General features: G+C 54.3%; 103 protein-coding genes, 2 tRNA genes and 1 pseudogene (1 of these 106 running past the window's edge). 74 read left to right on the forward strand and 32 right to left on the reverse strand.

The window, feature by feature from the left end; genetic code table 11:
* Positions 1-171 precede the first annotated feature (171 nt).
* The 5 genes from SFC07_RS07820 (at position 172) to SFC07_RS07840 (ending at position 7293) form a co-directional block, all read left to right on the forward strand.
* The gene (locus SFC07_RS07820; protein WP_411207681.1) at positions 172-1563 is read left to right on the forward strand and encodes a replication-associated recombination protein A; all 1392 of its coding nucleotides are present in this window, start codon (positions 172-174) and stop codon (positions 1561-1563) included.
* Positions 1564-1677: 114 nt separating this feature from the next.
* Positions 1678-4344: an alanine--tRNA ligase gene (gene alaS / locus SFC07_RS07825; RefSeq protein ID WP_411207682.1), complete on the forward strand. Its 2667-nt coding sequence runs from the start codon at positions 1678-1680 to the stop codon at positions 4342-4344.
* Positions 4345-4601: 257 nt separating this feature from the next.
* On the forward strand, positions 4602-5273 hold the full coding sequence (ruvX, locus tag SFC07_RS07830) for a Holliday junction resolvase RuvX (RefSeq protein WP_411207683.1): 672 nt from the start codon (positions 4602-4604) through the stop codon (positions 5271-5273).
* The gene (gene mltG / locus SFC07_RS07835; RefSeq protein WP_411207684.1) at positions 5270-6439 is read left to right on the forward strand and encodes an endolytic transglycosylase MltG; all 1170 of its coding nucleotides are present in this window, start codon (positions 5270-5272) and stop codon (positions 6437-6439) included. Before ruvX ends, mltG begins: the two co-directional genes overlap by 4 nt.
* A gap of 14 nt (positions 6440-6453) precedes the next feature.
* Complete coding sequence (locus SFC07_RS07840) at positions 6454-7293, forward strand: shikimate dehydrogenase (protein ID WP_411207685.1); 840 nt, start codon at positions 6454-6456, stop codon at positions 7291-7293.
* On the opposite strand, the gene SFC07_RS07845 is transcribed toward SFC07_RS07840, so the two are convergent.
* From SFC07_RS07845 to SFC07_RS07855, 3 genes are read right to left on the reverse strand one after another with little or no spacing between them, the layout of a single operon-like run.
* On the reverse strand, positions 7270-8028 hold the full coding sequence (locus SFC07_RS07845; RefSeq protein ID WP_411207686.1) for an ABC transporter ATP-binding protein: 759 nt from the start codon (positions 8026-8028) through the stop codon (positions 7270-7272). The two genes, SFC07_RS07840 and SFC07_RS07845, sit on opposite strands and share 24 nt — an antisense overlap.
* On the reverse strand, positions 8025-9071 hold the full coding sequence (locus SFC07_RS07850; RefSeq protein ID WP_411207687.1) for an ABC transporter substrate-binding protein: 1047 nt from the start codon (positions 9069-9071) through the stop codon (positions 8025-8027). The genes SFC07_RS07845 and SFC07_RS07850 overlap by 4 nt, the downstream gene beginning before the upstream one ends.
* 33 nt (positions 9072-9104) lie before the next feature.
* On the reverse strand, positions 9105-10175 hold the full coding sequence (locus SFC07_RS07855) for a FecCD family ABC transporter permease (protein ID WP_411207688.1): 1071 nt from the start codon (positions 10173-10175) through the stop codon (positions 9105-9107).
* A gap of 55 nt (positions 10176-10230) precedes the next feature.
* Between SFC07_RS07855 and SFC07_RS07860 the strand changes: the two genes are divergently transcribed.
* The 8 genes from SFC07_RS07860 (at position 10231) to nusB (ending at position 16595) form a co-directional block, all read left to right on the forward strand.
* A complete protein-coding gene (locus tag SFC07_RS07860) occupies positions 10231-10539 on the forward strand; it encodes an ArsR/SmtB family transcription factor (protein WP_411207689.1) in 309 nt (102 codons plus the stop codon).
* A 59-nt stretch (positions 10540-10598) separates the two neighbouring features.
* Entirely contained in the window at positions 10599-11024 is a 426-nt protein-coding gene (locus tag SFC07_RS07865) for a prepilin peptidase (protein ID WP_411207690.1), read from the forward strand.
* A gap of 67 nt (positions 11025-11091) precedes the next feature.
* Positions 11092-12306: a chorismate synthase gene (gene aroC / locus SFC07_RS07870; RefSeq protein WP_411207691.1), complete on the forward strand. Its 1215-nt coding sequence runs from the start codon at positions 11092-11094 to the stop codon at positions 12304-12306.
* The gene (locus SFC07_RS07875; RefSeq protein WP_411207692.1) at positions 12296-12907 is read left to right on the forward strand and encodes a shikimate kinase; all 612 of its coding nucleotides are present in this window, start codon (positions 12296-12298) and stop codon (positions 12905-12907) included. Before aroC ends, SFC07_RS07875 begins: the two co-directional genes overlap by 11 nt.
* Positions 12908-12997: 90 nt before the next feature.
* A complete protein-coding gene (aroB, locus tag SFC07_RS07880; protein ID WP_411207693.1) occupies positions 12998-14098 on the forward strand; it encodes a 3-dehydroquinate synthase in 1101 nt (366 codons plus the stop codon).
* 30 nt (positions 14099-14128) lie between these two features.
* Positions 14129-15220 (forward strand): aminopeptidase P family protein, encoded by a 1092-nt coding sequence (locus SFC07_RS07885; protein WP_411207694.1) that lies wholly within the window; start codon positions 14129-14131, stop codon positions 15218-15220.
* A gap of 99 nt (positions 15221-15319) precedes the next feature.
* Complete coding sequence (efp, locus tag SFC07_RS07890; RefSeq protein WP_411207859.1) at positions 15320-15883, forward strand: elongation factor P; 564 nt, start codon at positions 15320-15322, stop codon at positions 15881-15883.
* 88 nt (positions 15884-15971) lie between these two features.
* Complete coding sequence (gene nusB / locus SFC07_RS07895) at positions 15972-16595, forward strand: transcription antitermination factor NusB (RefSeq protein ID WP_411207695.1); 624 nt, start codon at positions 15972-15974, stop codon at positions 16593-16595.
* A gap of 73 nt (positions 16596-16668) precedes the next feature.
* On the opposite strand, the gene SFC07_RS07900 is transcribed toward nusB, so the two are convergent.
* From SFC07_RS07900 to SFC07_RS07910, 3 genes are all read right to left on the reverse strand, one after another.
* Complete coding sequence (locus tag SFC07_RS07900; protein ID WP_411207696.1) at positions 16669-17130, reverse strand: hypothetical protein; 462 nt, start codon at positions 17128-17130, stop codon at positions 16669-16671.
* Complete coding sequence (locus SFC07_RS07905) at positions 17120-17542, reverse strand: YbjN domain-containing protein (RefSeq protein ID WP_411207860.1); 423 nt, start codon at positions 17540-17542, stop codon at positions 17120-17122. The genes SFC07_RS07900 and SFC07_RS07905 overlap by 11 nt, the downstream gene beginning before the upstream one ends.
* 98 nt (positions 17543-17640) lie before the next feature.
* Complete coding sequence (locus SFC07_RS07910) at positions 17641-19173, reverse strand: TIGR01777 family oxidoreductase (RefSeq protein WP_411207697.1); 1533 nt, start codon at positions 19171-19173, stop codon at positions 17641-17643.
* 348 nt (positions 19174-19521) lie between these two features.
* Here SFC07_RS07910 and pyrR point away from each other — a divergent pair, with 348 nt between their 5' ends.
* The 33 genes from pyrR (at position 19522) to solA (ending at position 59059) form a co-directional block, all read left to right on the forward strand.
* Positions 19522-20097, forward strand: coding sequence for a bifunctional pyr operon transcriptional regulator/uracil phosphoribosyltransferase PyrR (pyrR, locus tag SFC07_RS07915; protein WP_411207698.1), 576 nt, complete (start codon positions 19522-19524; stop codon positions 20095-20097).
* Positions 20098-21036, forward strand: a complete 939-nt coding sequence (locus SFC07_RS07920) for an aspartate carbamoyltransferase catalytic subunit (RefSeq protein ID WP_411207699.1) — start codon at positions 20098-20100, stop codon at positions 21034-21036.
* Positions 21037-21111: 75 nt separating this feature from the next.
* Positions 21112-22467, forward strand: a complete 1356-nt coding sequence (locus SFC07_RS07925) for a dihydroorotase (RefSeq protein ID WP_411207700.1) — start codon at positions 21112-21114, stop codon at positions 22465-22467.
* 190 nt (positions 22468-22657) lie between these two features.
* Positions 22658-23845, forward strand: coding sequence for a glutamine-hydrolyzing carbamoyl-phosphate synthase small subunit (gene carA / locus SFC07_RS07930; RefSeq protein WP_411207701.1), 1188 nt, complete (start codon positions 22658-22660; stop codon positions 23843-23845).
* Between the two features lie 5 nt (positions 23846-23850).
* Positions 23851-27192: a carbamoyl-phosphate synthase large subunit gene (carB, locus tag SFC07_RS07935; RefSeq protein WP_411207702.1), complete on the forward strand. Its 3342-nt coding sequence runs from the start codon at positions 23851-23853 to the stop codon at positions 27190-27192.
* 4 nt (positions 27193-27196) lie between these two features.
* Complete coding sequence (gene pyrF, locus SFC07_RS07940) at positions 27197-28033, forward strand: orotidine-5'-phosphate decarboxylase (protein WP_411207703.1); 837 nt, start codon at positions 27197-27199, stop codon at positions 28031-28033.
* Between the two features lie 203 nt (positions 28034-28236).
* Complete coding sequence (mihF, locus tag SFC07_RS07945) at positions 28237-28557, forward strand: integration host factor, actinobacterial type (RefSeq protein ID WP_015651394.1); 321 nt, start codon at positions 28237-28239, stop codon at positions 28555-28557.
* A 6-nt stretch (positions 28558-28563) separates the two neighbouring features.
* On the forward strand, positions 28564-29136 hold the full coding sequence (gene gmk / locus SFC07_RS07950) for a guanylate kinase (protein WP_411207704.1): 573 nt from the start codon (positions 28564-28566) through the stop codon (positions 29134-29136).
* An 89-nt stretch (positions 29137-29225) separates the two neighbouring features.
* Positions 29226-29513, forward strand: a complete 288-nt coding sequence (gene rpoZ, locus SFC07_RS07955) for a DNA-directed RNA polymerase subunit omega (RefSeq protein WP_029703399.1) — start codon at positions 29226-29228, stop codon at positions 29511-29513.
* A gap of 205 nt (positions 29514-29718) precedes the next feature.
* The gene (coaBC, locus tag SFC07_RS07960; protein WP_411207705.1) at positions 29719-30966 is read left to right on the forward strand and encodes a bifunctional phosphopantothenoylcysteine decarboxylase/phosphopantothenate--cysteine ligase CoaBC; all 1248 of its coding nucleotides are present in this window, start codon (positions 29719-29721) and stop codon (positions 30964-30966) included.
* Positions 30967-31068: 102 nt separating this feature from the next.
* Positions 31069-32292, forward strand: a complete 1224-nt coding sequence (gene metK / locus SFC07_RS07965; protein ID WP_411207707.1) for a methionine adenosyltransferase — start codon at positions 31069-31071, stop codon at positions 32290-32292.
* A 26-nt stretch (positions 32293-32318) separates the two neighbouring features.
* The gene (locus tag SFC07_RS07970) at positions 32319-34376 is read left to right on the forward strand and encodes a primosomal protein N' (protein WP_411207708.1); all 2058 of its coding nucleotides are present in this window, start codon (positions 32319-32321) and stop codon (positions 34374-34376) included.
* 202 nt (positions 34377-34578) lie between these two features.
* The gene (gene def / locus SFC07_RS07975; protein ID WP_411207709.1) at positions 34579-35088 is read left to right on the forward strand and encodes a peptide deformylase; all 510 of its coding nucleotides are present in this window, start codon (positions 34579-34581) and stop codon (positions 35086-35088) included.
* 91 nt (positions 35089-35179) lie between these two features.
* A complete protein-coding gene (fmt, locus tag SFC07_RS07980; RefSeq protein WP_411207710.1) occupies positions 35180-36118 on the forward strand; it encodes a methionyl-tRNA formyltransferase in 939 nt (312 codons plus the stop codon).
* Positions 36115-37662: an RsmB/NOP family class I SAM-dependent RNA methyltransferase gene (locus SFC07_RS07985; RefSeq protein ID WP_411207711.1), complete on the forward strand. Its 1548-nt coding sequence runs from the start codon at positions 36115-36117 to the stop codon at positions 37660-37662. Before fmt ends, SFC07_RS07985 begins: the two co-directional genes overlap by 4 nt.
* Before the next feature lie 44 nt (positions 37663-37706).
* A complete protein-coding gene (gene rpe / locus SFC07_RS07990) occupies positions 37707-38369 on the forward strand; it encodes a ribulose-phosphate 3-epimerase (RefSeq protein WP_411207712.1) in 663 nt (220 codons plus the stop codon).
* Positions 38370-39365, forward strand: coding sequence for a bifunctional diaminohydroxyphosphoribosylaminopyrimidine deaminase/5-amino-6-(5-phosphoribosylamino)uracil reductase RibD (ribD, locus tag SFC07_RS07995; RefSeq protein WP_411207713.1), 996 nt, complete (start codon positions 38370-38372; stop codon positions 39363-39365).
* Positions 39366-39367: 2 nt separating this feature from the next.
* A complete protein-coding gene (locus SFC07_RS08000) occupies positions 39368-39982 on the forward strand; it encodes a riboflavin synthase (protein ID WP_411207714.1) in 615 nt (204 codons plus the stop codon).
* Between the two features lie 11 nt (positions 39983-39993).
* Positions 39994-41265 carry a bifunctional 3,4-dihydroxy-2-butanone-4-phosphate synthase/GTP cyclohydrolase II gene (locus SFC07_RS08005; RefSeq protein WP_411207715.1) on the forward strand — a complete coding sequence of 424 codons (1272 nt, stop codon included), beginning with the start codon at positions 39994-39996 and terminating at the stop codon, positions 41263-41265.
* A gap of 2 nt (positions 41266-41267) precedes the next feature.
* Positions 41268-41747: a 6,7-dimethyl-8-ribityllumazine synthase gene (ribH, locus tag SFC07_RS08010; protein WP_411207716.1), complete on the forward strand. Its 480-nt coding sequence runs from the start codon at positions 41268-41270 to the stop codon at positions 41745-41747.
* Between the two features lie 53 nt (positions 41748-41800).
* Positions 41801-42364 (forward strand): PH domain-containing protein, encoded by a 564-nt coding sequence (locus SFC07_RS08015; RefSeq protein WP_411207717.1) that lies wholly within the window; start codon positions 41801-41803, stop codon positions 42362-42364.
* 7 nt (positions 42365-42371) lie between these two features.
* Positions 42372-44444 (forward strand): excinuclease ABC subunit UvrC, encoded by a 2073-nt coding sequence (uvrC, locus tag SFC07_RS08020; RefSeq protein WP_411207718.1) that lies wholly within the window; start codon positions 42372-42374, stop codon positions 44442-44444.
* 58 nt (positions 44445-44502) lie between these two features.
* Positions 44503-45432: an RNase adapter RapZ gene (gene rapZ, locus SFC07_RS08025; protein WP_411207719.1), complete on the forward strand. Its 930-nt coding sequence runs from the start codon at positions 44503-44505 to the stop codon at positions 45430-45432.
* Between the two features lie 14 nt (positions 45433-45446).
* Entirely contained in the window at positions 45447-46514 is a 1068-nt protein-coding gene (locus tag SFC07_RS08030) for a gluconeogenesis factor YvcK family protein (protein WP_411207720.1), read from the forward strand.
* A gap of 273 nt (positions 46515-46787) precedes the next feature.
* Positions 46788-47771, forward strand: a complete 984-nt coding sequence (gene whiA / locus SFC07_RS08035) for a DNA-binding protein WhiA (protein ID WP_411207721.1) — start codon at positions 46788-46790, stop codon at positions 47769-47771.
* 497 nt (positions 47772-48268) lie between these two features.
* Positions 48269-49273 carry a type I glyceraldehyde-3-phosphate dehydrogenase gene (gene gap / locus SFC07_RS08040; RefSeq protein WP_411207722.1) on the forward strand — a complete coding sequence of 335 codons (1005 nt, stop codon included), beginning with the start codon at positions 48269-48271 and terminating at the stop codon, positions 49271-49273.
* A gap of 239 nt (positions 49274-49512) precedes the next feature.
* Positions 49513-50730, forward strand: coding sequence for a phosphoglycerate kinase (gene pgk, locus SFC07_RS08045; protein ID WP_411207723.1), 1218 nt, complete (start codon positions 49513-49515; stop codon positions 50728-50730).
* A gap of 172 nt (positions 50731-50902) precedes the next feature.
* The gene (tpiA, locus tag SFC07_RS08050; protein WP_411207724.1) at positions 50903-51682 is read left to right on the forward strand and encodes a triose-phosphate isomerase; all 780 of its coding nucleotides are present in this window, start codon (positions 50903-50905) and stop codon (positions 51680-51682) included.
* A gap of 229 nt (positions 51683-51911) precedes the next feature.
* Positions 51912-54671: a phosphoenolpyruvate carboxylase gene (ppc, locus tag SFC07_RS08055; protein ID WP_411207725.1), complete on the forward strand. Its 2760-nt coding sequence runs from the start codon at positions 51912-51914 to the stop codon at positions 54669-54671.
* Between the two features lie 97 nt (positions 54672-54768).
* A complete protein-coding gene (gene secG / locus SFC07_RS08060; RefSeq protein ID WP_411207726.1) occupies positions 54769-55002 on the forward strand; it encodes a preprotein translocase subunit SecG in 234 nt (77 codons plus the stop codon).
* A 354-nt stretch (positions 55003-55356) separates the two neighbouring features.
* The gene (locus tag SFC07_RS08065; RefSeq protein ID WP_411207727.1) at positions 55357-56706 is read left to right on the forward strand and encodes an ammonium transporter; all 1350 of its coding nucleotides are present in this window, start codon (positions 55357-55359) and stop codon (positions 56704-56706) included.
* A 3-nt stretch (positions 56707-56709) separates the two neighbouring features.
* Positions 56710-57858 (forward strand): tyramine oxidase subunit B, encoded by a 1149-nt coding sequence (locus SFC07_RS08070; RefSeq protein ID WP_411207728.1) that lies wholly within the window; start codon positions 56710-56712, stop codon positions 57856-57858.
* A gap of 58 nt (positions 57859-57916) precedes the next feature.
* Positions 57917-59059: an N-methyl-L-tryptophan oxidase gene (gene solA, locus SFC07_RS08075; RefSeq protein ID WP_411207729.1), complete on the forward strand. Its 1143-nt coding sequence runs from the start codon at positions 57917-57919 to the stop codon at positions 59057-59059.
* 198 nt (positions 59060-59257) lie between these two features.
* On the opposite strand, the gene pgl is transcribed toward solA, so the two are convergent.
* From pgl to tkt, 5 genes are all read right to left on the reverse strand, one after another.
* Complete coding sequence (gene pgl / locus SFC07_RS08080; protein WP_411207730.1) at positions 59258-59968, reverse strand: 6-phosphogluconolactonase; 711 nt, start codon at positions 59966-59968, stop codon at positions 59258-59260.
* Positions 59969-59978: 10 nt separating this feature from the next.
* Positions 59979-60938 (reverse strand): glucose-6-phosphate dehydrogenase assembly protein OpcA, encoded by a 960-nt coding sequence (locus SFC07_RS08085; protein ID WP_411207731.1) that lies wholly within the window; start codon positions 60936-60938, stop codon positions 59979-59981.
* 23 nt (positions 60939-60961) lie between these two features.
* Complete coding sequence (gene zwf / locus SFC07_RS08090) at positions 60962-62497, reverse strand: glucose-6-phosphate dehydrogenase (RefSeq protein ID WP_411207732.1); 1536 nt, start codon at positions 62495-62497, stop codon at positions 60962-60964.
* Between the two features lie 110 nt (positions 62498-62607).
* Positions 62608-63690: a transaldolase gene (gene tal, locus SFC07_RS08095; RefSeq protein ID WP_411207733.1), complete on the reverse strand. Its 1083-nt coding sequence runs from the start codon at positions 63688-63690 to the stop codon at positions 62608-62610.
* A gap of 191 nt (positions 63691-63881) precedes the next feature.
* Positions 63882-65975, reverse strand: a complete 2094-nt coding sequence (gene tkt / locus SFC07_RS08100) for a transketolase (protein ID WP_411207734.1) — start codon at positions 65973-65975, stop codon at positions 63882-63884.
* Between the two features lie 695 nt (positions 65976-66670).
* On the opposite strand from tkt, the gene SFC07_RS08105 reads away from it, so the two are divergent.
* Positions 66671-67627 (forward strand): heme o synthase, encoded by a 957-nt coding sequence (locus tag SFC07_RS08105; RefSeq protein WP_411207861.1) that lies wholly within the window; start codon positions 66671-66673, stop codon positions 67625-67627.
* Between the two features lie 60 nt (positions 67628-67687).
* Here SFC07_RS08105 and SFC07_RS08110 read toward each other — a convergent pair whose 3' ends face one another.
* From SFC07_RS08110 to mptB, 5 genes are all read right to left on the reverse strand, one after another.
* Positions 67688-68656: a quinone oxidoreductase family protein gene (locus tag SFC07_RS08110; protein WP_411207735.1), complete on the reverse strand. Its 969-nt coding sequence runs from the start codon at positions 68654-68656 to the stop codon at positions 67688-67690.
* A gap of 94 nt (positions 68657-68750) precedes the next feature.
* Positions 68751-69719 (reverse strand): COX15/CtaA family protein, encoded by a 969-nt coding sequence (locus tag SFC07_RS08115; protein ID WP_411207862.1) that lies wholly within the window; start codon positions 69717-69719, stop codon positions 68751-68753.
* Between the two features lie 189 nt (positions 69720-69908).
* A complete protein-coding gene (locus SFC07_RS08120; protein ID WP_411207863.1) occupies positions 69909-70616 on the reverse strand; it encodes an ABC transporter permease in 708 nt (235 codons plus the stop codon).
* Between the two features lie 123 nt (positions 70617-70739).
* Positions 70740-71759 carry an ABC transporter ATP-binding protein gene (locus tag SFC07_RS08125; RefSeq protein ID WP_411207736.1) on the reverse strand — a complete coding sequence of 340 codons (1020 nt, stop codon included), beginning with the start codon at positions 71757-71759 and terminating at the stop codon, positions 70740-70742.
* A gap of 6 nt (positions 71760-71765) precedes the next feature.
* Positions 71766-73526, reverse strand: coding sequence for a polyprenol phosphomannose-dependent alpha 1,6 mannosyltransferase MptB (mptB, locus tag SFC07_RS08130; RefSeq protein ID WP_411207737.1), 1761 nt, complete (start codon positions 73524-73526; stop codon positions 71766-71768).
* Between the two features lie 319 nt (positions 73527-73845).
* Here mptB and SFC07_RS08135 point away from each other — a divergent pair.
* From SFC07_RS08135 to SFC07_RS08165, 7 genes and pseudogenes are all read left to right on the forward strand, one after another.
* A pseudogene (locus SFC07_RS08135) lies at positions 73846-74551 on the forward strand (helix-turn-helix transcriptional regulator).
* Positions 74548-75993 carry a Fe-S cluster assembly protein SufB gene (gene sufB / locus SFC07_RS08140; protein WP_411207738.1) on the forward strand — a complete coding sequence of 482 codons (1446 nt, stop codon included), beginning with the start codon at positions 74548-74550 and terminating at the stop codon, positions 75991-75993. Before SFC07_RS08135 ends, sufB begins: the two are co-directional and overlap by 4 nt.
* A gap of 5 nt (positions 75994-75998) precedes the next feature.
* The gene (sufD, locus tag SFC07_RS08145; protein ID WP_411207739.1) at positions 75999-77177 is read left to right on the forward strand and encodes a Fe-S cluster assembly protein SufD; all 1179 of its coding nucleotides are present in this window, start codon (positions 75999-76001) and stop codon (positions 77175-77177) included.
* Between the two features lie 97 nt (positions 77178-77274).
* Entirely contained in the window at positions 77275-78033 is a 759-nt protein-coding gene (gene sufC / locus SFC07_RS08150) for a Fe-S cluster assembly ATPase SufC (protein ID WP_411207740.1), read from the forward strand.
* 1 nt (position 78034) lies between these two features.
* Positions 78035-79303, forward strand: coding sequence for a cysteine desulfurase (locus tag SFC07_RS08155; protein WP_411207741.1), 1269 nt, complete (start codon positions 78035-78037; stop codon positions 79301-79303).
* Complete coding sequence (sufU, locus tag SFC07_RS08160; RefSeq protein WP_411207742.1) at positions 79300-79746, forward strand: Fe-S cluster assembly sulfur transfer protein SufU; 447 nt, start codon at positions 79300-79302, stop codon at positions 79744-79746. The genes SFC07_RS08155 and sufU overlap by 4 nt, the downstream gene beginning before the upstream one ends.
* The gene (locus SFC07_RS08165) at positions 79743-80165 is read left to right on the forward strand and encodes a metal-sulfur cluster assembly factor (protein WP_411207743.1); all 423 of its coding nucleotides are present in this window, start codon (positions 79743-79745) and stop codon (positions 80163-80165) included. Before sufU ends, SFC07_RS08165 begins: the two co-directional genes overlap by 4 nt.
* Positions 80166-80249: 84 nt before the next feature.
* Here SFC07_RS08165 and SFC07_RS08170 read toward each other — a convergent pair whose 3' ends face one another.
* Positions 80250-80969 carry a hypothetical protein gene (locus SFC07_RS08170; protein WP_411207745.1) on the reverse strand — a complete coding sequence of 240 codons (720 nt, stop codon included), beginning with the start codon at positions 80967-80969 and terminating at the stop codon, positions 80250-80252.
* A gap of 246 nt (positions 80970-81215) precedes the next feature.
* Here SFC07_RS08170 and SFC07_RS08175 point away from each other — a divergent pair, with 246 nt between their 5' ends.
* The 4 genes from SFC07_RS08175 (at position 81216) to SFC07_RS08190 (ending at position 85298) form a co-directional block, all read left to right on the forward strand.
* Complete coding sequence (locus tag SFC07_RS08175) at positions 81216-82847, forward strand: ABC-F family ATP-binding cassette domain-containing protein (RefSeq protein ID WP_411207746.1); 1632 nt, start codon at positions 81216-81218, stop codon at positions 82845-82847.
* Positions 82848-83253: 406 nt separating this feature from the next.
* A complete protein-coding gene (locus SFC07_RS08180; protein WP_411207747.1) occupies positions 83254-83952 on the forward strand; it encodes a DUF3800 domain-containing protein in 699 nt (232 codons plus the stop codon).
* 256 nt (positions 83953-84208) lie between these two features.
* Positions 84209-84628: an ImmA/IrrE family metallo-endopeptidase gene (locus SFC07_RS08185; RefSeq protein WP_411207748.1), complete on the forward strand. Its 420-nt coding sequence runs from the start codon at positions 84209-84211 to the stop codon at positions 84626-84628.
* Between the two features lie 130 nt (positions 84629-84758).
* Positions 84759-85298: a DUF1990 domain-containing protein gene (locus SFC07_RS08190; RefSeq protein ID WP_411207749.1), complete on the forward strand. Its 540-nt coding sequence runs from the start codon at positions 84759-84761 to the stop codon at positions 85296-85298.
* Here the strand turns inward: SFC07_RS08190 and SFC07_RS08195 are convergent.
* Together SFC07_RS08195 and SFC07_RS08200 are read right to left on the reverse strand one after the other, a co-directional pair.
* Entirely contained in the window at positions 85288-86676 is a 1389-nt protein-coding gene (locus SFC07_RS08195) for a PFL family protein (protein ID WP_411207750.1), read from the reverse strand. The genes SFC07_RS08190 and SFC07_RS08195 overlap by 11 nt on opposite strands.
* A 17-nt stretch (positions 86677-86693) precedes the next feature.
* Positions 86694-86963, reverse strand: coding sequence for an ACT domain-containing protein (locus SFC07_RS08200; RefSeq protein WP_411207751.1), 270 nt, complete (start codon positions 86961-86963; stop codon positions 86694-86696).
* Between the two features lie 55 nt (positions 86964-87018).
* Here SFC07_RS08200 and SFC07_RS08205 point away from each other — a divergent pair, with 55 nt between their 5' ends.
* Positions 87019-87273: a PLDc N-terminal domain-containing protein gene (locus SFC07_RS08205; RefSeq protein WP_411207753.1), complete on the forward strand. Its 255-nt coding sequence runs from the start codon at positions 87019-87021 to the stop codon at positions 87271-87273.
* A gap of 21 nt (positions 87274-87294) precedes the next feature.
* Positions 87295-87960, forward strand: a complete 666-nt coding sequence (locus SFC07_RS08210; RefSeq protein WP_411207754.1) for an NAD(P)H-binding protein — start codon at positions 87295-87297, stop codon at positions 87958-87960.
* On the opposite strand, the gene SFC07_RS08215 is transcribed toward SFC07_RS08210, so the two are convergent.
* From SFC07_RS08215 to can, 3 genes are all read right to left on the reverse strand, one after another.
* The gene (locus SFC07_RS08215) at positions 87957-88703 is read right to left on the reverse strand and encodes a glutamine amidotransferase (protein WP_411207755.1); all 747 of its coding nucleotides are present in this window, start codon (positions 88701-88703) and stop codon (positions 87957-87959) included. The two genes, SFC07_RS08210 and SFC07_RS08215, sit on opposite strands and share 4 nt — an antisense overlap.
* A gap of 48 nt (positions 88704-88751) precedes the next feature.
* Positions 88752-89318 carry a TetR/AcrR family transcriptional regulator gene (locus SFC07_RS08220; RefSeq protein WP_411207756.1) on the reverse strand — a complete coding sequence of 189 codons (567 nt, stop codon included), beginning with the start codon at positions 89316-89318 and terminating at the stop codon, positions 88752-88754.
* 169 nt (positions 89319-89487) lie between these two features.
* A complete protein-coding gene (gene can / locus SFC07_RS08225; RefSeq protein WP_411207757.1) occupies positions 89488-92304 on the reverse strand; it encodes an aconitate hydratase in 2817 nt (938 codons plus the stop codon).
* Positions 92305-92656: 352 nt separating this feature from the next.
* Here can and SFC07_RS08230 point away from each other — a divergent pair, with 352 nt between their 5' ends.
* The 3 genes from SFC07_RS08230 (at position 92657) to SFC07_RS08240 (ending at position 96744) form a co-directional block, all read left to right on the forward strand.
* On the forward strand, positions 92657-93187 hold the full coding sequence (locus tag SFC07_RS08230; RefSeq protein WP_411207758.1) for a DUF6676 family protein: 531 nt from the start codon (positions 92657-92659) through the stop codon (positions 93185-93187).
* A gap of 488 nt (positions 93188-93675) precedes the next feature.
* On the forward strand, positions 93676-95604 hold the full coding sequence (locus SFC07_RS08235) for a DIP1281 family NlpC/P60 protein (protein ID WP_411207759.1): 1929 nt from the start codon (positions 93676-93678) through the stop codon (positions 95602-95604).
* A 69-nt stretch (positions 95605-95673) separates the two neighbouring features.
* Complete coding sequence (locus SFC07_RS08240; protein WP_411207760.1) at positions 95674-96744, forward strand: ferrochelatase; 1071 nt, start codon at positions 95674-95676, stop codon at positions 96742-96744.
* Here SFC07_RS08240 and SFC07_RS08245 read toward each other — a convergent pair.
* Entirely contained in the window at positions 96741-97523 is a 783-nt protein-coding gene (locus SFC07_RS08245) for a hypothetical protein (protein ID WP_411207761.1), read from the reverse strand. The two genes, SFC07_RS08240 and SFC07_RS08245, sit on opposite strands and share 4 nt — an antisense overlap.
* Positions 97524-97568: 45 nt before the next feature.
* On the opposite strand from SFC07_RS08245, the gene SFC07_RS08250 reads away from it, so the two are divergent.
* The 3 genes from SFC07_RS08250 to SFC07_RS08260 are packed head-to-tail and all read left to right on the forward strand — an operon-like array spanning position 97569 to position 100134.
* Positions 97569-98414: a DUF3097 domain-containing protein gene (locus SFC07_RS08250; protein ID WP_411207762.1), complete on the forward strand. Its 846-nt coding sequence runs from the start codon at positions 97569-97571 to the stop codon at positions 98412-98414.
* A gap of 44 nt (positions 98415-98458) precedes the next feature.
* Complete coding sequence (locus SFC07_RS08255; protein ID WP_411207763.1) at positions 98459-98887, forward strand: NfeD family protein; 429 nt, start codon at positions 98459-98461, stop codon at positions 98885-98887.
* Positions 98888-98922: 35 nt separating this feature from the next.
* Positions 98923-100134: an SPFH domain-containing protein gene (locus SFC07_RS08260; RefSeq protein ID WP_411207764.1), complete on the forward strand. Its 1212-nt coding sequence runs from the start codon at positions 98923-98925 to the stop codon at positions 100132-100134.
* Between the two features lie 67 nt (positions 100135-100201).
* Here the strand turns inward: SFC07_RS08260 and SFC07_RS08265 are convergent, their stop codons facing one another.
* The 3 genes from SFC07_RS08265 to SFC07_RS08275 all read right to left on the reverse strand — a co-directional run bounded on the left by SFC07_RS08265 (position 100202) and on the right by SFC07_RS08275 (position 102330).
* Entirely contained in the window at positions 100202-100828 is a 627-nt protein-coding gene (locus SFC07_RS08265) for a MarR family transcriptional regulator (RefSeq protein ID WP_411207765.1), read from the reverse strand.
* 79 nt (positions 100829-100907) lie between these two features.
* A complete protein-coding gene (locus tag SFC07_RS08270; protein ID WP_411207766.1) occupies positions 100908-101672 on the reverse strand; it encodes a TVP38/TMEM64 family protein in 765 nt (254 codons plus the stop codon).
* A 43-nt stretch (positions 101673-101715) separates the two neighbouring features.
* On the reverse strand, positions 101716-102330 hold the full coding sequence (locus tag SFC07_RS08275; RefSeq protein WP_411207767.1) for a GNAT family N-acetyltransferase: 615 nt from the start codon (positions 102328-102330) through the stop codon (positions 101716-101718).
* A gap of 27 nt (positions 102331-102357) precedes the next feature.
* On the opposite strand from SFC07_RS08275, the gene SFC07_RS08280 reads away from it, so the two are divergent.
* A complete protein-coding gene (locus tag SFC07_RS08280) occupies positions 102358-102918 on the forward strand; it encodes a phosphoesterase (protein ID WP_411207768.1) in 561 nt (186 codons plus the stop codon).
* 67 nt (positions 102919-102985) lie between these two features.
* Here the strand turns inward: SFC07_RS08280 and SFC07_RS08285 are convergent.
* Positions 102986-103071: transfer RNA gene (locus SFC07_RS08285), tRNA-Leu, on the reverse strand.
* Between the two features lie 98 nt (positions 103072-103169).
* Positions 103170-103255 (reverse strand) — tRNA-Leu (locus tag SFC07_RS08290).
* A gap of 263 nt (positions 103256-103518) precedes the next feature.
* Here SFC07_RS08290 and SFC07_RS08295 point away from each other — a divergent pair.
* Together SFC07_RS08295 and SFC07_RS08300 are read left to right on the forward strand one after the other, a co-directional pair.
* Entirely contained in the window at positions 103519-104052 is a 534-nt protein-coding gene (locus tag SFC07_RS08295; protein WP_411207769.1) for a YbhB/YbcL family Raf kinase inhibitor-like protein, read from the forward strand.
* 16 nt (positions 104053-104068) lie between these two features.
* Positions 104069-104500 carry a hypothetical protein gene (locus tag SFC07_RS08300; RefSeq protein ID WP_411207770.1) on the forward strand — a complete coding sequence of 144 codons (432 nt, stop codon included), beginning with the start codon at positions 104069-104071 and terminating at the stop codon, positions 104498-104500.
* A gap of 240 nt (positions 104501-104740) precedes the next feature.
* Here SFC07_RS08300 and SFC07_RS08305 read toward each other — a convergent pair whose 3' ends face one another.
* Genes SFC07_RS08305 through SFC07_RS08315 form a run of 3 tightly spaced genes read right to left on the reverse strand, consistent with a single transcriptional unit; the run spans position 104741 to position 107885 of the window.
* Positions 104741-105856: a quinone-dependent dihydroorotate dehydrogenase gene (locus SFC07_RS08305; protein ID WP_411207771.1), complete on the reverse strand. Its 1116-nt coding sequence runs from the start codon at positions 105854-105856 to the stop codon at positions 104741-104743.
* Positions 105857-105871: 15 nt separating this feature from the next.
* The gene (locus SFC07_RS08310; protein WP_411207772.1) at positions 105872-106903 is read right to left on the reverse strand and encodes a hypothetical protein; all 1032 of its coding nucleotides are present in this window, start codon (positions 106901-106903) and stop codon (positions 105872-105874) included.
* Positions 106904-106946: 43 nt separating this feature from the next.
* Positions 106947-107885, reverse strand: a complete 939-nt coding sequence (locus SFC07_RS08315; protein ID WP_411207864.1) for an aldo/keto reductase — start codon at positions 107883-107885, stop codon at positions 106947-106949.
* Between the two features lie 112 nt (positions 107886-107997).
* On the opposite strand from SFC07_RS08315, the gene SFC07_RS08320 reads away from it, so the two are divergent.
* The 3 genes from SFC07_RS08320 to SFC07_RS08330 all read left to right on the forward strand — a co-directional run bounded on the left by SFC07_RS08320 (position 107998) and on the right by SFC07_RS08330 (position 110645).
* On the forward strand, positions 107998-108822 hold the full coding sequence (locus tag SFC07_RS08320) for an undecaprenyl-diphosphate phosphatase (RefSeq protein WP_411207865.1): 825 nt from the start codon (positions 107998-108000) through the stop codon (positions 108820-108822).
* 140 nt (positions 108823-108962) lie between these two features.
* The gene (mshC, locus tag SFC07_RS08325; protein ID WP_411207773.1) at positions 108963-110240 is read left to right on the forward strand and encodes a cysteine--1-D-myo-inosityl 2-amino-2-deoxy-alpha-D-glucopyranoside ligase; all 1278 of its coding nucleotides are present in this window, start codon (positions 108963-108965) and stop codon (positions 110238-110240) included.
* 24 nt (positions 110241-110264) lie between these two features.
* On the forward strand, positions 110265-110645 hold the full coding sequence (locus tag SFC07_RS08330; RefSeq protein ID WP_411207774.1) for a hypothetical protein: 381 nt from the start codon (positions 110265-110267) through the stop codon (positions 110643-110645).
* An 85-nt stretch (positions 110646-110730) separates the two neighbouring features.
* On the opposite strand, the gene SFC07_RS08335 is transcribed toward SFC07_RS08330, so the two are convergent.
* Positions 110731-111294, reverse strand: coding sequence for a hypothetical protein (locus SFC07_RS08335; protein ID WP_411207775.1), 564 nt, complete (start codon positions 111292-111294; stop codon positions 110731-110733).
* Between the two features lie 318 nt (positions 111295-111612).
* On the opposite strand from SFC07_RS08335, the gene metH reads away from it, so the two are divergent.
* Complete coding sequence (gene metH, locus SFC07_RS08340; protein WP_411207866.1) at positions 111613-115182, forward strand: methionine synthase; 3570 nt, start codon at positions 111613-111615, stop codon at positions 115180-115182.
* A 55-nt stretch (positions 115183-115237) separates the two neighbouring features.
* A protein-coding gene (locus SFC07_RS08345) for an HAD family hydrolase (RefSeq protein ID WP_411207776.1) crosses the window boundary here: on the forward strand, positions 115238-115343 show its 5' end (the start). It continues 590 nt past the right edge of the window; only the first 106 of its 696 coding nucleotides appear in the window; its start codon is at positions 115238-115240; the stop codon falls past the right edge of the window.

A 115343-nucleotide genomic window follows, 5' to 3' on the forward strand; every position in this document is an offset into this window, starting at 1 on the left:
GTGCACCCTTTTTTGGTGTTTGTGGGGTGGTGGTGGTGGGTGGGTGTGCCCTCTTACTCAGGGGTGGGCGGCGGGGAGAGGCGTCGAAAAGCAGCTTGGGTGGCGTGAATTAAAGCCAGTTCACGGGAGCGGGTTCAAAATTGCAAATAGGAAAGGACTAACCTGACCACTATGGCCCAGGATTCTCTTTTTGAAACGCCCGGGGCTTCAGAGGCCCCAGGACAGTCTTCAGGCAACCCGGTGGGGTGGCGAAGCTCAAAGGCGGCAGATCAGTATTTTCACCCCGGTGGCCATGCGCCGTTAGCTGCGCGGATGCGGCCCCGCACGCTTGATGAAGTCGTCGGTCAGCAGCACTTGCTTGGGCCAGGTAGACCATTGCGGCGGCTGATTGAAGGTAGTGGTGAAGCTTCGGTGATCCTTTATGGTCCGCCAGGGACAGGCAAGACCACGATTGCCTCGCTGATTTCTGCGGCGGCTGGGGATCGTTTCGTTGCTATGTCGGCGCTGTCGTCTGGTGTGAAGGAAGTCCGTTCTGTTATCGAACGTGCACGTATGGATCTGCAGCTGGGGCAGAAGACGGTGCTATTTATTGACGAGGTCCACCGCTTTTCAAAAACCCAGCAGGATGCGCTGCTCTCAGCCGTGGAAAATCGCACGGTCTTGCTGTTGGCTGCTACCACTGAAAATCCTTCCTTTTCGGTGGTCGCACCGCTGCTGTCTCGTTCCCTGATTCTGCAGTTGGAACCCCTAACCGAAGGTGATATTAAAACATTGCTGCAAAGAGCGCTTATCGACGAGCGCGGGCTCGGCGGGCGTATCACGGCCAGCGCGGAGGCAATCGATCAGCTGGTGCTGCTCGCTGGAGGAGATGCGCGACGTGGGCTTACTTATATTGAGGCGGCTGCGGAGGCGGTTGCCGATGGGGAAGAACTTGATCTCACCACAGTTAAAGAAAACGTCAATCGGGCAGTTGTGCGTTATGACCGCGATGGTGACCAGCATTATGACGTGGTGAGTGCGTGGATTAAGTCGATTAGAGGTTCAGATGTTGACGCCGCGCTGCACTATTTGTCGCGCATGATTGATGCGGGTGAAGATCCGCGCTTTATTGCGCGTAGGTTGGTGATTCACTCTAGCGAAGATATCGGCATGGCTGATCCAACTGCTATTCAGGTGGCCGTGGCCGCTGCGCAAGCAGTACAACTCATCGGTATGCCGGAGGCGCGGATCAATCTGGCACAAGCAACAATCCACCTGGCGCTCGCCCCCAAATCCAATGCCGTAATAGTGGCGATGGATAGCGCTTTAGCTGATATCAAACAAGGAAATATTGGTACCGTGCCGGCGCACCTTCGTGATGGCCATTATGAGGGTGCCAAGAAGCTTGGAAATGCTGTGGGATATGTCTATCCGCATGACGACCCGCGGGGAGTGGTGCGCCAAGACTATTTGCCGGAAAACCTTCGCGATCGGGTCTACTACCAGCCCAGTGAACATGGTGGTGAGAAGCGAATTAGTGAGTTTATTGGCCGGCTGCGCAGGATCATTCGGGGCGGCAAATAGCCCGGGTTGCTCATGAAGTAGACAGGGCAGGTAAACTTAGCTCTTGTCCAAATAACGGCGTGCGATTTTGCGTGCGCTGAAACTATTCGAGAAGTTCTAAGGCAGGATACCGCTGTGCAGACCCATGAGATCAGGGAGCGCTTCACTAATCACTTCGTTAAGGCCGGTCACCAGGCGGTACCAAGCGCGTCGTTGATTCTCGATGATCCAAACCTGCTCTTTGTCAACGCAGGCATGGTTCCCTTTAAGCCATATTTCCTTGGTCAGCAGACCCCACCTTTCGAGAATGGAACTGCCACCTCTATCCAGAAGTGTGTGCGCACCCTCGATATTGAAGAAGTTGGCATCACCACTCGCCACAACACCTTCTTCCAGATGGCCGGTAACTTCTCCTTCGGTCAGTACTTTAAAGAAGGCGCAATTACCCATGCCTGGACTCTGCTTACTGACAAGGTAGAAGACGGCGGATATGGCCTTGACCCAGAGCGCCTGTGGGTCACTGTTTACCTTGACGATGATGAAGCAGCCGAGATCTGGGAAAAGAAGATCGGTGTTCCTAAAGAGCGCATTCAACGCTTAGGAATGGCAGATAACTACTGGTCCATGGGTGTTCCGGGACCTTGTGGCCCTTGCTCTGAGATCTACTACGACCGTGGCGAGAAATACGGCAAGGACGGCGGCCCAGAAGCTGACGATAACCGTTACCTGGAGATCTGGAACCTGGTCTTCATGGAGAAGGAACGTGGCGCTGGCATCGGTAAGGATAACTTTGAGATCGTTGGCGACCTGCCAAAGAAGAATATTGATACCGGCATGGGTGTGGAGCGCGTTGCTTGCATCCTGCAGGGTGTAGAAAACGTCTACGAAACTGACCTTTTGCGTCCAGTGATCGACGTCGCTGAGACCTTGACCGGCACCACCTACGGTTCTGATAACACGGCTGACGTGCGCTTCCGCGTTATTGCGGACCACTCCCGCACCGGCATGATGCTCATCCTCGATGGCGTTACCCCAGGTAATGAAGGCCGCGGATACATCCTGCGCCGTCTCCTGCGCCGTATTATTCGCTCTGCTCGTCTGCTGGGTGCTACCGGTGAGACCATGGAGCAGTTCATGAACACCATCATGGACACCATGAGCCCGTCTTACCCAGAGATCGCTGAGAACCGCGAGCGTATCCTGCGCGTGGCTATCACCGAAGAGCGTGCATTCCTAAAGACCCTGGTCTCCGGCACCCACCTCTTTGAAGAGGCAGCGGAGAGCATCAAGTCTTCTGGTTCCACCGTGGTTGCTGGCGCTCAGGCATTCGCCCTGCACGATACCTACGGTTTCCCCATTGACTTGACCCTTGAAATGGCAGCGGAAGCTGGCCTGCAGGTTGATGTCGATGGTTTCGAGACCCTGATGGCGGAACAACGTTCCCGCGCCAAGGCCGATAGCCAGGCCAAGAAGCACGGCCATGCTGACCTCTCTATTTACCGCGAATGGGTAGATAACAACCCAACTGTGTTCACCGGTTTTGAGGAATTGCAGTCGCAGTCCAAGGTTTTGGGTTTGCTTGTCGACGGGGCCAAGATCAACGAGGCTGCTGAGGGACAAGAGGTTGAGGTTATCCTCGATCAATCCCCACTTTATGCAGAGTCCGGTGGACAGCTCGGTGACCGTGGACAGATCCTCATGGGGGATACTGTGTTGGACGTTCAAGACGTACAGAAGATCGGTAAGAAGTTGTGGGTTCACAAGGCTGTGGTGGCCAATGGTGGACTTGCAGTTGGAGACCAGGTGGTGGCATCCGTCGATAAGCAATGGCGCCACGCTGCACGCCAGGCACACACCGCAACCCACCTGATCCATGCGGCATTGCGACAGGTTCTGGGACCAACTGCCGTGCAGGCAGGTTCAATGAACCGTCCGGGCTATTTGCGTTTTGACTTTAATTACACTGAGCAGCTCACTCCTGCGCAGTTGGAGCAGATTCAGACCATCACCAATGAGGCTGTGGATTCTGACTGGACTGTGAACACCATTGAAACCTCTTTGGAAGAGGCTAAGGCAATGGGCGCTATGGCATTGTTCGGTGAAAACTATGGCAGCACCGTGCGCATGGTCGAAATTGGTGGACCATTCTCCATGGAACTCTGTGGTGGTACCCACGTGGCTCATTCTTCTCAGATTGGCCCAGTTGCCATGCTTGGGGAGGCTTCTGTTGGTTCAGGTGTGCGCCGCATTGAGGCCTACTCCGGCATGAACTCCTTTAACTACCTGGCTAAGGAGCGTGCGCTGGCTGAAGGTTTGGCTAGCTCACTGAAGGCTCCTTCCGAGGAACTTCCAGAGCGCGTGGCCCAGTTGGTGGACAAGCTAAAGGCTGCTGAGAAGGAAATTGAGGCTCTGCACCGCCAGCAGTTGATGGCACAGACCGCTGATCTACTGAACAATGCGCAGGATATAAAGGGTATTAGCACCCTGTTGCTGCGTGTTAAGGACGGCACCTCCGCAGGTGACCTGCGCACCATTGCGACCACCTTGAAGGATAAGCTGGGCGCTCGCGAGGGTGTCTTGGTGCTTGCTTCTGCCAATGATGACAAGGTTCCTTTTGTGGTTGCTGCAACCAAGGCTGCTGTGGAGCGCGGTGCGCATTCCGGTAACTTGGTCAAGCTTGTTGGTGGCTACATTGATGGACGCGGTGGCGGAAAGGCTGATTTGGCTCAGGGCTCCGGCGCAAATATTGCCGGACTCGAGGCTGGTTTTGCTGCCGTTCGTGAAGAAATTGAAGGTCTCTAAGCTCTAATGTGAGCCTGGTATTAAGCCGGGGTTCTCTTTTCAGAGGACCCCGGTTTTCTATTTAGTTGTTATTAATTGGCCCCGTGGACCGCCAAAAACTGAGTAATTCTCAGCGAAGGCGCGATAACATACGCGGACACACGCGGAAATAACCACCACGTGGCTGTGACCGGCTAGATTTGATGATGTGCCCTGGGACACGTTGGTCTTATGTACCAATCCCACGCGAAGTTTTCAGAAAGGTAAACCGGACTCTTATGAAGGTGAATCCTGATATTCCCGGCGTTGGGGACCCAGGTCCCGGCAGACGCCTTGGCATAGATGTAGGAACTGTCCGAATTGGTGTTGCGGCGTCGGACCGCGATGCTCGTTTGGCTATGCCGGTGGAAACAATCAAGCGGGAAACTGGACTAAAAGGACCCGATCTTGCAGATGTGGATCGGCTGCTGCAGCTAGTGCGTGAATATGCTGCGGTTGAGGTGATCGTCGGTTTGCCCACTGATCTCAAAGGTAATGGTTCGGCCAGTGTGAAACAGGCAAAGGAAATAGCTTTCCGGATCCGACGCCGGATTAAGAATGATGGCTTGCTCAATGAGGGTAAAGAAATCCCCGTTCGCTTGGGGGATGAGCGGCTAACCACGGTGGTGGCAACGCAGGCCTTGCGCTCCTCAGGAATTAGTGAAAAGGCAGGCCGCAAGGTTATTGACCAGGCTGCTGCCGTTGAAATTTTGCAAACCTGGTTAGATGGTCGCAACGCTAGGTTGAACGCGAGCTTGAAGGAATCAGTCCCTGGAACGCCCGAAGGCAACCAGGGCAACCAAAGAAACCAGGGAAACCAGGGAACACCTGCACCAAAACCAGTACCACCAGCCACTAATAAGACGTTTTTAGAAAATAGCTCTGACGAGAAGGGAAATCTCCCAGGATGACAAATATCCGAAACCGCCGGATGGAACCTGTTTATGTAAAGAGGCGTCAGCGTTTTATAGCTGTGGTTATTGCCGCGCTTATCTTGATTATTGGTGCCGTTATTTATATCGGAGTCGCTACTTCAAATAGAGGCTCACAGGACTATGAGGGCGAAGGAAATGGCGTGACCCAGTTGGTGGAGATCCCAGAGGGTTCCTCTATCTCGGAGTTGGGTCCTGAATTGGTGGAGCGCAATATTGTGGCTACCAATGAGGCATTCCAGACTGCGGCTAGCAATAATTCCAATGCTGGCAATGTGCAGCCTGGTTTCTTCCGCTTGCAGGAGGAGATGAGTGCGGCGGCAGCGGTGGAAGCACTGCTCAATCCGGATAATCAGGTTGATTTGCTCGATATCCATGGCGGTGCAACCTTGATGGATGTCACGGTGGTTGGCGGGGATACTCGTCAAGGTATTTACTCTCAGATTGCTGCGGTGACCTGTACCGAAGGCTCTGAGAACTGCATTAGTGCAGAGGCATTGCAGCAGGTGGCTTCCACAGTCGATCCCGCGCAATTAGGTGTACCTGATTGGGCTATTGCCGGAGTTGAGGCTCGTGGCTCTGATCCAAAGCGCCTCGAGGGCCTGATTATGCCTGGTCAGTATGTGGTTAATCCATCAAATGATGCCCAGGGAATCCTCACAGATCTCATTACTCGTTCCGCCCAGCAGCTAGCAGAGACTGATATTGTTGGCCGCGCGCAGGCAATTGGTCTGACTCCTTATGAGCTTCTCACCGCAGCCTCGCTGATTGAGCGTGAAGCACCAGCTGGCGATTTTGATAAGGTCGCCCGCGTTATTTTGAACCGTCTGGCTGCGCCAATGCAGCTGCAGTTCGACTCCACGGTGAATTATGGCCTTTCCGAGCAGGAGGTGGCTACCACTGATGCTGATCGTCAGACCGTGACCCCATGGAATACCTACGCAATGGACGGTTTGCCACAGACCCCAATCGCAGCCGTGTCCACCGAGGCATTGCAGGCAATGGAGAACCCGGCAGAGGGCAATTGGCTGTACTTTGTCACCATTGATACGGATGGCACCACCGTGTTTAATGACACCTTCGAGCAGCACCAGGCGGATACTGAGCAGGCGCTTAACAATGGCGTCCTGGATTCTAACCGCTAGAAAGATTTAAAAGCATGCAGGAGATCACACAGCGCGCAGCCGTCCTTGGTTCGCCTATTGAACATTCACGTTCGCCGATTTTGCACAATGCTGGTTACCATGCCCTCGGCCTCTCGCAGTGGAAGTACGGGCGTTTTGAGTGCACCGGCGAGCAGCTGGCTGAGCTGGTTGGCGGCGCGGATGATTCTTATCGCGGTTTTTCGGTGACCATGCCAGCCAAGTTTGCAGCTCTTGAATTCGCTACAGAAGTTACTTCACGTGCCCAGGCGATTGGCGCTGCAAATACTTTGGTGCGGATTAACGGTGGCTGGCGCGCCGATAACACCGATGTGGATGGCATTAAAGGTGCCCTTGGCGAGTTGCTCGGCGAGCAGGGTCTCGTCGATAAGCACGCGGTGGTTATTGGCGGCGGTGGCACCGCGCGCCCAGCTATCTGGGCGCTTGTGGAGGCAGGCGTGGCGCAGATTACGGTGGTCAACCGCTCTGACCGCAGTGCCGAGCTGGCCCCGCTTTTCGACGAAAAACCGACGGTTTTGAAGTTTATTGGCTTTGATGCCGATATCGCGGCGGCAACGGCGCGCGCTGCGGCGGTGATTTCCACTGTGCCTTCAGCTGGAATTGTTGGCCTGGAAGCAGCCATTGCGCAGGCTCCGGTGCTTGATGTGATCTATGATCCTTGGCCCACGCCTTTGGTCCTGGCAGCGCGGGCGGCTGGTTTTCCGGCAGTGGGAGGCCATGTGATGTTGGCTTATCAGTCTTTTGGGCAGTTTGAGCAATTTACTGGCCAGCCTGCGCCACAAAGTGAGATGCGGGCAGCGCTGGAGGAATCTTTAGGGATGACGCCGGAAATGTAGGTTGATCTCACCGTCAATCTCAGTTCGAATGACCTGGACGCCGTATACCGGCTCCAGGTTTTTTGCTGTCAGTACTCCATTGGGGGTGCCCCGCGCGATGATGCGGCCGTGGTCCAGCAAAATGAGCTGCTCACAGTAGGCAGCAGCGAGGTTGAGATCGTGCAGCACAATCACCGCGCTTTGGTTAAGGCTGCGCACCAGGTGGAGCACCTCGTGCTGGTAGCGGATATCGAGATGATTGGTGGGCTCATCCAACAAGATGTGGGTAGCCTCTTGCACCAACGCGCGGGCGATGAGTACCCGCTGACGTTCGCCACCGGAAAGCTCCCCAAATTTCCTTTTGGCCAGCTGCAAGGCCCCAACTTTTTTAAGCGCTGCCATGACCCGCTGTTGATCCTCAGTGGAGGTGGAGGCTAGAAAACGCTGATGGGGGAGCCTGCCCAATAAGACCAGCTCCGCCACCGACATATCCATCTCGGAAGTGTGTTCCTGCACCACTACCGCTATGGCCTTGGCGATCTGCCGACGGGGCAGGGTATTCAGGACGGCGCCGTCTAGCTGCACCTCGCCCGCATTTGTCTGCAGGGCACCATAGAGTGCGCGCAGCAGGGTGGTTTTGCCACTGCCATTGGGGCCGATGAGACCGAGAGTTCCTTGGTGGGGGATCTCGAGGGAGATGTCTTTGAGAACTGGTTGGGCGCCGAAGTAATGCGAGAGCTGCTGGGCTGTGATCATGGCTGGGTGGTTACCGGTTGGGTCTCTATAAAATCAATGATTTTTTCCAAACCATCAAGTGCCAGTGGAGAGGGTGGCTCTGCGAAGTTGAGGAAGAGCGGCAGCACGCGCTCGGTGTTGAGGGCTTGAAGGGCGTTGGCGCCTTGGAGGTTTCTTAGCTCCTCAACATAAGCTGCGGCATCGCCCTCGCTGTGCAGCACGATAATATAGTCCGGATTGCGGGAAATGAGCTCCTCGGCGGTGATCTCAAAAACGCGCTCGGATTGATCGGCAAAAACATTGTGCAGGCCAGCCGATTCCACCAAAGGGTTGGACATGGACCCGCGACCATAGGCGTACATCACGCCGCCACCGATGGTGGGGTAGAGCACGGCTACAGTTTTCTCCACTGAGTTTGCCGCCGAGTTAGTCGCTGAGTTAGCCGCTGATGTTTCAGCACTACCCAGCCCAGCCACGCCAATTCCAGCTGCGCGGGCTTCCAGCTCTGCAAGCCGCTGCTGCAAGGTGAAAGTCAAGCTTGCAGCTTGGTCTTTGTGGTCAAAAATAGTTCCATAGGTATCTATCTGGGACCACACATCATCAAAGGTGACATCGTGGTCAATGCTGCCACAGAAGGCGGGCTCATCAACCACCGGAATATTATTGCTGGCTAGCGTCGCACGGTTGATGGTGTCGGTTTCTCCAATCACTAAGTCTGGTTGTGCTGCCACTACAACCTCCTTGGAGATCAGCACATGTCCGGTGGCATCAACGCGCTCGCTCAAACTCGGAATTGCTGCGACTTTAGAGGCTAGTGGTTCCCGGTAATAGCCCGCGGGGAAAGCTCCGGCCTTAGCCACCACACGGTCTAGAACGCCCAGGCCGTCAAGGGTGGGAACAGCGGCGCTGTCCATTAGCGCTACCTTTTCGGGCGCTGCGTCAAAACTCACGGTGGCGCCACAGTTTTCCACTGAAATCTGTGCAGCGGACTCCGGTGTCTCTGACGCGCAAGCCCCCAGGCCTAGGGCGCAAATCAGGGTGGTGGCAAGAAGCGGTTTTTTCACAGTTTCCTTCAACGTTTTTAAGAGCCTTAGAGGTTAAGCCACAGACATTCTGCGGATCAGAATCAATAAAAATGGGGCGCCGATCAGCGCAGTGATAATGCCGATTGGGATTTCTTGTGGCGCCAGCAGCGTACGGGCGGCAATATCTGCCCAAATCAACAAGATCGCACCCAGCAAGGCGGCGATCGGCGCGAGCAGGCGGTGAGTTCCTCGCACAAGGCGGCGGGCCAGGTGCGGAATAACCAGACCAATAAAACCAATGCTGCCTGCCATAGCCACGATGGAACCCACCAGCAAGCAGGACACCAGCAACATCAAGATCCGCAGCCGATCAGGGGAAATACCCAGCGTAAGGGCGGTTTCATCGCCAGATTTTAGGGCGTCAAGCTGCGGTCCCCACAACATCAAAACCGCCAAAGAGCCAGCCACCACCAGGCAAATAAGCGCTAGTGGTCCGTCCCAAGCTGCCAGCCCCAGCGAGCCCAGCAGCCAAAACATCACCGAGCGGCTGCCCTCAGCCGAGCTGGAAGAAAAAATCAGGAAGCTGGTGGCTGCGGAGAGCAGGTACCCTACAGCGACCCCGGACATCAATAAGCGTATCGACGACAACCTCCCGGCGGCACGGGCAACACCAAAGATCAATGCGCTGGCTACCAAAGCTCCCACGAAGGCACTGCCCTGAAGGGCATAATCGCCAAAGCCTGCACCCACTCCAAAAAGGAGGGCGGCCGCTGCGCCACAGCTAGCTCCGGAGTTCACCCCCAAAACATAGGGATCGGCAAGGATATTGAGCACCAGTACTTGCATGATTACACCGGCCAAGGCGAGGCCAGCTCCCACAATGGCGGCGAGGACAATGCGTGGGGTCCGGATATCCCAGATGACGGCGTCGGCAAGCGTGTTGGTGAGTGGGCGTCCAAAGAAGTGGTGTCCCAGCACATTAGTCGCTTGGGCTAGGGAAGTTTCCGATGTGCCAATGAGGATTCCGAGCACCATACTTAAAGCTAGAATTGCCCCCAGGCATAGTGTCCAGGTGAGAGCTCGGCGTCGATGAGTGTCAAGGCCAAGCGAAGAAACATCTCCCGATGTTGGGCGAAGGAGCATGGGAGAAACCTTAACACTCAAACAACCAATTGACTATTAGCGAAAGGCGACAGCCATGGCGGATGAACAAGAACTCATGGATTTAGCTCAGCACTGGGCGCCGTTGTTTAAGCTCATGGGGGATCGCACACGCTTGAGCCTATTATTGGCCATGCATCATCGTGGGCCAGGGGAGGCTACGGTCTCAGAACTTGCGCAGCTGGTGGAAGTTTCCCTACCGACGGCATCGGCAGCGCTGGTCAATTTGGCTGAAAATAATATTGTGGAGGCCTCTAAAGAAGGCAGGGTTACTAGATATCACCTGGTGGATGAAGCAACTCATAAGCTGCTGCATCATCTTGGGGGCACCCACGCCCATTCTTAAGCTGAAAGTCGACGTCGAAAAGCGGGAACCTGCGGGCCTTAAAGCCAGTCCAACAGGGTATGACCCTTTTTCTTTTTGCGCTGTGGTGCGCGGTGTTGAGCTTTTATGATCTGCGGTGGCGGCGCCTGCCTAATTTTTTGACCCTGCCTGGGGCGGCGGTGATAAATGTGACGGCCGCGGTGCAGGATCCGCTGTGGATTGCGGGCGGGCTGGTGTGGGCGGGCTTGTATTTTATTACGGCGCTGGTGGTGGGTGGGATCGGCGGCGGAGATATAAAGTTTGCACTGGGCTTGGGGACGGTGGTCGCCAGCGCGGGGTTGGGGGCGCTGATGCTGGCGATTGTGGGATCTTCTCTACTTTCTGTCCTACTAGGTGGAATGGTGCGGGTGTATTCAAGGCATCCAGGCAGGTTATATATTCCCCATGGTCCCTCTATGGCTCTTGCCTCTACCTGCGCTTTTATTGTGTTTGAGGGCATTAATTGAGGTTTGAAGCACTAAAAGGGGTGGGCAGTATGCAGCGTCATCGCAGTTTCGTGCGATAATGCTAGGCATGCTTCGATGGACAACAGCTGGTGAATCACATGGCCAGGCGTTAATCGCCACAGTTGAGCACATGCCTGCAGGCGTGCCCGTGACCAAGGATGAGGTTTCGCACCAATTGGCTCGCCGCCGCCTCGGTTATGGACGCGGTGCGCGTATGAAGTTCGAGCAGGATGAATTGACCTTCCTCACTGGTATTCGCCATGGCCTCACCCTCGGCAGCCCCATCGCTATCATGATCGGCAATTCCGAATGGCCAAAGTGGACCACCATCATGTCCTCTGACGCGTTGGATATGGACGATCCAGAGAACGTGGCTGCAATGTCTTCGGGCCGTGGCGCCAAGCTCACCCGCCCACGCCCCGGTCATGCCGACTATTCCGGCATGCTGAAATATGGCTTTGATGATGCCCGCAATGTACTTGAGCGTTCCTCTGCTCGCGAAACTGCGGCGCGTGTGGCGGCTGCGACAGTGGCTCGTTCCTTCCTGCGTGAAACTCTCGGCGTTGAGGTGCTGTCACACGTCATCTCCATTGGTCGTTCCACTCCTTATGAGGGTGCAGCTCCAACCTTTGCCGATATTGAGAATATTGATAATTCTCCAGTGCGCGCCTTCGGCAAAGAAGCTGAAGAATCCATGATCACTGAGATTGAGGCCGCCAAGAAAGCGGGCGATACTCTCGGTGGCATCGTGGAGGTCATCGTTGAGGGCCTGCCAATTGGTTTGGGCTCTCATATCTCCGGCGAGGATCGCCTAGATGCGCAGCTCGCAGGTGCCTTGATGGGAATTCAGGCAATCAAGGGCGTAGAAATTGGCGATGGTTTCGAGGAAGCTCGCCGTCGTGGTTCTGAGGCCCATGATGAGATCTACCGCGATGAAAATGGTGTGCACCGCAGCAGCAACCGTGCCGGCGGCCTCGAAGGTGGCATGACCAATGGTGAATCCTTGCGTGTGCGTGCAGCTATGAAGCCAATTTCTACGGTTCCACGCGCACTCAAGACCATTGATATGGCAACCGGTGAGGCTGCCACGGGTATCCACCAGCGTTCCGATGTGTGCGCGGTGCCAGCGGCCGGCGTTGTTGCTGAGGCCATGGTTGCTTTGGTGCTGGCACGTGCGGTTCTACAAAAATTCGGCGGTGATTCCCTTGCGGAAACCAAGAATAATATTGCGAGTTACCTCACGGGACTTCAGGAGCGCATGGAGTTCTTAGATGAGCACTAACGAAGCCTTTGATGCAGTAACGGCCGATACAAGCCCTGCAGAGGTAAACCCTGTGGTGGAACCTGCCGAGGACCTCACCCCTTGCACTGAGACAGCAGGGCCCATCGTTGTTTTGGTGGGGCTACCAGGTGCTGGCAAGTCAACGATTGGTCGTCGCCTGGCTCGCGCTTTAAACACTGAGCTAGTTGATTCCGATGAGCTCATTGAAAAAAGTTATGGCAAAGCCTGTGGCCAGATTTTCACAGAGCTTGGCGAGCCAGCCTTCCGCGAAGTAGAGGCGGTCCAGGTTGCTGAGGCACTGAAGTCCACTGGCGTTGTTAGCCTCGGCGGCGGGGCGGTATTGACCGAATCAACCCGCGAACTGTTGAAGCACCACGAGGTGGTGTGGATCGACGTTCCGGTAGAGGAGGGTATTCGCCGGACAATCGGTGAGCGCACGCGCCCAGTCTTACAAGCTGCGGATCCAGTTCAGCACTATCGCAATCTGGTGGAAAAGCGCACCCCGCTCTATGAAGAGGTGGCGTCCTACCGCTTGCGTACCAAGGATCGTAGCCCGCAGCAGGTAGTTGCCGCGGTGCTGCATCATATTGAAAATCATTAAAATGTCGGGTGGTCGCAGGTGCTGCGTCCACCCGATTTCTTAAACTTTTTCTTAAGCCCTGAAGAACACATAAACAAAGGTCGTGCAAATGTGAATGCTCCACAAATTTTCAACACCGTCCACGTTAATGGCGCATCTCCTTATGATGTGACCATCGGTGCGCACCTGACGCAGTTGATTGTGGAGCGCATCAGCACCTCCGGCGCCGAGCAAGTGGCCATCCTGCACCAGGAACCTCTTAATGACATTGCTGCTGAGCTAGAGCGTGAAATCCAGGCTCTAGGCTTGAAGGTCTTACACCTTAACGTGCCAGACGCCGAGGCCGCCAAGACCTTAGAAGTAGCCGGGGCGTGCTGGGATCAGCTTGGCGACGCCGCATTCGGCCGCCGCGATGTCGTCATTGGCCTCGGTGGCGGGGCCGCAACGGACTTGGCCGGTTTTGTGGCTGCAGCCTGGATGCGCGGAGTGAAGGTCATTCAAGTTCCCACCACTTTGTTGGCCATGGTTGATGCAGCCGTCGGTGGCAAAACCGGTATTAATACTGCTGCCGGCAAGAACCTGGTTGGAGCTTTTCACGAGCCAGATGCAGTGTTCATTGATACCGAGCGCCTTAAAACCCTGCCGGATTCAGAGGTCATTGCAGGTTCCGCGGAAATTATTAAAACCGGTTTCATTGCCGATCCAAAGATCATCGAGCTTTATGAATCCGATCCGCAGGCCTGCCTGCAAAAAGAGGCTGCGGATTCCCATTTGCCGGAGCTAATTTGGCGTTCGGTGGCAGTGAAAGGTTCTGTGGTTGGCCAGGACCTCAAGGAATCCAGCCTGCGCGAAATCCTCAACTATGGTCACACCTTCGGCCATGCGGTGGAGCTGCGCGAGCACTTCCAATGGCGCCACGGCAATGCCGTTGCGGTGGGCATGATGTTCATCGCCAACCTCTCCCACAACCTAGGGCTTATCGACGCCTCCCTCCTCGGGCGTCACCGTGCGATCCTGGAGTCCATCGGGTTGCCAACCACCTATGAAGGCGGTGCCTTCGAAGAACTTTATGAGGGCATGACCAGGGATAAGAAGAATCGCGATGGGCATATCCGCTTTGTGGCGCTCACTGATATTGGGCAGGTAACCCGTATTGAAGGCCCTGCGCGTGAAGAGCTTATTGCAGCATATAAGGCAATCAGCGCAAAATAGATTTTACCCGTATTAATTTAAGGAGAGAACATGGCATTAGCAGATACTCGATTTTCAACTCGTAGGCGTGCTCTGGCGGCCAAACTCGCAGCGCAGCGAATTGATTCAATTCTGGTGACCAGTCCCATCCACGTGCGTTATCTCAGTGGATTTACCGGTTCTAATGGTGCATTGATTGTGAATAAGGATCTCTCTGCACATATCTGCACCGATGGTCGTTATACCACCCAAATCTCCGAAGAGGTGCCAGACATTGAGGCACTGATCGAGCGTAACTCGGCTGTGGCGCTGTTGAGCCAGGTTGCAGGGCCGCGTCGAGTCGCGTTTGAAGCTTCTCAAACCACCATCGCGGAACTTGAAGCGCTCCAGGGTGCGCTGCAGGAGGACGTCACCCTGGTGCCTGTCACCGGTGTGGTGGAGGCAATTCGCCTGCACAAGGATAATTTTGAGCTTGATCGTCTGCGCGAGGTTGCAGCTTTAGCTTCTCAGGCATTTGAGGATTTGTTGGCTGCCGGTGAGGTGGCCGAGGGTCGTACCGAGCGTCAGGTAGCTGCGGATTTGGAATACCGCATGCGCATGTTGGGTGCCGAGCGCCCCAGCTTTGATACCATCGTCGCCTCCGGTGTGAACTCTGCCAAACCACATCATGGCGCAGGCGATCGCGTGATTACCCACGGCGACCTGGTGACCATTGATTTTGGTGCGCACGCACGCGGCTTTAACTCCGACATGACCCGTACTTTGGTGATGGGTTCGGTCGGTGATTTTGAAGCCGAGATTTATGATGTGGTGCTGCGTGCGCAGTTGGCTGGTGTGGAAGCTGCCTATGCGGGCACTCCACTGGTAGAGATTGACGCTGCTTGCCGTTCCATTATTGAAGACGCAGGTTATGGCGAGTACTTTGTGCACTCCACCGGACATGGTATTGGCCTGGAAGTTCATGAGGCGCCCGGTGCTGCCAAGACCTCAACTGGCGTGCTTGATGCTGGTTCAACTTTGACCATTGAGCCGGGAATTTATGTCCCGGGCAAGGGTGGTGTGCGCATTGAAGATACGCTGATCGTCACCGAAGGTGCGCCGGAAATCATTACCAAAGTAAGCAAGGACCTTCGCATAGTGTAATCTGGGTGAGCTAAACAGACTTTTTCTCGTGGCCCGGTAAAAACTTGGGCCGTCGGGGGAGAGCACCCACACACGTTATCCATGAGGGAGATCACATCCGTGGCAACCACCGCTGATTTCAAGAACGGTCTTGTGCTCAAGATCGACGGCAAGCTCCAGCAGATCATTGAGTTCCAGCACGTCAAGCCAGGCAAAGGCCCAGCATTCGTACGCACCAAGCTGAAGGACGTTGTCTCTGGCAAGACCATCGACAAGACCTGGAACGCGGGCGTCAAGGTTGAAACCGCTACCGTCGACCGTCGCGACGTCACCTACCTTTACAATGATGGAACCTCCTACATTGTGATGGACGATAAGACCTTCGAGCAGTACGAGCTCAACCCAGAAGCTTTTGGCGATGCTGGCCGCTTCCTCTTGGAGAACATGCGCGTTCAGGTTTCCTTCCACGAGGGTGAAGCTCTCTTCGGCGAGCTCCCAGTTTCCGTTGATCTGCGTGTTGAGCACACCGATCCAGGCCTGCAGGGTGACCGCTCCACCGGTGGCACCAAGCCAGCAACCTTGGAGACCGGCGCTGAGATCCAGGTCCCACTGTTCATCGAAACTGGTAACGTACTCAAGGTTGATACCCGCGACGGTTCATACCTTTCCCGCGTTAACAGCTAAGATTCTTTTTAAAGAATCAACCCGAAACCCACAAGCCACATTTTGAGTGTGGCTTGTCCCTATTTGACAGGAACTAAGAGAACTCAACGTGAGCGAGCGTCAACACGACTACAAGCGCCATGGATCCCGCTATAAGGCACGCAGGCGTGCGGTAGATATCCTTTTCGAAGCGGAATCCCGCGATGTTGATCCCGTGGCCATTATTGAAGATCGCCACAAGCTAGCCAACGCTATTGAGCCAATTGTTGCCCCCGTTGCGGAGTACACCGAGGCCATCATCAATGGTGTAGCAGTGGAATTGGACACCATCGACGCCCTCCTGGAAGAGCATATTGCTGAGACCTGGACGCTTGGACGCCTGCCTTCCGTGGACCGCGCAATTTTGCGCGTGGCATGTTGGGAAATGCTCTACAACCCTGACGTTCCTGTCACCACCGCAGTGGTGGAAGCGGTAGAAATTGCTTCGCAGTATTCAACCGACAACTCCAGCGCTTATATCAACGCCACCTTGGACTCCATGGCCAAGAAGGTAGATATCTTGCGCGAGCGCGCTGCTGACCCACGGGCTGCTGCAGTGGTTCTTGATGATGACGACGCTCCAGTAGCTCCTTGGGATGACACCGTCTTTGACGAGGTTGAAACCCCTGAGGCTGCTGAGGTAGCAGAGGCGCCAGCGGCCGAAGAGGCCTCAGAGGCACCTGAAAACAAGTAGGTTTTAGGGTTTAGATAAAGGGGCTGCAACCAACAACGGTCGCAGCCCCTTTGGGGTTTCTAACCTTTGATAGCTAAGCGGATTTGCCCAATTCGCCGGCAGCTTTGGCTACTGCGTCCTGAATTGCCAGCACGTGATCAATAGCATTTTTTAGGCTGTCCGAAAGCTGCGCATTATTAAGTCCCGCGGCAATGAGAATATCTTTTTCGGCGCGGATAATGGCCTTTTCAATGCGGTCAACTACCACGGCCTTGGCCGCAAAGTTAAAACAATTTACTTGGTTGCAGGCCAAATGCCAGATGGGATTTCCATCGGCAGTGGAGGTTTCGGTGGGGCGGTCGGCACGTACAATGAGCACGGAGCCAATGACAGCGAACATGACATTGGTGCCGTTGAGGTTGGCGCTGGCAATTTGCGCCCCGGCGCTTTGATCATTGGACACTAAAAGATCAATGCCAAATTCCTTCATGATTAAAGAAACCCGGTCAATGGTTACCGGAATAGGCAGGGTGGCATTCGCGGGATTAGTGCTCATGGTGATCGTCCTTCCAGGTAACGAGCTCGGGGAATTGTTCTTCCAACCACTCAAAGCAGTGCACGATGGCATCAATGGAGCTCATCACAAAGGATCCCACCTGATTGTGGCTAAGTCCCTGGGAGGTGGTGATATTGCGCAGGGCGTTGATCGCTAAGGTGCCTTCATCCAGTTCAAAAAAGCGCAGGGTGGGTGCAAACTGGGTTAAATTCCACTCATTTGTGGCAGCAAGCACGGCTGCAGCTTTATCGGTGCTGGGGGCGCCGCGCCACATGGCTTCGATGGTGAGGGTGCCATCAACATTGATGAAACTAATGGCGGCGTTGATAAAGCCGGTGCGGATAACGGTGGAATCACTTACTTCTTCAATTCGATAATCAAGTTTTTCATCTTGAAGAATGGTGACCACCATGTCGAGGTTAAAGTCCTCGACAAGCTGAGTCGAGGTGGCATCAGGCACTGGAGAGTTTCAGTCCTTCCAAAAAGCGGGTTTTATTACTTGTCACCACACTACAGTTGCTCACCTTTGTCATTGCGCTTCCGTCGGAAATTGAGAATAGAAGACAGGATACTTTGCTCAATCTGCTCGGGATCTACCAGATTCGAGTCCGTTGGAGCTGCCCGCTTAGAAGCCTTACGCGCAGCCTTCAAATCAGCACGTTCCTGTTTGCGCTCGGCTTCAATTTCTAATTGCTGCGCGGCATCGGCGAGTTTTTCATGCCCCAACTCGTGAGCAATCGCCGCAGCAATATCGGTATAGCGGAAAGTATGTCCCAGCTTCTCCAACGCTGCCGGCGCGGTGCGCTGATCCGCCAAAGCCAATTCCTCCGCACCCTGGCTGCCGAGCAAAATCTTCGGCCCCAAAGTAGGAATCTGCAAAATCGCTGGACGGTGCAAACTACTAGCCAGCGCCTTGGTCATTTGCGCATTGGATACCGGGTTGGGGGCGACGGCGTTAATCGGACCAGAAACCTGCTTATCGACGATGGCACGGTAGTAGATATCAGTGAGGTCGTCCAGGGCAATCCAGCTAAACCACGAGGTTCCATCGCCGAACTTGCCACCCAATCCGGTTGAGAACAAGGTTTTGAGGAGGGGGAGCATGCCACCGCGGCCGCTAAGCGCGACCCCGGTGCGGATGAGGGCAACGCGCTTGCCAGCTTCACTGGCCGGAGCAGTGGCAGCTTCCCATTTGCGGCAAACTTCAGCCAGGAAATCATCACCAGAAGCGGAATCCTCGGTGAGGATTTCATCGCCACGGTCATGGCCATAAAAACCAATGGCAGAGGCGGAAATCATGGCCTCGCAGTTAGGGGAGGAGGCAACTAACTCTGCAAGCAGGCGAGTGGGCTCCACACGGGACTGCAAAATAGCTTCCTTATGGGTGTCATTAAAACGCCCCAAGATTGGCTCGCCCGCCAGGTGCACCAGAACGTCAATGTCCTCCAATAAATCAGCCGCGGGATTTTGCGGGTTCCACTGGCGTTGGCCCGGTTTGGGGTCATTGCGTACCAGCTGAATCACCTCATGTCCGCCGGTTTGCAGCTGGGCGGTGAGGGCACGGCCGACGAGGCCGCGTGATCCGGTGAGGGCAATCCTGCGGGGGGCGCCGTCGAAAAGCGATTTTGTTCTGTTGAGGAAGGAGAGATCCTGCAGGAGCTGATTTTGGCGGTAGGCAAACATGCCGGTCAGCGTGTTGGCGGGCAGGCGCGTGCTGACGGAATCGGTGATGAGGGTGCCGCCGTCTTGGTCGATGAAATTATGGACGTGGCGCCAATTGGCAAACGCTTTAACAGGCGCGGTGAGGCAGACGTCGGTGAAGCGCGAGCCGGCCATATATCCGGAGAGATCGTGGCGCGCGACCCATTTGAGGCCAGCGGGCAGGCTAAAGATGGTGGTGCCGTCGGCTAAGCGTGATGCTTGGACAATGGGGGTAAAGGGGACAAAAGGAGGGGTAAGACGCGCGACGGCGCCCGTGCGAGTATGCCAATCCCACACCTCTTCGCGGGGAAAAGGAATAAAATGGCTGGTAGTAAGACTCACAGGTACTTCTCCAAATCGGTGGATTTCGCTCCTCGGATCTTAAACCCGGGGTGCCTTACATCGAACAATTATTACAGTTTTGGCTGTCATGATGTAGTATCAGCTTTAGCATTGTGATGTTGCTAGATTGTCCACTTCACACTGCACCTTAAAAAACGGTGTTTCCTTAAGATCATAGTCAGCTTATGGGAACTCGGTGGCTTGCAGGTGTAGGCAGGGTGGGTAGTTAGCTAAATCACTTGAGGCTGTGATTTTTAGGTAATGGCCACTACGGTGGTCGTTGCAGAATTTAATGCAAGTTAGACATCCTTTAAAGGACCGCACAGAGAGGCGGGGAAGGAGGTCACGATGAGCGAAGGTTTAAGTACTGAGTTGGAACTCCTCAATGGAGATGACGTCAGTCGTACAATCGCACGCATCGCGCACCAGATTATTGAAAAGACCGCGCTTGATTCCGCAGGCGCGGAAAAGGTCATGCTGTTAGGAATCCCCTCAGGTGGAGTCCCGCTGGCCGAAAGACTCGCGGAAAAGATTGCAGAATTCTCCGGCGTGAAGATTGCCACCGGAGCCATTGATATCACCCTTTATCGTGATGATCTGCGCAATAAACCACATCGCGCCCTCCAGGCCACCTCTATTCCACAGGGCGGCATTGATAATGCCACTGTCATTTTGGTTGATGATGTGCTGTTTTCAGGTCGCACCATTCGCGCTGCCCTCGATGCCCTTCGCGATGTCGGGCGCCCCAACAACGTGCAGCTTGCTGTGCTGGTTGACCGCGGTCACCGCCAACTCCCAATTCGCGCCGATTATGTAGGCAAAAACCTGCCCACCGCACGTGCCGAGGATGTCTCGGTGCTGCTCAAAGAAATTGACGGTCGCGATGCCGTGACCCTCACCCGTCCAACCGAAGGGGACAACTAAATGAAGCACCTCCTCTCTATTGCGGATCTTTCCCGCGATGAGATTATTGGCCTTTTGGACGAGGCAGATCGTTTTAAGGAGGTGCTGGAGGGACGGGAAGTAAAGAAGCTGCCAACTCTGCGTGGCCGCACCATTTTTACGCTGTTTTATGAAAACTCCACCCGCACCCGCTCTTCCTTTGAAACCGCAGGCAAGTGGATGAGCGCCGATGTGATCAACATTTCTGCATCTTCCTCCAGCGTGAAGAAGGGCGAATCCCTTAAAGACACTGGCCTCACCCTGACTGCAATCGGTGCAGATGCCATCATTATGCGCCACCCAGCTTCTGGTGCAGCTCAGCAATTGGCTGAATATGTTGCTCCCGGTGGACATGGCCCTAGCGTTATTAATGCGGGCGACGGTGCCCACCAGCACCCCACCCAGGCTCTGCTCGACGCCTTGACCATTAGGCAGCGTCTGGGCCGTATTGAGGGCTTGAAGGTTGTCATTGTTGGTGACTGCCTGCATTCCCGCGTGGTGCGCTCCAATGTAGATTTGCTTTCCAAGCTGGGTGCTGAGGTTGTGCTTGTTGCTCCTCCAACCCTGTTGCCAATGGGCGTGGAAAATTGGCCAGTGCGTTTCTCCTATGACATGGATGCAGAAATTGCTGATGCTGATGTGGTCATGATGCTGCGCGTGCAGCAGGAGCGTATGCAGGGCGGTTTCTTCCCCTCGCACCGCGAATACGCCACCTTCTATGGAATGTCCAAAGCCCGCGAGGCGCGCCTGAAGGATTCTGCAATCATCATGCACCCAGGTCCGATGCTGCGCGGCATGGAAATTAACTTCGCGGTGGCCGATGCTCCACGCACTGCGGTATTGCAGCAGGTAAACAATGGTGTTCATATGCGCATGGCAGTACTTTTTGCGCTCGTTGCTGGCGTCGATGCCACGATCTAATCCCGAATCTGAGGCTGAGCTTTCTAACGCTGAGCTCAAGCTCGGCTCACATCTGGTGAAAAGGACTTAAATCTGATGGAAAACCAAGATCAATACCCAGCAACCGGTGCTTTGGCGCCGGCCGCAGCAGGAACCCTGCTCATTGAAAACGCACTTGTTTATGGCGAGGGCGAACCCACTAGCGTGCTGGTGCAAGATGGTGTGATCCGCGAGATCGCCCCTGCAATTACCTCCGTTGACCGCGGGGCAGTCGACCGTATTATTGACGCCCAGGGTGGAGTGCTGCTACCTGGATTCGTCGATATGCATGTGCATCTGCGCGAGCCAGGCCGCGAAGATACTGAAACCATTGCCACCGGCTCTGCCGCTGCTGCCAAGGGTGGATTTACCGCTGTGTTCACCATGGCGAATACCCAGCCTGTGATGGACCAGCCCGTTATTGCCGAATCCGTGTGGTTCAAGGGCCAGAACATTGGCCTTTGCGATGTGCACCCAGTCGGTTCTGTAACCAAGGGCTTAGCCGGTAAGGAACTCACCGAGTTCGGCATGATGGCACGCTCGGAGGCGAAGGTCCGCATGTTCTCCGATGATGGAAAATGCGTTGATGATCCACTAGTTATGCGCCGCGCTTTGGAATATGCAAAGGGCATGGACGTGCTCATCGCCCAGCACGCAGAGGACCACCGCCTCACCGAGGGTGCCACCGCACACGAGGGTGAAAATGCTGCTCGCCTGGGCTTGCGTGGCTGGCCTCGTGTGGCTGAAGAGTCCATTGTGGTCCGCGACGCCATCATGGCCCGCGATTATGGCAACCGCGTGCACATCTGCCACGCGTCCACCGAAGGCACTGTAGAGCTGCTGCGTTGGGCCAAGGGCCAGGGAATCCCAATCACCGCCGAGGTCACCCCGCACCACCTCACCCTCACCGATGAGCGCCTGGCCACCTACGACGCAGTCAACAAGGTGAACCCACCCTTGCGCGAAAGCCGCGACACCGAAGCCCTCAAGCAGGCGCTTCTCGACGGCACGATCGACGTGGTGGCCACCGACCATGCGCCACACGGCTCCGAAGACAAGTGCTGTGAGTTTGAAAACGCCAAGCCCGGCATGCTCGGCTTGGAGACTTCCTTGGCCATTATTGTGGATACCTTCGTTGCCACCGGCCTGGCTGATTGGCGTTTTGTGTCCCGCGTGATGAGCGAAAAGCCTGCGGAAATTACCCGTCTGCCTGGCCATGGCCGTCCAATTGCTGCCGGCGAACCAGCCAACCTCACTATTGTGGATCCTGGTCGCGCATGGACTGCGCATGGTGCGGAGTTTGCGTCCAAGGCAGATAACACCCCTTTTGAAGGCCAGGAATTCAGCGCCAAGGTTACCCACACCATTTTGCGGGGCAAGGTTACCTGTGACAATGGGGTAGTACCTGCCTAAGGCTTGGGCTGCTTAAGGCTAGGGTCTGGGCTTAGGACCGGGCTAGGTGTGATGTTTCAGTGGGGGTGTATTTAACGGCATCCACTGGCGTTGCATATCATGCAAAGTATTGAATAAACTTCATTCAGAGAATTCTCAACCCGCCCCTGAAAATTTAAGGGCACACACACGAAAGGCGACAGTAGTCACCGTGAGTACTAACACCAATGAGAACAGCTACCAAGGAGTAACCGAGATCGGATCCGTTCCGGCTTACTTGGTCCTCGCAGATGGCCGCACCTTCTACGGCTTTGGTTTCGGCGCTGTGGGAACCACCCTCGGCGAGGCAGTGTTTACCACCGCTATGACCGGTTACCAAGAAACGATGACTGACCCCTCATACCACCGCCAAATCGTGATTTCCACCGCTCCACAGATCGGCAACACCGGTTGGAACGAAGAAGATGATGAGTCCCGCGAAGGCAAGATCTGGGTTGCAGGCCTGGTTATTAGGGATCTTTCTGCTCGCGTCTCCAACTGGCGCGCAACCACCTCCTTGCAGCAGGAAATGGCTGATCAGGGTGTAGTTGGCATCGCCGGTATTGATACCCGCGCACTAGTTCGCCACATCCGTCAAGAAGGCTCCATCGCAGCGGGTATCTTCTCCGGCAAGGACGCTGAGCGCCCAGTTGAAGAACTGGTTGAGATCGTTAAGAACCAGCCTGCAATGTCCGGTGCCGACCTGGCCACCGAGGTATCCACTAAGGAGACCTACATCATCGAGGCCGAGGGCGAAACCCGCCACACCGTGGTTGCCTATGACCTCGGCATTAAGCAGAACACCCCACGTCGCTTTGCTGCGCGTGGCGTGCGCACCGTGATTGTTCCTGCAGAGACCCCTTATGAGGAGATCAAGCAGTACAACCCAGACGGCGTGTTTATCTCCAACGGCCCTGGTGACCCAGCAACCGCTGACACCATGGTGTCTATTGTCCGCGAGATCCTGGCCGAGGACATCCCATTCTTTGGCATCTGCTTCGGCAACCAGATCCTGGGCCGTGCCTTTGGCATGGAAACCTACAAGCTGAAGTTTGGCCACCGTGGCATCAACGTGCCAGTCAAAAACCACGTCACCGGCAAGATTGACATCACTGCTCAGAACCACGGCTTTGCGCTCAAGGGCGAAGCTGGCCAGGAGTTCGAAACCGATTTCGGTACCGCAGTTGTAACCCACACCTGCCTCAACGACGGCGTTGTTGAAGGTGTTGCTTTGAAGTCCGGTCGCGCATACTCCGTGCAGTACCACCCAGAGGCCGCCGCTGGCCCCAACGATGCAAGCCCCCTATTTGATCAGTTTGTTGAACTGATGGATGCCGACGCTCAGAAGAAAGGCGCATAAAAACAATGCCAAAGCGTTCAGATATTAACCACGTCCTCGTTATCGGATCCGGCCCCATCGTTATTGGTCAGGCTTGTGAATTTGACTACTCCGGAACCCAGGCTTGCCGCATTCTTAAAGAAGAAGGCCTGCGCGTTACCCTGATCAACTCCAACCCAGCAACCATCATGACCGACCCCGAGATGGCTGACCACACCTATGTGGAGCCAATCGAGCCGGAATACATTGACAAGATTTTCGCCAAGGAAATCGAGCAGGGTCACCCCATCGACGCTGTGCTGGCAACCCTGGGTGGCCAGACCGCACTTAACGCCGCTATCAAGCTAGATCGCCTCGGCATCCTGGAGAAGTACGGCGTAGAGCTCATCGGTGCTGACATCGAAGCCATCGAGCGTGGCGAAGACCGCCAGAAGTTCAAGGACATTGTGGCAACCATCGGCGGCGAGTCCGCTCGCTCCCGCGTCTGCCACAACATGGAAGAAGTTCACGAGACCGTGGCCGAGCTTGGCCTGCCAGTAGTTGTGCGCCCTTCCTTCACCATGGGTGGACTGGGTTCCGGCCTGGCTTATAACACCGAAGACCTCGAGCGTATCGCCGGCGGCGGACTTGCAGCTTCCCCTGAGGCTAACGTTTTGATCGAAGAATCCATCCTTGGTTGGAAGGAATTCGAGCTCGAGCTTATGCGCGACAGCGCAGACAACGTGGTTGTTGTGTGTTCCATCGAAAACGTTGACGCCCTTGGCGTTCACACCGGCGACTCCGTCACCGTTGCGCCTGCACTGACCCTTACCGACCGTGAGTTCCAGAAGATGCGTGACCAGGGCATCGCCATCATCCGCGAGGTTGGCGTTGATACCGGTGGATGCAACATCCAGTTCGCAATCAACCCAGATGACGGCCGCATCATCACCATCGAGATGAACCCACGTGTGTCCCGTTCTTCTGCACTGGCTTCCAAGGCAACCGGCTTCCCAATTGCTAAAATGGCTGCCAAGCTGGCTATCGGTTACACCCTTGATGAGATCAACAATGACATCACCGGTGAAACCCCAGCAGCTTTTGAGCCCACCATCGACTATGTCGTAGTCAAGGCACCACGCTTTGCTTTTGAGAAGTTCGTCGGAGCTGACGACACCCTCACCACCACGATGAAGTCCGTGGGTGAGGTTATGTCCCTGGGCCGTAACTACATTGCAGCCCTGAACAAGGCACTGCGTTCCCTCGAGACCAAGCAGCAGGGTTTCTGGACCAAGTCCGATGAATTCTTCGCCGGTGACCGTGCTCTAGACAAGGACGCTGTCCTCGAAGACCTCAAGCGCCCAACCGAAGGTCGCATGTACGACGTGGAACTGGCCATGCGCCTGGGTGCCACCGTCGAAGAGCTACACGAGGCATCCTCCATTGATCCGTGGTTCCTCGCCGAGCTGGAGGCACTGGTTCAGTTCCGCCAGAAGCTTGTCGACGCGCCATTCCTCGACGAGAATCTGCTCCGTGAAGCAAAATTCATGGGTCTTTCCGACCTCCAGATCGCTGCGCTGCGTCCTGAGTTCGCCGGCGAAGATGGCGTCCGTCGCCTGCGTCTTTCCCTCGGAATCCGCCCAGTATTCAAGACCGTTGACACCTGTGCAGCTGAGTTCGAGGCGAAGACCCCTTATCACTATTCCGCATATGAGCTCGATCCGGCCGCTGAGTCTGAGGTTGCACCACAGACCAACCGCGAGAAGGTCCTGATCCTCGGTTCCGGTCCAAACCGTATTGGCCAGGGCATCGAGTTCGACTACTCCTGTGTGCACGCAGCCTTGGAACTCTCTCGCGTGGGTTATGAAACCGTCATGGTTAACTGCAACCCTGAGACCGTCTCCACCGACTACGACACCGCAGACCGCCTCTACTTCGAGCCTCTGACCTTCGAGGACGTCATGGAGGTCTACCACGCTGAGACCCAGTCCGGTACCGTTGCTGGCGTTATTGTCCAGCTTGGTGGCCAGACTCCACTGGGCTTGGCTGAGCGCCTCAAGGCTGCTGGCGTGCCAGTTATTGGCACCTCCCCAGAAGCCATCAACATGGCTGAGGACCGCGGCGAGTTCGGTGCGCTGCTCAAGCGCGAGAACCTGCCTGCACCTGCATTCGGCACTGCAACCTCCTTCGAAGAGGCTCGCACCGTAGCAAATGAGATCAGCTACCCAGTTTTGGTTCGCCCTTCCTACGTGCTCGGCGGCCGTGGCATGGAAATCGTCTACGATGAGGCTTCCCTTGAGGACTACATCAACCGTGCAACTGAGCTCTCCACCGAGCACCCAGTGCTGGTTGACCGCTTCCTCGACAATGCAATCGAGATTGACGTTGACGCCCTCTGCGATGGCGAAGAAGTCTACTTGGCCGGCGTTATGGAGCACATCGAGGAAGCTGGTATCCACTCCGGCGACTCCGCTTGTGCACTGCCTCCAATGACCCTTGGTGTTCAAGACATTGCTAATGTTCGCGAATCCACCAAGAAGCTCGCACTAGGCATCGGCGTAAAAGGCCTGATGAACGTGCAGTTCGCGCTTAAGGATGACATTCTCTACGTCATCGAGGCCAACCCACGTGCATCCCGCACCGTGCCTTTCGTATCCAAGGCAACCGGCGTCAACCTGGCTAAGGCAGCGTCCCGCATTGCCGTGGGCGCCACCATCGCTGATCTGCGTGCTGAAGGAATGATCCCAACCGACTATGACGGTGGATCCTTGCCAATGGACGCTCCAATCGCTGTTAAGGAAGCTGTACTTCCTTTCAACCGCTTCCGCCGCCCAGATGGCAAGACCCTGGACACCTTGCTTTCCCCTGAGATGAAGTCCACCGGTGAGGTTATGGGCTTGGCCGATAACTTCGGTGCTGCCTACGCTAAGGCTGAAGCAGGTGCCTTTGGTGCCCTGCCAACCGAGGGAACCGTATTCGTCTCCGTGGCAAACCGCGATAAGCGCACCCTCATCCTGCCAATTCAGCGCCTATCTTCCTTGGGCTTCAAGATCATGGCTACCGAAGGCACCGCAGGTATGCTGCGCCGCAACGGCATTGACTGTGAAGTTGTGCTCAAGGCCTCTGACATCCGCGAAGGTGTCGAGGGACGTTCCATCGTCGATCGCATCCGTGAGGGCGAAGTTGACCTGATCCTTAATACCCCAGCAGGTTCTGCTGGTGCGCGCCACGATGGCTACGATATCCGCGCTGCTGCCGTGACCGTAGGTGTTCCTTTGATCACCACCGTTCAGGGTGCAACCGCTGCGGTTCAGGGCATCGAGGCTGTTCGCAACGGCATCGTTAGCGTCCGCGCGCTCCAAGAACTCGACCACGCAAAGAAGGCCTAGACCCTTGACATTCGGCGAGAAGCTTCTCGACGCCGCTGCGCTTCGTGGCAGGCTGTGTGTGGGAATTGATCCCCACGCGGGCCTGCTGGAGGCTTGGGGTTTGCCCGTCAACGTGACCGGACTGGCCAAGTTCTCCCGCATTTGTGTGGAAGCTTTTGCAGACACGGTGGCCTTGGTTAAACCACAGGTGGCTTTTTATGAGCAATTTGGTTCACAGGGTTTCGCTGTGCTGGAGGAAACCATCGGTGCACTGCGCGAAAGCGGTTGTTTGGTGGTCTCTGACGCCAAACGTGGCGATATCGGCTCCACAATGGCTGGTTATGCCACAGCGTGGCTAGATCCCGCCTCACCGCTTGTCAGCGACGCTGTGACGGTCTCTCCCTACCTTGGGTTCGGTTCCTTGGCACCAGTGCTGGAATTGGCCGAAGAATACGGCAAGGGAGTGTTTGTCCTGGCTGCCACCTCTAATCCAGAAGCGAGGGAGCTGCAGGATCAAGTTGGACCTGATGGTTGGACTATCTCCCAGCAGATTATCGATGCGGTAACAGAGGTAAATGCTGCGCACGCTGCTGTGGGCGAAGCCGGCAATCTAGGCGTGGTAGTGGGCGCAACGTTGAGTAATCCACCGCATCTCTCTGCGCTAAATGGCCCGATCTTGATGCCAGGTGTTGGTGCCCAAGGTGGCACTGCTGCAGACATCGCAAAGATCGCCGGAGATATGAACCATTTGGCGTTCCCGAATGTGTCACGATCCGTCCTCTCCCAAGGCCCAGATATGGAAAATCTGCGTAATTCTGTGCTTAAAACTGCGTCAGATTATCCAGGTTTCCCCAGGTCATAAAGAATTGGCACCGACTCTTTTGTAACGCCGTGACCAGCGGTTTTAAAAAAAAGGGGCGGTGCCACCTTTGTGTTTGTGGAAGTAGTGCTAGACTATTCGAAAATCGCAGGCTGACATGCTTGGCATTCACCACGTGTACCCTCGATTTCCGGATGCTTAAGTATCCGTTGGTAACTAGAAACTTACGATTACGGAGGAACCCCGTGGCCCTTCCACAGTTGACTGATGAGCAGCGCAAAGCAGCTCTTGCTAAGGCAGCAGAAGCACGCAAGGCACGCGCAGAGCTCAAGGAGAACCTGAAGCGCGGCAACACCAACCTCAAGGACGTTCTGGATAAGGCTGAGTCCGATGAGATCATCGGCAAGACCAAGGTCTCCGCTCTTCTCGAGGCTCTTCCAAAGGTTGGCAAGGTCAAGGCAAAAGAGATCATGGACGAGCTCGGAATTGCACAGACCCGCCGTCTGCGTGGCCTGGGTGACCGTCAGCGTCGCGCCCTGCTCGAGCGTTTCGGCTTCGAAGGCTAATTCTCAGTGTCGGGCGATAACCAACCAGGGCGGCTCGTAATTCTTGCGGGCCCCTCGGCAGTCGGTAAATCGACTGTGGTTGATCGCCTCCGCAATGATGTTCCAAACTTGTACTTCAGCGTTTCTATGACCACCAGAGCTCCACGCCCTGGTGAAGTAGAAGGCAGAGATTATTTCTATGTCAGCGCTGAGGAATTTCAGGACAAAATCGACCGTGGTGAAATGCTCGAATGGGCAGATATTCACGGTGGATTGCAGCGATCAGGCACTCCTGCTGAGCCCGTAAATGAGGCATTGCAGGCTGGTCGTCCCGTACTAGTTGAGGTTGACCTCGCTGGTGCACGCAATATTGCCCGCCTCATGCCTGAGGCTGAAACTATCTTCTTGGCCCCACCGTCATGGGAGGTTTTGGTTGAAAGGCTTACTGGGCGCGGTACTGAAAGTAAAGACGTCATTGCTCGCAGGCTGGAAACCGCACGCGAGGAATTGGCTGCACAAAGCGAATTTAAGCACGTTATTGTTAATGATGACGTAGCCAAAGCCGTCAAGGCTATTGAGGATGTGCTCCTCGGCGCATAGCCAAATAGCAGGGAGGTAAGGTATGCTTTCTCGATTGAGCATACTTTCCGCTCTTTAACTACTGTCTACAAACTTTTGAAAAGGTGTCAGTGACCAACGTGAGCAACGAGACCAACGCCACCAAGGCCGTCTTCGATCCGCCAGTGGGCATTACTGCCCCTCCGATCGACGAGCTGTTGGATAAGGTCACTTCCAAATATGCGCTCGTGATCTTCGCCGCTAAGCGCGCGCGTCAGATCAACAGCTTCTACCAGCAGGCTGATGAGGGAGTGTTCGAGTTCATCGGACCACTCGTAACCCCACAGCCAGGCGAGAAGCCTTTGTCCATTGCACTGCGTGAAATCAATGCAGGTCTGCTGGACCACGAGGAAGGCTAAAAACTTAAGCAGCTTTCGAGCTGTTTAAAAGCCTAAAATTTCACACGCCTCAACACCCACTGTGCACTTGGTGCAGAGAATGGGTGTTTTGGCATGTCTGGAACAAATTCCAACGCTCCAGCCCTGCTGAACGCAGTCCTTGAAGAGCAGCACTAGAGTGGTGGGGGATTAACCTCACCCCAGACTTTCTAAGGACCATATTTTTATGTCTTCACCAAGCGCTCCCGCCCGTAAAATTGTTGTCGGTGTGGCAGGAGGAATCGCAGCATATAAGGCCTGCCATATCATTCGTGCGTTTAAAGAGGTCAGCGATGAAGTAAGGGTGGTTCCCACCGCTGCAGCACTGAACTTTGTGGGCAAAGCAACCTTTGAAGCGCTATCGGGTAATCCAGTATCAACCACCGTCTTTGATGAGGTGGATAAGGTCCAACATGTCAAGATTGGTCAAGAGGCAGATCTCATTGTGATTGCCCCAGCAACTGCAGATCTAATGGCACGGATCGCTGCGGGGCGCAGTGATGATCTTTTAGCTGCGACAATTTTGGTCGCTACCTGCCCTGTGGTTATTGCACCCGCGATGCATACCGAGATGTGGCATAACCCAGCCACGGTGGCCAATGTAAAAACCCTGCGAGAACGCGGCATTACGGTTATTGAGCCAGCTCATGGTCGCCTCACCGGCAAGGATTCGGGTCCTGGTCGCCTGCCTGATCCGGAGCAGATTGTTGATATCGCCAATGCGGTTGCTCGCGGAGTGTCTCTCCCAAGAGACCTAGCAGGGAAGAAAGTCCTCATTACTGCTGGCGGCACCAAGGAATATATTGATCCAGTGCGCTTTATTGGCAATAGCTCCTCCGGGAAGCAAGGTTTTGCGCTGGGAGAAATCGCCGCCCAGCGTGGGGCAGAGGTCACCATTGTGGCCGGTAGTACGGTAGAACTTTCAACCCCAGCAGGCGCGGAGATTATTAAGGTCAGCTCCACCCGAGAGATGTTTGAGGCGGTGCAGGAACGCGCGGGCGCGGCAGATTTTATTGTGATGGCAGCAGCCGTGGCGGATTTCCGTCCTGATACTCAGGCTTCTTCCAAGCTGAAGAAGGGCCATGATGAGGATTCGCTCAGCGTGATTCATCTGCTGGAAAATCCGGATATTTTGGCAACTACAGTGCAGCGTCGAACTGCAGGGGAGCTGGATAGCAATCCGCTAATCGTGGGTTTTGCAGCGGAAACCGGCGATGAAAAGACCAGTGCCCTTGAATACGCGAAGGCAAAGCTGAAGAAAAAGGGCTGCGATTTGTTGATGTGCAATGAGGTTGGAGTCGGAAAAGTCTTTGGCCATGATGACAACCAGGGCTGGATTTTGGATACCCAAGGCGGGGTGGAAGAAGTAAAGCAGGGTAGTAAGTTGGAAGTGGCTGCCGCTATTTGGGACCGCGCAGCGTCTTTTCGTCGATAAGCGCCGGTAGACCAGCGCGATTGCACTATTAGACAGCTTGGTCTATATTGTTTTAAGTATTCAAAAATTACTTATAAACATTTCTTCGAAAGCAGGGTTTTTGTGGCTCAGCCAACTGCAGTCCGTTTGTTCACCAGTGAATCTGTAACCGAGGGGCATCCGGATAAGATCTGCGATGCCATCTCAGATACCATCCTCGATGCACTCCTGGAAAAGGATCCACAGTCTCGCGTCGCTGTTGAGACCGTGGTGACAACCGGCATTGTGCACATCGTTGGAGAGGTTCGCACCAATGCCTACGTTGAGATCCCACAGCTGGTGCGCAATAAGCTCATCGAAATTGGATTCAACTCCTCCGAGGTCGGCTTTGATGGCCGTACCTGTGGTGTGTCGGTGTCCATTGGTGAGCAGTCCCAGGAAATCGCGGATGGCGTGGACAACTCCGATGAGGCCCGTGCCAATGATGATGTGGAAGAAGATGACCGCGCAGGCGCCGGCGACCAGGGCCTAATGTTTGGTTATGCCACCAACGAGACCCCGGAGTACATGCCTTTGCCAATCGCTTTGGCACACCGCCTGGCTCGTCGCCTCACCCAGGTCCGCAAGGAGGGCATCGTCCCTCACCTGCGTCCAGACGGAAAGACCCAGGTCACCTTCGCTTATGATGCGCAGGATCAGCCTTCACACCTGGACACCGTGGTTATTTCCACCCAGCATGATCCAGAGGTTGACCGCAGCTGGCTGGAAACTCAGCTGCGTGAGCACGTTATTGATTGGGTTATCAAGGACGCCAATATTGAGCACCTGGCCACCCAGGAGATCAATGTCCTGATCAACCCTTCAGGTTCTTTCATTTTGGGCGGACCAATGGGCGATGCTGGTCTGACCGGCCGCAAGATCATTGTGGATACCTATGGCGGAATGGCTCGCCACGGCGGCGGAGCTTTCTCCGGCAAGGACCCCAGCAAGGTTGACCGTTCCGCTGCCTACGCTATGCGTTGGGTCGCCAAGAACATCGTCGCAGCAGGCCTGGCAGATCGCGCTGAGGTACAGGTTGCCTACGCCATTGGCCGTGCAAAGCCAGTTGGACTTTATGTAGAAACCTTCGACACCAATAAAGAGGGCTTGAGCGATGAGCAGATCCAGGCAGCTGTGCTTGAGGTATTTGACCTGCGCCCAGCAGCGATCATCCGCGAGCTTGACCTCCTGCGTCCGATCTACTCCCAGACCGCAGCTTATGGCCACTTTGGTCGTACCGATGTGGAACTTCCTTGGGAAGCAACCAACCGCGCAGCTGAACTTCGCGCGACCCTCAATCTGGCCTAGAACGGCTATGTAGTATCTTCGGATCTATGGCTTCAACCCGCGTCCCCGCTCCAGAGTTATCAGTGGCGCGGGTTCTCCCATTATTGGGGTTGCCCCACCTTGACCGCCTTTTTGACTACCGCATCAGCGCGGATCAAGACCGCGATGCCCAACCAGGTGTGCGGGTAAGGATCAGGTTCGCAGGCAGGCTTGTCGACGCAATCCTCATCTCACGCACTGCCCACACCACGCATAAAGGAAACTTAGCCTGGTTGGATCGCGTCATTTCTCCTTTTGTGGTCTACCCACCGCAGCTTTCTCAATTAATCGAAGCTCTCGCCGAACGTTATGGCGGCGTGCGCTCTGATTTAATTCGCTCAGCCATTCCCGCGCGCCATGCAGGAGCCGAGGATTCCCAATTAGAAAGCACCTGGGAAGAGTTGGGCACTGCTGGTGAACCAGATCTTTCCTCCTGGTCGGCCTATCAACACGGCCAATCTTTTGTGGATGCAGTGCTCGCCGGAACCACTGCGCGGGCTGCCTGGCAGATTGCCCCAGGCGATGATTGGGCCCTGGCCTTGGCTTCTTTGGCTGTAAAGGTAGTTGTTGATGGGGGAGGTGCGCTCATTGTGCTGCCGGATCAGAGGGACGTCGACAAGCTTGAAGCCGCACTTCGCACCCTCGTTGCCGCCAAACAGATCACCGTATTAAATTCTGGCCTCGGGCCACAGGCCCGCTATCGGCGGTTCTTATCGGTGCTGCAGGGGCAGGGCCGGTTGGTGATAGGCACCCGCAGCGCAGCATTTGCGCCGGTAAAGGACCTTAAATTGGCCGTCATTGTCAGTGATGGCGATGATAACCTCGTTGATCCGCGCGCGCCCTATTGCCATGCCCGGGAGGTACTTACCACCCGCTCCGCACTGGAAAAATGCTCCCTGATTATCGCCAGCCACGCGCGCACTGCAGAAACGCAATTGCTGGTGGAATCGGGGTGGATGCATGATTTGGTGGCCCCGCGTGACACCCTGCGCACCCGCATGCCCCGCATTCAAGCGGTGGCGGACTCAGACTTTGAGCTAGAAAAAGATCCGCTGGCACGCTCGGCGCGTTTGCCGGCAATTGCTTTTAAAGCCCTGCGCGATGCCCTTGACCGTAAAGAACCAGTGCTCATTCAGGTTCCGCGCAAGGGTTATGTGCCCACGTTGGCCTGCGGAAATTGTCGCACACCGGCGCGCTGCCGGCACTGTAATGGTCCTTTAGGTCTGCCTCAGGGCAGTCCCACCCAAGCTGGTGTTCCGACCTGCCGGTGGTGTGGGCGCCCTGATACCAATTTCCGCTGCCAAAGCTGCGGTTCACGGAAGTTGCGTGCGGTGGTTTTAGGAACCGAACGAACTGCTGAGGAGCTGGGACGTGCCTTCCCTGCAGTGCGCATTATTACCTCCGGTGGCAATCGGATAGTGGATTCTATTCCCAATCGGCCTGCCATCGTGGTGGCCACCCCGGGGGCGGAGCCATATGTGCTTAATGGTTCCCAGCAGTACACCGGGCCCGAGTCCCATGGCTATTATGGCGCCTGCCTGCTGCTAGATACCTGGGCATTAATGGGGCGCCAGGATCTGCGCGCTACTGAAGATACATTGAGTAGATGGACTGCGGCTGCCACTATGGTGCATTCCCATCTCCACGCTGGCCAAGTAATTGTGGTGGCCGATTCCGCCTATCCGGTGGTGCAATCGCTTATCCGCTGGGATGTGGTGGGCGCTGCCGCCGCCGAGCTAGAAAGTCGCCGGGAGGTGCTATTCCCGCCCTCGGTGCATATGGCAGCCGTGGATGGAGCAAGTGCAGCGCTGGATAGTTTCTTGGAATTGGTGGAACTACCAGCGCAGGCTGAGGTTCTTGGACCGGTGGACCTGCCACCGGGAGTTACCCTGCCAGGCGAATATGATGAGCAAAAATATGGTCCAGTACAACGTCTACTGATTCGCACCGCGCTCGGTCCACGGGCCGAGCTTGGTCATGCTTTGCGCGCGGCCCAGGTAGCACGAGCTGCACGTAAAAATGATCTGCCCCTGCGGGTGCAGATGGATCCTTTGCATATTGGCTAGCAGGCTGGGTGCGGGCCACGGGCAGACCGCGGGCGAACTGTCGCGGACTGAGCGCAGCCTGCCATGGTCTGGGTAGGGAAGTTCCAGGCTGGAACGATAGGATAGGATTTAGAGTTTATTTTCCAATTGTTTAAGTCAATTGGTTTCCTGCCTTTGTGCAGCCTTTAGTTCACCTCTTAGTTCAAGGAGCTTTTCACCCACTATGACTGTTCGTGATGTCAGATTGTTTGGCGACCCCGTCCTCGTGAGCCGCGCTGAGGAGGTTGTCGATTTTGATGAAACTTTGGCAACGCTGATTGCAGACATGTTTGACACCATGGAAGACGCCGGGGGAGTAGGACTGGCAGCAAATCAGGTGGGTGTGCTGCGTCGCGTATTCGTTTTCGATACCTCCCACCAGCCTGGCGGAATGCGTGGGCATGTGGTCAACCCAGTGTGGGAGCCAGTCAGCGAAGATACTCAAACTGGCAACGAAGGCTGTTTGTCTATCCCTAATGTTTCCGCTGAGACCACCCGTTATGAAACGGTGCGCCTCTCCGGCCAAGATCAAGACGGCAATCCCATTGGCTTTGTAGCTAGTGGCCTGCTGGCGCGCTGCATTCAGCATGAGACCGACCACCTTGATGGAGTGCTCTTCCTCAAGCGCCTGGACCCGGCTGAGCGTAAAGCTGCTATGGGCGTGATCCGCGCTTCTGATTGGTTCAATAACTAACCCCGCTCCACCAAAACCAAGAACCCCAAACACCCTGCCCAAACACTCAGCCACAGCCACCCCAGCTCGCCCCGCAGGAAGGACACCGCATATGCGCCTGGTATTTGCCGGAACCCCCGAACCCGCAGTTGTTGCACTGCAAAAATTAATTGACTCTGAGCACGAGGTCGTCGCAGTTTTAACCCAGCCCGATGCCCGCCGTGGCCGCGGACGCACCTTGCACCCTTCAGCCGTTGCGGAGCTCGCAGCTCAGCACGGCATTGAGGTGCTCAAGCCCGCAACACTTAAGGCCGATAGCGCCGACGGCCAAGAGGTGCGTAAGCGCTTGCAGGAACTGGCCCCTGATTGTTTGCCAGTGGTTGCTTTCGGCCAGCTCATCACCAAAGACCTGCTTGATGTGGCACCACACGGCTGGGTGAACCTGCACTTTTCTCTGCTCCCCGCATGGCGTGGCGCGGCCCCAGTCCAAGCAGCCATCCGTGAAGGCGATCAGCTCACCGGCGCCACCACCTTCCGCATTGATGAAGGCCTCGATACCGGTGAGATTCTTGCAGTGCTTAAAGAAGAGATCCGCTCTACCGATACCGCAGATGACCTGCTTGAACGCCTGGCTTATGTAGGTGGAGATTTGCTGGTAGAAACCATGACCGGGCTGGAAAACGGCACCATCACCCCAATGGCGCAGGTAGGCGAGGCAAGCTACGCCGCCAAAATCTCCACCGAGGACGCGCGCATTGATTGGACCCAACCCGCCGAGGTCATTGACCGCCACATCCGCGCACATACCCCAGCCCCTGGGGCGTGGACCACGCTTGTCGACGCACGCCTCAAGGTCGCACCAATCAAGCTCTCAGGCGAGGCCCCAGTGCTTGCACCTGGCGAAATTAGTGCCAGCAAGTCCGCGGTGTTTGTGGGCACCGGTAGCAGCGCAGTAGAAGTGGTGGAGATCCAACCACCAGGAAAAAAGATGATGAAAGCAGCAGACTGGGCGCGTGGCGTCCATCTTGAACAGGAAGCGAAATTTCAATGAGCCTAGATAAAACGGGCGGCTTCCGCTCACGTAGTTCCAAGGGCGATAAGCCTGGATCCACCCGCAAAACTGGTCCGCAGCCCCAACGCAGCAGCGCAGGCCGTGGTGGCCAAAACCGCGGTGCCCAAAATAAGGGAGCCCAGGGACATGGACAGGGGCGTCCACCGAAGAAGCAGGCCCAGGGCCGTGATGCTTCTGGTGAAACCCGCCATGTGCGTTCCCTCGGCGTAGATAAACCCCGTGAAATCGCCTTTGAGGTGCTGGATCGTGTGCGCACCGGCGATGCCTATGCCAACTTGGTGCTGCCACGTTTGCTGAGCAAACATCACCTCAGTGGCCGCGACGCAGCCTTTGCCACCGAAATCACCTATGGCACCCTGCGTAAACAGGGCCTGCTTGATTCTATTATTAAGGCAGCATCGGGCCGTCAGCTTTCTGAGATTGATCCAGAAATCCTCGATATCCTGCGTTTGGGTGCCTACCAGGTGCTCTTTATGCGCGTGGAGGATCACGCCGCCGTTGATACCTCTGTAAAAATGGTTGGTGGCCTGAAGAAATTCCAGGCCACTGGTTTTGCCAACGCTATTTTGCGCAATATCACCCGCACCTCGCCTGAAGCTTGGCTGGATCAACTCGAGCCCGAGGGAGACATCGCCAAGGTTGCCTTCCGCACCGCACACCCAGAATGGATTGCGCGCAGCTTTGCGCAGCTACTGCCAGCAGAGGAGTTGGAAGATGCTCTGGCGGCGGACTCTGAGCGTCCAGTGGTGCACCTGGTGGCACGCCCCGGTGAAATCAGTGCCGAGGAGCTTGCACTCATTGTTGGGGGAGAAGAAGGCCGTTATTCTCCTTATGCAGTTTATCTTGAAGGCGGCGACCCAGCCGATATTGAACCCATCAAGGAAGGTCTCGCGGCGGTACAGGACGAGGGCTCTCAGCTGATCGCGCGTGCAATGGCTGAGGTTCCAGTGACAGATGATCATGGCAAGTGGCTTGATCTTTGTGCTGGTCCTGGTGGCAAGGCTGCACTGATTGGTTCCTTGGCTCGCATGGAAGCCGCCAAGCTTGATGCGGTGGAGATTTCTGAACACCGCGCCCGCCTCATTGAGAAGTCTGTCCGCGGTTTGCCAGTGAAGGTCATGGTTGGTGATGGACGTTCCATCAACCTTGAAAATAATTATGACCGCGTGCTGGTTGATGCCCCTTGTTCCGGCTTGGGTGCACTTCGTCGCCGCCCTGAAGCACGGTGGCGCAAGCAGGAAAGCGATATTGCAGAGCTTAATGTGCTGCAATTAGAGCTCTTGGAATCTGCCATCAACAAGGTGCGCTCCGGTGGCATCGTGGTCTATTCCACCTGCTCACCAGATCTGCGCGAAACCCGCGGCGTGGTTGATCAGGCCTTGGCCAAACTTGATGTTGAAGAATTAGATGCACGTCCATTTGTGCCAGGTATGGAAGATACCGGCGCAGAAAAGTCAGTGCAGATGTGGCCACACCGCCACGGCACGGACGCGATGTTTTTTGCCATTTTGCGCAAAAAGTAGAGAGTGATTAAACCCGCCTTTTAAGGCGGGCTATGATCTAGGACATGGCACAACATACTCCAAAGATCGCCCCCTCCGTCCTCGCAGCTGATTTCTCCCGCCTCGGCGCGGAGGTAGCAGCGGTACCTGATGCAGACTGGATCCACGTCGATATTATGGATGGGCATTTTGTGCCCAACCTAAGCTTCGGCGCCGACGTGACGGCGGCCATCAACCGGGTTACCGATAAGGACCTGGATGTGCACCTCATGATCGAAAACCCTGAAAAGTGGGTGGACAACTACATTAAGGCCGGCGCTGATTGCATCGTCTTCCACGTGGAAGCTACCGATGATCACGTTGCTTTGGCCAAGTACCTGCGTGAGCAGGGCGTACGCGCGGGCTTCTCCCTGCGTCCAGGCACTCCCATTGAGGACTACCTTGATGACCTGGAATATTTTGATGAGGTCATCGTCATGAGCGTGGAGCCAGGCTTCGGTGGCCAAAGCTTCATGCCAGAGCAGCTGGAAAAGGTCCGCACCCTACGCCGCGTTATTGATGAGCGCGGGCTTAACACCATCATCGAAATTGATGGTGGCATTGGCGAAAAGACCATTGCAGACGCTGCAGCAGCAGGTTGCGATGCTTTTGTGGCAGGTTCTGCGGTCTACGGTGCAGCCGACCCAAATGTGGCTGTGCAAACCTTGCGAGCCCTAGCTAGCAAGTAAATGACGACCCCTCCAGAGATCGCTGAAGCTTTAGCCCAGGCAATCGCCGCCGCTGCCGAAGTCCGCGGTACAACCAGCCCCAACCCCGCTGTTGGCGCTGCGATTTTAGATTCCGCGGGTGCAATCGTCGGCGTCGGCGCCACCCAACCACCGGGCGGCCCCCACGCCGAGGTCATGGCGCTGGCAGACGCCGGTGCGCGCGCCCAAGGTGGCACCGCGGTGGTCACCCTCGAGCCCTGTAACCACACCGGCCGCACGGGGCCCTGCTCCCAGGCGCTTTTCGACGCCGGAATCCAGCGGGTGTTTTATGCCCAGGCCGATCCTTTCCCCGCAGCAGCCGGCGGAGCTGAATTTTTAGCCTTAAAGGGCGTGGAAGTTCACTTTCTAGATGTGAAGATTCCTACACTGCAGCCATGGCTTAATGCGGTAAAAAGCGAACGCCCCAATGTCACGCTCAAATTTGCGAGTACCTTAGACGGATTTGCAGCTGCCACCGATGGCAGCAGTCAATGGATTACTGGTGCTGCAGCCAGGGCTTTTGTGCATGAAGATCGTAGTCGTCGCGATGCCATCATTGTTGGTACCGGGACTGCACTGGCGGATAACCCCTCGCTCACCGCCCGCTCCGGTGATCGCCTGTACCCCCGACAACCGCGGCGGGTTGTCGTCGGCAAGCGTGAAATTGGGGCAGGGAACCTGCAGCGTTTGGGATTTGAGCAATACCCGGGAATTCCTGAGGCGCTAAAAGCGCTATGGGAAGAAGGATGTCGTGATGTGCTCATTGAGGGCGGACCGACATTGGCTGCGGCGGCTTTGCGCATGGATGTGGTCGATAATATTCAGGCTTATGTGGCACCAGCGTTGCTGGGTGCAGGGCGTTCAATTCTTAATTGGCCGCAGGAAACAAGCATCTCAGAGATTATGCGCTTTGAAACCTCAGCCGTTCAACAACTTGATAATGATGTCTTAATTGAGATGCAAAGAAAAGGACTGTAGAAATGTTTACCGGAATTGTGGAGGAACTAGGCACCATCGCCGGGGTGGAAAACCTCGGAGATTCAGTGCGCTTAGAGATCGCAGCCGCGACTGTTTTATCTGATGTACACTTAGGCGATTCCATTGCAGTCAATGGCGTGTGCTTGACTGTTGCTGATTTTACAGAGAACAGCTTTAGCGCAGACTGCATGCAGGAAACCTTAGATCGCAGCACTTTAGGAACTCTAAACACCGGCAGCCGCGTTAATTTGGAACGTGCCACGTCAGCGATTGGTCGCCTGGGCGGCCACATTATGCAAGGTCACGTTGACGCCACCACTGAGCTGATCGCACGCACCAGTTCCGAAAACTGGGACGTTTTGCGTTTTGCTCTGCCTGCGAACTTAGCCCGCTATGTGGTGGAGAAGGGTTCCATTGCGCTTAATGGCACCTCATTGACGGTCTCCAAGTTAGGCCCTGATTGGTTTGAGGTCTCGCTTATTCCAACCACTTTGCGCGATACCACCCACGGTGAATTGGCAGTGGGCGATCGTATCAATATTGAGGTTGATGTTATTGCCAAATATGTAGAGCGCATGATGGGTGCTCATGTCAATCCAGCACCAGCCGAGGACTAGGTTTAATAATTGTGAATGTAAAAGAATCCAATAATAGTGCGCTTGATCCCGTAGAAGCAGCCATCGCCGATATTGCCGCCGGCAAGGCTGTTGTCGTGGTTGATGATGAGGACCGCGAAAACGAGGGCGATATTATTTTCGCCGCCGAGCTCGCAACTCCTGAGTTGGTGGCCTTTATGGTGCGCTATTCCTCTGGTTATATCTGCGCCCCGCTTACCGCTGAGGACGCCGATCGCCTGGATCTGCCACCGATGACCGCGCAGAACCAGGACGCGCGCGGCACTGCTTATACCGTGACTGTTGATGCCAACACCGGCAGCACCGGCATTTCCGCCACCGACCGCGCGCATACCCTGCGTCTTTTGGCAGATCCCAACGCCGAGGCTAAGGACTTCACCCGCCCCGGTCACGTGGTGCCTTTGCGTGCCCGCGAGGGTGGCGTGCTGGTGCGCGCGGGCCACACCGAAGCTGCCGTTGATCTCGCCCGGGCTGCAGGCTTGCACCCAGCAGGTGTGATCTGCGAGGTTGTCAGCGAGGAAGACCCAACTGGCATGGCACGCGTGCCTGAGCTGCGCCGATTCTGCGATGAACATGACCTCAAGCTCATTTCTATTGCGCAGCTCATTGAATGGCGTCGTAAGAATGAAATCCTGGTGGAGCGCCAGGTAGAGACCAAGCTGCCCACCGAATTTGGCACCTTTAAGGCCGTGGGCTACCGCTCTAAGGTTGATGGCACCGAATTGGTGGCCATCGTGGCCGGCGATGTCGCATCCAACGGCGGCGAGGACGTGCTGGTCCGCGTGCACTCCGAGTGCCTGACCGGCGACGTTTTTGCTTCTCGACGCTGCGACTGCGGGCAGCAGCTGCATGAATCCCTGCGCATGATCAATGAAGCCGGTCGCGGCGTTGTGGTTTATATGCGTGGACATGAAGGCCGTGGCATTGGACTTTTGGCCAAGCTGCGCGCTTATCAGCTCCAAGATGAGGGCGCCGATACTGTCGACGCCAACCTAGCTTTGGGCCTTCCTGCCGATGCCCGCGAATTTGGCACCAGTGCTCAGATTCTTTATGACTTGGGCGTGCGATCCCTCAACTTGATTAGTAATAACCCGGCCAAGAAGGTGGGGCTGGAAGGACATGGAATTTCCATTGCCAGCCGCACTCCCATTCCGGTGCAGGTTCACGAAGATAATGTGAAATATCTCAAGACCAAGCGTGACCGCATGGGCCATGATCTTCCCGCTGTTGCACAGTGGGAAGAAAACCACCACGAAGGAGAATAAGCATGGCTAAAGAAGGTTTGCCCCAAATTGAGCTACCAGATGCCAGTGGGCTGAAGGTCGCCGTTGTTACTGCTACCTGGAATGCCGAGATCTGCGATCGCCTCCATGATCACGCGGTGACTGCGGGACGCAATGCTGGCGCCACAGTTTCCGAATACCGCGTGGTGGGTGCCTTGGAATTGCCGGTTGTAGTGCAGGAACTCGCACACACCCATGACGCAGTGGTGGCTTTGGGCTGCGTTATCCGCGGTGGCACCCCACACTTTGATTATGTGTGCGATTCTGTTACCCAGGGCCTAACCCGCATCGCCCTTGATACCTCTACTCCCATTGGCAATGGCGTATTGACCACCAATACCGAAGAGCAGGCAATTGAACGCTCCGGTGGACCAGGTTCAGTAGAGGATAAAGGCGCGGAAGCAATGGTTGCTGCGATCGATACTGCCTTGGTGCTTTCTCGGATTCGTGCCAACAAGGGTTAAACTATTCCCCGAACACTTTTAGCGACATTTAAGACCGAAGGATTTGTGAGAACGTGGCAAGCAACGCCCCCGATGGAGCACCGGATAACCTCAAAAGCGCTCAACAGGCCGGGGGCTTAAGCGACGCAGAGCTTCAGGAATACACTGCCGCTTTTGCAGGCACCACCACCACAAAGCCCTGGGAGCTAGTGGTTACCTCCAAGACCATGAAGCGCCTGGCCTGGGTGGTAGTTGTGGTTGTTATGGCTGTTCATATCTTTATGGGCGCTGTGGTGGGCGTGGACTTTACCGGCGCTGCCGTAACCACCGTTGACAAGCTGGCTTTCCCTGGCATTGGCATTGTGATCTCTGTTGCTTTGTACTTTGCTTTTACCCGCGCTCGCGTGCGCGCCAATGGCGATGGGGTAGAGGTCCGCAACTTCGTAGGCACTCGTTTTTATCCCTGGGCTGTTATCTATGGCATGTCTTTCCCTAAGGGCAATCGAGTAGCGCGTTTGGAATTGCCTGATTTTGAGTATGTCCCAATGTGGGCTTTCCAGTCCAGTGATGGCCAGGACGTCGTGCAGGCTGTTGCAGCTTTCCGTGAGCTCGAAAACAAGTATATGCCCGAGGACTAAATAGTTTATGGCTGATCCAACCTCATATCGCCCGGCTCCTGGAACAATTCCGACGGAGCCGGGTGTTTATAAATTCCGCGATGATTCCCGTCGCGTTATCTACGTGGGTAAGGCTAAAAACCTACGCTCGCGTCTATCCAATTATTTCCAGGATGTTACCCAGCTCCATCCCCGTACCCGGCAGATGGTTTTTGCGGCCTCTTCGGTGGAGTGGACCGTGGTCTCCAGTGAGGTGGAAGCCCTCCAGCTGGAATACACCTGGATTAAGAAATTTGACCCGCGCTTCAACGTTAAATACCGCGACGATAAAACCTATCCCATGCTCGCAGTTTCCACTGGCGAGCGTTTTCCGCGCGCCTATTTTTATCGCGGACCACGCCGTAAAGGTGTGCGTTATTTTGGCCCCTATTCGCATGCCTGGGCAGTGCGCGAAACTCTGGATCTACTGACTCGTGTTTTCCCCATGCGTACCTGCTCAAAGGGGGTTTTTAACCGCCATGAAAACCTCGGGCGACCTTGCCTGTTGGGATATATCGATAAGTGCGCGGCGCCCTGTGTGGGCCGGGTGAGTGAATCTGAGCACCGCGAGATCGTTGAGGGTTTTACCTCTTTTATGTCCGGGCATACCGATAAGGTCACCCGCAAGCTCCACGCAGATATGGAAACTGCCGCCGCCGACCTCGAATTCGAGCGCGCTGCCCGCTTGCGTGATGATCTTGAGGCGATCAACAAGGTCATGGAAAAGCAATCGGTGGTGCTCGGTGATGGCACCGACGCCGATATCATCGCCTTTGCCAGCGATGAACTGGAAGCCGCCGTCCAAATCTTCCACGTCCGTGGCGGTCGCATCCGCGGCCAACGCGGCTGGGTAGTGGAAAAGACTGGGGACTGGGATCAGGAGCTTGTCGACGCCCCCACGCAGGATGAGCTCGACCCCGCGCTGCCTTATCTCATGCAGAACTTTTTGGTGCAATTTTATGGCGACGCCGTTGAGCGCGCGGACTCTGAGGCCCGTGAAGACGCCGAGCTCATCGAGCGGCGGGGCGTCGACAAGCTCTCTCAAGAACGCCAAGCTCCCTTGACTCGCTCAGCTGTGGTGCCCCGGGAAATTTTGGTGCAGGTTTTGCCTAATGAACCGGAGGAAACGCTGCAGGTGCTCAGCGATATGCGCGGCGCCAATGTGGATGCCCGCGTGCCGCAGCGGGGCGATAAAAAAGCGCTGCTGGAAACCGTGGAGCGAAACGCCAAAGAGCTGCTCAAACAGCATAAATTGAAGCGAGTTGGTGATCTCACCGCACGTTCGGCTGCTTTACAGGAGCTGCAGGAAGCATTGGGTATGGAGCAGGCTCCACTGCGTATCGAATGTACTGACATTTCCCATATTCAGGGCACTGATGTGGTGGCTTCGCTGGTGGTTTTTGAAGATGGTTTGCCGCGGAAGTCTGACTACCGCCGTTATCGCATTAAAGAAGCTGCTGGTGATGGTCACTCCAATGACGTGGCATCCATCGCGGAAATTACGCGCCGCCGCTTTTTGCGCCACAACAAGGATAAATTGGCGGTGCCGGCTGCTGAGGAATTTGATGGCTCCACCTTTGCCGATGAGAATATCGAGGAGATGAGCACGGACAATAAACGCTTTGCTTATCCGCCTCAGCTTTTTATTGTCGACGGTGGCGCACCACAGGTAGCTGCAGCCCAAGAAGTTTTTGATGAATTGGGCATTGTAGATGTGGTGCTAGTTGGTCTGGCCAAGCGTTTGGAGGAGATTTGGGTTCCTGGTGACCCTGATCCGGTGATTTTGCCACGAAACTCCCAGGCGCTATTTTTGCTGCAGCAAATCCGTGATGAGGCGCACCGCTTTGCCATTACCTATCACCGCCAGCAGCGATCCAAGCGGATGCGGGTGTCTGAGCTGGACAATATCAAGGGTCTTGGACAAAATAGGCGCACCGAATTGGTGAAACATTTCGGTTCTGTGGCCAAGCTTAAAGAGGCAAGTGTGTCTGAGATTGCAGAGCTCAAGGGCTTTGGCCCGAAGCTGGCAGAGGCAATTTATGCCGGCCTGCACCCTGAGTAGGGGTTTAGTAAAGGCGCTAGTTGCCACGCAAGGTTTTAGAGCTGGCTAGGATGTAGGCATGATTCAATCTGTTGGGTTAACACCATCTGAACAATCTGCGCCCGCCGAACCGCTAAAGTACCGTGACAACTTCACTCCCGTAGTGATTACCGGAATGTCAGGCGCCGGTTTGAGCACCGCAGCCCGGGTCTTGGAGGACCTCGGCTGGTATGTGGCACACAATATTCCGCCGAAACTCATCCTTGATCTAGTGGATATGTGTGCCGTGGAAGGCTCCCCGGTAGATAAGCTGGCGGTTGTCTGCGATGTGCGCTCCCGTGAATTCAGTGGTGGGCTTGCCCAAGTAGCTGCCGAGTTGGTGGCCAAGGATCTGGCCCCAACTGTGCTCTTCCTAGATGCCCGAGATGATGTGCTAATTAAGCGCTTTGATAATGTGCGTCGCACCCACCCGCTGCAGGGTAGTCAGACTCTGCAGGTAGGCATCGAACGCGAACGCACTATGCTTTCACAGATTAAAGAAGACGCTGATGTAGTAATTGATACCTCAGAGCTTTCCGTTCATGATCTCCGCCGCTCAATTGAGTCCTCTTTTAAGTCCATTGCCAGCCGCGTGCAGCATGTGACCATTGAATCCTTTGGTTTTAAGCATGGCTCACCCCGCGACGCAGACTTTGTGGTGGATGTGCGTTTCCTCCCCAACCCATTCTGGATTCCAGAACTTAAGCCTTTCCGTGGCATCGATAAGCCGGTATCTGATTATGTGCTGGCCCAGCGTGGCGCCCAAGAGTTCCTTAATAACTTTGTGGAGATGCTTAAAGATATGCTCCCGGGCTATCGCCATGAGGGCAAAAACTTCATCACCGTAGCCATCGGTTGTACTGGCGGACACCACCGCTCAGTGGCAGTTTCTGAAGAATTGGCGCGCCGTCTAAGCGATGCCACCGACCTTGATGTCTCTGTGGTTCACCGCGACATTAATCGCCATTAGGAGGTAGGAGATTTATGACTACTCCACAGAACTCTTTTGGCGACCCCGAATCTCCAGAGCCTGCAGTTGAGGTGGAGGTATCTAGTAATTCGGTATTTAAAGAAAAACCATCGACGATTACTAGCCTCGGTGGCGGGCACGGCCTTTTCCAAACCTTGCGTGCTGCACGTAGCTGTTCGCCTGAGCACATTAACGCCATTGTTACCGTAGCTGACGACGGAGGCTCCTCCGGACGCATCCGCCGTGAGTTGGGACAAATTCCACCCGGTGATCTTCGCATGGCACTCGCAGCGCTGACCTCAGATAATGGGGAAGGAGTTCTGTGGGAAACCCTGTTGCAACATCGCTTTGGCGGACATGGGGCACTAGCTGGCCACGCCTTAGGAAACCTCATGATCGTTGCACTAACAGACATTCTGGGTACTTCCCAACATGCCCTCGATAAAGTGGCCGAGATTATTGGTGCTCGCGGACGAGTCATTCCAGTATGTTCTGAACCACTTGATATTGAGGCTGAAGTCTCTGGACTTGATACTGATCCCCGCGTGATGACTCAGGTCCGCGGTCAGGTTGCAGTTGCCACAACTCTGGGCCAAGTTCGCAGAGTGCGCATTGTTCCAGATGTTCCTGTGGCGAACCCAGTTGCTATTGATGCGATCCTCAATGCCGATTTGGTGACTTTGGGACCTGGCTCCTGGTTCTCCTCGGTTATTCCCCATATTTTGGTCCCTAACGTGGTGGATGCCCTTGCTGAAACCAAAGCCACCAAGGCAGTGGTGCTAAACCTCACCACTGAGCCAGGTGAAACTGCGGGATTTTCTGTTGAACGCCACATTCATATGTTGCGACAGCATGCCCGCGATCTAAAGATGGATCAGGTCATTGTTGATTCCGGAACCATCACCACACCTTCTGAGCGTCTGCACATTGAGCGTGCTGCCCAAACCTTAGAGGCAGAAGTCTCCTTTGTAGATGTCCGTGCAGAAGATGGACGTGGACGATTTACCAGTGTTCATGATCCAGTAAAACTAGGTTCTGCCCTGTATGAGAGCTTTAGAAACTCTCGCAGTGGCCGCGCCTAAAGCAGTCGCGATTTAGTGGGATTTCCACCAGGGGAGTGGAGTTCCATTTGTGGGCTCCTATTTTATTGGGAGCCCTGGATTGTTCAGGAGCGCTGGATTGCCTGGGATCGCTAGGAGCTAGCGGTGTTGGTGAAAATCCCAATGACCCACCTAGCTAAACTGAAATAATATTTGGTGACAGGTTTAACCTGTGGCAGGCGCTTGGCCAAGTGAGCTTCGCTGCCACAGTAAGACAAGTCCTACGACCAAGTGGTGCTTTGAGGAGGACTAATTATGTCATTGACCAATGACATCAAACAAGAACTGACAAAGGTGGCAGTCAGCAGACAAAGCTCTAAGGCGGCAGAGGTTTCAGCAATGCTGCGCTTTGCTGGTGAAATGCAGTCGGTTCATGGTCATCTGGTAATTGAAGCCAATTTGGATAGCCTCAAAGTTGGTCAACGACTGCAAGAGTTCATCCATTCTCTTTATGGAACCGATGTTGGCCTGCACACTGTCAATCCCACGGTAAGCAGGAAAACTCCGCGTTATCTAGTTCGTATCATTGACAATGCCGATGAGGTGGCACGTCGCGTCGGGCTGGTTACACGGTCTGGATATCCTGTCCGTGGGCTTGCTCCGCAGGTGGTCTCGGGAACAATCAGTGATGCCGAAGCGGCGTGGCGCGGTGCTTTCTTGGCAAGTGGATCACTATCTGAACCGGGCAGATCCTCCTTCTTGGAGGTTGTGTGCCCTTGCCAAGAAGCCGCCTTGGCTTTGGTCGGTTGTGCTCGTCGTATTGGGGTAGTGGCCAAAACCAAGGATTCTCGGGGCTCTGATCGCGTAATTATCAGAGATGCAGAAGCAATTGGAGCTCTTTTGAGTCGCATCGGCGCCCAAAAGTCTCGAATTCTTTGGGAGGAGAAGCGGCTTAAGCAGGAGGTTCGAACCCCGGCAAATCGCTTGGCCAACTTTGATGATGCTAATTTGCGTAGGTCTGCTCGGGCCGCGGTGGCCGCGGCTGCACGTGTGGAGCGAGCCATGAAGATTCTGGGCGATGATGTGCCAGAGCATTTGGCTGAAGCTGGGCAATTGCGAGTACAACACCGCCAGGCCTCTTTGGAAGAGTTGGGTCGCTTGGCTGATCCACAAATGACCAAAGATGCCGTTGCCGGACGCATCCGACGCTTGTTGACAATGGCAGATAAACGGGCAAAAGATTTGGGAATTCCTGATACCAATTCCGCCGTAACAGATGACCTTTTAGAAGAGATGTAGGGCTTCCAGCCCGGAAAAACGACATCAGGTATTGCGCTTTAACATAGCCGACCATGTGATTTATATCACACGGTCGGCTTTCTTGAGACAAAGGTCGTTGGACTTATGCTGATGTAGTTCAGCTCATTATTGCCCCCATTTGGGTGTGTTTGTGAAAAAGTGCAACGTTAAAAATTTGTTCACGTTCAAAAGTATTTCCTGGCCATGTGGGAATTGCCCCCATAAGGGGTGAGTAGTGATTTTTGGTTGTGTTTGGTTATTTTTGGCAAGCGCTGCGGAATCTGTGGTTTCTCGCTAAAATCGAAAGCAGGTTAACAACGAGTTGACTCGACGAAATGACCTTTGTCGGTAGGTTTGGGTAGCGGGTTTATTCTCGAATCAACTTTGAGTGCACCTGACCGTGGATTGGTTTATAAAACCAATTTGGGGCGTTTTGCCCCCGCGGACCCTAAATCTTCATACATTGGATTTCCCACAATCTTTAGAGGAGCAACAACATGACCATTCGTGTTGGCATTAACGGATTTGGCCGCATCGGACGTAACTTCTTCCGCGCAGTGCTGCAGCGCAGCGAGGATCTTGAGGTTGTCGCAGTTAACGACCTCACCGATAACAAGACCCTTTCTACCTTGCTGAAGTTCGACTCAATCCTGGGTCGTTTGGGTCAAGAGGTTGAATTCGACGATGATTCCATCACCGTTGGTGGCAAGCGCATTGCAGTTTATGCAGAGCGCGATCCAAAGAACCTTGACTGGGCAGCTCACAATGTTGACATCGTGATCGAGTCCACCGGTTTCTTCACCGATGCTCAGGCCGCAAAGGCTCACATCGAGGCTGGTGCAAAGAAGGTCATCATCTCCGCACCTGCAAGCAACGAAGACGCAACCTTCGTTTACGGTGTTAACCACGAGTCCTACGACGCTGAGAACCACAACGTCATCTCCGGCGCATCCTGCACCACCAACTGCCTCGCTCCAATCGCTAAGGTTCTTAACGATAAGTTCGGCATCGAAAACGGCCTGATGACCACCATCCACGCTTACACCGGCGACCAGCGTCTGCACGATGCACCTCACAAGGACCTGCGCCGTGCACGTGCAGCAGCAGTGAACATCGTTCCTACCTCCACCGGTGCTGCTAAGGCAGTTGCTTTGGTTCTCCCAGAGCTCAAGGGCAAGCTTGATGGCTACGCACTCCGCGTTCCAGTCATCACCGGTTCCGCAACTGACTTGACCTTCACCACCAAGTCTGAGGTCACTGTTGAGGCAGTTAACGCTGCTATCAAGGAAGCTGCTACCGGCGAGTTCGGCGACACCCTCGCTTACTCCGAGGAGCCACTGGTTTCCACCGATATCATCACCGATTCCCACGGTTCCATCTTCGACGCTGGCCTGACCAAGGTCTCCGGCAACACCGTCAAGGTTGTTTCCTGGTACGACAACGAGTGGGGTTACACCTGCCAGTTGCTGCGTCTGACCGAGCTCGTTGCTTCCAAGCTCTAAAAAAGCTCACGTCAACGCCCTGAAATGAATATTCAGGTGATGTGACATCCCAATAGCCCGGGGTGTGCCTCGGCGCACTCCGGGCTATTTCTTATCTAAGGCAATACAATTGAATACGGCCCAGCAACACAGGGACATTCTCTTTGGAGAACTTCCATTCACCTTCGGCACTTGCCACCAGGTGCTGTGACAACTGCTGGTACTAATAAACTTCTCTTTCTAACTCCAAGGAGTACGGCATGGCTGTTAAGACCCTCAAGGACCTGCTCGACGAAGGCGTCGAAGGACGCCACGTTATCGTTCGATCCGACTTCAATGTTCCACTCAACGATGACCGCGAGATCACCGACAAGGGCCGCATCATCGCCTCACTTCCCACCCTCAAGGCTCTTAGCGAAGCTGGCGCCAAAGTCATCGTCATGGCTCACCTGGGTCGTCCAAAGGGCGAATTTAATGAAAAGTTCTCTTTGGCACCTGTGGCAGAGGCTCTTTCCGATGAACTTGGACAATACGTTGCACTTGCAGCAGATGTTGTTGGCGAAGACGCTCACGAGCGCGCCAATGGCCTGACCGAAGGCGATATCCTGCTCCTCGAAAATGTTCGCTTTGATGCTCGCGAAACTTCCAAGGACGAGGCTGAGCGCGGCGAATTCGCTGACCAGCTTGCAGCACTCGCAGCAGACAATGGTGCTTTCGTATCCGACGGCTTTGGTGTTGTGCACCGCGCCCAGGCTTCTGTCTATGACATTGCCAAGCGCCTTCCTCACTACGCTGGTGGCCTCGTAGAGACCGAAATCTCCGTCCTGCAGAAGATCGCAGATGCTCCTGAAGCTCCATATGCAGTTGTGCTCGGCGGCTCCAAGGTCTCCGACAAGATCGGTGTTATTGAGGCACTTGCAGCTAAGGCTGACAAGATCATCATCGGTGGTGGCATGTGCTACACCTTCCTCGCAGCTCAGGGACACAATGTTCAGCAGTCCCTGCTGCAGGAAGAAATGAAGGACACCTGCTCTGATCTTTTGGCTCGCTTCGGCGACAAGATCGTTCTTCCAGCTGACCTGGTTGCAGCTTCTGAGTTCAACAAGGATGCAGAGAAGCAGATCGTTAATCTTGACTCCATCCCCGAGGGCTGGATGTCCCTTGACATCGGACCTGAGTCCGTCAAGAAGTTCGCAGAGGTTCTTGCAACCGCCAAGACCATCTTCTGGAATGGCCCAATGGGCGTATTCGAGTTCGCTGCTTTCGCTGAGGGAACCCGCGGTATTGCACAGGCAATCATCGACGCAACCGCAAACAACGGAGCATTCTCCGTTGTGGGTGGTGGCGACTCCGCAGCATCTGTTCGCGTGCTTGGCCTGGACGAAGAGGGCTTCTCCCACATCTCCACCGGTGGCGGCGCTTCCCTGGAATATCTTGAGGGCAAGGAACTTCCAGGCGTAGCAATTCTCGCCAGCTAACCCCGGTTAGTTTTCCCGTGGCATCATGCCACTGCTTTTAACAGGGCTTTTGCCACGAAATTCATAGTTCACCCTAGCGCCCAACCGCCAAGCCGCCGCGCGCCAGGGGAGTGAAAGCCCTGTTAAAAGGCAATTACCTCCAAGCACTACCCATTAGAAAGGTGTGTCACTCATGGCACGTAAGCCACTTATCGCCGGCAACTGGAAGATGAACCTCGATCATCAGCAGGCAATTGGTACTGTCCAAAAGCTCGCTTTTGCTCTGCCAAAGGAATACTACGAGAAGGTTGATGTCGCTGTGACTGTTCCCTTCACCGATATTCGCTCTGTGCAGACCCTTATTGAAGGTGACAAATTGGAAGTCACCTTCGGCGCTCAGGATGTCTCCCAGCATGAGTCCGGTGCCTACACCGGTGAAGTTTCTGCCACCATGTTGGCAAAGCTGAATTGTTCTTGGGTAGTGGTTGGACACTCCGAGCGTCGTGAATACCACAACGAATCAGATGAGCTTGTTGCTGCAAAAGCAAAGGCTGCACTGAGCAAGGGCATTAGCCCGATTGTTTGTGTGGGTGAGCCACTGGAGATCCGTGAGTCAGGCACCCACGTTGATTACGTCGTAAAGCAAACTCGTGCGTCTTTGGCTGGACTTAGCGCTGAAGAGTTGGCCAACACTGTTATTGCCTATGAGCCCGTATGGGCGATTGGCACCGGCAAGGTGGCGTCCGCTGCGGATGCGCAGGAAGTGTGTGCAGCAATTCGTGGCCTCATCGTTGAGCTTGCTGGCGAGGAAATCGCCTCTGGCCTGCGTATTCTCTACGGCGGTTCCGTCAAGGCAGAGACCGTTGCAGAAATCGTCGGACAGCCTGACGTTGATGGCGGCCTAGTTGGCGGTGCTTCCCTCGATGGTGAGGCATTTGCCAAGCTCGCAGCAAACGCTGCAACCGTTGCTTAACCCTAGCTATACCTTCGGGCTTTAACGCCCGGAACCATGGCTAGGTAGTACACCAGATACACCCGGCCATACTAAAGAGTTGAGGAATTTTCACCACCTCTGAAGATTCCTCAGCTGCTTAAACCTCAAAAGTCGCCCAGTATCTCCTACATAGTGCTGGGCGACTATTTTATTGTGCAGGTTTTTGATGACATCATTGCAGGACACTCTTCGAGGAGTTTTAAGTACAGTGAATGATCTTTTGCGTGACGATATCCGTTTTCTCGGGCGCATCCTGGGAAAAGTAATTTCCGAGCAAGAAGGCCCAGAAGTTTATGAGCTAGTTGAACGTGCGCGTCAAACCTCTTTCCAGATCGCCAAAGGCAATGTGGAGATGGACACCCTGGTCGAGGTGTTTAAGGATATTGATCCAGAACAAGCAACCCCCATTGCTCGCGCCTTTACCCACTTTGCATTGTTGGCCAACCTGGCAGAGGACCTGCATGATGCTCAAGCGCGGGAGGAGGCTCTGGACGCCGGTGAAACCCCACCCGATAGCACCCTGGAAGCTACCTGGCTGAAGTTGGATGAGGCCGAGGTCAGCGCCGCAGAGGTGGCCGAGGTGCTGCGCAATGCGCAGGTTGCCCCAGTACTCACCGCACACCCAACAGAGACCCGCCGCCGTACCGTTTTTGACGCCCAAAAGTGGATTACTGCCTATATGCAGGAACGTCAGCTTTTGTTGGCTGCCCCAGAAACTGCGCGCACCCAGGCCAAGCTCGCAGATATTGAAAAGAATATTCACCGCCGTATTTCAGTGCTGTGGCAAACTGCGCTGATCCGCGTGGCGCGTCCCCGCATTGAAGATGAAATTGAAGTGGGGCTGCGCTATTACAAGCTCAGCCTGCTTGAAGAAATCCCACGCATTAACCGCGATGTGGTGCAGGAGTTGCAGGCCCGCTATGGCAAGGAGATGCCTGCAAAGGCCGTAATCAAGCCAGGTTCCTGGATTGGGGGCGACCATGACGGCAACCCCTTTGTTACCGCAGAAACCGTGGCTTATTCCACCAGCCGCGCAGCGGAAACTGTGCTGAAGTACTACGGTCGTCAGCTGCACACCCTGGAACACGAGCTAAGCATCTCAGACCGCATGAGTACAGTCACCGCTGAGCTGCGTGAACTCGCCGACGCTGGCAAAAATGATGTACCAAGCCGCGTTGATGAGCCTTATCGTCGCGCCGTACACGGCATCCGTGGCCGAATTTTGGCCACCACCGCGCATCTTATTGGTGAGCATGCCGTCGAGGGCACCTGGTTTAAAATCTTTAAGCCTTATGCAACTCCGGAGGAGTTCGCCGCGGAGCTCAAGGTCGTGGATACCTCCCTGCGCAGCTCAAATGATGATCTTATTGCCGATGACCGCCTCGCGGCACTTTATGCAGCCGTGCAGAGCTTCGGCTTTAACCTCTACTCCTTGGACTTGCGTCAAAACTCCGAGAGTTACGAGGACGTCCTCACCGAGCTATTCAATAATGCGCAGGTCACAGCGGATTATCGAAACCTCGACGAAGCTGCCAAGACTGAACTTTTGCTCAAAGAGCTACGCAGCCCACGTCCTTTGATCCCGAATGGCGAGTGGGAGTTTAGTGAAGCAACCGACCGCGAACTGGGTATCTTCAAAATGGCTGCCCGCGCAGTCCAGCAATTTGGCCCCAGCATGGTTCCGCATTGCATTATTTCCATGGCATCTTCGGTCACCGACGTGCTCGAGCCCATGGTTTTGCTCAAGGAATTCGGCCTAATCAAGGCTAAGGGCGATACTCCAAGCGGTAGCGTCGACGTTATCCCGCTCTTTGAAACCATCGAAGACCTCCAGGCCGGCGCTGGCATCCTCGAGGAACTGTGGCAGATCGACCTTTACCGCAACTACCTGCAGCAACGCGACAACGTGCAGGAAGTCATGTTGGGCTATTCCGATTCCAATAAGGATGGCGGATATTTCTCTGCAAACTGGGCGCTTTACGACGCGGAACTGCAGCTGGTAGATCTTTGCCGATCAGCCGGGGTGAAGCTCCGCCTCTTCCACGGCCGCGGTGGAACCGTGGGACGCGGCGGCGGACCTTCCTATGACGCTATCCTCGCCCAGCCCAAGGGGGCTGTGCGCGGATCTCTGCGAATCACCGAGCAGGGTGAAATCATTTCCGCCAAGTATGGAAGCCCAGAAACGGCCCGCCGCAATTTGGAGGCATTGGTTTCGGCCACCCTCGAGGCATCCTTGCTTGATGTTTCTGATCTTTCTAATCCAGAGCGCGCCTATGAGATTATGCGTGAGATTTCTGAGCTCAGCCTGCAGAAGTACTCTTCCTTGGTCCATGAAGACCCTGGCTTTATTGATTACTTCACCCAGTCCACTCCTTTGCGTGAAATTGGTTCCCTCAATATTGGTTCGCGGCCTTCCTCCCGTAAGCAAACCTCCTCAGTGGAAGATCTGCGTGCTATTCCTTGGGTGTTGAGCTGGTCTCAGTCCCGCGTAATGCTGCCTGGCTGGTTTGGTGTGGGTACTGCACTACAACAGTGGATTGGCAGTGGGGAAGAAGCAGCGGCTCGCATTAAGGAGCTGCAGGAGCTCAATGAGACCTGGCCATTTTTCACCTCGGTGCTCGATAATATGGCGCAAGTGATGTCCAAGGCAGAGCTGCGTTTGTCCAAGCTCTATTCGGAACTTATTCCGGATAGGCAAGTAGCAGAGCGCATCTACCAGGTGATCTTTGATGAGTATTTCCTCAGCAAGGAGATGTTCTGTGTGATCACTGGTGCGAATGATCTGCTGGATGATAACCCGCTTTTGGCGAGGTCCGTGCGCAGCCGTTTCCCATATCTATTGCCACTCAACGTCATTCAGGTGGAAATGATGCGTCGCTACCGCGCAGGTGATGAGAGTGCGGGTGTCTCCCGCAATATTCAGCTCACCATGAATGGCCTGGCAACAGCACTGCGAAACTCCGGTTAGCCTGCCTGGCTTTAAGAGCTCGTGTATACTATCTAGAGTTATTCGAAATCAGGTTTGTCAAAGGCCTGAGTTCTCAAGGAAAAGGAAAAGTTTCCACATGGCATTGACGCTTCAAATTATCCTCGTCGTCGCCAGCTTGCTCATGACGGTCTTCGTCTTGCTGCATAAGGGCAAGGGTGGCGGACTTTCAAGCCTGTTCGGTGGCGGTGTGCAGTCCAATCTTTCTGGCTCCACCGTGGTGGAGAAGAACTTGGACCGCGTCACCATCTTGGTAGCTCTCATCTGGCTTGTGTGCATTATTGCACTGAACCTGATTCAGGCTTATTCCTAGAAGCATCAAGCTCCTAAAACGACCTCTTCGGAGGTCGTTTTTTGGTTTAAGCCCCAAACTATCGCCCTTACCTAGACCCAAGAGGCCTTAGTAGCTATAAATGGTGTGGCGGGCGTTATTTACAACGGATTTATAGCCTTTGAGGTGGGATTATGTCGATTCTGGGACACTCTTTTTGCTCCTTTACCTCGTTTATTCCGCAACCTCAAAAGTAGCTAATAGAGTTAAAGGAAGTGATCTTCATTATAAAAATGCAAATCTATTGAACGATAGGTAAAAACTAGGCTAGATTTACCTATAGCGGAATAGAAAATACTTCGCACGGTAGCAGTACATAGCTGAAAGGCCTTTAACATGGACCCCTCAGATCTAGCCTGGATCCTCACCTCCTTTGCATTGGTGAGCATGATGTTTCCTGGTCTCTCGCTACTATATGGTGGCATGCTCGGTGGGCATCAGGTGTTGAACACTTTCATGATGGTGATGAGCTCTCTTGGCATCATCGCATTTGTTTATATCCTTTATGGCCACGGCCTTGTTCTAGGAAACTCCATCGGGGGATGGGGAATTATCGGAAATCCCCTAGAGTACGTAGGTTTCCGCAGTGTCATGGAAGATGATGGCGCAGGCGGGATGATGTGGGCAGGATTTTATATCCTCTTTGCAGCTATCTCGCTGGCCTTGGTTTCCTCAGGTGCCGCCGGCCGCATGCGTTTTGGCGCGTGGTTGGTTTTCGGCGTGTTGTGGTTCACCTTCGTCTACGCACCGCTGGCACACTGGGTCTTTGCAATCTCAAACCCAGAGACCGGATATGTTGGCGGTTGGATGAAGAACATCCTGGAATTCCACGACTTCGCTGGTGGAACTGCAGTCCATATGAATGCTGGTGCTTCCGGCCTGGCACTGGCCATGGTTTTGGGACGTCGCCACACAATGTCGGTTCGCCCACACAACTTGCCACTGTTGATTATCGGTGCCGGCATGATTATCGCCGGCTGGTTTGGTTTTAATGGCGGCACTGCAGGTGGCGCTAATTTCCTGGCTAGCTACGTAGTTGTTACTTCCTTGCTCGCAGCAGCGGGCGGCATGATGGGCTTTATTATCGTGGAACGCCTGGTCAGCGGCAAGCCCACCTTCTTCGGTCTGATCACCGGCACCATCGCAGGCCTGGTTGCTATCACCCCAGCAGCAGATGCAGTGAACCCACTGGGAGCTTTCGCAGTGGGAGCAGTTGGAGCAATCATCGCTTTCTGGGCAATTAGCTGGAAAACCACCCACCGTGTGGATGACTCCTTCGATGTTTTTGCAGTACACGGCATGGCCGGTATCGCTGGCGCGATCTTTATTATATTCTTCGCAGATCCTGCAGCACCGGCAGGACTCGCAGGTATCTTCGCCGGCGGCGAGCTCTCCTTGCTTTGGCGCGAACCACTGGCATCGATTGTTACCTTGGGTTATGCCTTCGGTATGACCTGGATCATCGCGACTTTGCTGAACAAGATCATGCCACTGCGTATTACTGCAGAAGAAGAGTACGAGGGCATCGACGGCTCCGAGCACGCGGAATCTGCCTACCAGCTCAATTCCACCGGAATTGGGATGGCAAGCCGCTCCAACTTCGGCGCTGATATCCCCAAGGAACCCGTAATTCCCACCCAGCAGGTGGGCGTCGACAAGCAAATTATTGAAAACCGAAAGGCATAAACAATGACCACCACTCAGACTTCCGCAACCGCTATTGATTTCCTCTTCCTCAGCGAGCCAGACATGATCGCTGCGGGAGTTAAGGATATTGCACAATGTGTTGACGTCATGGAAGAGACTTTGGTGCTGCTTGCACAAGGCGATTATAAAATGGCTGGCCTGAACTCTAATTCTCACGGTGCGATGATCACCTTCCCGGAGAATCCAGAGTTTGAGGGTATGCCAAAGGATGGCCCGGACCGTCGCTTCATGGCCATGCCGGCGTATTTGGGCGGTCGTTTTAAGAACACCGGTGTTAAGTGGTACGGCTCCAACGCTGAAAATAAAGCCTCTGGCCTGCCACGATCCATCCACACCTTCGTGCTTAATGACACCGTCACCGGCGCACCCAAGGCAATTATGTCCGCCAACCTGCTCTCCGCCTACCGCACCGGCGCAGTTCCCGGCGTGGGTGTGAAGCACCTCGCTGTTGCAGATGCCACCACCTTGGCAGTGGTTGGACCAGGCGTGATGGCAAAAACCATTACCGAGGCCTGCCTAGCAGAGCGCCCCGGCATCACCACCATCAAGGTCAAGGGTCGCAGCGAACGCGGCATCAACGCCTTTGCCACCTGGGCACTAGAAAAATTCCCGCAGATTGACGTCATCGCTGTGGGCTCCGAGGAAGAAGTAGTTGCCGACGCCGACATCGTCATCGCGGCAACCACCACCGACGCCGCGGGTTCCTCCGCCTTCCCATACTTCAAAAAAGAATGGCTCAAGCCAGGTGCGCTGTTGCTGTTGCCGGCCGCCGCCCGCTTTGATGACGCTTATTTGCTTGACGACGCCCGCCTCGTCGTTGACTACATGGGGCTCTACGATGCGTGGGCTGAGGAATACGGCCCCCAGGCCTACCAGTTGCTGGGCATTCCAGGCACCCACTGGCACGACCTGGCTAGCTCCGGTCAACTAGACCCAGCAAAGATCTCCCAGATCGGCGATATTTGCTCCGGCAAACTTCCCGGCCGCACCAATGACGAAGAAGTGGTTTTGTACTCTGTTGGCGGCATGCCAGTAGAAGATGTTGCGTGGGCAACCCAGGTTTATGAAAACGCATTGGAAAAGGGCATCGGCACCTCACTCAACCTGTGGGAGAAGCCAGACCTGGCTTAACGGTTGGCGGGGTAGCAAGGCAGCACAATCATTCTTAGCAGTTAAAGGAGCAGAAATTATGAAGGTAGCGGTTATCGGTCTTGGAGCCACAGGTTCTATGGCTTTGTGGCACTTGAGCAAAATCCCTGGCGTCGAGGCCATTGGATTTGAACAATTTGGACTTGCCCATGGATATGGCGCTTTTACCGGAGAATCCAGGCTTTTCCGTATGGCGTATCACGAGGGCAGCACCTATGTTCCGCTACTTAAACGAGCTAAGGACCTGTGGTCGCAGCTCAGCGAAGAATCCGGCCGCCAGCTCTTTCATAATTTCGGCGTCTTAAGCACCGGCAAAGAAGATGAAGCACCATTCCAGCGTTTGGTGGAATCAGTAGAGCGCTATGATTTGCCCCATGAGCGCCTCACCGCTGCAGAAATGCGCGTGCGTTTCCCAGGCCTAGACTTCCGCGATGATGAGGCCGGTGTCATCGACAAAGAAGGTGGCGCGCTACGTCCCGAACTTGCAGTTTTGAGCGCAATCGAAGGCGCTCGGGCCAATGGCGCCGATGTACGCGAGCACCAGAAGATCACCAATATTGAAGACAACGGCGATCATGTACTCATTCAGGCTGGCGAGGAAACCACTAAAGTTGACCGCGTTATTGTCACCACCGGTAGCTGGACCGGGGAACTGCTTCCCGCAGTAGCTCCGTTGCTCGAGGTAAGACGCTTGGCTTTGACCTGGTTCCTGCCTTATAACCTTGAGGATTTCCAGCCGGAGAATCTGCCTTGTTTTATCCGTGACCGCGATGGTTTCCATGTTTTTGGAGCTCCGTGTGTGGATGGCTACAGCATTAAGATTTCTGGCCTTGATGATTGGGGAGTGCCACTAGGTGCACATGTTGAGGATGAGGATCTGCGCCTTGACCGCGCGGCAATCTCGGAATTTGGCCGCAAAACCCACGATCTTTTCCCTGGCGTAAATCCAGAACCAAACCGCTATAGCGTGCATTATGACACCTACACTGCCAACAAGGCACCGCTCATTGATGCCGTTGACAACGTGGTGGTGCTTACCGGTGGCTCCGGTCACGCCTTTAAACTTTCACCCGCCTATGGCGAGCTGGCTGCACATTTGGCAGTTGGACAGGATTCACCACTTTATAGTGAAGACTTCCGTATCAGCGCGCACCAAAATATTAAGGAGGAGGTGGGGGTATAGACACTTACCTAGCAAGACCTGCTGCCACACTTCTCCAGGGTAAGGGCAGCCTCTCGGCGGATATTAACTAACTTTGAGCACTATGAAGCTTGAAGAAGGTTCAAAAAATCCGGGTGTGGGCAACCATCTTATAAAGATGGTTGCCCACACCCGGATTTTTAGTTTTTAGCGGCCTAGCTGCCTTAAAGGTTAAAAGCTTTAAGCAAGTTCGGTGGCAGCGTCAGCGGCTAAGAAAAGCAAAGTTTCGGACTTGCCCTTGGCTCCAGCAGCTGGCCATTCCTCAGCTGGTTTGCCAGCAACAATGGCCGCAGCGGCCTCAGCCTTTTCGGCACCAGAGACCAAGAGCCACACCCGCTCAGCGGAATGGACGGCTGGCAGGGTCAAGGTTGCACGCTCTGCAGGTGGCTTAGGGGAATCAAAAACCGCAATAACCTTGCGCTGAGATTCTGCAACTGCAGCAGTGTGCGGGAAGAGGGAGTTAATATGGCCCTCGCCACCCATGCCCAAAATGTGCAGGTCAAAGCCTTCTGGGGCAAATTCTTCGAACATAGCTTCATAGGCAGCAGCAGCTTCGGCTAGATCTACTGAGCCTAGACCATAACCATGAATATTGGCCTCTGGAATAGCTACCTTTGACAATAGTGCAGTACGCGCCTGACCTTCATTGGACTCAGGATCATCAACCGGCACATTGCGTTCATCGCCAAAGAACACATGGATGCGCTCCCATGGCAACTCTGCACCATCCACGGAGAGCTTCTCCAGCAACTTAATGCCAGCGCCACCACCGGTGAGAACTACCCGCGCAGTGCCATTATCGGCGGTAACTTGAGAAACAACCTCGATAAAGCGGGCTGCTGCTTGCTCAACAAGATCTGCGGTATCAACTGCAGAAACTACTTCTACCATTGCTTATTCCTTAAACTTCGATGCGGTGAACGCTGGAAAGACCAGCAAGAGCGTGCTGATAACCCAAATCAGGATCCATATGGCGCAGCTCCTCAGCTAAACAATCAGCTTCACTGCGGCGGCCAATAGCCACCAATGCTGGAGCGGTACCCTTGTCTGGCATCTCCACGCGCAGGGTGTGCGCATCCTGAATGCTCACCACAATGGAACCGGAGGTGCGCTCGATTTCCAGGCGCTCCACTGACAACAGTGGCGTGCCCTCATCGTCGCAGGCCACGGTGGGGGAATCAGTGCATTCACGATAAACCGGGACATCCAGGCGACGTGCCAGCCAACCTGCAGCGAGGTCAACAGAGGTGCTTGTCGACGCGCCCCGCACCCGCACCGCGGTCACTTCACCGTGTGGTGGTTGGTCCAGGGAGGAAGCTACAAGTCCACGCCACTGAGTGATGCGCGCCCAGGTCATATCGGTATCACCGGGGTGATAATTTTCGATGCGGTCCTGGAGTGCAGTTTCACGATCATAGAGTGCATCGGTGATGCGACGATGCGCAATCTTTCCAATTGGATCCTTAGCAGGATTTTCTGGAGACTGGCCTGGCCACCAAGCAACGATTGGGGTATCAGGAAGCAACAGGGGAGTAACCACTGACTGCAGGTTTTCAGCTACTGGTCCATTGAGGTGGATGATGATCATCTCAGAGGCACCGGCGTCGCCGCCAATACGAACCTCAGCATCAACCTTGGTCTTGGCAGCCTTGTCACCAACCACCAAAATCAGCACACGCGAAGGGTGCTCGCGGGAAGCCTCATTGGTGGATTCCGTAATCGCAGCCACGTCACTTTCCGAATTGGTGACCACAATCAAGGTCAAAACGCGACCAGTGGTGCCCTGGGTGCCGGTTTCGCGCAGATGCGAAAGCGTCTTGGAAATTTCACGCGTAGTGGTATCTGGAAGCTCGAAGATCATGTGTTTTACCTAACTTCCTAAAATTATGGTCGACGCCAAGTGTGGCCATTACGGGCGAGCATGTCATCGGCACTCTTGGGACCCCAGGTGCCAGCCGCATATTCCTCCGGCTGACCAGCGGTTTCCCAGGCCTTCAGTACTGGATCAAGGATCTCCCAGCTCAACTCCACCTCTTTATTGGTGGGGAAGAGGCTTGATTCATCCAGCAACGCATCCAAAATCAGGCGTTCATAGGCTTCAGGGGACTCCTCGGTGAAGGACTCAGAGTAGGAGAAGTCCATATTGACATCACGAACTTCCATAGCAGAGCCAGGAACCTTGGAACCAAAGCGAATAAGCACACCCTCATCAGGCTGCACGCGGATCACGATGGCATTTTGGCCAAGTGATGTCGTCATTCCAGCATCAAAAGGCTGGTGTGGTGCGTCTTTAAAGACCACGGCAATTTCGGTTACGCGACGGCCCAAGCGCTTGCCGGTACGCAGGTAGAAAGGAACTCCAGCCCAGCGGCGAGAAGTGATCTCCAGGGTGCACGCTGCGTAGGTCTCGGTGGTGGAATTTGGATCAAATCCATCTTCCTCGCGCAGACCCTTAACGTACTCAGAGCCCTGCCAACCGGAGGCGTATTGGCCACGGGCAGAAGTTTTGTTCAGCGGATAAACCGGTTTGGTGGCGCTAAGAACCTTAATCTTTTCAGCCTGGAGCTGCTTTGGAGTGAAGGAAATTGGCTCTTCCATGGCAACCAGGGCCAAGAGCTGGATGAGGTGATTCTGGATAACGTCACGAGCAGCACCGATGCCATCGTAGTAGCCAGCTCGTCCACCCAGGCCGATGTCCTCGGCCATAGTGATCTGCACATGGTCCACATAATTTGAGTTCCACAGAGGCTCAAAAAGTTGGTTGGCAAAGCGCAGTGCCATGATATTTTGCACTGTTTCTTTGCCCAAGTAGTGGTCAATACGGAAGACGTTCGACTCGGGGAATACGGCGTTAACCAGGCGGTTAAGTCCGTGCGCAGATTTTAGATCGTGGCCAAAAGGCTTCTCAATGATGACGCGGCGCCAGACATCCTCGGTGGACTCTGCCATGCCGGAACGCTCCAGCTGGTGGCAGACAGCCGCGAAGGAGTCTGGTGGGATAGACAGGTAAAAAGCCCAGTTGCCTGCGGTGCCGCGGGTGTCATCGAGACGCTTAAGGGTGTCGGAGAGGGAATCGAAGGCTACATCATCATCAAAGTTGCCTTGGACAAATTCCATGCCCTCGGCGAGACGTTCCCAGACGTTTTCACGGAATTCAGTGCGGGCGCCTGCAGCGGCTGCCTCACGCACGTACTTTTCGAAATCTTCCTTAGACCATTCACGACGGCCATAACCAACCAGGGAGAATCCGGGTGGCAATAGACCACGGTTGGCGAGGTCATAAATAGCAGGGAGAAGCTTTTTACGGGCAAGGTCGCCGGTGACACCGAAAATCACCATGCCTGAAGGGCCGGCGATTCGGGGGAGGCGCTTGTCTTGGGGATCACGAAGTGGATTAGTCCAGGTGGGAGTCGTGTTCACGATGGAAGCGTCACGATCCTTTCTTTGATGAAAGATGTGTAACGGCCACGAGAACCACAATGGTTCTCGGTGCCGTTACAAATGCAGCTTGCTGCTTGTTGCCCCTGATTCTACTTCAGGCGGGATTCCATGGACTCAAGGAGTTCACTCCAAGAAGCCACGAACTTTTCTACACCTTCGGTCTCCAAGACCTCAAAAACATCAGCGAGGTCGATGCCGATTGCGTTGAGCTGGGTGAATACTTCTTCAGCCTCAGCGCCGGTGGTGGAGAGGGTGTCGCCGTGCAAGTTGCCCAGCTCCAGGACAGCGTCAATGGTGCCTTCAGGCATAGTGTTGACGGTCTGTGGTCCAGCCAGCTCAGATACGTAAAGAGTTGCAGGGTATGCAGGGTTCTTTACGCCGGTTGACGCCCACAGTGGGCGCTGGGTGTTAGCGCCGGCTGGCAACTCGGCAGCGTCGAAAAGCTCCTTGTACACAGCGTAAGCGCGCTGAGCGTTGGCAACGCCCGCCTTGCCGCGCAGGGCAAGTGCTTCTTCGGTGCCGATTGCTTCGAGGCGCTTGTCGATTTCAACGTCAACGCGGGAGACGAAGAAGGAAGCGACAGAGTGGATCTTGGATACATCGTGTCCGTTGGCAGCTGCCTGCTTGATGCCTTCGATGTAGGCGGCGATAACTTCACGGTAACGAGCCACGGAGAAGATCAGGGTGACGTTGACGCTGATGCCAGCAGCCAAAGCGTCGGTGATTGCTGGGAGGGAACCAGGGGTAGCTGGGATCTTGATCATGACGTTGGGGCGATCAACCTTAGCCCACAGTTCCTTGGCCTGAGCCAAGGTAGCGTCACGATCAGCGGAGATACGAGGATCGACCTCGATGGATACGCGACCGTCGTAGCCGTTGGTGGACTCGTAAATGCCGGTGAAAAGATCACAAGCATTGCGAACGTCATCGATGCTCATGGCGTAAACAGCCTGATCAACGGAGGCACCAACTTCCTTGAGCTCAGCGATCTGTGCGTCGTAGGAATCACCCTTGGACATCGCGGCTGCAAAAATAGCTGGGTTGGTGGTCACGCCAACAACAGACTTCTGATTAATAACTTCCTGGAGGTTTCCGGAGGTAATGCGCTCGCGGGAAAGGTCATCGAGCCAGGTGGAGGTTCCGAGCTCAGCAAGATCGTCAATATAAGACATGTAAAAATTATCCTCTAAGTTTTTCTCCCCCCTTGTGGCAAACTGCGCCTGCGGCGCCACCAATAAGGAACGGGGAGGGTTAGGTTATGAAGTCCTTTATACCCTTGCCAACACTAAGCCCGGGGCTAAAAATTCCGGAGAATTTCAAGCCCCGGGCGTATGTGCTGTACAGCGGGTGTTTCTAGAAAAATTTAGGCGCCAATAGAAGCCTTGGCAGCTGTAATAACTGCCTCGGTGGTGATGCCGAACTTTTCGTAGAGGGTCTTGTAATCAGCGGAAGCACCGAAGCGCTCCAGGGAAACAGCGCGACCCTGGGTGCCGAGAAGACGGTACCAAGGCATCGCAATGCCAGCTTCGACGGAAACGCGAGCGGTGACAGCTGCTGGGAGGACGGACTCGATGTAGTCAGCATCCTGCTCCAGGAACCAGTCCATGCAAGGAACAGAAACCACGCGAGCTGCAACACCCTCGGAATCAAGTGCCTGAGCAGCTTCAACTGCGAGCTGAACCTCAGAGCCGGAGCCCATGAGGATAACGTCTGGGGTTTCCTTGGAAGCTTCAACCAGGGTGTAAGCGCCGCGGCGAACACCTTCGGCAGCCTTCTCCTTGGTGCCTTCCAGCACTGGAACATTCTGACGGGTAAGGGCAAGACCCTTTGGACCACCGGTGTGCTCGAGGGAAGCAACCCATGCCTGAGCAGTCTCGTTAGCATCGGCTGGGCGCAGCACGGATAGGCCTGGGATAGCGCGCAGTGCAGCCAAGGTTTCTACTGGCTGGTGGGTTGGGCCATCTTCGCCCAGACCGATGGAGTCGTGGGTCCAGACATAGTAGGTGTCAATGCCCATGAGAGCTGCGAGACGAACAGCAGGACGCATGTAGTCAGAGAAGATGAGGAAGGTTCCGCCGTATGGACGGGTGCCACCGTGCAGCGCAATGCCGTTGAGGATGGAGCCCATAGCGTGCTCACGGATACCGAAGTGGAGGTTGCGGCCATAAGGCTCAGCGGTCCAGGTATCGGTGGAGATGGTCTCAGGGCCGAAGGAAGGGGAGCCCTTGATGACGGTGTTGTTGGAACCTGCGAGGTCAGCGGAGCCGCCCCAGAGTTCAGGCAAGGTCTTGCCCAGGGCCTGTAGTGCAGCCTCGGAAGCCTTACGGGTAGCAACACCCTTAGGGTCTGCCTCCCATATTGGGAGTTCTGCAGCGAAATCTGCGGGCAGTTCACGTGCGCTCAAGCGATCAAAAAGAGCCTTGTTTTCAGGGTTTGCAGCAGCCCACTTGTCGAACTTCTCCTGCCAGACTGCCTTCTTTTCAGCGGCGCGCTCAGCAAGCTTGCGGGTGTGAGCAATAACTTCATCATCGATGGCGAATCTAACCTCAGGATCAAATCCGAGTTCCTTCTTGGTTGCTGCAACTTCTTCAGCACCCAGAGCAGCTCCGTGAACGGAGCCGGTGTTCATCATGGTTGGAGCAGGGAAACCAATGATGGTGCGAACGCGCACGAAGGTGGGACGCTGGGTGTCCTTCTTAGCCTCAGCAACGGCAGCCTCAAAAGCTGCAACGTCTTCGCCACCTTCGATTTCAATGGTCTGCCAGCCATAAGCCTTGTAGCGAGCAATAACGTCTTCGTTGAAGGCGATCTCGGTGTCATCTTCGATGGAGATACGGTTGTCATCCCAGAAGACAATGAGGTTGCCCAGCTGCTGGGTACCAGCCAAGGAGGAAGCCTCGGCAGTAACGCCTTCCTGGAGGTCACCATCAGAAGCTACAACGTAGATGTAGTGATCAAAGGGGGATTCGCCAGCAGGAGCCTCAGGGTCAAAAAGACCGCGTTCGCGGCGAGATGCTATTGCCATACCAACAGCGGAAGCGAGACCCTGGCCCAGTGGGCCGGTGGTGATTTCAACGCCCTTGGTGTGGCGGTACTCAGGGTGTCCTGGGGTGAGGGAATCCCAGGTACGCAATGCCTTAAGGTCATCCATTTCCAGGCCAAATCCACCCAAGTACAGCTGGATGTACTGGGTGAGGGAGCTGTGACCACAGGAAAGAACAAAGCGGTCACGGCCAGCCCAGTTGGTGTCCTGCGGATCAACGTTCATCACACGCTGGTACAAGGTGTAAGCAAGGGGAGCCAAGCTCATTGCGGTGCCGGGGTGGCCAGATCCACAATTTTCTACCGCATCAGCAGCAAGGACACGGACGGTGTCCACTGCCTTGGTGTCCACATCGGACCAATCGGAGGGGTAATTGCGTACAGTGAGCGCCTGAAGTTCAGGTGACAGCGTCAAGGTGGTCAATCCTTCCTGGGTTAAACCGGGATGAAGTTGGGTTCATGTACGAGGATCCGATGTCCGGTCCGCGTCTAGTTAATCAGCCTACATACATACCAAAGTGGCAGTTCCGAATATGTGACTCGGATCTACCGACGGCAATTTGTGGACTTACAACACCTTATAGCTTAGTGATGTCGCCCCCATTTTATAACTGAGTGTGTTTCGGTCGGCTATAAGATACGACCAATTCAAGCATATGCAGGAGTTTCTTGGGAGTTTTTGGAAATTTTTCTGAGACGAAAGAGAATAATTTTCTCAATTTCTCCTCCCCAGTGCCGCAAATCCCCTTAATTCAGCTGCAGCCGGCCAGCCCACACGACCAACCAGAGGGGGAGAAAAGGTGAATTTCTGCACCTCGATTACTCAAACCAAGGCGTTTAAAGATAGCATGGCAAAGTCTGGTCAAAGTGGGAGATTTAGCAATTTCACACTGCGATCTGCATGCCAAATGAGGCAAAAACTTTAAAGAAACGTGATTTGGGAACTTTTCCAAAGCCTCATCCGACAACTGAGCTATCCGGCATTTTTCAAAGATCTAAAAAAACAGTGGAAAATGTGGTGGCACAGTGCTTGACCAAGGCATGTGAAAGCACCATTAGTTCCAAATGGAATTGATGGCGCGCTTCTTTAAGTACATGAGTGATATAAAAATGCAACGTTGTGGAGGAAAATCCTTGGAGACGATCAAGGCCTATATTGCGCTAACGAAGCCCAGGGTGATCGAACTCCTTTTAGTCGCCACAATTCCCACCATGCTGCAAGCAGAGCGTGGGGAAAATAATATTGTTCTCATTTTGCTCACCGTCTTCGGTGGCTGGATGGGAGCTGCTGCTGCCAATACCTTTAATATGGTTGCCGATTCTGATATCGACCAGCAGATGGGACGTACCAGGGCTCGACCATTAGTGCGCCACACGGTTAGCAACCGCGATGCCTCAATCTTTGCTTGGGTGCTCACCATCGCCAGCTTCCTGTGGTTGTGGTTGCTGTGTAACTCGCTTACCGCAGCGATCTTCGTGATGATCACAATCTTCTTTTATATTTTTGTTTATACCAAGTGGCTTAAGCGACGTACCCACATGAACATTGTATGGGGTGGCGCCGCTGGCTGTATGCCGGTGCTCGTGGGCTGGGCAGTGATTGTTGATAGCTTCCCTGCAGGCGTTCCACAGCAGTGGTGGCAGGCCATTGTGCTCTTTATGGTCATCTTCTTCTGGACCCCGCCACATACCTGGGCGCTGGCCATGAAGTACCGCGAGGATTATAAGGCCGCTGGTGTGCCAATGCTTCCAGTTGTCCGCACTCCTGTGCAGGTCACCTCACAGATTGTGTGGTACTCCGTAGCAACTGTACTGACCACATTCTTGCTGATCCCAGCCACCGGTTGGATCTATGCCGTGGTTTCCGTACTCTCCGGCGTGACCTTCCTCTTTATGGCGATCAAGCTCCACATCGGCATCAAAAATGGTGGCAAGGTGAAGCCTTTGAAGCTGTTTATTCTCTCCAATAACTACCTGGCTGTGCTCTTCGTGGCGCTGTCCGTAGACGCAGTCCTCGGCCTGCAGACCATCGGCGAGATGCTGGGCTGGACCACCACCTTCTTCTAAAAAACTGTTTTTCGACGAAAAAATGCTGGCTTGCACCACTTTGGTGCAAGCCAGCATTTTTTAATCTTGTGGAATCCGCAGCACAATCGAACCGCTGGTGGCCCGAGACTGCAGATCGCGATGGGCCGAGGGGGCGTCGACAAGCTCATAAGTACCGGTAACTCGCACCCTTAGGGTGCCGTCAACAATCGCCTGCGTGACTGCTTGGGCGCGTTTGGCAAACTCGCCTTCTTCGGAGGTCCAGGCGCCGAGGGAGGGGCGGGTGAGGAAGATTGAGCCGTGGCTATTGAGCAATTGTGGATCAAAGGGCTCTACAGGGCCGGAGGCTGCGCCAAAGAGGCAGACGGTGCCACGAGGGCGCACAGCTTCCAAAGACTCCATGAAGGTGGCCTGGCCGACTCCGTCATAAACCACGTCCACGCCATGTCCGCCATTGTGGCGGCGTACCTGCTCGGCCAAATTATCGGAGTAGCGGAATACCTCGGTGGCGCCAGCGTCTAGGGCTAGCTCCGCCTTTTCATCGGTGGAAACCACGCTATAGACGCGCGCGCCCTGAGCTGCTGCCATCTGGGTGGCCAATAAGCCAACGCCACCAGCGCCGGCGGTGATCAGGCAGCTATCGCCTTCCTTAAGCTCATAGACACCGTGGGTGAGGAAGTGCGCGGTCATGCCCTGCATCAACATCGAGGCAGCAATTTCCGGGCTTACTTGCTCTGGCACTGCCACCAGACGATCGCGGGGCACACAAACCTGTTGGGCATAGGAACCCATGGCATCGCACCAGGCCACTTTGGTGCCTTCGGCGATGAGACCTTGGGGATCGTGAATGACCCGACCAGTGCCCTCAAAACCGGGAATGAGGGGCAGACGGGAATGGTAAATGCCTTCCCGGTAATAGGTGTCGATGTAGTTGACACCTGCCATGGTTACGCTGACGAGAACCTGATCTGCGGTGGGCTGGGGAGCTTCCACATCGCAAAATTCCAATACTTCCGGGCCACCGGTCTGGGAAACTTTAATTGCCTTCATATTTTCCACATTAACCGTGCCAGGCAGAAGAGGTTTATAAAAGATCCAAAAATGCCCCCACGGTAAAACCGTGAGGGCAAAATTCTCTTGCTATTTAGGCAGAGAGCACCTGCTGTTTTTGGTCGCCTGCAGGGGAACCAGTGATGGTGGCTTTTCCACCCACGCGTGGACGCCCCTGAGCCCACAAAAGGGAGGTGAAGGCAACTACCGCGGCAGACATGGCGATGTGGAATGGAATAGTCCAACGTGGCACGCCCATGCGATATTGCAGGATGCCGATGCCCGCCTGAATCAAAATGAAGAGGATGAGCGCAATTCCCAGTTTTTGGGTCTTTGTTGCAGCCTTCGCGCGGTAAAGGCCAAAGACCACGATGAGGGTCAAGAGGAGATAGACATACATGTTGTAGCCGTGAACATGGGCCATCCAGTCAATATCTACCTCGAGGCGGCCTTCCATGCCTACGCCGTCGTCGCCGGAGTGCACGCCTGCGCCGGTGGTCATGGTGCCGGTGATGAGAACTACCGCCAGGGCGATGGTCGCAATAACTGCCACTACGCGAATCCAGCCTGGGAAAGCGGTTTGGATGGTGCCATCATCAGGCTCGCCGATACGGGTGTACAACACTGCCGCGAGGAAGACCAGAATCATCGAAGGCAGGAAGTGCAAAGCAACTGCGTACCAGTGCAGATCAACCAAAACGGTGATGCCACCGATGACAGCTTGGGCGATAATGCCCAGGCCCTGAATGAAGGAGTGGATCACAATCTCTTTGCGTCGTTTAGCAGCAAGCACGGAGAGGAACACGGACAGCGCGGCCACAACCAACACAAAGGTCAGCATGCGGTTGCCGAACTCCACGGCCTGGTGGATCCAGGGAGCCGCACCTGCGACAGGAACGAGGGAGCCTTCGTGGCACAGCGGCCAGGTATCACAACCCAGGCCAGAGCCAGTGACGCGCACGATAGAGCCAGTGACGGTGATACCACCCTGGAAAATCAGCAGCAAAAGTGCAAGAATTCGCTGCAACTTCATGGAGGGAGCCCATTTGGCAAATGGCTTCATCTTAAAGGACTGATCAGAGGGCACAATCGAAGTAGACACAGCGACAACCTTAACCCTTCTCAGGGGATTTTAGGGAATTGAAAAAGCCCCGTACGCAGTGGGATTAACCACTATCAAGGCTCGGAACTTTTGGGGAAATTATCCGACTCGCCACCGGGTGATCGAGCTCCCGGATGGGTGGGATGGCGACTATTTGGCGGTAAAACTAAAAAGCTTATTGGCTGCGATTGACGTACCCAGCAACCATAGCAGCAGGATTCCTAGCTGCACCCAGGGCAGATGGCCATTAAAGGCTTCAACCATGCCGTGGCCCAGGGCAATGGAAGGAATAAGGGAAAGCAGCCCGCCAGCGTCAACCTCGGAGGAAAATACTGCCCAGGCAGCAAGGCCGGTGAGGGTAATCCAGATGAGGTTGGCCAAGGCTAGTACCAGCTCGGAAGATAGCGTGCCACCCATAAGAAGACCCATTGCCGTAAAGGTGGCCACACCCACAAAGAGGGTGAAAAGCCCAAAGATGACTCCGCCCAGTGGGGCGCTCCAGCCCAGCAGCAAGGCGGTGGTACCAAGGATAATGACTTGGACGATAGTCACAGCGACAACAGCAATGACCTTGCCAAAAATGATGGTCCAAGCGGGGACACCACTGGCGCCGGTGCGTTTAAGGGCGCCGTATCGACGGTCAAAGGCAAGGCTGATGGCTTGACCTGTAAAGCCTGAGCTCATGGAAGCCACTGCCAGAATGAAGGGGAAGGTTTTGTCCAGGGAGTGTTCTCCTGGAACAAGGTCAAACTTTGCCAAGGCAATAAGACCCAAAAAAGGAATGATGATATTGAGCAATTGTTGCTCGCCATGGCGTAAGAAGAGTAGAGATTCTACTTTTCCCTGGGCCACCAGCATGCGAGCTGGGGTTGCACGCTGAGGTGCCGGGGCAAAAGTGCCCGGAGCGTAGTGTGCAGCGCCCGCGCCGGCTAGATGAGTCTGAGGGCTCGAAGGAGTGTGGGGAGTTTGAGACATGGGGGATTAACTCCTTAGTTCTTTGCCAGTGATTTCGAGGAAGACATCTTCCAAAGATCGGTGGCCAGTGTTGAGCGCACTAATTAATACACCTTGCTGTGCAATAGCTTGAGCAACGTGTGCAATGGTTTCCGGAGTGGGGTCAACCTTGATGGAATAAGACAGTGGCCGGCTGGCCCTAATCTGAGCATTGGCTACACCCGCAGCCCGCAAGCCATTCATGAGCTCGTCCAGGTCAAGTGCGGTGGTGGTTTCCAGGGATATATTTCCCCCGCGTTCCTTATTTTCGCTGGTGAGTTGCTCCGGGGTACCACTAGCAACAATCTGGCCCTTGTCAATGATGATCACTTGATCTGCCAGTGCTTCAGCCTCATCCATGAGGTGGGTGGTCAAAATGACGGTGACACCATCGCGTTTGAGGTTGCTCACCAACTCCCAGACCATATTGCGCGATTGCGCGTCCATGCCAGCAGTTGGCTCATCAAGGAAGACCACCTCAGGGCGGCCAATAAGTGCCAAGGCAAGGGAGAGTCGCTGTTGTTGACCGCCAGAGAGCCGGCGATAAGTGGTGTTGCGCTGTTCACGCAGACCCACCAAATCCAGCAGCCATTCCGGGTCGTGGGGATTGGCATTATAAGAAGCGCTGAGCTTCAGCATTTCTAGGACGCGAATGCCACTATAGGATCCACCACCTTGGAGCATGATGCCAATGCGACGGCGCACCTGATCGGGATAGGTGGTGGGGTTAATGCCCAGCACCTCAATCTCACCGGAGGTGGGAGCTGTAAAGCCCTCACACATCTCAATGGTGGTGGTTTTGCCAGCGCCATTGGGGCCGAGCAGAGCTAAAACTGAACCACGCGCCACGCTAAAGGAAAGCCCATTAACTGCGGTGGTATCGCCGAAGGTTTTGATAACGTTTTTGAGCACTATTGCAGGCTGCTGCGAAGATGCAGAAGTATGCGCATCTAAGCTGCGGTGAAGCAGCTCAGATGGGGATTGTGCCGCGGAGAACTCAGAAGTCACAAAGATTCAGTGTAGTCCAAAGGTTGGAGATCGCTTCAACCTCCACCATCCAACTGCGAGCAAGGCTGCAAAACCTAATGCTGCGCCAAAGTAGATATTAAAAACTGTCGATGGTGGCAACGCCAAGCCACGGGGTAATACAAAAAAGCTAAATGCGGTGGAGTAGGCAATCACACCGATTTGGAAGAGCGGACGGTTGGCCCAGGGCGCCAGCGGCACAATTGCCCACAGCATGTACCAAGGGTGAACTACCGGGAACAAAATCACGAGGACAAAGGTCGCTACTCCCAATCCACCTACGGCATGAATTTGACCTCGATAAGTGGCCAGCAGCATGCGCAACATAAAAGCACCTGCCACCAAAATTCCGGCAGTTCGCGTGACTGCGAGCATTGCTGAAGTGTGGTCACCCAACCCCAGATTCATCGACAGGAAACCAAAAACGACGCCGATATTGGTGGTGATGGACATCCAACTGCGAATCGTCGCAGCTCCACCTTGGCCGGTGACCCAACCCAGCCCGATTCCGGTGATTGCACTCACCACTGCCACCGTGAAAACAAGGCTAAAGACTTGAATACCGATTGCGAAACCGATTGAAGAAACATGCTTAAATCCGCGGGCATGAAACTCGCGGGCGATCGCCATGCCCACAAATCCTAGGCAAATAAAGCCAGTAACCTTGACCAAGCCAGCGCAGCTAATAAGCACACCACTGCCAAGCAGATAAAAAACTGCTGGCTTCCAGAGGCCGGTGCGAATCTTATCAGCCCCGCGCAGCCCCAATTCCAGGCCTACCAGCATAAATCCCAGCAGCACCGATTCATTATGGATGCCACCAATGAGGTGCAGGATCAGCAGCGGATTCAAAATTCCGAGCCAAAAGGCCACCTCCTCCGACACCCGACACCGCCGTGCGAGCATCGTCACCGCCCACCCCGCAGCCAGCACACCCAGCAGCGCCACCAGGCGGTGGGCAAGAACTCCACCCACGATGCTGTCATTGGTAATAACGCTTATCGACGACGCTATGCCGAGCGCCACCGGACCGTAGGGCGACGGCGACTGGGCCCAAATAAAGGGAACAGAACGGGCTAGGTGATTATCGGGGCCAAGAAGTTCCAAAGGGCCACCAGCGTATGGATCCAGGCCATAGGACACAATTGACCCTTGTGCCAAGTAGGAATAAATATCTTGGGTAAAAAGTGGCGCAGTTAGCATCAGGGGAGCCACCCAGGCTGCAAACGTACGGCGCAACATGGATAGCGTTAATGCGGGGCGGCTATCGTCCGAGGATTTAAAAAAATCGCCCAGAAGTGGCGCCAGCATAACCCAGGCTAAAACTAAAAAGCCCACGCCGATAAGGACCACCATCGATGATGACTGCAACATGCGCGCCATTAAATTTCCACCTGGGAAATTAACATAAGGGTTGTTAACCACAGGCAGTGCGCCAGCACCCAAAGCGCCAAAGGCGATCATCAGAGTGCCAATTGTTCCTATATATCTAAGGAAAGCAAAACGCCTAAGTTCCACCGCGCTGAGCGCGCGGTGAGCGGGTGAGGGTGCGGTGGTCGCGACGTCGAGAAGCGTTGTTGTGGTGAAATCATCGCTGGGCTCGACGTGCAAGCTTGCGGACCGCGAACCTGGGCTGCCGAGGTGCGGAAAGGCTTGGGCAATGCTGCGTAAAGGACGGGGGAGCCGGGCGAATCGGGGTTGATCTACGCCTGGCTCGGTTCCATTTTTTATCTGTTCGTCCTTACTCACCCGCCATATTCTACGCACTGGGAGAGACTGACTCCGGTTTGCCTGGCTGTGAGAGCTATTTCACAAAAATTTTTGGAAAGTGTGGGTTTTAGTTTCCGTGGCTGAATCTAATTCAATAAGCAGGCTAAATAAGGGAACCTTTAGTTAGTTTTTAAGCCTTAAAGGTTTTATTAATAACCCTTATCTAGGGGCTATTTCCGCAGGTTGGGCGGTAGAGATTGGACAGGGGAATAGAATTAGGGAACACTTGTGTTGTCTAAAGATGTAAGTGGAACACCATAGGCAATCAAACGCTCTACAGGCAGGAGGTGACACCCCAGTGGAAAAAGTTCTTAATGATCGCGACGTGCATGCCGTTGACGGCGATACGCGCCGGAAAATTTTGCTGATCTTGCTGGAACGTGCACCGGTGACTGCTTCTGAGATTGCAGATGAGCTTCAGCTTTCAACAGTAGGAGTGCGCAGACACTTAGACAATCTGGTTGAGGAACATCTGGCGGAAGCGGCAGCGCCCCGACAGAATCCTTATGAGCCAAAGACCCGCGGCAGGCCGGCAAAATCTTATCGGCTTACCGACAAAGGTCGTTCTATTTTTGGCCATGAATATGACCTTCTTGCAGTGGCAGCCCTAGACACCCTCCGGGATGTCGGCGGAGACGCAGCTGTAAGGAAATTTGCCCAAAAGCGGATCGCCACCATTGTGGAAGGGGTAACACCCGTTCACGAGGGAGATCAATCAATTGAGGATACAGCCAAATCCTTGGTTGAAGCTTTTAGTCGGCATGGTTATGCAGCAACTGTCAACACTGTCGGAAATGGTTTGCAAATCTGCCAGCATCACTGCCCAATTTCAAGCGTAGCTTCGGAATTTCCCGAGTTATGTGAGGCAGAGCACCAGGCAGTTTCAGAACTTCTCGGACAGCACACACAGCCATTGGCAACAATCGCCGATGGCCACGGTATCTGCACAACAAATATCCCATTGACACCCATCAAACACTCCTGATGAAAGGAGCGGATCATGACTTCGGCAACTACGAACCCAGGGGTTACTGAGCCCTTGACCGATGACCAAATTATTGAGTCCATTGGTCCCTACAACTACGGTTGGCACGACTCTGACGCTGCGGGCGCTTCCGCCCAGCGCGGTCTGAGCGAGGATGTTGTTCGCGACATCTCTGCCAAGAAGAACGAGCCAGAATGGATGCTCCAGCAGCGTCTCAAGGCACTGAGCATCTTTGAAAAGAAGCCAGTTCCAACCTGGGGTGCAGACCTTTCTGGTATTGACTTTGACAACATTAAGTACTTCGTCCGTTCCACCGAGAAGCAGGCTCAGAGCTGGGAAGACCTTCCAGACGACATCAAGAACACCTACGACAAGTTGGGTATTCCTGAGGCTGAGAAGCAGCGTCTAGTTGCAGGTGTGGCAGCTCAGTATGAATCTGAGGTTGTTTACCACCAGATCCGCGAAGACCTGGAAGAAAAGGGCGTTATCTTCCTGGACACCGACTCCGCACTGAAGGAATATCCTGAGCTTTTCCAGGAGTACTTCGGCACCGTTATTCCAGCCGGCGACAATAAGTTCTCCGCGCTGAATTCCGCTGTATGGTCCGGTGGCTCTTTCATCTACGTGCCAAAGGGTGTCCACGTGGACATTCCACTGCAGGCATACTTCCGCATCAACACCGAGAACATGGGTCAGTTCGAACGCACCCTTATCATCGTTGATGAAGATGCTTATGTGCACTACGTCGAGGGCTGTACCGCTCCTATTTATAAGTCTGACTCCCTGCACTCCGCAGTTGTTGAGATCATCGTGAAGAAGGGTGGACGTTGCCGTTACACCACCATTCAGAACTGGTCCAACAACGTCTACAACCTGGTGACCAAGCGCACCAAGGTTGAAGAAGGCGGCACCATGGAATGGATCGATGGCAACATCGGCTCCAAGGTCACTATGAAGTATCCAGCCGTATGGATGACTGGTCCACACGCAAAGGGCGAAGTTCTCTCCGTTGCTTTCGCAGGTGAGGGACAGTTCCAGGACACTGGCGCCAAGATGACCCACATGGCTCCTTATACCTCTTCCAACATTGTCTCCAAGTCTGTTGCCCGTGGTGGCGGACGCGCGGCATACCGTGGCTTGGTTCAGATCAACGCCAATGCGCACCACTCCACCTCAAACGTTGAGTGTGACGCGCTTTTGGTTGACGATATCTCTCGTTCTGATACCTACCCATATAACGACATCCGCAATGATCACGTTTCCCTTGGTCACGAGGCAACTGTCTCCAAGGTTTCTGAGGAGCAGCTCTTCTACCTCATGAGCCGTGGACTTGCCCAAGAAGAAGCTATGGCCATGATCGTCCGTGGCTTTGTTGAGCCTATTGCGAAGGAACTCCCAATGGAGTACGCCCTCGAGCTCAACCGACTGATCGAATTGCAGATGGAAGGATCGGTGGGCTAAGCCCAATGTCTGAAGTAGCAACTGTTAAAGCCGCAACCCCTCACAACACCAAGGGTGACCTCTTCACCTCCTTTAATGTGGAGGACTTTGAGATCCCTCGCGGTCGCGATGAGGTGTGGCGTTTTATCTCCCTGCGTCGTTTGCGTGGACTCCACAATGGCGAGTTCGCACCAGCGACCACCGCTGATGTTTCTGTAGAAATCCCTGCAGATGCAGAGGCTGTCACTCACGAGCGCGTATCCCGCGACGATGAGCGACTAGGCCGTGCTGGCGGACCGGTTGACCGTGTCGCCGCACAAGCCTGGACTTCTATGGAGGAGGGTGACGTTGTCACCTTCGCCAAGAATTCTCACAACCCTTCACCAGTGACCATCACCGTCACTGGCAAGGGTGAGGGTGTTACCTCCTTTGGTGCCATCTCCATTGAGGTACAGGACAACGCAGATGCCATCGTCGCACTGCAGTATGTTGGCTCCGGTACCCATGCTGACAACGTCGAGTTCATCGTGGGCGATAATGCTCGCCTCACCGTGATCACCGACACCCACTGGAATAACGACGCTGTTCACCTGAGCAACCAGCTGGCAAAAATCGGCCGCGACGCCACCCTGCGCCACACCGTTGCCACCTTTGGTGGCGAGGTTGTCCGCATCGTTCCTCGCGTTCGTTTCACCGCTCCTGGTGGCGACGCAGAAATGCTCGGCGTCTACTTCGCAGACGACGGACAGTACTTTGAGCAGCGCCTCTTGGTCGACCACGCCGTTCCAAACTGCCGCTCCAACGTCCTATACAAGGGCGCACTGCAGGGTGACAAGACCACCGATCTGCCAGATGCTCGCACCTGCTGGGTAGGAGACGTACTTATTCGCGCCAATGCGCATGGTACTGACACCTATGAGGCAAACCGCACCTTGGTTCTGACCGAAGGCGCACGCGCAGACGCTATTCCAAACTTGGAAATTGAAACCGGCCAGATTGTCGGAGCAGGACACGCAGCAACTGTGGGTCGCTTTGATGACGAGCAGGTTTTCTACCTGCAATCTCGTGGTATCCCATCCGAGGAAGCACGCCGCCTTATCGTTCGTGGCTTCTTTAATGACGTCATTAACAAGGTTCCAGTTGCTTCCATCCGTGAAGAGCTAGAAGACCGCGTTACCTCGGAACTCGCAGTTCTCGGAATGTAGTGTAGCCAGCGGGTCGGCCTCCGCTTTAGCGGGAGCTGCCCTGGCACATTCACTTTTATAAGTACAAGTCCGCTTTAAACCTGAAAGATTGTTATAGATGAGCACTCTTGAAATCCGCAACCTGCACGCACAGGTGCTGCCCTCCGACGAATCCGCTGAGCCTAAGGAAATCCTGAAGGGCGTCAACCTCACCATTAACTCCGGTGAAATCCACGCCATCATGGGACCTAATGGTTCCGGCAAGTCCACTCTGGCCTACACCCTTGGCGGTCACCCACGCTATGAAGTAACCTCCGGCGAAGTTCTTCTCGACGGCGAAAACGTCCTCGAGATGGAAGTTGATGAGCGCGCTCGCGCTGGCCTCTTCTTGGCTATGCAGTACCCAACTGAGATCCCAGGCGTTTCCATGGCAAACTTCCTACGCTCTGCAGCAACCGCAACCCGCGGCGAAGCTCCTAAGCTGCGCGAATGGGTTAAGGAAGTTCGTTCCGCACAGGACGCACTGTCCATCGACCCTGAGTTCTCTAACCGCTCAGTTAACGAAGGCTTCTCCGGCGGTGAGAAGAAGCGCCATGAGGTTCTGCAGCTCAACCTGCTGAAGCCAAAGTTCGCCATCATGGATGAGACCGACTCCGGCCTTGACGTTGACGCACTGCGTATCGTTTCCGAGGGCATCAATGCCTACAAGGAAGAGACCAACGGTGGCATCTTGATGATTACCCACTACAAGCGCATCCTTAACTACGTGAAGCCTGACTTCATCCACGTGTTTGCCGACGGCCACATCATCACCACCGGTGGTGCTGAGCTCGCCGACAAGCTTGAGGCTGACGGCTACGACCAGTTCATCAAGTAATATGTCCGATTTCCTCAACGCAGACGGAACCCTCAATGTGGCTAAGGTGAGGGCAGAATTCCCCATCCTTAGCCGCACTGTGCGAGATGGGCAACCGCTGGTCTATTTGGACTCAGGGGCTACCTCACAGCGACCTGAAAAAGTATGGCGCGCTGAAGAACGCTTTGTGCTGTACACCAATGCACCAGTCCACCGCGGGGCTTACGAACTTGCGGAGGAAGCTACTGATGCATATGAGGGTGCACGCGAGAAAATTGCGGCATTTGTGGGCGCAGAACAGCATGAAATTGCCTTCACCAAGAATGCAACCGAAGCGCTGAACCTCGTGGCATACACCCTCGGTGATGACCGCGCTGGTAAGTACCAGATCAAAGCTGGTGACACTGTTGTTGTCACTGAACTGGAACACCACGCGAACCTCGTACCTTGGCAGGAATTGTGCCGCCGCACTGGCGCCACCCTGAAGTGGTACAAGGTCACCGAGGACGGCCGCATTGACCTGGACTCTTTGGAGCTGGATGACACCGTCAAGGTTGTCGCCTTCACCCACCAGTCCAATGTCACCGGTGCAGTTGCTGATGTTGCTGAATTGGTACGTCGTGCCAAGGCAGTGGGAGCTCTCACTGTGCTTGATGCCTGCCAGTCAGTGCCTCATATGCCAATTAACTTCCATGAGTTGGACGTTGATTTTGCAGGATTCTCCGGACACAAGATGCTCGGACCTGCTGGCGTGGGTGTGGTTTATGGCAAGAGCAATATCTTAAATGAATTGCCTCCATTCCTCACCGGTGGTTCCATGATCGAAGTTGTGACCATGGAAAAGACCACCTACGCAGCAGCTCCACAGCGTTTTGAAGCCGGTACCCAAATGACCAGCCAGGTGGTTGGTCTGGGTGCAGCAGTAGAATTCCTCGAGGAAATCGGCATGGAGGCCATCGCTGCTCATGAGCATGCGTTGACCGCCTATGCGCTGGAGAAGTTGCAGCAGGTATCCGGTTTGCACATTGTGGGACCATTGGAAGCAGAAATGCGCGGAGCTGCCATTAGCTTTAGCGTTGATGGCATCCACCCGCACGATCTTGGCCAGGTTCTTGATGACCAGGGCGTGTGCATCCGTGTGGGCCACCACTGTGCATGGCCAGTACACCGTTGCATGAACGTGCAGTCCACCGCACGCGCATCCTTCTACCTGTACAACACCTTTGAAGAGGTTGACGCCTTGGTAGCGGCAATCGAAAAGGCAAAGCAGTTTTTTGGAGTTGAATCATGAAGCTAGAGCAGATGTACCAGGAGGTGATCCTGGATCATTACAAAAACCCGCAGCACAAGGGCCTCAGGGATCCTTTTGATGCAGAGGTTCACCATGTGAACCCCTCCTGTGGCGATGAACTGACCCTGCGTGTCAAGCTTTCCGAAGACGGCAAAACCGTTGAGGATGTCTCATATGACGCAATTGGTTGTTCCATTAGCCAAGCTTCCACATCTGTGATGGCTGAGGAGATCGTTGGTCAGCCAGTAGAGCAGGCCATGATTAAGCTGCAGGAATTTGAGAAAATGGTTGTTTCTCGAGGTCAACTCGAAGGCGACGAGGACATCATCGGCGATGGCGTAGCTTTTGCTGGTGTGTCCAAGTATCCGGCACGCGTCAAATGCGCATTGCTCGGTTGGAAGGCTTTTCAAGCAGCTACTGCTGAAGCAATGGAGGAAAAATGAGCGAGCACGAAGAAGATCGCCAAGACCAGGTAGAGGTTGAGGAGCAAAACTCCGCAACCTTCGAATCTCCTGTCGGCGAACGCCCAGAACAGTCCGAGGAAGACCTGGCAAAGGCAAGTGACGTCGAGGAGTACATGCGCGACGTTATCGACCCTGAACTCGGAATCAACGTGGTTGACCTGGGACTTGTCTACGATATTTACATCATCAACGGCAATGAAGCCCACATCGATATGACTCTCACGTCACCAGCTTGCCCGCTGACTGAGGTTATTGAAGATCAAGCGCGCACCGCAGTTGTTGGCAATGGCATCACCGAGAAGCTATCCATCAACTGGGTCTGGATGCCACCATGGGGTCCACATATGATCACGGAAGAAGGCCGTGCCCAACTTCAGGCCCTAGGCTTTGCAGTCTAAGGTTTTTAATTAAAGCTATCTAAGAATCCACCGCTAAATCCTACCAAGGGTAAGCGGTGGATTTTTTCGTCGAAAAGCACGCTTTTAATCTTTTAAGCAACCTGCCATGAAGGCAAGGTTGGCTGGGTGCAGGGCGAAGGTGGAGGTACGATCCTCAAAAAGACCAGGCCGCTCGCCCCAAATCACCTCTTTGGACGCGGCGCGGTCTGTGCGGATGTCATTGCACTGGGAGATTTTCTCAAAAAAGTTGGCGTTATAGTCAGTGGCATAATTGCTGAGCTGGCCGTCCACGTAGGAATTATCGGCAGTGATAGCCACACCTATGTAGCCTGCGAGAATAATGCCCAGCAAGGGACCGAGGCACCCAGCTTTTTTCTTTGACTGCGCTTGGCGGCGCTCCTCCAAACTGCGCTGGCGCACAGGTGGCGGAGTGGGCAACCAGGTTGCGGGCGCGGGATCACTGAAGTTGTTTTGGCTTGCGCGCTCAACATGCGCGGAATCGGACCTTGGTGGCTGGGGTAACGCGGCCGGCTCTCGGTGGGTGGGCTCGGCCGGAGCAGCTAATCGACGAGACAGGGGAGTTGCGCTAATGTCCTTAATATCACCTGCTCTGAGGCCATAATCTGCCACCTTGGACAAGAGGTCAGCCTTGGAAGGCGGGCGCGAAAAGCGCAACACCATACTGCCACTTTGATATTGATCAAGCTGGTAGGTCACGTAATAATCGGTGCCACGTGAAGTACCTGAGGTGTCATCGCCAGAGTGGGCATTTGTGCTGGGTTTCTTGCTCCATGGAAACTCCATATGCCCACCCTAGCCAAAACTTAACGGTGAGGTGGGCGTTTGCAGAGTACTTGGGGAACTCAGCGCGGCAGGAAACAGCGCTGCGGGAATCGGACGAGTACCCGGGGCTTTGGCCCGTGCGCGGAATGCACCCACCATCCAGCACCTAGAAACACCAGCCAGCACCCAGTCTCAAAACCGGAGATTTAACAGGGGAGCGTTGCCCGTTTATTGACCACACCCAGTTAGTTGATACACTGACAGGTTGTGATTGTCACCAATGATTTAGAGGTGCGCGTAGGCGCACGTACCCTTCTTAATGCCCCCGGCCAACTCCTGCGCGTACAGCCAGGCGACCGTATTGGACTGGTGGGTCGAAACGGTGCGGGCAAGACTACCACCATGAGGATCCTGTCTGGCGAAACCCAGCCTTTTGGCGGATCTGTCACCACCTCCGGAGAAATCGGATACCTGCCTCAGGACTCCCGAGAGGGCAATATTGAACAGACCGCGCGCGATCGTGTTTTGTCTGCTCGTGGCCTTGACCAGCTGCGCGCTGATATTGAGCGCCAGCAGGAAATCATGGAAACCACCAGCGATGAAGGCAAGCGCGACGCCGCTATCCGCAAGTACTCCCGCCTGGAAGAGCAGTACCAGGCACTTGGTGGTTATGAAGCTGACTCTGAGGCAGCCCAGATCTGCGATAACTTGGGCCTTGAGGCCCGCATCCTCGATCAGAAACTGAAGACCCTGTCCGGCGGCCAGCGCCGCCGTGTGGAATTGGCGCAGATCCTTTTCGCCGCCACCAACGGCTCAGGCAAGTCCAAAACCACCTTGCTTCTCGACGAACCGACCAACCACCTCGACGCTGACTCGATTTCTTGGCTGCGTGGATTTTTGTCCAAGCATGAGGGTGGATTGATCATGATCTCCCACGATGTTGAGCTTTTGGAAGCCGTCTGTAACAAGATCTGGTACCTGGATGCCGTTCGCGGTGAAGCTGATGTTTATAACATGGGCTTTGCCAAGTACAAGGACGCACGTGCAACTGATGAGGCTCGCCGTCGCCGTGAGCGCGCCAATGCTGAGAAGAAGGCAAGTGCGCTGAAGGACCAGGCTGCGCGCTTGGGTGCTAAGGCTACTAAGGCTGCTGCTGCAAAACAGATGATTGCTCGTGCGGAAAAGATGATGGGCAGCCTCGATGAGATTCGCGTTGCTGACCGCGTGGCTCATATTTCCTTCCCTGAGCCAGCTCCTTGCGGCAAGACTCCGCTCAACGCCACTGGCCTGACCAAAATGTATGGTTCTTTGGAAGTCTTCGCCGGCGTTGATCTCGCCATTGACAAGGGCTCCCGCGTGGTTGTGCTGGGATTCAACGGTGCTGGTAAGACCACCTTGCTGAAACTCCTTGCGGGCGTGGAACGCACCGACGGCGAGGGCGGTATTGTCTCCGGCCACGGCCTCAAGATCGGCTACTTCGCCCAGGAACACGACACCATCGACCCCGACAAGTCCGTCTGGCAAAACACCATCGACGCCTGCCCGGATGCCGACGAGCAGGATCTGCGCAGCCTTTTAGGTGCCTTCATGTTTACCGGCGAGCAGCTCTCCCAGCCGGCCGGCACCCTGTCCGGCGGTGAGAAGACCCGCCTGGCCCTGGCAACGCTGGTTTCCTCCCGCGCCAATGTTTTGCTTCTCGACGAACCGACCAACAACCTCGATCCAGTTTCTCGTGAACAGGTCTTGGACGCTTTGCGCACTTACACCGGCGCCGTTGTACTGGTGACACACGACCCTGGAGCTGTTAAGGCTTTGGAGCCAGAGCGTGTGATCGTACTTCCTGATGGCACCGAAGATCTATGGAATGACCAGTACATGGAGATCGTGGAGCTGGCTTAGGCTGGCCTGCATAAACAGAGGTCAAACCCCTTAAAATAGGGGGATATATCCCGCAGATATCCCGCACGCTCACCGCACCAAATATCGCAGCCCGAGTCACATCATCCGACTTGGGCCATAGGTGCGTGTGCTTGTCCAGATTTTCCTTCTCACTCGAGTGTCTGCTTGATTGGGCGACTTCGGTGGTGAGGCGGATTGACGTAGGCTCGTCCCACCACTGAACCCGCCAGACTGGGCTTCGTTCCATCAAACGCTATGCAAGCAGAAGTAACTTATCTTTTACTCCGTCGTCGTGCCCTTTAGATGATGAGGGAATTTTTGACCTAAAGGTGCTTTGAATTGGAGTTACCTAAAGGGGAATAATTGAGTGAGTCTTTGTAGCATATCTATGAACTAGAGTAAGTGGATGCTGCATGCCTTCATTGACGAATCTGAACATAAAGACAAGTACTTTATTCTCACGGCATTAATTGTGAGAGATGAAGATCTAGTAAAGCTAAACCAAGAACTGGATTCTCCCATATTTGAGTATGCAAGGTCAGTGAATACGATGTTCGATGCTGAACTCCATGGTTACGATTTGATACAGCAGAAAAATGATTGGGCTGGGATACCTATTAAGATGTCAGTCTCTATCTATAAGAAAGCGCTGGGCATTATTAATCAATATTCCTGTGCGCTTTTCGTCGAGACGATCGATCGGGAAAGGCAACGGAGTAAATACACCCACATTTACAATCACCGAACGATTGCAATTGGGTTTATCCTGGAGCGTTTTCACGAATACGCTTCTAAAGTAGGTGAAGAAGCAACTACCTATCTGGACGATCACTACACGGCGCCTGAGGGTAGGAAAGAGTTTATTCAATATAAATCTTTGGGAACTTTTGGGTATAAGAGCTCTAAGTTGTCGACCATCAAAGAATTAGACTTCTATGATTCAAGAACCTTAAGAGGACTCCAGGCCGCTGACCTTTGTTGTTATGTATACCAGAGAGTACTTGTCACTAAGGAAGCGAATACCCGCGTGATAAAGCTTCAAGATCAATTGTGGAATATTGTTGGTGAAATCCGAAGTGCTGGCAGGCAGCGCATTTGGGCTTAGATGCACGAAACCCCCGCTCGAGGCGGGGGTTTCGGCAATGCGGAGTTGCCTACTGGGACAATCTCTACTTCTTCGATAATATGCCCGTTTCGGAAAATAGACAAGATCTTATCAAAATGAAAAGTCGAGAAAGACATTAGATAACCCCTGTATGTCGCTTATGGTTGTCTAAGGTCAAGATACCTGAGTAATGGGTCGGCGAGTTCTTTTCGGGTGTGGATGAAGAACATCGACTAATGGCTAAAGACCCTTCATAATGATGATTAATGAGCAACCAGTGATTGGCCTTTCGGGACGGGGTAAACGGTTCGATAAGGTCCTATTTACTCTCCTGCATGAGGTCGCTCACATCCTTTTGGGACATCTCAGTAACAATGGGGACGTCATCCTTGTTGATCTTTCAGCAGTAAGTGCTGACTACGAAACTGAGGCAGATCAGTTAGCTAGTGAGCTTTCGATTTCCGGGCAATTACCTGCTGTTCCTGATCGTGTGAACTCCGCATGGATTGAAAAACATGCTGCTGACCTAGATGTGGCTCCAATTATTCTCGTTGGGCGACTTTCAAAAAGAGGGAAGACTTTCTTGGAAAACTACCTTGGTACGCAACGCCCCAAATATGGTTCAATACTTGGAAAATTGGAAGGCTCCACTTCCGGCTTGAGCAAAGCGCAATGAAGGCATCTTCAACAGGTTAAAGTGAAAAGAAAATGCTCCAAAAAACTTCCGGAAGCAGTCCAAAGAAGTCAACTCTGCCCAGGGAGTCACAGGGCTCTTAGCTATGGATTTTGAATAGGAACACTTGCCCATGCAACACCCAGAGCTGTCCTATCCGCACCACCTGCGTCGTCTCACCTTGCGTTTGCTAGAGGGGGAGACACCGGCCAATTTAGGCCTCAAGGGATGGCAGATTGACGATCACTCAATTGTCATTGGCCAGGGTGATCAGTGTTATATCGATGCTGTGCGGCGTCTAAAAAGTGGGCAGGTGCATGCAAATGCGCGGATAGAGGTGGTAGGAACCATCGACAAGGGTGAGATCATCAGCCTAAAATTTGCCGGGAGCACCTCGCAATGTGAAATCCTCGAGCTAATTCAGCATCCAACACGCTCAGTAATGGTCTACGGAACGGTGGAAGGTCATGTGGAAAAGGGGGAGGAGGCCTTCGAAATCTCCCTTGATGATAATGACCAAGTACATGGCCGAATAGTGGCTTTCTCCCAACCAGCACGCTGGTGGGCATGGCTGGGCAACTGGGCAGTGCGCCCAACTCAACTGTGGATCACCCAGCGTTACCTAGAGGGCATGATCCCTCCAGGCAACGAGGAACAAAAAGCTAGTTCCTAAAACCGTGGACCGGGGCTGGGATAAAACCGCCACGGTTAATAAAGTCGCGGTTGGAAACTGTATTCACAGGGATAACTGGTGCGTAGCCGAGGAGTCCACCAAAGTCCACTTCATCTCCCGGTACAGTGCCCGGAACTGGAATAACTCGCACCGCAGTGGTCTTATGGTTCATCACTCCGATGGCAGCTTCATCTGCAATCATGCCGGAGATGGTTTCTGCTGGAGTATCACCTGGAATAGCGATCATATCCAGACCCACTGAGCAGATTGCAGTCATTGCTTCGAGCTTGTCAATAGAGATGGTGCCTGCGCGAACGGCGTCGATCATGCCCTTATCCTCAGAAACAGGGATAAATGATCCAGATAGCCCGCCGACGCGGGAACATGCCATCATTCCACCTTTCTTTACGGCGTCGTTAAGCAATGCCAGCGCGGCGGTGGTGCCGTGCGTGCCTACCTGGTCTAACCCCATGACCTCTAAAATATTGGCCACTGAGTCGCCGACCTCGGCGGTCGGCGCCAGGGAGAGGTCAACGATGCCGAAGGGGACGCCGAGGCGCTCGGAGGCCATGGCGCCGACCAACTGCCCCGTGCGGGTGATTTTAAAGGCAGCTTTCTTGATTTCCTCGGCAACTTGGTCAAGGCTCGCGCCCTCCATATTGCCAAGCGCGCGGCTGACCACACCAGGGCCAGAGACACCCACGCTGACCACGCAGTCTGGTTCTTCAATGCCGTGGAAAGCGCCAGCCATGAAAGGATTATCGCCCACAGAATTGGCAAAAACCACCAGCTTGGCGCAGGCAATGGCGGAAGAATCAGCCGTTAGTGCTGCAGCTCCCTTGACCACACGGCCCATTTCCTTCACGGCGTTCATATTGATGCCGGCACGGGAGGAAGCAACGTTGACCGAACCGCAGACCACATCGGTCTCGCTAAGGGCTTCAGGGATCGAGCGGATAAGGCGAATATCCGAGGTGGTGCCACCTTTTTCCACCAAAGCGGAGTATCCGCCGATAAAGTTCACGCCAACTTCCTTGGCAGCCTTATCCAAAGCATGGGCAACATCGGCGGGATTACCCTTGCAACCCGCGGTAACCAGCGCAATTGGGGTGACCGAGATGCGCTTATTGACAATCGGAATGCCCAGCTCGCGCTCAATTCCTTCACAAACCTCTACCAAGCGCGCAGCTTGGGTGGCTACGCGATCATAAACCGCCTGGCAGGTTTCTTCCATGGTGTTGCGCGCGCATTCCAGCAGGCTAATACCCATGGTGACAGTGCGGATATCCAGGCGATACTTCTCAATCATCTCGATGGTATCCAGGATGCCCTTGGTGGAGCGATCATTAAAACCTGAGGTAGACATAAAATTAGTCATAGATTTTTCAGCGCTTCCTAGATCTCATTGACGGCGGAAAACAGCGCTTCCGACTGAATTCTGATGACCAAGCCCTGCTCGGCTTCCACCGGTTTCATCTTTTCCTGCAAAGTGGCGATATCCACGCGGTTTTCATCAAAGCCAATATGCAAAATCATGGTGAACCACTGATCCATAATGGTCTGTGACACATTGTGAATATTGACGTCCAACTCGGCCAACGCTGTGGAAACCGCAGCAATAATTCCGGTGTGATCCTGTCCGGTGACAGTCATAATTGCAAACATATTTTAATGCTACAGCCCCGGGCGGACACGAACCTTTGGGTATATCATCGGGCGCATGAGCAAAAAATTTGATGGGGTACCTAGCATCTTCCATTCTCTCCGCGCAGATTGGCTCGATCTCAGCACTGAGCAGCGCTTTCCCATTATCGGTGCGGTCCTTGCAGAACTATCCGGCAAAATCGCTACCTGGATTTCCCTCTACCGCCGCCCCGCAGAAAAAATCCGCGGACCAAAGTGGGTGTGGTTCCTTTTGACCTTCATCAACGGCATCGGACCAGCGTTGTACTGGAGTTTCGGCAGAAAGAAATAACTGGCGCTACGGTGGGGAAGTATGAGTAATTCTTCTAAAGTTCTGTTCATTGGCGGCCACGGCAAGGTTGGATTGCTGGCAACCCCTTTGCTTGTCGACGCCTCCCTCACCGTCACTTCTCTCTACCGCAATCCGGACCACCGCGCTGAAATTGAAGCGCTCGGGGCTACGCCCCTAGAGCGCGATGTCACCGAACTCAGCGTTGATGATTGGGCCGAACTGCTTAAAGATTTTGATGTTGTGGTCTGGAGTGCAGGCAATGGTGGCAAGGCCGGCGCCGATGCCACCTATGCGATCGACCGCGATGCGGCCATCGCTTCTATTGATGGGGCAGCACAACTAGGTGAGGACGCACCGCGTTATATCATGATCAGCTATATAGGTGCCACCAAACACACCATTGACCCAGCTGACTCCTTTTACCCCTACGCCGAGGCTAAGAAAGCTGCGGATGAGCACCTGGCAACCTCCGGTCTGGATTATTTGATCCTCGGTCCCAGTGCACTCACTATGGATGAAGTATCGGGCATTGAAGTGATTGACGATACCAGCGAGGCTGCCGCTGGACGCAGCACCTCCAGAATCCTCGTCGCTGAAGTCATCGCAGAACTCGCCGCCCGAGATTCCTTCCCCGAGGCTAAGGTGCTGCCATTTGTTGATGGCACTGCACCAGTGAGCTCTATTTAAACCAGGTGCTCTGCACCATCTGTTGAGCGGGTGCCTGCGCAAACTTCCACAAAGTTGCGCAGCACTCGATTGGCGTAAATGGAATCTACGCTGGGGAGACTAGCGATAATGTCTTCATAATCGCTAGGGGAGAAATAGCCGTAGTCGGCATAAAAATCCATTCGATTTTTCATGCCCACGGCATCCATATCCGCGTGAAACTGCACTGACCAGGTGGTCTTATTAGCGCGCAGCATTTGAATCGGGCAGGTCGGGCCAGTTGCTAGAACCAAGTGGCCCGGTGCTGCCTTGATGGCATTTTCCGTGTGGCCGGTAAAAGAAGTAAAAGTATCAGGCAGATCCCTTGTCAACACATCTTTTTTGCCCGCATCGGTTAAGAGCACAGTAGTAGGACCGGAAGGCTCAGGGTGGGTGCGACCAACTTCTCCACCTTCGGTAAAGGTTAGGAAGGTATTTCCATAACAAATAAACATCGTGGGCAGTGGCTGCTCGATAAGAGATCTGAGCTCTTTGTGTACGTGATGCTGCCAGGGGCTGTATTCAAAATTGGTGGCGTTAAGGGGACTACCGCCCACAATGACACCATCAAAACCTTCTAAGCTGCCGATAGTCGTTTCCGTAGTATCGAGCATTCGGGAGGTCAGTTCTTGGGGCTTAAGTCCAGTCGCCTGGAGGAAATCTCGACGTTCAGCAGCCGCAACTGCTTCACCTTGACGGGGTTGAACTAATAGAACTGAAACCATACCGCTTAGTCTAGTTCGTTTGTACTAAATTAACGAACTAGGGTCTGTTTAATCCGTTCGGCGCACGGAATTTTCTACCAAATCCAAGACCTCTGAAAGTCCATCGGTGGGAGCGCCGGTGGCTAGACGAGAGATAAAGCCATCCATGACGGTTTCCAAATAGGTATGAAGTACTTCGATGGGGACGTCGGTTCGCATTTGGCCTTTGTCCGCATTTCTTGCCAGGCGAACTCGAACTGCTTCATCCAGCACGCTTTGGTGATCCACCCATTTAGCACGAAAAACTGGGTCGGTACGAAGCTGCTTGGAGATCTCTAGCCGAACGGACATCCAGTCATAGCGTTTTGGATCCTCGAGCATGCCACGCATAACTTCTACGAGACCATTTTCCGAAACCACCTCTGCCATGCGAGCAGCGTCTTCACGGGCGAGGGCTAGAAAGAGTTTTTCTTTGTCGCCAAAGTGATGGAAGATCGCGCCTCGGGATTTACCGGTGGCTTCTTCCAAACGCCGTACAGTTGCACCTTCATAGCCGTGTTCTGCGAAGCATCGTCGGGCACCTTCGAGAATTTCTTGCCGACTATTAGTGGGTTTTTCACCGCTTGCAACGGTCACGATTGACTCCTTGTGAAGGGGGATGGTGGGAAAATGGGCGTAGCACTAAGGGCCCCACCAATTAAGAGCATGACCATTAAAGAATCATGGCCTTGAAATGATGGGGCCCTTGTGGTGTTGGTGTTAGCGGAGAAAACTCAACTAGCACCAACGTTTCGCGAGCTTCTAATTACTTAGAGCTAGCTGCCATCTGACGCAGAACGTACTGCAAGATGCCGCCGTGGCGGTAGTAGTCAGCCTCACCGGGGGTGTCGATGCGAACGACTGCGTCGAACTCAACAACATCGCCATTTTCCTTGGTAGCGGTGACCTTAACAGTCTTAGGAGTGGTGCCCTCGTTAAGAGCAGTCAGTCCGGTGATGTCGAAGGTCTCGGTGCCATCAAGTCCGAGGGACTCGTGGGACTCGCCTGCAGGGAACTGCAGTGGGACAACGCCCATACCAATGAGATTGGAGCGGTGAATACGCTCGAAGGACTCAGTGATAACTGCGCGAACACCGAGCAGGTTGGTGCCCTTTGCGGCCCAGTCGCGAGAAGAACCGGTGCCGTATTCCTTACCACCAAGAACAACCAGTGGGATGCCAGCTGCCTTGTAGTTAACGGAAGCGTCGTAGATGAAGGCCTGTGGGCCACCCTCCTGGGTGAAGTCGCGGGTGTAGCCACCTGCGATGTCAACCAGCTGGTTCTGGAGGCGGATGTTAGCGAAAGTACCGCGCATCATGACCTCGTGGTTACCGCGCCTAGAACCCAGGGAGTTATAGTCGTGGCGTGCAACGCCGTGCTCATCCAAGTACTGCGCAGCAGGGGTGCCTGGCTTGATGGAGGAAGCAGGGGAGATGTGGTCGGTGGTGACGGAGTCGCCGAGCTTAGCAAGAACGCGAGCGCCCTTGATGTCGGTTACAGCCTCAGGCTCGACTGGCATGCCGTCGAAGTAAGGTGCCTTACGGATGTAGGTGGAGTTCTCATCCCACTCGAAGGTGTCGCCGCTAGGAACGTTGAGTTCCTGCCACTGCTTGTCACCCTTGAAGACGTCAGCATAGTCAGCCTCATAGAGCTCACGAGAGATAGCCTGCTGGATGGTCTCTTCGATTTCCTCGGTGGAAGGCCAGATGTCCTTCAGGAAGACATCGTTGCCATCCTGGTCCTGACCAAGGGCATCGTTTTCGAAGTCGAAGTCCATGGTGCCGGCGATTGCGTAAGCAATAACCATGATTGGGGAAGCCAGGTAGTTCATCTTAACGTCAGGGGAAATACGTCCCTCGAAGTTACGGTTACCGGACAGAACTGCGGTAGCAGCTAGATCGTGCTCGTTAATAGCAGCGGAAACTTCCTCTGGCAGTGGGCCGGAGTTACCAATACAGGTGGTGCAGCCGAAGCCGGAGAGGTAGAAGCCCATGGCCTCTAGGTCCTTCCAGAGGTCTGCGCGCTGGTAGTAGCCGTCGACAACCTGGGAACCTGGTGCACAAATGGTCTTAACCCAAGGCTTGGACTTCAGACCCTTTTCTGCAGCCTTACGTGCAATGAGGCCTGCGCCGATCATCACGGAAGGGTTAGAGGTATTGGTGCAGGAGGTGATGGAAGCAATTGCAACCATGCCGTGGTCGATGGTGTACTCGCCACCCTTAGGGGAGCTAACGGTTACTGGGTTAGAAGGACGACCTTCGGAGGTGGTAGCCAGGGACTCACCCTCGCCAGCCCAAGAAGCGTTGTAGTTATCAAGGTTTTCACCCTGATCCTGTGCGCCACCTTCATTGTCCATGCGCTTTGCAGAGATGGAGTTGTCGGTGGAGATTGCGTCGTTGGTGTAGGTAGGCAGATCCTTACGGAACTGCTCCTTAGCCTCAGAAAGCAAGATACGGTCCTGAGGACGCTTTGGACCTGCGATGGAAGGAACGACGGTGGACAGGTCGAGCTCGAGGTACTCAGAGTACTCAGCCTCAACGGTGTCTTCGTCCAGCCACATGCCCTGAGCCTTTGCGTATGCCTCAACAAGAGCGATCTGCTCTTCTGGGCGGCCGGTGAGGCGGAGGTACTTGGTGGTCTCTTCGTCGATTGGGAAGATCGCACAGGTGGAGCCGAACTCTGGGGACATGTTGCCAATGGTTGCACGGTTAGCCAAAGGCACAGCCTTCACGCCAGAGCCGTAGAACTCAACGAACTTCTGAACTACACCGTGGTCGCGGAGCATCTCGGTGATGGTCAAAACGACGTCGGTTGCGGTAACGCCAACTGGGATCTCGCCGGTGAGCTTGAAGCCAACAACGCGTGGGATGAGCATGGAGACAGGCTGGCCGAGCATTGCTGCCTCAGCCTCGATGCCGCCAACGCCCCAGCCGAGGATGCCAAGGCCGTTTTCCATGGTGGTGTGGGAGTCGGTACCGATACAGGTATCAGGGTATGCAACGCCTTCGTTGTCGAAGACGACGCGTGCCAGGTACTCGATGTTGACCTGGTGGACAATGCCGGTTCCTGGAGGAACTACGCGGAAGTTGGAGAAGGACTCAGAACCCCAACGGAGGAACTGGTAGCGCTCTTCGTTGCGCTCGTACTCGATCTCAACGTTCTTTGCCAAAGCATCGGGACGACCGAAAGCTTCAACGATAACGGAGTGGTCGATGACCATTTCAGCAGGGTTTAGTGGGTTGACGTCATTAGGATCGCCACCCAAGGTTGCAACTGCTTCACGCATGGTAGCAAGGTCAACGACGCAAGGAACGCCGGTGAAGTCCTGCATAAGAACACGTGCAGGGGTGAACTGGATCTCAACGCTTGGCTCAGCGGAGGCATCCCAGTTAGCGATTGCTTCGATGTGTTCGGAGGTGATGTTTGCGCCATCCTCGGTGCGCAAAAGGTTCTCTCCAAGAACCTTTAGGGAGTATGGCAGCTTCTCCATGCCGGGCACTGCAGAAAGGGCGAAGTAGTCATAGGACTTGTCGCCAACTTCAAGGGTGCTTTTAGCATTGAAGGAGTTCTTGCTTTCAGTCACAGTGAGCTCCAATTCTAACTTTTCCAGGGTGAGATTCCCTCCTCGGCCTTGCTATGGGCGGGGACGAGATGGGAAAAACTTCAGATTCTTCCGGCGGACATGCCATTAAAGAACCCTACGTCTCAATTATCCTAACAGTACGAGCGTTCTGGTGTGCAAGATGGGTAGTTTATTAATCTAATGTGAGGCCAAAATGCTGGGCTGATACATTGGTAGTTGTCTCCTGGCTGGGGATATGTAAAAAGTTCCAGCTTCTCAATGGGGCGGGATGTGACTTCCTTCCACCCCCAAAATTACCCCCTGTCATCGTGGGGGTGCGTCGTATATCGCTCTTTTATTGGAAGGCTTAACCTTGATTCCTGAAGATGTAAATATCGCAGAATTGGCAGCGGACCTTAAAAAGGACGCGATTGCGATCGGCCCTCAAACTACCGCAAACTATCCTCAGCTTCAGCAGGATCTGGCGCAGGTTGTTGATAGGGCAGAAGGTGGAGATTTTGGCAGTGTGGGGTTGGTTTATTTAGATCACACACCTGCGGTGACCTCAGATCTGAGAGATATCGCACAGGAGCTGCTAAATAGTACTGACTATGAGACGATCGTAGTGCGCGCACCGGCTTCAGGGGCGGTGGTTAGCGATGTGCATTCCCGTGCGGTTTTGGAGATCGGACAAAGTGATTTGCTGGCTACCAATGATTTTGTCGCCGGAGCCGATGCGTTGATAAGCGATGTAACACTTTCGAGTGTTGCTGCTATTGATTGGGCTACGGTGACAATTATGGGAGCGATTGTGCTGATTGTGGCGATTGCGATAATTGCAGCGGGGCAGTGGGGGTTGCGTCGAAAAGCGAAGTTTTTGAACAGGTCAAGCATTGAAGCTTGACCTTGGTTGGGGTGGCTGAGCGGCGCTTTTTAAGGTGTAAAACAGATAAGAATCACCCAAACCAAAAATGTGATGAAGCTCACTTAAAATAATCGATTAAGGAAAACTGCAGGCCAGCACGTGCAAATAGTTGCACGTGCTGGCCTTTTGTTATGTAACTGATGTTAATAATGTATCAAAAGTTATCTACGTGACTTAAGGTTCAAATATCGACTCACGGGTCGTCTTTTAAAACTTTAGGCATCTTTAGTCACAGTGGTTTTCTAGGTTTCAGACTTGAAAACATCCACTTGTTCACTGGATTTTCAGTGTTTTCGGGCAATCGGGGAAGTTTGCTGCGGAATGTGGACGGGCTGCAGATTAAATATGTGTGAAGTTGGGAAGGGCGACTCGCGTTTGCATGGATGGCAGGCTTTTCGAAGATTCAGCCCTAAATTTCTAGTGTGCAGGGTTGACTTTGGGGAGAATCGGATGGAACAGGAGATCACGTGGGCAAACGAGAATCAGGTCGTCGAGACGCACGAGCTGCGCTGAACCGTACCCAAAAAGTGGCAGGTATTGGCGCGGTATCCAGAGCACTTTTGGTTGTAGCTATTGGTGGCAGCCTGATCGCAGGAGTTACCCCAGCGATCGCTCAACCAGTGAATCCAGATGACGCCACCATTGCTCAAGCAGAGCAAAACGCGCAGGCCGGCGATGGGGAAGTCGCTCGCCTAGCAGCTGCACTATCTGCGTCTGAGGCAGAAATTAACCGCCTTGAGCTGGAAATGGGCGCCTTGCGCGAAGCGGTTAACAAGGATCTTGTTGACCTCCACGATGCCCAGGCACAAGCCGAGAAGGCGCGCCAAGACGCTAGCGCTGCCAAGGCTGCACTTGATGAGTCACAGCGCCAAATCGAAGCCGCCCAAGAACGCCTGAATGAGATCTCCCGTTCTGCCTATCGTCAAAATGGCACCACTCGTGGCATCTCAGGACTGGCTGGAACTGAGGCCAGTGAGGATGCGCTTGATCGCCAGACCTATTTGCGTACCACTGCTGAAAAAGAACAGGCTGCAGTAGCCGAGCTTGATAAGCTGCGCACCGAAAATGCCAACAAGGAATCTGAGCTGCGTGAGGCGCGTATTCGCGCAGAGCAGCGCGAAGCTGAGGCTGCTGAAAAGCAACAGCAGACCCAGAACGCAATTGAAACCAACTCGGCGCAGATTGCAGAGCTCAACAACAACCGCACCACCTTGGTTGCACAGCGTGATGAGGCTGAGCAAAACTTGGCTGCAGCACGTGCTGCAGTGCAACAGCTCAACAGTGACCGCGCAGAGTATCAAGAATTCCAGCGCGCTGAAGAAGAACGAAAGCAGGCGGAGGCAGAAGCTGCCGCAGCAGCTGAACAAAAACGACTAGCCGATGAAGCTGCAGCAAAGGCCGCTCAAGAAGCAGCTGCCGCGCAGGCAGAGCAAGCAGCTCAGGCCGCGCAGCAGGAGTCCAATGATCGGGCATCAGCCCAAGCGAAGGCTGAAGAAGCCAAGGCTGCTGCTGCACAGGCTCAAGCTCAGGCGGATGCTGCAGCTGCGGATGATGCAGCAGCCAAGGAACTTCGTAACCAGGCTCTGGCAGCAGCGACCGTGGCGGCCGCTGCTGTTGTGGCAGCATCCCAGGCTGATCACGCAACCACAGAAAATCCTTATCCAACCGGTGAGGACGCGGAAGCTGCAGATATTGCTGCACTCCAGAGCCCTGCTGTGGCAGCACGCACCGCTCCAAATACCGCCGCAACTGAAGCCACAGAAGCTCCAGAAGCGGCAGATCAAGCTTCCGAGAGCACTACTGAAACTACCACTGAATCAGCGCCTGCAATTGGGAGCTCAGATTCAGCGTCAAGCGACGCCATCTATACCGAAGACGACTACTACGACGATAGCGTTTATAACGAAGGAGATTCCTCCCTCGATGATCTTTCGGATGTCACTGACGGTGCATCAACCATTGTCACCGGCGACCGCGCAGCCAAGATTGAAGCAGTGATTGCACGTGGTATGAGCCAGCTAGGTGTGCAATATGCCTGGGGTGGCGGAGATGCCAACGGCCCTACCTTGGGTATTCGTGACGGTGGCGTTGCTGACTCTTATGGCGATTACAATAAGGTCGGTTTTGACTGCTCTGGTCTTACCCTTTATGCCTTTGCTGGTGTGGGCATTGCTCTGCCGCACTACACCGGTTATCAGTATGAATATGGAACCCAGATTCCAGCCGCTCAAATGGAGCGCGGAGACCTCATTTTCTATGGTCCTGGCGCCTCTCAGCACGTTGCCATCTACTTGGGTAATGGCCAAATGTTGGAAGCTCCAAACTCCGGATCTGTAGTTAAGGTTTCTCCAGTTCGCTGGTCTGGCATGACCCCGAATGTGGTTCGTCTGCTCTAATAACTAAACCATTCCCCAGATCAAAAGTGCTTTATGCACAATCAACCAAAAGTTGTTAAGCTTCTTGGCATGAATGTTCGATCTTCGGATTCCTATGACGCCCTCCTTGTGCTCTCTTTCGGTGGCCCCGAAGGACATGAGGAGGTTCGTCCATTTTTGGAGAATGTCACCCGCGGCCGCGGAATTCCGCCGGAGCGTCTTGATGAAGTGGCTGTGCATTATCACCACTTTGGCGGTGTGAGCCCCATCAACCAGCTCAATCGCGAGATCATCGCCAATGTCGAGCGTGAGCTGACACAGCGCGGCATGGATCTGCCCGTTTATTTTGGCAACCGAAATTGGCTGCCCTATGGCACCGAAGCTGCCGATCAAATGGCTGCTGACGGCGTAAAAAATGCCCTCGTTTTGGCTACTTCTGCGTGGGGTGGCTTCTCTGGCTGTAGGCAGTACCAAGAAGATATCCAAGGCATGGTGCGGCATTTGGAGGAGCAAGGTAAGGAAATTACCTTCACCAAACTTCGCCAATTTTATGATCATCCACGTTTTATCCAGCAAATGGCTGATTCGGTGCGGGAATCTTTTGGAAAGCTACCAGCTGAGCTGCGTGCAGAAGCACGCCTGGTGTTTACCGCGCACTCCATCCCCACGGCTGCTGATAACGCCTCTGGCACCCCGGAGGATGGCCCGCTCTATTCACAGCAGGTCCGCGAGGCCTCAGAACTTATCGCGCAGGCTGCAGAGATCGCAGATTTTGATCTAGTCTGGCAGTCCCGCTCGGGCAGCCCAGAGATTCCTTGGCTCGAGCCCGATATAGTAGACCACGCTGTTGACCTTAATGAGAAGGGGCAAAAAGCCCTTGTAGTCTGCCCTGTAGGCTTTATTTCCGATCATATGGAAGTGATCTGGGATCTTGATTCAGAGCTGATGGAAGAGGCGGAAAAGCGCAATATGCTGGTCGAACGTGTCGCCACTGTTGGCCCCAGCGAGTCTTTTGCAGCGCTGGTTGTCGACCTCATTGAAGAGGTTGAGCTCAAGCGCACCATCGAAAAGCTTGGCACCTTGCCAGCTCGCGGATGCACCGTTAATGGTGCATCCTGCGCTGAAGGCTGTTGCACCATCCGCAAGCGCCCAGCCGCTTAGTTAGCTGCCCTCGCAAATTCCGCGAGGGCATAACTCACGCCCGTGATACGCGCGGTTCGAATATGCCGCCACAGTCCAATGAGTTGCGGATCCAAACTGTGATCACCAATGGTGTCCTGCACCGTCTCAATAATCGCTGCCACACGATCGGCCCGCGCAAAAAGCTTGGCACTGCGATCCGGAACCGCATAAGGCAAACCCGGTGTGTCATAAAAATCCGAGAGTGATCCAACTTTGAGTCGCGGGTTTTTCAAAGATTTCGGGGCAAGTGAAGCATAGGCACTTGACTCAATGATGGCTGCTGCTTCTTCCGTCGCCCGCGACAACAAGCGATCAGCCTCCCCTGGCGAAACCTCTGCACCCGCCGGCAGCAAGCCCTCCACCTCAACTAAATCCCAGGTGGTGCCATCTGCCTCGCGCGTAGGTATCAGGGCAAAACTTTTAAGCTTATCGACGCTACGTAGCAGCAGCGCACCCTCTGGTGAGAGGCTTACCCGGCGTGCAGCATCTGTGCCTGCCGGCACAGCTGGCGCATCTCCAGGCCCGCTGAGCGCAAGATTGATGACGGGCGTGCGGAAGGGGGCGTCGACAAGCTCTTTGGTTATCTCTTTAATTTCTCTTAAAAGATCAAGTAAACCGCCACCGGCAAAAGTGTGGGGGCCACCGAGATCAACAAAGGCGTCAATGACATCCTCGGTGGGGACGAGATCATAAATCCAGGCGCCGAGCCACACGGCGGTATTTTGTAAAGGCGAATATACCTGCGCACGAATATCCATAGTGATTGGGTAGTGTAGCGCACCACTTCGCTAGGGTTAATAACTATGAGTTTCTCTGATCCTTATGCAGGCGATATCCTTGGCGGCCATTCCCGGAGCAGAACTCCGGAGTACCCAAATATTCCCGCGGAACCGGGCTTAGTGGTGGAAGTTCGTGGTGATGGCTTTGTAGGTGCCGTGGTTGGATTTGAACGCACTTATGATGGCGACTTTGTGCGTTTGGAGGATCGTCGAGGTAGGGAAGCACTCTATAAGCTACGCAAAGGCGCATTTATGGTTGATGGACAGATTGTGAACCTAACGCGATTTGTCCCCAAACAAGCTCCCCAAAAGTCCAACTCTGGTTCCAGGCGAGTTGCCAATGCGCAAGCCAAGGTTGCTGCACCTTCGCGCATTTGGGTTGAGGGTATTCACGACGCCGCCATCGTGGAAAAGGTGTGGGGCCACGACTTGCGCGTGGAAGGCATTGTGGTGGAGTACCTCGAAGGTCTTGATAACCTGCCTGAGCGTCTGGCTGAATTCCAGCCGGGCCCGGGTCGACGTGTGGGCGTGCTTGCCGATCACCTGGTAGAGGGTTCAAAAGAAACTCGGATGACGCGTGCACTGCCGGCAGATGTGGCCGTGACTGGTCACCCATATATCGATATTTGGGCTGCGGTAAAGCCTGAGCGATTGGGGCTAAAAGCCTGGCCTCAGGTTCCCTATGGCGAGGACTGGAAAACCGGAATCTGCCGCCGTGTGGGCTGGTCAGACCCTAAAGAAGGCTGGAATCGTGTCTACAATGCTGTGAACTCCTTTAGAGATTTGGACTACACCCTCATCGGTGCGGTGGAGCGATTAGTGGACTTTGTGACCAATCATGACCTCAGCAAAGAAGATGTTCTGGCCTAAAAATATTCCTGCCACTATTAAATAGTTTCTGTAGGCTGGCCAGGGTGGGAGCAATAATCTGGTTTATCGGCGCACTTGTCCTCGCTGGCTTAGAACTGGCGGTGGGAGAATTTACCCTGCTTATGCTTGGCGCAGCAGCACTTCTCACCGCTGGCGTTTCCCTTGCCGGGGTTCCTATCTGGGCGGAGCTTCTAAGCTTCGCCCTTTTTTCTGGAGCCCTGCTTTTCTTCCTAAGGCCCGCACTAAAAAGACGATTGCATAAGCCCGCTGCCTTGGATACCTCCATTAAGGCTCTCATTGGCCATAGTGCCGAAGTATTGGAAGACATCACCACCACACAAGGCCAAATTAAGCTTGATGGTTCAATTTGGTCTGCGCGCAGCTTAGATCCCGCCCACACCTTTGAGGCGGGAGATATTGTGAACGTTGTCAGCTTTGATGGTGCAACTGCTGTGGTGTGGAAAGAATACTGACATCGGCAGTACACACAAACTAATTCGGAGGAACCATGACAGGATTAATCCTTGCCGTAGTTTTCCTAGTTTTCATAGCAATAGTCGTAATTAAGTCTATAGCCTTGATTCCACAGGGTGAAGCGGCAGTCATTGAAAGACTGGGACGATATACCCGCACAGTGTCCGGCGGCCTGACAATTTTGGTCCCTTTTGTGGACCGCGTGCGTGCCAAGGTGGATACCCGTGAGCGCGTTGTATCCTTCCCGCCACAGGCAGTAATTACCCAAGATAACCTGACGGTGGCCATTGACATTGTGGTGACCTTCCAAATCAACGAGCCTGAGCGCGCTATTTATGGTGTTGATAACTACATTGTGGGTGTTGAGCAGATTTCCGTTGCCACCCTGCGTGATGTGGTCGGTGGCATGACCCTGGAAGAAACACTTACCTCCCGTGAAGTTATTAACCGCCGTCTGCGCGGAGAACTTGATGCTGCCACCACCAAATGGGGCCTGAGGATTAGCCGTGTGGAGCTCAAGGCGATTGATCCGCCACCATCTATCCAGCAGTCCATGGAAAAGCAGATGAAGGCGGACCGCGAAAAGCGTGCCACCATTTTGACCGCTGAAGGCCAGCGCGAAGCAGATATCAAAACTGCAGAAGGTGAAAAGCAGGCCAAGATTTTGCAGGCTGAGGGTGAAAAGCATGCAGCTATTTTGAATGCAGAGGCAGAGCGCCAAGCCATGATTTTGCGTGCAGAGGGTGAACGCGCTGCGCGTTATCTCCAAGCGCAGGGTGAAGCTCGTGCGATCCAAAAGATTAATGCTGCAATCAAGTCTGCAAAGCTGACACCAGAGGTTTTGGCCTATCAGTACTTGGAGAAGCTACCTAAGATTGCCGAAGGCAATGCCTCCAAGATGTGGGTTATCCCAAGCCAGTTCACCGATTCCCTGGAAGGTTTTGCCAAGCAATTTGCTACCAAGGATGCGGAGGGTGTTTTCCGTTATGAGCCCCAAAGCGTGGATGAAGAAACCCGCGATATTGCCAATGCCGATGACGTTAAAGACTGGTTCTCAACGGAGTCTGACCCTGAGATCGCAGCGGCTGTGGCGGCTGCAAACGCTGTGGCCAATAAGCCAGTAGATCCAGATCCTTCTGAACTGCTCATCTCTAAACGACGCGAGAAGCAACCAGAAATTGAAGCCCAAAATAACAGTGCACAAGCTGATTATTTCCCTGAAATTAAGCAGGGCGACCTAAACTAGGTTTTTAGGCATAAAAATGCTGTGTGGTGCCACCTCTTAGAGGTGGCACCACACAGCATTTTAGTTTTTAAAGCCTGCCAGCTTGCTCAATGAGGTTTACCGCTAGCTGCCAGCCCGCGGTTTCTGCTTGCCAGCCCGCAGCTTGAAGACGCTGAGACATCGCCTGCTTGGAGATTCCCAGTTCCTCGGCCGCTTCATTTTGGTTGAGCCCGGAGCGAACCAGTGAGGTTGCCTCGCGACCTTCCTGCGTGCGTTTAGACAGGACTTGGCCCATCAAGGTAAAAGCTGCAGAGATATTAAAGGCCTTGGGGTCATCGCGCTTGACACCAGCAATCCGCACTTTTACAGTGCCGGATTTTGCAGTGGGGCGTAGCGCTGCAGTCGCGGACTTTTTGGCGGCCTCAATATCTGCCTCCAGCTTTTTAGCTGCCTTAGGGTTGTTGGAAACATCGCTGAGTGGGTTCTCGGCGCGTGGAACAATTCCAATGCCAATTGCCCAGTCGCCTGCAGCAAGAAGTGCCATGACAACATCGCAGGTGGTTACAGCCGAGCTAATGTGAGCGCGGATTTCCTCCACGCCGATGATCTCGAATTCACCTGCACCCTCCAGGGTGGACAATGCCTCTGCGAAGCGGCGTACTAATTCTGCTCGTCGTGTATCGCGACCTCGGTACCTGGCATGAAGTGCCCACATGGATGGCATCCCCCTTTATGACGTGTGCTGCCTAAAATCCTTAACTACCTTTAAGTATCCTCATGATACCTCAGTTTGTCTATTTTCCAGACTTGACTGGTAACCTTTGATCCAAATAGATTCCGACTAGGCCTAAAACTGCCAAAATTGCGCTGAAAATAATTGCAGTCCAGTTACCCGTTCCGGTGACGGCATCTCCCAACACGACGGTAGCAATAGTGCCCGGTGCTGAGCCAATTAATGTGGCAATAGTAAAGGATATAGCCGGAACACTGGTTAAAGCAGCTGCATAATTTAGCACAAAAAATGGCACTGCGGCGATCATGCGAAGCGAAGCAATAGCAAGCCAGCCACGCTGCTCCAAGCGCACATTAATATTCTCCACGGCAGGATGTTTGAGTCGGGGAGCCATCCACTCACCCAAAAGCTTTCGCACAAGCAACAGGGAAATTAGTGCTGAGACTGTCGTTGCGCTTAAAGCTACAACTGTGCCGACCACTGGGCCGAATAATATTCCCGCAGTCAGGGTAAGAAAAGTGCGGGGAATGGGGAATTGTGTAATCGCAATATAAAGGACAAAGAATAAAAGAATGAAGGCATCGCCGGCATCTGTAGCCCAATCTCTGAGGACTGAGATTGAAGGGAGCTGGAAAAAGTAGGTAAATGCTACAAAGGCAATGAGTGCAATTGTGACAACTACTTTTTTGGTGATGCTCCAGGCCCGAATATGGTGCACAGCATCGCTAAAAGTGGTGGAAATAAAGTGGAAGAAGGTGCTGATACGAGTATTTAACCGAGCGGAAGTTTCCGCCGGGTCTTCTTTGTGAGCACGTTCCTGATCCATTCCTGACAGCTTACAACTAGCTACCTATCTACAATTAAGGCACCTAGTTTTCCTGCGGTAGGGCTGGAGGTTTCCACATTGCTAATTCCGGGTGGCTGCCGTCTCGGGTTGGAATGTAGCCCATTGAAACAAAGCCCAGACGCTGATAAAGCTGCGCTGCTCTGGTAGATGTTGCTTCCAAGTAGATGCCGGAGTTTCCCGCGCGGTCAAAACCATAATTCAGAAGCGCGGTTCCAATACCTTGTCCGCGAGCACTTTCTGGGGTGGCCAAGGTATAGAGATACCAATGGGGGAAATTTGGATGAAAGGTGCTGGAGTGCATCTCTGTCTTAATGACTTGCGCGGTGCCACGTCCAAAGATATTCCAGAGATCGGGGAGTGCTGCCAAGGATTCTGCAGCCTGTGGGCGACCCTCATAAAAGTCCCACAATGCCACACCGAGAGCCTCACCTTCATCGTTGAGGGCAAGATCGACATGTCCCGCGACGGCATATTGTTTCTTTAGCTCTAAGGTAAATAAAGCGCGGAGTTTTTCATTGTCGGGATCTGGTTGGGGAATCATCCTTAGGAAGGCAGGATCTGCGGCGAAGGCATCCACTAGAATGTCTACAATTTTGGGGTAGTGCGCTACCGTAGCCGGAATAATAGTAAAACTCATATTTTCCACCATAGTGAGGGATGACTTTTGAAGCTGGTTCAGATCATTAGCGAAGTGTGTGCGCCGTGGTGCAGCAATCTAGTGATGTTTCTCGCGCTCGGATTTGCTCTTGATGCCAACGCTGCAGGAATAGGCGCAGCATTTATGACCGGCATCATGCCCATGATTGGGTTGTTGTGGATGAAAAGTTGGGGAAAAGTCACTGACCACCACGTGACAAAAGCGGCTCAGCGCACGAAGGTCTTCGCCATGATTGCAGGCTTCCTTGCCCTCTTGTGCCTGTATCTGATCTTGGTTCCTACACCACGGGATATTTGGGTAGCTTTTGTTGCTGCGGTTGCCTTTATCGTGATTTATGCCTTTATTACCAAGGTGGTGGGGATCAAATTATCAGTTCATGTTGGTTTATGGGTGTGCGTCTACGGGTTTTTGGCTGTGACTATTTCACCGTGGTGGACAGTGGGTTTGTTGGCCACGCCAGCGGTATGGTGGGCTCGGGTGAAATTAGGCCATCACACCAATAAGGAAGCTGCAGTGGGCTTGCTTGTGGGCCTTGTACTGCTGGGGGTTGCGTCGAAAAGCATTTAAGTGGGGCACCGGCGGTGACCCAAATAGAAAAAATCTCCGACACAAAAGTGTCGGAGATTTAAAATTGTGCCCGGAGGGGGACTTGAACCCCCACGTCCGTTAATAGGACACTAGCACCTCAAGCTAGCGCGTCTGCCATTCCGCCACCCGGGCTGGGTGTGTGAGTACTTAAGTTAAAAAATTAACTCAAAGGCATAAGGTAAAGCCCTGACCTGTTAGACCAGGGCTTTGGGTACTGTCTCAACACAGTGTGCCCGGAGGGGGACTTGAACCCCCACGTCCGTTAATAGGACACTAGCACCTCAAGCTAGCGCGTCTGCCATTCCGCCACCCGGGCTGGGTGTGTGTTTTGGGGCTTATTGCCCTTTGCACGAGATAAACAATAGCCCGAAGCCTTAAAGGATTACAAATCTGCTGGTCAGTTCCCAGAAACCGGAAAATATTAGGGCCTTAAAAGGCTAGGGAAGTTACAAGGGTGTGAGTTCAGGGAGCTTGCAACCTAGTGCTTAAAGCTCTCTTTAAGCACGATTTTTCTGCCACGCTTCGGAGCTGGAGGTAGCTGTGACAGCGGACACTGGAAAATTCGGGTAGAACGGTGGCATGACTTCCTATATAGATCCAAAGTTTCCGGGCCCTGATCCTTATTCGCCACTGGGTGAGCACCCTAGCTTTCCGCTGAGCTCTACAGATTTCCAAGACGGAGAGAAGCTAAAAGAAGCGCAGCTGGGCGGCAATGATGTTTCTCCGCAGTTGGCCTGGTCTGACCTTCCTGCAGGAACGAAATCTCTAGCAATTACCTGCTTTGATCCTGATGCACCAACCGCTGCCGGTTATTGGCACTGGGCTGTGTTTAATATTCCCGCCACGGTGAGCGAAATTCCTACTGGCGCTGGCGATGAAACCCTTGGCGGTATCGAGGGTGTTGTTACGCTAAAGGGCGATTCTGGTAAGCGTGGCTACTATGGCGCGGAGCCTCCCCAAGGCCACGGACCACACCGTTATCTATTTGCGGTGCACGCTCTCGACGTGGAAAAGCTCGATATTGACCCCAGTGCTACCCCCACTGTCCTCGGTTTCAACCTCTATTTCCATACTCTTGGGCGTTCTATTGTGTGGGGATGGTACGAGAACTAGTAGGCTAACTCACATTATGAGTGCAGCAAAAGGTAAATTTCTCAGAAATATCAGCAGCTTGGACGATCGAGCCAGCTGGCGCCGGATCCCACCAGGAATTCGCGTAGGCGGTGCTTTTATGGCGCTGGGGCTTGTTTTGTTGGTCTTTGCAGCCATTGAGCTTTTTACCTCCGGAATTTTGCAGCCTTTTGTGATCACCCCGGGCTTCCTTCTTATTTTGTGCGCAGCGCTGATCCTCGGTGCCTTTGCCACCACCAGTAAATATGAACCAAGCTCCAAGACTCAGATTATTTCTTTGAGTATTGCAGTTGCCATGGTTATTGCCAGCCGCTTGCTGCCTACCACTGAGCTTTATGTGGTGGAGCAGTTCTGGCTGAGCGCCTGGGGCGTTGCAGCATTGATCTGTGGTCTGATTATTCGCCGTTCACAGATTCCTAAGTCCAGCTAGATTTTAAGGTCCGCAGCTAAGCCGCGGGGCCGCCAAGACGCCAACACATCAAGACGCCTAGCGGAGTTAACCCTACGGACCTGGCCAACTAGAGCCTTTAATTCAAGGCCAGCAACAGCAAAAAGCTCTCCTCCCAAGCGGGAGGAGCGCTTTTTGCTGGGCAAGTCCCAGTGAACCAGCAAGAACAGTCAGACGGCCTTCAAGTCAGATCGCCTTAAAGGCCCAAAGCGTGGTCTTGAACTAGTTCTTCCATTCCAATCCGCTGCCGATGGCCTCGGTGATATTGCGTAGACCGTGGGCGCGGATCTGCTCGGCAATGCCTAAGTGAATATCGCGAATCCAATCGGGGCCACCATAGATCAATGGAGTGTAGCCCTGTAGCAGGGCAGCGCCGGAGGTAATGCGCTCCCAAGCTTGTTCCGGGGTGCTAATGCCACCGACAGAAATCAGCACCAACTTGTCGCCCACACGGGCATAGAGGCGCTTGAGTACCTCAAGTGAGCGTGCAGCAACAGGAGCTCCAGAAATGCCACCGGCAGCCATTGCTTGCACTTCCGCAGCTGGGGTCTTTAGGCCTTCGCGGGAAACGGTGGTGTTGGTGGCCACAATGCCAGCCAACTTCAACTCCACCGCGAGATCAGCTACGGCATCGATATCTTCATCAGAAAGATCGGGGGCGATCTTCACCAGGACGGGAACATTGGTGGACTCTTGCACTGCTGCCAAAATTGGGCGCAGGGATTCCACCGCCTGCAGGTCGCGCAGACCCGGGGTGTTTGGAGAAGAGACGTTGACAACAAGGTAGTCGGCAAGATCGCCCAAGAGGGAAGCGGAACGACGGTAATCGTCCACTGCCTTTTCCGCCGGAACGACCTTGGTCTTACCGATGTTGATACCAATTACGTCCTTGGACTTACGGTTGCGCAAATTGGTAGCCACTTCAGCAGCGCCCAGATTATTAAAGCCCATGCGGTTCAAAATGGCCTTGTCGGCAGGCAGTCTAAACAAGCGTGGGGTGGGGTTTCCCGGCTGTGGGGAAGCGGTCACGGTGCCAAGCTCGGCGTAACCAAAACCAATAGCACCCCAGGCATCGGCCATGGATGCATTCTTATCAAAGCCCGCGGCAAGTCCCAGTGGACGAGGGAAGGTAACGCCAAAAACCTCTTGGGATAGCACATCATCATGCACGGCGATGATTTTTTCCATGCCACGATTTAGTGGCGCCAAAGTATGCACAATGCCAAGGCCATTATTCATAATTCCGTGGATGCGCTCCGGGCGAATGCGGAACATCACCTTGAGGCTGGCATCATAAACCACTTGGCGGACACGGCGGGCGGTGCTGGGCTTGCTCATGATAGTAACTCTTTCTTAAGAAGCGTTAGGGCTGATAACCTGCAGGCCAGCGCCGGTGGCGGAGGCTGCAACCAGGGTGGCGTCGCTAAGCACCACTATGTTTTGGGCATCGGAAACGGTGCTATAGCGCTGTTGTTCCTCGGGCACACCCGCAGAGATTTTATAACCAACAAGCGAATTTTCAGACAGGGAAGTAATCCATGCCAAAGCGTTGGTGGAATCCCAGGCCACAGCCCATGGATGGTCATCAACTGGCGCGGTCATCTGCAAGCGAATGACGTCATCAGCATTATAAATGGCAATCTGGCCGCCGATTTCATCAGAAACCACGAGCAAACCGTCCTCGCCACCGGCCATTTGACCTACGCCGAGACCAACGCGCAAGGTTGCACCCATTTTGTCATTGGGATAATCAACATCTTGAATGGTGGTATTTTCATTCCAGGTACGCACCACCGCATCGTGACGTTCATCCACCGGAACCGCAATGAGCTGGGTATTTGGCGCATCAACCTCAAAAGTCTCAGGATCCTCGCCCTCACGATAAATCGTCAAAGCAGCTTCCTGATCATTGCCCACCAAGAGCTCACTATCCGAGGTCAATGCTGCGACCGTGGCCGGCGCCTCAGTGGCGTGCAAGTCATCCAAACTTGGCGCCGCAGCGTCAATAAAATACACCCCATCGGCACAGGGGAGCAGGAAGGTACCACCGGTTGCAGTGAGGTCACCGCATTGCTTATCGACGTCAAGTTGCTGGGCCTCACCCTTTTCAATTTGGGCTAGGGTGCCAACACTTAAGGTCTGCGCGGTGCGCAGACCTAGGATGTCACCTTCGGCGACCTCCATATCAATGACCTGATCCTGGCCAGCAGGCAAAGAAATAATCCGACCATCGGGGTTTTCAGAAACAGGGGAAGCAACGGGAGTGGCCTTTCCCATGTCTGGAGTTTCGGTCACTTGCTGGGCACAAGAACTAAGCAAGAGGCCAGCGGAGGCCACCAAAGCAGTGGCTGAAAGTCGACGGTAAACACGGGATTGACGGCGCATATTCACAATTGTTCAGGTTACCAGGCGCCCCGGACACACCAAGTTAGAGGGAGACGTCATCAAGGGCTTGAGTAATAGGTGCCGGCAGCGTGACCGCTTCAGCCTTAAGCAGTTGAGTGAGCTGGTCCGAAGTCCTAGCGCCCACAATCACTGAGGTTACCCCCGGTCGATCGCGTACCCAGGTGGCAGCCGTAACTGCAGGACTAATGCCCAAACCAGTGGCCGCAGTATCCAGCGCATCGACAATCTTGGTGGAACGCAAATCCAAATACCCCTGAACCTCAGCATCACGACCAGAAGCTGCAGCTCGAGAATCTTGGGGAATCTCTGAGCGATATTTAGCTGTTAGGACACCTTGGCCCAGGGGAGCGCCAGCAAAAAAGCCCACTCCCAAGTGCTGGGTTGCGGGCAATAGCTCCTCCTCAGCGCGACGCACCAGCAAACTATATTCATTTTGTGCCACCACAATGGGGCGTGCTGACGCTGCCGCATGATTAGATGCTGCGTGTGTTACCGCTAGCTGCCAGCCAGCGTATCCGCGGACCCCGGCATAACGCACACGCCCAGTTCGCACGGCAAAGTCCAAGGTATCGGCCACTTCATGGGGAGGGGTGTTTTCATCCCAATAACCCACCGACCACAAATCCAAATAGTCGGTGCCCAGGGCATCTAAAGTGGCGTCTAATTGCGCAATGAGGTTGCGCCTAGAACAGTCCACCCGGCGACCAATGGGAAGTGCCGGATTTACCCCAGCACTAGAAGAAATAACCACCTCGGCGCGGCGTCCATGGGATTGGAAAATAGAACCCAACATTTGTTCTGCAGTGCCAGATGTATAGGTGGGGCTGACATCAATGAGTGTTCCCCCGGCTGAAATAAAGGAATTAAAAATTTCCCCGGCTTCATGCAGCTCGGTCCCGGAACCCCAGGTTGAGGTTCCCAAACCAAGCCTGGAGACCCGCAGGCCACTTGATCCCACCATTCGCTGTTTCACGCCAACCACACTACTTAGGCCACACGATAGTACGGTAGATCGGGTGAACGAACAGACAACTCTCCTCGCTTCCGCAGTGGAGCCCGCAGCAACTGAAAGTATGGGATGGGTCCAGACAATCGTTTTGTCTATCATCCAAGGCCTCACCGAATTTCTCCCGATTAGCTCCAGTGGCCACCTGCGCATCATTTCCGAATTGTTCTGGGGTGCTGATGCTGGTGCATCATTTACCGCTGTTATTCAGCTCGGAACTGAAGCAGCGGTATTGGTGTTTTTTGCCAAGGAAATCTGGCAGATCGCCACCGGTTGGTTCAAAGGGCTAGCCAACAAAGAAAAGCGTGGCCGTGACTACAAAATGGGCTGGATGATCATTGTCGCCACCATCCCAGTTGTGGTGCTTGGCGTGTTGGGCAAGGACCTCATTCGCGAGGCTCTGCGCAATATGTGGATCACCGCCACCGTGCTTATCCTTTTCTCCTTCGTCTTTATCTTGGCGGAGAAGATGGGCAAAAAAGATCGTGGATATGAAGAACTTAATATGAAAGACGCCATCGTCATGGGCCTGGCTCAGTGCTTGGCCTTGATCCCTGGTGTTTCTCGTTCCGGCGGTACGATCTCAGCTGGTTTGTTCCTCGGACTCAACCGTGAAGTTGCCGCAAAATTCTCCTTCCTCCTGGCAATTCCGGCCGTTTTGGGTTCTGGTCTGTATTCGCTTCCTGATGCATTTTCCCCAGAGGCAGGTCAGGCAGCGACTGGGTTGCAGCTAACCGTCGGTACTCTCATTGCCTTTGTCGTTGGTTATATTTCCATCGCCTGGCTAATGAAGTTTGTATCCAACCACTCCTTTAGCTGGTTTGCGGCTTATCGCATCCCAGTGGGCTTGATTGTGATGCTGCTTTTGGCATTGGGGTACCTCAACCCATAAATCCTTTTGTAAACTGGAATATTGCCCCGATCTTAAAGGTTGGACAATGCAGTGAACCGTGGCGCTTTAGGTTTTGTCTAAAGCGCCTTTGAATTCACTTGTCACGGAAATAGTCTCGGAAAGTAGATAGAGTTAACTCCATGCAATCTTGGCCCACCCCTGAAATCCCAGCTCTTGATGGCTCACCAGTGCCATTGAGGTTATTTGATACCGCTAATCAGGAGGTTCGCCCGGTTGACACCCCCGCCAGTGGCTCCGGAATCCCGGTAGGAATGTATGTCTGTGGCATTACTCCCTATGACTCCACCCACCTGGGACATGCTGCAACTTACCTTGCTTTTGACCTGATTTACCGTGTGCTTTTGGATAATGATCAGCAGGTTCACTATGTCCAAAACATCACCGATGTGGATGATCCACTATTCGAGCGCGCTGAACGTGATGGCGTGGATTGGCGCGAACTTGGCAGTAGCCAAATTGATCTTTTCCGCAGCGATATGACGGCACTGAGCATCATTCCACCGCAGGACTATATCGGCGCTATTGAATCCGTCGACGAGGTTATTGAGATGGTTCAGACCCTGTTGGACGAGGGTGCTGCCTATGTTGTAGATGACGCTGACTATCCCGATGTTTATGCCTCTGTGAATGCCACCGAGAACTTCGGTTATGAGTCCAATTACGATCGCGCCACCATGGAGCAGCTCTTTGCAGAGCGCGGTGGCGATCCCCAACGCGCTGGCAAGCGCAACCCACTGGATGCGTTGTTGTGGCGTGCTGCCCGTGAAGGTGAACCTAGCTGGGATTCACCTTTTGGACCTGGCCGCCCTGGCTGGCACATTGAGTGTTCCGCCATCGCCACCAACCGTTTGGGCCACACCTTCGATATTCAAGGTGGCGGCTCTGACCTGATCTTCCCGCACCATGAGTTTTCTGCAGCACATGCCGAGGCTGCGCACGGCGTAGAACGCATGGCCAAGCACTATGTTCATGCTGGCATGATCTCCCAAGATGGCGTGAAGATGTCCAAGTCTTTGGGCAACCTTGAATTTGTTTCCCGTTTGACCCAGGCAGGCCATGAACCTGCTGCTATCCGCTTGGGCGTCTACGCCAGCCACTACCGCGGAAACCGCGATTGGAATAATGAGGTTTTGGCCGCTGCAGAGCAGCGTTTAGTCAATTGGCGCGAGGCTGCACGTACCGCACAACGTGCGGAAGTCGCGGTGGCAACCGTCGAAAAGCTGCGTTTTCACCTGTCCAATGATTTAGATACTCCGGCGGCATTGGCGGAGATTGATGACTGGGCAGCGCAGGTAATTGCAGCTCAGCCTGAGAAAGCAGCTGCGGATGCGGAGTGGAATGAGGCTGGAAAAATTGTTGCAGCTGCCGTTGATGCGCTCCTTGGCGTGCGTCTTTAGAAGAATTCAGGAACAATAACAGCTATGAGCATTCGCGCCACTTTCCAGCCTACGGTTGATGAGTTCATTTCCACCCTCGAGGAATTTGCTACCGGTTCTTATCTCCAAGATGATGAAAAAGAATTCTGGGATGAGCCATTTGATGCCAAGGTCTTGCCGGATCTGCGCAAGATTTTGGAAAGGTACCTAGATGCACTCGATAAGGTGGGGGAAGCTCCAGAGCTTGATGAGGTCAACTCCATCGCTCAAAAAACCCTTGACGAGGTAGAAAAATTCAACACCAAGCATCATGGCGCTGTGGTTGAGCCAGAGGAAAAAGAAGAAATTTCCCAGCTCATGTTTGATGCCGCCAAGCTCACCGGTGCAAATGATCTTTCTGAAGAAGGATTCCCTGAGTTTGAGTAATTAGCTTTACTTCGCCCAGAAGAGTTCCCTGCAGTCCTTTCAAAAGGCTGCAGGGAATATTTTTTACCCTGGTGATTGGCGGAATTTAAGTTGCGCGGTGCAGTACTTCGACTAGCGCAGCTACCATGGCTTTCCACATCGCTTTGGTCGGCTCAATGGCCTCCTGATTTGCTAGGCGCCGATGTTGGAGGCCAAAACTGCTTTTATTGTCACCTTTGGCCTGGAAATTAACGCTGACTCGAGAATCATCGAGGTTCCACTTGGCATTAAAAGTTCGAGGTTCTGTGGCGGAGGTAGGAGTTAGGAGATCAGGCTCCAACCACTGGGCGCGAAGGTCATCATTGGCAAAATAGGCCCACAGCTGTGCCACTGGAATGGCAAGCGTCTTTGAGATATTGGTGGCAAACCCATCGCTTGTCATACCTCGGGCGCGCATCCCACGGTCATATTCATAACCTATGGCGATACCTTGTGCCCACCAACCTGAAACTTCAAAATTTTTGGATATATAAGCTGCTAGCTCGGTATGTGTCATAGTGGCTCCCTGGGCAGCATCCAAAATTTCGAGCCATTTCTTCCACGGTTTACCAGTTCCTTTGAGGATGGCCTCCGGAGAGATACCGGGAGAGGTATTGTCGTGCGGTGCCATCAGGACCTTTCAGAGTGGGTTGCATTTATGAGGGTTTGGGGAGGGCTATGGGGATAGCAAGGGTGCTGATGTATTGGGTTGCTGAGGTGCAGTTTAATAAAACTCGGGCTGGGAAGCGGGGTGAATTAGCTGGGGTGACTTTAAATACCTGTGAGTAAAATTACCCAAAAACTAAAGGATTTGGCTTAGCCGTACTAAGCTGTCTATCCAATGTCTACTACAGCTTTTATCCCAGCCTCTGCTGCACTTTTGAACCAGCCTGTGAACTCCGAGTTTTTGGAAGCTCTCAACAATTATGTGTTGATCGGCGACGGTGCCATGGGCACCCAATTGCAAGGTTTTGACCTTGATGTCGAAAAAGACTTCCTCAACCTCGAGGGCTGCAATGAGATCCTCAATCACACCCGTCCAGACGTATTGCGCAATATTCACCGCGCATATTTTGAGGCTGGCGCTGACCTCGTAGAAACCAATACCTTCGGCTGTAACCTGCCCAACCTGGCGGACTATGACATCGCTGACCGCTGCCGCGAGCTCGCCTATAAGGGCGCCGCTGTTGCTAGGGAAGTAGCCGATGAAATGGGTCCCGGACGCAATGGCATGCGTCGCTTTGTGGTCGGTTCACTAGGACCTGGTACCAAATTGCCTTCCCTGGGCCACGCACCTTATGCAGATCTCAAAGGCCACTACAAGGAAGCAGCACTGGGCATTATTGAGGGTGGCGGCGATGCCTTCCTCATCGAAACTGCGCAGGACCTTTTGCAGGTTAAAGCCGCAGTTCATGGCGTGCAAGAAGCAATGGCAGAGCTCAACACATACCTGCCCATCATTTGCCATGTCACCGTAGAAACCACCGGCACCATGCTAATGGGCTCTGAAATTGGTGCGGCACTGACCGCCCTGCAGCCTTTGGGCATTGACATGATTGGCCTCAACTGCGCCACCGGCCCAGATGAGATGAGCGAACACCTGCGCTACCTGTCCAAGCATGCCGATATTCCGGTATCTGTGATGCCGAATGCAGGCCTGCCAGTACTGGGCAAAAATGGTGCAGAATATCCCCTCGGCGCTGAAGAACTAGCCAAGGCGCTTTCGGGATTTGTCACCGACTACGGCCTGTCCATGGTTGGCGGCTGCTGTGGTACCACCCCAGCACATATTCGCGCAGTCCGCGATGCAGTGGTAGGTGTACCTGCAGCTGAAACCTCCTCCCTCCATGAGGTTCCAGCAGGTCCCGTTGAGCGTGGCGAGCGCACCATCGAGGTCGAAGATGCCGTGGCATCCCTATATACCTCTGTGCCACTTACACAAGAAACCGGCATCTCAATGATTGGTGAGCGCACCAACTCCAATGGCTCCAAGGCTTTCCGTGAGGCACTGCTCGCTGGTGACTGGGAAAAGTGCGTGGACATTGCCAAGCAACAAACCCGCGATGGCGCCCACATGCTGGACCTCTGCGTGGATTACGTCGGCCGCGATGGCACCAAGGACATGGCACAGCTCGCTTCCTTGCTAGCCACCAGCTCCACCTTGCCCATCATGATTGACTCCACGGAACCAGAGGTTATCCGCACTGGTCTGGAGCACCTTGGCGGACGCAGCATCGTCAACTCCGTGAACTTTGAAGATGGCGACGGCCCCGAATCGCGCTATCGCCGCATTATGGCCATGGTCAAGCAGCATGGCGCAGCGGTAGTGGCCCTGACCATCGATGAAGAAGGCCAGGCCCGTACCGCAGAGCATAAGATCCGGATCGCTGAGCGTCTTATCGAGGACATCACCACCAACTATGGCCTTGGTATCAATGACATTGTGGTTGACTGCCTTACCTTCCCCATTTCCACTGGCCAGGAAGAAACCCGCCGCGATGGCATCGAAACCATTGAGGCCATCCGGGAGCTGAAGAAGCGCTACCCAGATATTCACACCACCTTGGGCCTATCCAATATTTCCTTTGGCCTCAACCCAGCAGCACGCCAGGTGCTCAACTCGGTGTTCCTCCACGAGTGCATCCAAGCAGGTCTGGACTCTGCCATTGCGCACAGCTCCAAGATTTTGCCCATGAACCGCATTGATGAGCGTCAGCGCGAAGTCGCCCTGGATATGGTCTATGACCGCCGCCGCGAAGGTTATGATCCGCTGCAAGAATTCATGCAGCTCTTTGAAGGTGTATCTGCAGCCGACGCCAAAGATGCGCGCGCGGAGCAGCTTGCTGCCATGCCGCTTTTTGAGCGCCTTTCACAGCGCATTATCGACGGCGATAAGAAGGGCTTGCATGAGGACCTTGACGCCGGCATGAAAGAGAAATCCCCACTGGCAATCATCAATGAGGACCTCCTCAATGGTATGAAAACCGTGGGTGAGCTCTTTGGTTCGGGCCAAATGCAGCTGCCTTTTGTGTTGCAGTCTGCTGAAACCATGAAGGCAGCTGTTGCTTACCTCGAGCCTTTTATGGAAGAGGAAGCAGCCGCCAACGGCGAGGAAAAGGCAGACGGCAAGGGCCGCATCGTGCTGGCCACGGTTAAGGGCGATGTGCATGACATCGGCAAGAACCTGGTGGATATCATCTTGTCCAATAACGGCTATGACGTAGTCAACCTCGGCATTAAGCAGCCACTCTCCGCCATGCTAGAGGCCGCAAACACCCACCGTGCAGATGCCATCGGGATGTCTGGCCTCTTGGTGAAGTCCACTGTGGTGATGAAGGAAAACCTGCAGGAGCTCAACCACGCCAACGCAGCTGATTATCCAGTCATCCTGGGTGGCGCAGCGCTGACCCGCACCTATGTGGAAAATGATCTCGCCGAGGTCTACCAGGGCGATGTTTATTATGCCCGCGATGCCTTCGAAGGCCTGCGCCTGATGGATGAGATCATGGCAGAAAAACGAGGCGGGGGAATTGACCCAACCTCCCCTGAAGCCATCGCTGCTGCAGAGAAGAAGGCAGAGCGTAAGGCTCGAAATGAGCGCTCCCGCAGGATCGCCGCTGAGCGTAAGGCTAAGGCCGAGCCAGTGGTCGTACCAGCGCGTTCCGACGTCTCCCTCGACACTCCAATCGCACAGCCACCTTTCTGGGGCACTCGCATTGTTAAGGGCTTGCCTTTGGCGGAATACCTGGGCAACCTCGATGAACGCGCACTGTTCATGGGGCAGTGGGGACTAAAATCCACCCGCGGTGGTGAAGGTCCGAGCTATGAGGAATTGGTGGAAACTGAGGGCCGTCCCCGTCTGCGTTATTGGCTAGACCGCCTCAAATCAGAGGGTATCTTGGACCATGTGGCACTGGTCTACGGCTATTTCCCAGCCGTTGCTGAAGGCGATGAAATCCTGATTTTGGAATCCCCAGAACCAGAGTCACCAGTGCGCATGCGCTTTAAGTTCCCGCGCCAGCAGCGTGGTCGCTTCCTGTGCATCGCAGACTTCATTCGCCCCCGCGATCAGGCCATTAAGGATGGCCAGGTGGATGTATTCCCATTCCAGCTGGTCACCATGGGTGATCCCATCGCGCAATTTGCCAATAACCTTTTTGAGGCCAATGAGTACCGCGAGTACCTCGAGGTTCACGGCGTCGGCGTGCAGCTGACGGAAGCCTTGGCGGAATACTGGCATGCCCGCATTCGCAGCGAGCTTAAGCTCAGCGATGGTCGCACCGCCGGCGATGATGATCCAGAAGATAAGAATAAATTCTTTGATCTGGACTACCGCGGAGCTCGTTTCTCCTTTGGTTATGGCTCCTGCCCAGACCTGGAGGACCGCGCAAAATTGGTGGAGTTGCTCGAGCCAGAGCGCATCGGCGTGACTCTGTCTGAGGAATTACAGCTGCACCCAGAGCAGTCAACAGACGCCTTTGTGCTCTATCACCCCGACGCAAAATACTTTAACGTTTAGCGTCTTTGATCCCGGCAACGTTGCACTTTGCCGGGATCCCATTAAGGTTGACGGCATGATCAAGGCGATTTTCTGGGACATGGACGGCACGATGGTGGATTCGGAGCCACAGTGGGGCATAGCTACCTACGAGCTCAGCGAGTCCATGGGACGTCGGCTAA

The organism is Corynebacterium callunae (genome assembly GCF_046592015.1).
Lineage (GTDB): Bacteria > Actinomycetota > Actinomycetes > Mycobacteriales > Mycobacteriaceae > Corynebacterium > Corynebacterium callunae_A.

Bases quoted from the DNA above. Each gene is read 5' to 3' on its own strand.
- SFC07_RS07820 (WP_411207681.1), top strand. From the start codon at position 172: ATGGCCCAGGATTCTCTTTTTGAAACGCCCGGGGCTTCAGAGGCCCCA.
- ruvX (WP_411207683.1), top strand. From the start codon at position 4,602: ATGAAGGTGAATCCTGATATTCCCGGCGTTGGGGACCCAGGTCCCGGC.
- mltG (WP_411207684.1), top strand. From the start codon at position 5,270: ATGACAAATATCCGAAACCGCCGGATGGAACCTGTTTATGTAAAGAGG.
- SFC07_RS07840 (WP_411207685.1), top strand. From the start codon at position 6,454: ATGCAGGAGATCACACAGCGCGCAGCCGTCCTTGGTTCGCCTATTGAA.
- SFC07_RS07845 (WP_411207686.1), bottom strand. From the start codon at position 8,028: ATGATCACAGCCCAGCAGCTCTCGCATTACTTCGGCGCCCAACCAGTT.
- SFC07_RS07855 (WP_411207688.1), bottom strand. From the start codon at position 10,175: ATGCTCCTTCGCCCAACATCGGGAGATGTTTCTTCGCTTGGCCTTGAC.
- SFC07_RS07860 (WP_411207689.1), top strand. From the start codon at position 10,231: ATGGCGGATGAACAAGAACTCATGGATTTAGCTCAGCACTGGGCGCCG.
- SFC07_RS07865 (WP_411207690.1), top strand. From the start codon at position 10,599: ATGACCCTTTTTCTTTTTGCGCTGTGGTGCGCGGTGTTGAGCTTTTAT.
- aroC (WP_411207691.1), top strand. From the start codon at position 11,092: ATGCTTCGATGGACAACAGCTGGTGAATCACATGGCCAGGCGTTAATC.
- SFC07_RS07875 (WP_411207692.1), top strand. From the start codon at position 12,296: ATGAGCACTAACGAAGCCTTTGATGCAGTAACGGCCGATACAAGCCCT.
- SFC07_RS07885 (WP_411207694.1), top strand. From the start codon at position 14,129: ATGGCATTAGCAGATACTCGATTTTCAACTCGTAGGCGTGCTCTGGCG.
- SFC07_RS07900 (WP_411207696.1), bottom strand. From the start codon at position 17,130: ATGAGCACTAATCCCGCGAATGCCACCCTGCCTATTCCGGTAACCATT.
- SFC07_RS07905 (WP_411207860.1), bottom strand. From the start codon at position 17,542: ATGGTGGTCACCATTCTTCAAGATGAAAAACTTGATTATCGAATTGAA.
- pyrR (WP_411207698.1), top strand. From the start codon at position 19,522: ATGAGCGAAGGTTTAAGTACTGAGTTGGAACTCCTCAATGGAGATGAC.
- SFC07_RS07920 (WP_411207699.1), top strand. From the start codon at position 20,098: ATGAAGCACCTCCTCTCTATTGCGGATCTTTCCCGCGATGAGATTATT.
- SFC07_RS07925 (WP_411207700.1), top strand. From the start codon at position 21,112: ATGGAAAACCAAGATCAATACCCAGCAACCGGTGCTTTGGCGCCGGCC.
- carB (WP_411207702.1), top strand. From the start codon at position 23,851: ATGCCAAAGCGTTCAGATATTAACCACGTCCTCGTTATCGGATCCGGC.
- coaBC (WP_411207705.1), top strand. From the start codon at position 29,719: ATGTCTTCACCAAGCGCTCCCGCCCGTAAAATTGTTGTCGGTGTGGCA.
- SFC07_RS07970 (WP_411207708.1), top strand. From the start codon at position 32,319: ATGGCTTCAACCCGCGTCCCCGCTCCAGAGTTATCAGTGGCGCGGGTT.
- def (WP_411207709.1), top strand. From the start codon at position 34,579: ATGACTGTTCGTGATGTCAGATTGTTTGGCGACCCCGTCCTCGTGAGC.
- fmt (WP_411207710.1), top strand. From the start codon at position 35,180: ATGCGCCTGGTATTTGCCGGAACCCCCGAACCCGCAGTTGTTGCACTG.
- SFC07_RS07985 (WP_411207711.1), top strand. From the start codon at position 36,115: ATGAGCCTAGATAAAACGGGCGGCTTCCGCTCACGTAGTTCCAAGGGC.
- rpe (WP_411207712.1), top strand. From the start codon at position 37,707: ATGGCACAACATACTCCAAAGATCGCCCCCTCCGTCCTCGCAGCTGAT.
- ribD (WP_411207713.1), top strand. From the start codon at position 38,370: ATGACGACCCCTCCAGAGATCGCTGAAGCTTTAGCCCAGGCAATCGCC.
- SFC07_RS08000 (WP_411207714.1), top strand. From the start codon at position 39,368: ATGTTTACCGGAATTGTGGAGGAACTAGGCACCATCGCCGGGGTGGAA.
- ribH (WP_411207716.1), top strand. From the start codon at position 41,268: ATGGCTAAAGAAGGTTTGCCCCAAATTGAGCTACCAGATGCCAGTGGG.
- uvrC (WP_411207718.1), top strand. From the start codon at position 42,372: ATGGCTGATCCAACCTCATATCGCCCGGCTCCTGGAACAATTCCGACG.
- rapZ (WP_411207719.1), top strand. From the start codon at position 44,503: ATGATTCAATCTGTTGGGTTAACACCATCTGAACAATCTGCGCCCGCC.
- SFC07_RS08030 (WP_411207720.1), top strand. From the start codon at position 45,447: ATGACTACTCCACAGAACTCTTTTGGCGACCCCGAATCTCCAGAGCCT.
- whiA (WP_411207721.1), top strand. From the start codon at position 46,788: ATGTCATTGACCAATGACATCAAACAAGAACTGACAAAGGTGGCAGTC.
- gap (WP_411207722.1), top strand. From the start codon at position 48,269: ATGACCATTCGTGTTGGCATTAACGGATTTGGCCGCATCGGACGTAAC.
- pgk (WP_411207723.1), top strand. From the start codon at position 49,513: ATGGCTGTTAAGACCCTCAAGGACCTGCTCGACGAAGGCGTCGAAGGA.
- tpiA (WP_411207724.1), top strand. From the start codon at position 50,903: ATGGCACGTAAGCCACTTATCGCCGGCAACTGGAAGATGAACCTCGAT.
- secG (WP_411207726.1), top strand. From the start codon at position 54,769: ATGGCATTGACGCTTCAAATTATCCTCGTCGTCGCCAGCTTGCTCATG.
- SFC07_RS08065 (WP_411207727.1), top strand. From the start codon at position 55,357: ATGGACCCCTCAGATCTAGCCTGGATCCTCACCTCCTTTGCATTGGTG.
- SFC07_RS08070 (WP_411207728.1), top strand. From the start codon at position 56,710: ATGACCACCACTCAGACTTCCGCAACCGCTATTGATTTCCTCTTCCTC.
- solA (WP_411207729.1), top strand. From the start codon at position 57,917: ATGAAGGTAGCGGTTATCGGTCTTGGAGCCACAGGTTCTATGGCTTTG.
- pgl (WP_411207730.1), bottom strand. From the start codon at position 59,968: ATGGTAGAAGTAGTTTCTGCAGTTGATACCGCAGATCTTGTTGAGCAA.
- SFC07_RS08085 (WP_411207731.1), bottom strand. From the start codon at position 60,938: ATGATCTTCGAGCTTCCAGATACCACTACGCGTGAAATTTCCAAGACG.
- tal (WP_411207733.1), bottom strand. From the start codon at position 63,690: ATGTCTTATATTGACGATCTTGCTGAGCTCGGAACCTCCACCTGGCTC.
- SFC07_RS08105 (WP_411207861.1), top strand. From the start codon at position 66,671: ATGCAACGTTGTGGAGGAAAATCCTTGGAGACGATCAAGGCCTATATT.
- SFC07_RS08110 (WP_411207735.1), bottom strand. From the start codon at position 68,656: ATGAAGGCAATTAAAGTTTCCCAGACCGGTGGCCCGGAAGTATTGGAA.
- SFC07_RS08115 (WP_411207862.1), bottom strand. From the start codon at position 69,719: ATGAAGCCATTTGCCAAATGGGCTCCCTCCATGAAGTTGCAGCGAATT.
- SFC07_RS08120 (WP_411207863.1), bottom strand. From the start codon at position 70,616: ATGCTGGTGGCCCAGGGAAAAGTAGAATCTCTACTCTTCTTACGCCAT.
- sufB (WP_411207738.1), top strand. From the start codon at position 74,548: ATGACTTCGGCAACTACGAACCCAGGGGTTACTGAGCCCTTGACCGAT.
- sufD (WP_411207739.1), top strand. From the start codon at position 75,999: ATGTCTGAAGTAGCAACTGTTAAAGCCGCAACCCCTCACAACACCAAG.
- sufC (WP_411207740.1), top strand. From the start codon at position 77,275: ATGAGCACTCTTGAAATCCGCAACCTGCACGCACAGGTGCTGCCCTCC.
- SFC07_RS08155 (WP_411207741.1), top strand. From the start codon at position 78,035: ATGTCCGATTTCCTCAACGCAGACGGAACCCTCAATGTGGCTAAGGTG.
- sufU (WP_411207742.1), top strand. From the start codon at position 79,300: ATGAAGCTAGAGCAGATGTACCAGGAGGTGATCCTGGATCATTACAAA.
- SFC07_RS08165 (WP_411207743.1), top strand. From the start codon at position 79,743: ATGAGCGAGCACGAAGAAGATCGCCAAGACCAGGTAGAGGTTGAGGAG.
- SFC07_RS08170 (WP_411207745.1), bottom strand. From the start codon at position 80,969: ATGGAGTTTCCATGGAGCAAGAAACCCAGCACAAATGCCCACTCTGGC.
- SFC07_RS08180 (WP_411207747.1), top strand. From the start codon at position 83,254: ATGCTGCATGCCTTCATTGACGAATCTGAACATAAAGACAAGTACTTT.
- SFC07_RS08185 (WP_411207748.1), top strand. From the start codon at position 84,209: ATGATGATTAATGAGCAACCAGTGATTGGCCTTTCGGGACGGGGTAAA.
- SFC07_RS08190 (WP_411207749.1), top strand. From the start codon at position 84,759: ATGCAACACCCAGAGCTGTCCTATCCGCACCACCTGCGTCGTCTCACC.
- SFC07_RS08195 (WP_411207750.1), bottom strand. From the start codon at position 86,676: ATGACTAATTTTATGTCTACCTCAGGTTTTAATGATCGCTCCACCAAG.
- SFC07_RS08200 (WP_411207751.1), bottom strand. From the start codon at position 86,963: ATGTTTGCAATTATGACTGTCACCGGACAGGATCACACCGGAATTATT.
- SFC07_RS08205 (WP_411207753.1), top strand. From the start codon at position 87,019: ATGAGCAAAAAATTTGATGGGGTACCTAGCATCTTCCATTCTCTCCGC.
- SFC07_RS08210 (WP_411207754.1), top strand. From the start codon at position 87,295: ATGAGTAATTCTTCTAAAGTTCTGTTCATTGGCGGCCACGGCAAGGTT.
- SFC07_RS08215 (WP_411207755.1), bottom strand. From the start codon at position 88,703: ATGGTTTCAGTTCTATTAGTTCAACCCCGTCAAGGTGAAGCAGTTGCG.
- SFC07_RS08240 (WP_411207760.1), top strand. From the start codon at position 95,674: ATGAATGTTCGATCTTCGGATTCCTATGACGCCCTCCTTGTGCTCTCT.
- SFC07_RS08245 (WP_411207761.1), bottom strand. From the start codon at position 97,523: ATGGATATTCGTGCGCAGGTATATTCGCCTTTACAAAATACCGCCGTG.
- SFC07_RS08250 (WP_411207762.1), top strand. From the start codon at position 97,569: ATGAGTTTCTCTGATCCTTATGCAGGCGATATCCTTGGCGGCCATTCC.
- SFC07_RS08260 (WP_411207764.1), top strand. From the start codon at position 98,923: ATGACAGGATTAATCCTTGCCGTAGTTTTCCTAGTTTTCATAGCAATA.
- SFC07_RS08265 (WP_411207765.1), bottom strand. From the start codon at position 100,828: ATGTGGGCACTTCATGCCAGGTACCGAGGTCGCGATACACGACGAGCA.
- SFC07_RS08270 (WP_411207766.1), bottom strand. From the start codon at position 101,672: ATGGATCAGGAACGTGCTCACAAAGAAGACCCGGCGGAAACTTCCGCT.
- SFC07_RS08275 (WP_411207767.1), bottom strand. From the start codon at position 102,330: ATGAGTTTTACTATTATTCCGGCTACGGTAGCGCACTACCCCAAAATT.
- SFC07_RS08295 (WP_411207769.1), top strand. From the start codon at position 103,519: ATGACTTCCTATATAGATCCAAAGTTTCCGGGCCCTGATCCTTATTCG.
- SFC07_RS08300 (WP_411207770.1), top strand. From the start codon at position 104,069: ATGAGTGCAGCAAAAGGTAAATTTCTCAGAAATATCAGCAGCTTGGAC.
- SFC07_RS08305 (WP_411207771.1), bottom strand. From the start codon at position 105,856: ATGAGCAAGCCCAGCACCGCCCGCCGTGTCCGCCAAGTGGTTTATGAT.
- SFC07_RS08310 (WP_411207772.1), bottom strand. From the start codon at position 106,903: ATGCGCCGTCAATCCCGTGTTTACCGTCGACTTTCAGCCACTGCTTTG.
- SFC07_RS08315 (WP_411207864.1), bottom strand. From the start codon at position 107,885: ATGGTGGGATCAAGTGGCCTGCGGGTCTCCAGGCTTGGTTTGGGAACC.
- SFC07_RS08320 (WP_411207865.1), top strand. From the start codon at position 107,998: ATGGGATGGGTCCAGACAATCGTTTTGTCTATCATCCAAGGCCTCACC.
- mshC (WP_411207773.1), top strand. From the start codon at position 108,963: ATGCAATCTTGGCCCACCCCTGAAATCCCAGCTCTTGATGGCTCACCA.
- SFC07_RS08330 (WP_411207774.1), top strand. From the start codon at position 110,265: ATGAGCATTCGCGCCACTTTCCAGCCTACGGTTGATGAGTTCATTTCC.
- SFC07_RS08335 (WP_411207775.1), bottom strand. From the start codon at position 111,294: ATGGCACCGCACGACAATACCTCTCCCGGTATCTCTCCGGAGGCCATC.
- metH (WP_411207866.1), top strand. From the start codon at position 111,613: ATGGGCACCCAATTGCAAGGTTTTGACCTTGATGTCGAAAAAGACTTC.